This window comes from Gracilibacillus saliphilus, assembly GCF_010994085.1.
In the GTDB taxonomy this organism is placed as follows: Bacteria; Bacillota; Bacilli; order Bacillales; family Amphibacillaceae; genus Gracilibacillus; species Gracilibacillus lacisalsi.
The window spans coordinates 1-89,333 of sequence record NZ_WJEB01000011.1; the positions used below are offsets into that span (position 1 = coordinate 1).

The following is an 89,333-nucleotide window of genomic DNA, read 5'->3' on the forward strand; positions in this document are numbered from 1 at the left end:
CTAGCTAGTTCTCTGGCAACTTTTATGATTTACTGGCAACTCTAGCTAGTTCTCTGGCAACTTTTATGATTTACTGGCAACTTCGGCTAGTTCTCTGGCAACTTTTGCGATTTAATTTATGCAAAAGAAAAATGCCGGTGATTTCCATAAGAAAGCCGGCATTCCATATGTTCAATTAACTACTTTTTGATTCTGCACCGCTAATCGGGCCATTGACGGTTAGCCCAAGTGTCTCTTCTGTTTCCGTATGAATTTCCTGGAACATTTCAGGATTTTCTGCTAGCGACACACCATAAGATGGAACCATTTCTTTTATTTTCGGTTCCCATTCTTTTATATGTTGCGGGAAACATCTTTCCAACACTTCTAGCATAACTTGTACTGCAGTAGAAGCGCCTGGAGATGCACCGAGCAATGCGGCTATCGACCCATCTTGAGCACTAACAACTTCTGTTCCAAATTGTAGTGTTCCTTTACCGCCTGCTTCGGTGTCTTTAATAACTTGTACACGTTGACCAGCTACGACTATGTCCCAGTCCTTGCTTTTTGCATTCGGAATAAATTCACGTAATTCATCCATGCGTTGTTCTTTCGATGACAGCACTTGTTGGATCAGATATTTCGTTAATGCCAGCTCTTTTGCCCCTGCTGATAGCATGGTTAAGACATTACTCGGTTTGACTGAACCAAGCAAGTCGAAATTGGAACCGGTTTTTAGAAATTTTGGTGAGAAACCGGCATATGGTCCGAACAGTAATGATTTTTTGTTATCGATAAATCTGGTATCAAGATGTGGGACAGACATTGGCGGAGCACCAACTTTAGCTTTGCCATATACTTTTCCATGATGCTTCTCTACAATTTCAGGATTGTTACATACCATAAACAGACCACTTACCGGGAATCCTCCAATATTTTTGGACTCGGGAATGCCCGTTTTTTGTAGTAAAGGCAGACTTCCTCCTCCACCACCAATAAAAATGAATTTTGCAGTATGAAATTCTAGTTTATCGTTATCTAGATCATGCACTTTTACTTCCCAGGAACCATCACTGGTTCGTTTAATATCTTTCACACTATGCTTATAATTCACTTCCACGTCCGTTTCCTCTAAGTGATCGAACAATTTACGAGTTAAAGCACCGAAGTTTACGTCCGTTCCTGAGTCGATTTTGGTTGCTGCAATTGGTTGATCTTGGGTACGGTCTTCCATTATAAGTGGAATCCATTCCTTCAGTTTCTCAGGGTTATCAGAGTATTCCATATCTTTAAAGAGCGGAATATTTGATAACGCTTCAAAACGTTTTTGCAAAAATGCTACATTCTCTTCCCCTTGAACTAAACTCATATGTGGGATTGGCATGATAAAATCTTGTGGATTCTTAATCAGATTACTTTTAACTAGATAAGACCAAAACTGTCTCGATACTTGAAACTGTTCATTAACTTTTACGGCTTTAGTAGTATCGATTGATCCATCTGCCTTTTCCGTTGTATAGTTAAGCTCGCACAATGCGGCATGACCTGTACCCGCGTTATTCCATTCGTTAGAGCTTTCTTCACCTGCTTTATCGAGCTTCTCGAATACTGTAATATCCCATTCTGGTGCTAACTCTTTCAGCATTGATCCTAAAGTCGCACTCATAACTCCGGCACCAATTAAGATAACATCTGATTTTTTCTGTGTGTCGCTCATTAAAACCTTCCTTTCTTATCTGCAAAAAAAAGAGTAGGCTCTCCTGCTTTGGTATAACAAAAAGCAAGGCATTATTCAGGAATAAACCTTTTCTTCCCACTTCTAACTATCACCAGTATATTAAAATTATTTAAATATCTACTATCATCTATCAATTATAAACTATTTAAGGTTGGAAAAAAAGTAAGAATAATGTCATAAGTGTCTTGTATATAGCACTAATAATTGGGAATAAGTGATCCATACTAAAAACAGGAGGTGTCCAGATAGGCATAAATCAATTATTTAACTTTTCTCCCTTTAACCTTTAAAATGGAAAATATAGAAAAGTTAGAAAGGGTGAAGTACATGAAAGTATTAGTTGTAGGTGCAAATGGTCAGATAGGAAAACATCTTGTAAAATTCATACAAGAAGAGGACAATTTGGAAGCAAAAGCAGTGATTCGAAAAGAAGAACAAGCCGCTTATTTTCAAGATTTAGGTGCTGAAGTGGCGATTGTAGATCTGGAAGATGATATTGATGTAATCGCTAAGGCTGCCGAAGGAGTAGATGCGATTGTATTTACAGCAGGATCTGGCCCACATACCGGCAAAGACAAAACCCTTATGATCGATCTAGATGGTGCTGTTAAAACAATCGAAGCAGCAAAACAAGCTAATGTGAAACGATATGTTATGATCAGCTCATTTGATACAAGTCGTGAAGCAATCCAATCAGCTCCAGAAGGTTTTGCGCCATACGTAGTGGCAAAACATTATGCGGATGAATGGCTGACTACCACTGATTTAGATTATACAATCATTCACCCTGGTGGACTAACCAATGAGCCGGGCAAAAACCAAGTACAGCTAGCTGAAAAAGTAGAAAGAGGACAAGTTCCGCGAGAAGACATTGCAAGGGTAATTGTAGCTAGCTTGAACAATGATTCAACGATTGGCAAGAGATTTCAAGTGGTAACAGGTGATACTCCCGTTGAAGAAGCGATTAAATCGATTTAAAACCATAAAGCATTGTATAGACAGATCCATTTCCCTGTTTGGTGGAATGGATCTGTTTATTTTCATCCATTGAATTTTTCCTTAAAGTTCTGTCACAAATAAACTACATCCCTCGTCTTGAGTTATGAAATAACAAAAGGAGGCTATCTTATGACTAAAAAATGGGATGTAGTCATTGTAGGTGCGGGATTAGCAGGTTATGTTGCAGCTAATTATCTAGCTAAAAGCAATTTGTCGATATTAATATTAGAAAGAGGTAAGCATGTTGGTGGAAGGGCAAAAACAGATAAGGTAAAACACCAATACTTTAATCTTGGCCCACATGCTCTTTATAAAAAAGGAAAAGCGAAACCTATTCTCGAAGAATTAGGTATTAATCTTAATGGTAAATCACCAAAATTAACTGGCTTTATAATCGAAAATAATACGAAATATGTTGCACCTTTTACTCCTTCAAAGCTTTTTTCAACAAGTTTTCTTAATTGGAAAGAACGTTTGGAATGGATTAGCGCTTTGATGAAAGTAAATAGAGTGAATACCGAACATTTAGCTGACCTCACATTCCAACAATGGGTTAAGCAAATCACATCATCGCCAAAAGTAGTGTCATTACTTTATTTATTAGCAAGACTTACGACTTATTGTCATGCACCTGATGAGGTGAGCGCTAAATTAATCGTATCACATTTGAAAGTTGGCATGCGCGGCGTACTATATCTAGATGGCGGTTGGCAGACGATGATTGATCAACTCCACAATAAAGCGGTTATTTCAGGTATTCAGGTACAGTCAAACTCTGTGGTAAAACATATCGTCCCAGCAGTTGATCAGCATAGATTAATACTGTCTAATAACGAGGAAATACTCGCAAACAAGGTGATTTGTACCACTCACCCTCAAGAACTTAATGACATGCTAGATGATCATCTTCAGCATCGTTTTTTTACCCAAATAACACCTGTAAAGGGAGCAACTTTAGATGTCGCTTTAACACAGCTTCCTAATCCAAAGCTATCGTTCGCTATGGGAATCACTAACCCTCTCTATTATTCTGTACATTCAAATGTTGCCCACCTCTCTGATGACAGAAAAAGTACGATTCTTCATGTGTTTAAATATCACTCTCCTAATGTGCATATAGATGGGAAAGAGGTAAAAAACGAGCTTGAACTATTTTTAGAACAACTACAGCCTGGGTGGCAGCAATATGTGATAACCAAACGCATTCTCCCTAACATTACAGTAAACCAACGCTTACCTCAAGTAGGGGATGAACAAAAGCTTAAACGTTCTGAAACGGATATCCCTGGCTTGTATATTGCAGGAGATTGGGCTTCTGCTAACTCAATTTTGTCAGAAGGAGCAATCAGCAGTGGGAAACAAGCAGCTGATGAAATAATAAAAAAAGAAAATGGGATGATATAATGCAAATTAGTAACGAAGAGTATCAACAATTTAAACCATTATTATTTTCATTAGGGTATCGATTATTAGGTTCCGTATCAGAAACCGAAGATATAGTGCAAGAAACTTTCTTAAAAGCGTTCGAAATAACAGAACAGGAGATAGAAAATAAGAAAGCATATCTCTGCAAAATGATGACGAACCGCTGTCTTGATCTACTGAAATCTGCCCGGTATAAACGAGAGCAATACGTGGGACCATGGAATCCCGAACCTCTATTGCTAGAGCCATCACCTGACTTTGATCCAACTGAGGTAGTGCTACAAAAAGAAGGGTTAAGTATCGCGTATTTACGAATGATGGAACATTTAACACCAGATGAAAGAGCTGTCCTTCTTCTAAAAGAAATATTTGGCTTTCCGTACGCAGAAATTGCAAACGTTATTGCAAAGAAAGAAGAAAACTGCAGGAAAATTTTCAGTCGAGCCAAGCAAAAAATCTCACTCATAAAAGGTGAAAGCCTAAACTATGAGAAAAACAAATCTATTATCACTCGTTTTATCCAAGCATTTCAAACAGAGAATATGGATACTTTATTAGAACTTATCTCTGAAGATGTTACGCTATATTCTGATGGCGGAGGCAAAGTCCATGCTGCTATTCGTCCAGTTGTATCACTATCCAACGTATTGGCATTATTATACGGCATAGCCAAAAAGGCTCCAGAAGACTTTTATCTCGATATTAAGAATGTTAATGGTCAGCCGGCAATTGTGATTTATATAAATGGAGCACTTCAGAGCATCATGAGTTTTTATATTAGTAACAACAAAGTTCATGAAATATATCTAACCGTAAATCCTGATAAGTTGCCCTAAGAATTTCTTTGCATAGCTTGTCTCCTTTAATGCATATATATAGATTATCAACGACTAAGGAGGCTTTTTATGCCAAGAAATATTTCATCCTATCAACTTATTAGATATGTTGTTGGCTATGTATTTATCGCTTCTGCTCTAATGAAGTTAGTAGTTGCTGATTTTACCGGGCCATTTGCTAATTACGGTGTACCCTACCCTCAAGCAGCGGTTTTAATTGTAGGTATTACAGAATTAATATGCGGGGTATTAATCGTTTTTAATTACTATGTAAAAAAGGCTGCTATTCCACTATTAGTCATTATAGTCGCTGCAATTTTCCTTACGAAGGTGCCTGTGTTACAAGCAGGGCTACTTGAATTCGCATTTGAAGCAAGATTAGATATTGTCATGTTTTTTCTCCTTTATATTCTTTGGAAAGACTAAAGTAAAAGACTTTTCATTAGCTCCACTATCTTTATAAACTACGCACTAACCCAGGTCCATCCGCTATTATTCATTGATTGATAATAGCGGATGGCATTTTTATAACTTTTAGAAAAAAGCCGCCTTCTATAATAATGCTCGCCATCTCTTCTGCAAATGCTGATACTTCTTCTGTACTAGCAGAAATTTGCTTTGAAACACCTTTACTGACGTACACTAAATTAAATACAGCAGAAAAAAAAGCATATTATTTATTATCTTCTAACCAATTCAACCATCTCCCCCTTTAGAATTCTTTAGAAGTCCCAGAATCATGAATAGATCGATTCAATGATTCCAGATCACCATAATAGTTGTTATGACTTTTTTACCTTTTATCTTGAATATGATCAACCATAAATAATTTGATAGGAATATATACACCATATATAATTTTAGCTGTATTCTTCTGGAAACGCGTCAATGCCATCGGTGGTATTTCTTCGATGATTGTAGGTGTTGTAATAACATTAGTTTGGGAAATTATACTCAGTAAACCATTTGACTTAAATACGGATATTGTATTAATAGTTGTATCGTTAGCCACACAGAAGGAAACAACGAATAATTCCTGATAGGAGTGTCAAATATGCAAGAACGATTAGCAAAAGTAACGGAATGGATGAACGAGAAGAATATTGAAGTATCTTTCTTGAACTCAACCGAAAATGTCTTTTATTTATCAAATTTTTATACAGACCCACATGAACGTTTGATGGGAATCCTTGTATTTAAACAAGCACAACCAGTATTTGTCCTACCTGAAATGGAAGCAGGTCAATTAAAAGATGCCGGATGGGAATACGACATTATTGGATATTCTGATCACGAAGATCCATGGCAACTTATTCAAACTAGATTAGAAAAAAAGCAGCTAGAAAATGTGGAAGCAGTTGCTTTTGAAAAAGAAGTTCTCACTTACAAACGGAGTGAAGAGTTTCTATCCTTCTTCCCAGGGGCAAAAGTCATATCTATAGAAGAAAAATTAAATGACATGCGTGTTGTGAAGAATGAGGCAGAAATCATGATCATTCGGCGCGCTGCAAACATGGCTGATTATGGAGTTCAAGTAGGCATTGATGCACTCGAAGAAGGTATTAGTGAAATGGAAGTATTAGCAAAAATCGAATATGAATTGAAAAGAAAAGGAATAAGAGAAATGTCCTTTTCGACCATGGTTCTATTTGGTGAAAAAACGGGAGACCCTCATGGAAATCCCGGTGATCGAACATTAAAAGCCGGTGATATGGTTCTCTTTGATTTAGGAGTTATACTGGATGGATATTGCTCAGACATTACACGAACCGTAGCATTTAAATCAGTAACAGACAAACAAAAAGGGATTTACCAGACCGTATTAAAAGCGCAACAAGCTTCCTTAGAGATAAGTCAGCCAGGTAATCGTATTGGAGATTTAGACAAGGCTGCTCGAAATATTATTACCGATGCAGGATACGGTGACTACTTCCCACATCGGATCGGCCATGGCATGGGGATCAACGTCCATGAATTCCCTTCGATAAGTCATCTAAATGATGGCATTCTTACTAAAGGAATGGTTTATACGATTGAACCAGGGATATACATTCCAGGAATCGGTGGTGTTAGAATAGAAGACGATGTGCTAGTCACTACGGGTGGATATGAAACATTGACCAAATTCCCCAAAGAACTTCAAATAATAGAATAATTTAAGGCTAGTGCGCTCTAAGTGCAGTAAAAATACCCATATAAGGAGCTTTTCAGTTGCTTATACGGGTATTCATTTTTTCAGCTGATACCAAGTTCCATTCCTAGTCGCTGATGGATACTTAGACATAATCTGCTATTAATTAATGCACCAAATTGACTTTGACAAGTTAGAGAAAATCGGATGAATGAAAGACGAGCGTTTCGCTGAATCGCTTGAAAACGATGGTTTATTTGTTATGCACACAAACAATTAACATAAGTATGATTTAATCAAAATTTTACATTTAGCAGCACAAAAATAGGTTACAATTGTAAGTAAAATTGGATGATATGAACTATTCTCCATGCTTGAGGTGGTGTTTAATATGTTCGCAGGTCACTTCGGAGTTGCCGCTGCAGTAAAAAGTAAAGCGCCAGAATTACCGGTTTGGTCACTATTAGTTAGTACACAATTACTTGATATCGCATTTATTCCATTTTATTTAGCAGGATTAGAATATATGGAACCTATCGGTGAGGGTGGCTATGCTAATATGATGATTTATGCATTCTACACTCATTCTTTAGTGGGGGCACTGTTACTTTCACTTCTCTTTGGAATACTTGGTGCTAAATTTTGGGGTAAAAAATCTGGAGTGATTATAGGTGCTGTTATATTTAGTCACTGGATTTTAGATTTGCTTGTTCATCGGCCGGATATACCTATTTTCCCAGGAAATGCAGGTAATTTTCCGCTTCTTGGTTTAGGACTATGGCAGTCTGTGCCTGCAAGTATTCTAGTGGAATTCCTCCTTATTGCTATTGGTTCCTTTCTGTATTTCAAATATGCGCTCAAATCTTCAGGACCTGAACACAGAGTGAAAGGAATTGTAGCTGGATGTGTGATGACTGTATTTCTTTTCCTTTCTTTAGGCTTTGATGCGTTTTTATAGGATGAGAAGATCCTCCCGCAATGGATAAGCCAATTGTATGGTAACGATAAAGAATATGATTTCGAACATATGTAAAAAAAAGCTCTACCATTTGATAGAGCTTTTCTCACTTCATCCTATTAATCAACCGTAATAACAATCTTTCCTACAGCGTGATGCGTTTCGCTTAATGCATGAGCATCATAAACGCCTTGCTGTGTTAATGGGAAAGTGCTACCCACAATGCTTTTCATTTTTTTCGCTTGTAGTAGATCAGCTAACTTACTAAGTTGTTTACCTTCGGGTTGCAGCCAAATTCCTTTGGTCTCCACATTTTTCTCTTTTGCTTTTTCCTGATCTGGTGCGCCTACCACGGTTATGAGTCGCCCAGTATTTTCTTTCAGGACATCAAAACTGTTAAGTTGTACCTCGCCACCCATTGTATCTAATACAAGATCAATATCTTGTACGACATCTCTAAAATCAGTAGTGCGATAATCAATGACCTCATCTGCACCAAGTGATCGAAGCAGTTCATGGTTCTTTTCACTTGCTGTCGTATATACATACGCACCTGCTTCTTTAGCTAGTTGGATTGCATACGTTCCAACTCCACCTGCACCAGCATGAACTAACACTTTCTCTCCTTCTTTTAGGTGTCCATGATCAAATAAACCTTGGTAGGCTGTCATTCCTGCAAGTGGTACTGCTGCCGCCTCTTCAAATGATATATTAGCTGGTTTTTTCGCTAATAAATGATCATCAACAACAGTATACTCCGCATAAGTACCGAAACGTGTTGTTTCTGGACGGGCAAATACTTCATCGCCTTCCTGCCAATCAGATACTGCTGATCCAACAGCTTCAATAACGCCAGCGACATCCCAACCTAGAATAATTGGAAACTCCCAATCAAACATTTGTTTTAAATATCCTTCACGAAGTTTCCAATCAATCGGATTAATCGACGTTGCTTTCACACGCACTAATACCTGATGCTCCCCTAGTTCCGGTAGAGTTACTTGGCCTTCTTCTAATACATCTTTGCTACCATATTTATTAATAATCACGGCTCTTGTTTCCATGATAATTCACCCCTTTTTTATTATTCAGAGTCACTCAGTCTGAGATGGATATAGTACCATTTTTAGTATGACCAAGGAAAATATTCTGATTCTATGAATGTGCAGGATAGTGCTCCACACTTGCTTTTGTTTCATGCTTAACTGTATATAATAATGCTAATCCACCAACTAATAACAGTGAACTACTGAAATAAAAGACAGTAGAAATAGTATACAAGCCAGCGATCCAGCCACCAATAACCGGTCCAATAATGTTTCCTAAGAAACGAACACTAGTATTGTAACCTAACACTTCACCTTGAATATTCAATGGTGTTACTTGGCGAATATATGCTGTTCTAATTGGGATCACACCACCAATTGCTATACCTAATAAGAATCGAACGATCACTAATTGCCAGATATTATCAACTAAGGCTCCTGGTATGAAGAATACCGCAGACAACATTAATAAAATGATTAAGACCTTTTCATAACCAATTCGGTCTCCTAATTTACCCCAATTACGTGACATAAAAAGATTTCCAAGTCCTGCTGCGGAAAATGCAAGCCCTGAAAAGAAAGCAATACTATTCGCTCCATGTATTTCATCAACATATAAAGATAAAATTGGCTGAATACTAAAGTTTGCAACTTGAACAAACATCGATACAACCATAACCATCACAAGCACAGGATTACTCATAATGTGTTTAAGGACTTCTAAAACTGAGTAATTTGTGCTTTCTGCCATCGTTGTTTCAAATTTTACCTCTTTCACACCAAATACGACAAAGAAAGCAGCGATAAACAATGTAACAGATGTTAGTTGGAAAGTTGCGGCATAGCCAATCGTATCCGCTAATATCCCACCAAACAATGGGCCTAATAAGCTACCTGTTACATTACCTGTTTGCAATGTTCCTAACACCTTGCCAGCGGTATGCTTTGGTGTTTGAGTAGAAATAAATGCTTGTGACATCGAAATAAAACCAGTAAAAAATCCCATAAACATGCGTAAGATAAATAGCTGTGGGACATTTGTTACAAATCCCATTAGTAACACACAGATCCCTAAACCAAAACCTGCTATCACTAAAAATGTTTTACGACCATGTTTATCACCAAATCTCCCCCATATTGGTGAGACAATAAATGCAATTAAAAATGTAATAGCAAATACCCAACCAGACCATTTTTGCACATAGCCGTCGGTATAATTGCCTAATGTTCCAATATATAAAGACAGAAATGGTATCACCATCGTCATACTTGCTGCAATAAAAAAGTTCGCAAACCACATAATGGACAGATTACGCTTTGCTAGTTGTTCTTGATTTAAAATAATAATCCCTTCTTCTATTTATTTCGTCTCTCTAAATAATATGATACTCCTATTCTTAATAAAGGGAAAACACTATGCACCTAAGCTGTATAATTCACAATATTATGGCAATTCTATACCGGAATGGAAACCATCTTGAGTAGCAGATGTCAATTATTAGCTCATAGCCTAGTTCTATGGATGCAAACTTTCGCATACCAAGCTAAATTTATTGTCAATCTAACAAGTGAGATATTATCATTTATAGCGAGTTTAGTTATTAAGGACTAAAAAAAGGAGTGGATATCCATGAGTAAAGTTGCGATTATAACCGGTGGCGGTAGTGGATTAGGACAATCTACCGCATATCGATTAGCACAAGAAGGTGTAAATATTACAATAGCTGATGTAGATGAACAAGGTGGCAACGAAACCGTTGAAAAATTAAAAGAAATCGGCGTAGATGCGATCTTTGTTAAAGCAGATGTTTCTAAAGCAGAGGATGTAAAGCGATATGTAGATCAAACGGTTGAACATTTCGGTACAATTGATTATTTCTTCAACAATGCTGGCATCTCTGGAAGTGGTGAATACTTCCTAAAAACGGAGGTTTCAGAAATTGAACAGATTGTCGGGATCAATCTATTAGGAGCGCTATATGGTGTACGATATGTAGCTGAGATCATGCTTAAAAATGGTGGCGGTTCGATTGTTAATACTTCTTCAAGCGCAGGTGTGACTGGTCAAGATTCAGTTGTTACTTATTCTGCAACGAAGCACGGTATTGTCGGTCTAACCAAAAGTATGGTTGCCGAATATGCAAAAGATGGATTACGTGTAAACGCAATTGCTCCAGGTCCAACAGAAACACCGATGGTCAAAGAATTTTATGAAGCAAACCCTAAAATGAAAGAAAATGCAACGAGCGGTATTCCTCAAAAGCGTCTGGGTACACCTGAGGAAGTAGCGGAACTAGTTACGTTCTTACTAATGTCCCAAGCACAGTATATTAATGGTGAAGTAATTCGCATTGATGGCGGATTTACCAATACAAAGTAAATTGAGATGATGATCGGGTGTTAGCGTCTGTTAACCCTACTTTATTCGCCATTAAAAATTTGAAGTGGCGGTCTTACAGACGTTAGCACCATGATAATATACTAAAAAGGAGTACTACATGAATCAGATAGAAGCTTTTATAACATCGATACCTTATATTAAATCAATCATGCGAGAAGAAGTCATGATCACCGTTTTTGATCATGAGAAATATTTGTACTACTCGCCTAGCTCAGAATTAGATTTCGGACACAAGCCAGGTGACCCATTACCAGAAAGTTACTTAAATTATGCAATGGTCAACAAAGAAGGTACCACGGTTGTACCTGTCTCTGCAGAAGAATTCGGAATACCTTTTGATAGCATTTCCATTCCGGTCAAAAATAATGATGGTGACATGATAGGTGCAATTAATGCCGCCGTGAGTACCAAAAAGAAAGAGGTTTTACATAGTATTATTGAATCTGTCGAAAAAATTGCCGATTCCTTAACAGAAAGAGTAAATGACATTGCTCAAAACGCAGAAAGTTTAACGGATAAAACAGCAACTATGCAAGAGCAAACGAACAATACAGTAGAATATTCTAGCAACATTAAAGATATTGCTGGCACTATCAACAACATTAGTGAGCAAACAAACTTACTTGGACTAAATGCATCCATTGAGGCAGCTCGGGTCGGCAATGCTGGGGCAGGATTTGGAGTAGTAGCGGAAGAAATTCGAAAACTTTCGAATAATTCTAAGTCTGCTACTGGGCAAATTGAAGAAACACTACAGAATATCACCAATTCCTTAACCGAATTGCAAAGCGATTACGAAGAAATTTCTAATACATCTCAAAAAGAAGCAGAACTTGTCCATGAATTTATTAATCAAGTAAACGAATTAAAAGCAACCTCTGATAAATTGAAAGATTACATGAAAGATAGTTTGATTCACTCGCAATAACCTAATACAGCACTTCAAGTGGATCTTCAGTTCTCGCTGTCCCACAGGAGTCTCCGTATTATGCCTCCGCTAAGGGAATAGTCTATCTTTTGAAAGTTCATTTGATTGGTATAAGCAAGTAATGGCTACGAATGAGAAAGAATTATAAGAGTGGCTCAAGTGCGTTACTTTTTGCGGTAGCGCACTTTTGCTATCATCTCACCTTTTCCTTTGCCATCAAAAGAAAAAGCGAGATGAGTAAAAATGCGCACAATGCGAGAAACGGAATCGTAATAAAGCCAAGCCAGTTTATGTACATCCCATTACACGGTACACTCTCACTGCAATGAGAAAGAGAGCGAAAGAAAGTGGTTTTTTGGTCAAAGTAATGGAAAATACTTAACCCAATACCTAATAAGCTGAATGGTAGCACATAGATTTTTACACGATAGTCATTGTAATAAGCGGCTATGCCAAGAATGATAGAGAGTGGATACATCAAGATTCTAGAAAACCAGCATAATTTACAAGGAGTAAAATGTAGGATTTCACTAAAAAACAAGCTACCTATTGTTGCGATAACCGAGACCATCCAGGCAATATAGATAAAATACTGTTTCATTGGCGATTACATCCTTACCCATGGTTTTAATCCCATTATAGATTTCTATGTAAGATTTGACCTTAAAAACCATTTAAGATTACTAGAATTTATGCTCCACTATGAATATCTGCTCTTTTATATAAACTAAAACAAATCGACAATGGGACTACTAAGCAAACGGCTAAGGTTAAATAAACAGGTGATACATCCACATTCATTAATTCCAAGAAATCATACGTCACTAATACTGGCCCTGACCATGGATAATAAATACCTAAAGGTGTAGTAGCTAACAACCCACACGAAAAGCCTGCAATAATTCCAATCCCAATCGAGACAATATAATTTTTGAAAAGAATGCTAAGCATCACAATAATTGGTGTGATGGCAAAATGAAGAAATACGATTACCAGATTTAAAACTAAAAACTCTCCAAGTAAGGAAAAGCTTAGTGTCTGGTCCACTCTAAACATTCCGAATAATAAAGTAAACAAGAATGATAAAAATATAGTAGCAAAAATCAGAAGAAAAATGACAATAAATTTTGCGATTAATATTTGCTGCCTTGATCGTGGATAGGTAAAAAGCTGGTTAATCGTGTTTTGCTGATATTCTTGTGCGATAATAAATCCAGCAAACAATGCAAATAATGGAGCTCCTATCATGAGGTTGATATAGGTGGAGGATTTGACTAAGACATCTGACCACAATAAATCATTATTATTAGGAGAAGCAATACTAAAAATGGCATTAGCCAAACTGCCCATGATAAACAATAAAGCAATCCAAGATCTTTTCAATTTTAATAGTTCTGTTTGAATAATACTAAGCATAATCTTTACATCTCCCCTTCACTTTATATGTTCATTTTAAACAATGACTCTTAAAAAGATGTAAAAAACAACTTAAATATTTCTTAAAGTTTTACGCTATATATCTTTGTCAATAAGAGGGAAATGTACAGAAAAAGTAGTCCTTTCCATAGGGATACTACTTACCTCAATCGTACCTCCGTGCATTTGTACTAGCTTTTTTGTGATCGTTAAGCCTAGACCACTACCTTTGAACGATTTCTGACTTCTAGATCTCTCACTTGTATAAAGCCTTTCAAACAACTTGGAAAAATCGTTTGCTGGGATTCCTTGGCCTGAATCCCATATTTCAAGTACTACCTGATCATTTTCCTTCACTACATGTAAGCCGACTTTTTTCCCATCTTTACCGTATTTTAACGCATTGGAAATTAAATTATATAAGATCCTGTCTATACTTAATTGATCTCCTTTTATATATACAGGTTCTCCTGGAAGATCTACCTCTACTTCAATTCCTGCATCGACAAAATCCTGATAAAACATTAGGATCGTTTCTTCCGCTTTTTCCTTTAAATTAACTTTTTCCATTTTTAACGAGATATCTTCTGATTCAATCTTTGCTAATTCAAAAAAATCATAGATTTGATGATTCAGTTTTTCTGCTTTCATCCTGATAATTTCGATAAACTCTTCTTTTTCTGCACCTGTCAGATTAGGATCATTTTTGATCGCTTCTAAATAGCCCAGAATAGACGTTAACGGAGTCCTTAGATCATGTGACATATTAGCAATCATTTGCTTGCGCGTTGATTCTAAATAAGACTGCCTTTCCGCCATTTTCTGAATCGCTTGCAACAATTTATTTAGCTTAATAGCGAGTTTAACCATTCTTCTTGGTGTATAGGGCATTACAAAAAATCGCACATTGTAATTACCTTCGATTGCTAAATCTATATTTTTATTCCATCTCTTAACCGACACGTTTATTTTATAGAGATAGTACAAAAGTAGAGACATCGCAATGATGAACAGGATAAAGATTACTAAGAATTCCACTTATATCCGATCCCCCAAATCGTTTGTAAGTATTTTGGTTTTGCAGGGTCATCCTCAATTTTTGTCCTTAATTTACTTATATGAACCATAATCGTATTCTCATCGGTTACATAATTCTCCTGCCATATACTATGGTAGATTTGAGATTTTGGAAAAACCTTTCCGGGATTACGCATCAATAATTTTAACAATTCGAATTCTGTTTTCGTCAGATTGATCGTTTTATTTTCTTTTTTAAGTGTGTACGTAATGAGATCTAATTCGAATATTCCCTTTGTTATTTTTGTAGGCTGCTGATCATGAATATCATTGAGATAGAGGTACCTTCTTAGCTGGGCTTTGACCCTTGCTATCAGCTCACCCATACTAAATGGTTTCATGATGTAATCATCTGCCCCTAATCCTAGTGTAAGGATCTTATCCACATCTTCATTTTTTGCAGACAGAACGATGATCGGTATATTTTTTTCCATTCTAAACCGCCTTAACAACTCAAATCCGTCTATTTGAGGCAGCATTAAGTCTAGTATGACTAAGGAATAGCTGTTTTGCTTAAAAAAACGCTCTGCTTCTTCGCCATTGTACACTTGATCAATCAAATATCCTTCTTTTCTTATATATTTGGAAACAAGATTATTAATCTCCCTATCATCTTCTGCATGAAGAATTTTAATATCCATCTGAACCACCTCCTTTTTATTATTACATTAAATCATGTGAAATTCATTAAAATATGACATAATTTCCAAATTTAAGGTTTAATTAAGACTTTTCTTATAGTTATGTAATATTGTTAAGGTAGAATGAATTAAAGATTATTATCCCATAAATGGGTAAAAATGAAAATAGGAGGTATACCATTGAAAAGAGTTCCATACATTCAACAAATGCAGGAAAGTGAATGTGGACTTGCCTGTATTGCTATGATACTTCATTATCATCAACATCATATCTCTTTGTCCGATATGCGAAATCATTTTAAAGTTTCTAGAGATGGCTTATCATTCAAGGATTTAGTGAACATTGCTTCCTATTATGATTTAAACACGAAATCCTATCAGTGCCCTACTGCCCAACTACACAAAATGAAATTACCGTGTTTAATTCATTTCGATAATAATCATTATGTCGTTTTAAATAAGGTAACCAAGCGTAAAGCCTACATAGTCGACCCTAACAATGGAAAAGCCAAAATCCCTTTAGAGGAATTTCAAAATCGTTACTCTGGTTATTTAATCGAATTCACGCCATCCAAGAATTTTAAGAAGATGAAAGCACAAGGCAATTTCCGCTCTTTTGTTGAAATCATTATTCAGAATAAGAATCTGATTATGTTCATCTGTGTGTCCTCCTTGTTATTACAAATATTCGGGATCATCACCCCGATCACGATTGGATGGATAACAGACAATGTAATCGTACCAGAAGATACAGAAATCCTTCCTACCATCCTGTACATCATCCTTAGTTTATTCTTGTTTTATGAAATATTTTCGATTTTAAGATCCTTTCTGATAGCCAAAATGCAAACATTATTTGATGAAAGTTTAATGAAAAGATTTGTTAGTCATCTGCTGAAACTTCCTTATTCATTTTTCGAGGAAAGAAGTGTTGGAGATTTAGTATTTAATTCTAATTCTCATATTATTATCCGACAGATTCTCTCCAACCGATCCATCACGCTTATGATCGATATCATCCTGTTATTCACCTATGCAACCTTTATGTTAATACAATCAGTCGTTATGGGCATGCTCGTCATCTCCTTAGGCATCATGATATTCCTATCCGTACTCATCAGTAGATCAGTAACGAAACGACTCACAGATAGAGATGTCAATGCCCAAGCAAAAACGCAAAGCTTTCTCGCTGAATTTTTACATGGGATGACAGATGTAAAAACATTATCTGTTGAAGAACAGGTTTACGAGGGCTGGTGGAAGAAATTTAGCCATCAAATACAAATAACACAAAAAAGAACTTTTTGGACCTCTAGCCTCGACTCTTTTGCAAACGGCATCCTAGTTTTAGCTCCGGCTCTACTTATCGCAGTAGGGGCTTACTATGTGATAAATGGACAAATCAGCTTGGGAACCTTATTAGCTTTTAATGCTCTGTCCGCCGCTTTTTTAGCACCTATATCATCCTTAGGTCAAACATATAATGATTGGTTACTGATAAATTCTTACATCCAAAAAATAAATGACGTCATGTTAACCAAAACTGAGGAAGATCAACAAACAAAAGGTATAACAAACATATTAAAGACAGATCCTCCGAGGCTCCAAGGGCAAATTGAGTTACATCATGTAAGTTTTCAATACGATGATTTTAGTGATCCAATCCTTAAAGACATTCATCTTAAGATATCACCGGGAGAGAAAATTGGAATAGTAGGCTCTTCTGGTTCAGGAAAAAGTACGTTAGCCAAATTATTCTTAGGTCTATACACTCCTTCAGAGGGACAAGTTCTATATGACGGTATATCTCTACAAAGATTGAATTTACCTAGCTTAAGAAAACAAATCGGAACGATATTACAGGAAACCACGTTATTCAATAAATCTGTTTTAGAAAATATACGAATGGAAAATAAGAATATTTCTAATGAACAAGTTAAACTAGCTGCAGAACTGGCGTATATCCATGATGAAATTATTAGCTTCCCTATGGGTTACCATACGATTTTGACCGAAGGAGGTGAGAATTTTTCTGGTGGACAGCGCCAAAGATTATTAATTGCAAGAGCTATAGCACAGCAACCATCCATTCTGATTATGGATGAAGCAACCAGTTCATTAGATTATCAATCGGAAGCTATTATCTCTGAGAATTTACAATCACTAAATATTACTCAAATTATCATTGCCCACCGATTAAGCACCATCAAAGAAGTAGACTGTATTTATGTCATGGATAAAGGAAAAATAGTAGAGAAAGGCACACATGAGGAACTATTAAACAAAAATGGTCAGTACTCAGCTCTTTATCGTGGACAGAAGCAGAATATAAAGGAAGAACTAATCGGTAATTAAAAAGGAGGAAATAAATAATGTTCATCACATTAATTAATGAGGATGAAAGAACATTACAAAAATTGAGAAATTTGCTTACGGAATATAATTTTAATTTTGTTTATGTTAACGACACTGTTGAGCTACCAGTAGAATCAAATAATGTAAGCGTACTTAGCTCCAAATCCTTAAAACATATGACGAAAAGCCTCCCTTTTTATTATAGATTCCATGAGAATATCATCCTAGATGTAAGAAAAAGATCTGTCTACAGAAAAAAGGAAAACCTCGAGCTTCCTTTATCTACAATTGAATATGAAATTATCTGTCTGTTATTAGAAAACTTAAATTCAGTTGTAACAACAGATCGACTACTTGACCAGGTTTGGGGAATTGATACACCCGTTGGTACAGATAATCTATATGTCTATATCAATCGATTGAGGAAAAAAATCGAACCATATCCAAAATATCCCTCGATTCTTATCACACATAGAAGATATGGCTATGAGCTTAAGCGCATGGATCATCTTCATTATTTAGAGAAGGAAGAGTAAGGTGTCTTCCTTCTCTTTCTTAATGAACGTCAATCTTTCGATAATAACCAATACTTAGCATTAACGGAATATAAAAAACAAGGATCAAAGAAACAATGGACAGGTTATAGCTGAAGGAAGCAAAGTTATAATAATCGGTTAAGCTAAATGCAATACGAGAAGGGATAGACCATGGGAATAGTGTCGCAATATCATACTCCATAATCAAACCCGCAACAACGGCCAAAATAACAGACACAAACATGGGTAGTAAGATATTTTTTTTCCATACAGTAAGAAGAATCGATAATGGAATTAATGCGAATTGCATCAGGATAACTAACAAATATATAGTCAAATAGTGAAGCAGCATCTCTTCATCTACAGAAGCCTTTAGAAAGCCTATCCCTAAGCCCAAGCTAATAAGAAAGGAAGAAAAAATAACGAAAGTCATCAGGATAAGAATGACCGTCATTTTCCCTAACAAAAAGTGTAACCGTGAATAGGGATAAGTAAATAAATAATTCACGGTTCGCTGCTGATACTCCATAGAAAAAATGTAGCTCGCTATTAAAGCAAACAAAGGGACACCAACGATAAGATTTAGGAAAGCTAAATTCCCTTGCAATAAAGTGAATAAATAATTCGCGTCTTCCCCTTCTTGTAGCTTTGTCATATACAAAGGTAAGAAGCTTAAGATGATCGGGACAATCGTAGCAATCGGCAAAATCCAAAGAATAATCGAACGTTTCAGCTTTAATAATTCGGTATAGATCACATTAAAAAACATCTAGGCCCCCTCCGTAAGCTCTATGAAATAATCTTCCAATGTATCTTTGGAAATATCTATCTTATTTACATCAATATTGTTTTGAATAAATAGCTTGTTTATCTTCGTACTATCATTTAAATTTTCATATACTCGGATAATTCCTGGTTCAACAATTTGAAAATCATGGATGTCAAGTTTTTCTTCTAATAAGAAAGTAGCCATTTGGTCATCATTGACTTGAAACTCTATATAATGTCTGTTCATTTCTCCTATTGTTTCCGAGCTAATCTCTTTAAGCAATTTACCTTTATGAATAATGCCGATCTTTTCGGCTAATTGCTCCACCTCACTTAAAATATGACTAGATATTAATACTGTAATATTTCTTTCCTTTGCTAAATGTTTAATCATCTTTCTTACTTCTTTTATCCCACTAGGATCAAGTCCATTTGTTGGCTCATCTAAAAGTAGTAGCTCAGGCTCGTGTAAAAGAGCACGAGCAATTCCTAACCTTTGCTTCATACCTAGTGAATAGGTTTTAACCCTTCGCTTTTTAGATTCGAATAAATTAACCTGCCTTAATGCATCGTCCACCGCATTTTTATCTGGATAACCCATTAATCGTCTATGAATCTCTAAGTTTTCTTCACCAGTAAGATTTGGATAAAAACCAGGTGTTTCGATCATCGCCCCTATTTTCTCAAATGGACGATTTTGTTTGCTTGCATTAATTCGCTCACCAAATAGCTCCATTTCTCCTCGTGAAGGTTTAATTAAACCTACAATCATTCTCATCGTAGTCGTCTTCCCGGCACCATTTTGCCCAAGAAAGCCATATATTTGCCCTTTTTGAATATTCATATCTACATTGTCTACGGCTATAATATCGTTATATTGCTTCGTCAAACCCATTGTTCTTAATACATAATCCAATTTCCTCACCTACCCTATATATCATTACTTCTACTATAACCGATATTTCTTAATCAACTTTTAAGATCATCTAAAAAAAACCTTAAAATTATATTGCAAAAAACGGCCTAAAGCCATCACTAACCATCAGCTGGGAAATAGACCACCACTGATGGTAGCGTCAAATTACTTATTAACGGCCTTTTGATATTCGACGAAGTTCCTCTTTTGACTATTTTTTGGAGGCTCTAAATATAATGGAGAAGGGACTTCATGAGGTCTTGCTAGCTGGAGAAGTCCATGTCCAATTCCAGAAAGCCCGAGCATAAGGCCAGGCATTTGTACCCCTGGTATGGAGCCACACGCCCAGTCTGACACAGATTCAATCGTCTTTAAGATATGCTGAGCCTTTAGATCCACCATTTTTTGTAGAGATGAATCATTTGATTTTGCTGCAGCAAATTGCAGGAACAAAAGATTTCCTAAATCACCATGACACAAACAATGACTATCATTGATCGTTTCCTTCGTTAATTGAGTCGTAATCCTGATTTCTTCCTTGAATTGTTTATCCTCGAAGCTATCACTCATTAACATTCTGGAAATACCGATTCCAGGAGCTCCATTACACCAGTGTGGACCTACTAGCTGTTGATCCCCAGGAACACGGTAATCTAACCAGTTATTATGCTCAGGAAGAAACAGTGATCTTTCATATTCTAGTGCCTGTTGCGCCATCTGCTTAAAAGAAGAATCTCCCGTATGATCGTATAATAAAGAAAGGGACCAAGCAATTCCAGCACTACCATGGGAAAATCCAACAACAGGTCGGTGAGCAGTGCTATTAACCCAGCCATATCCATGCTCTGTTTTTTGGGCATTGCAGATGAGGTGCTCTCCACAATGAAGCGCATTATCTAGAAAAGCTTTATCTCCCGTTACATTATACAGCTGTAAGTATACAGGAATAGCACCGGCCACTCCTCCTAACACATCATACTCTTTATCGTGATCTATATAATCTTTTAAGTGATGTGCTTCAACGATCGCTTGTTCCAATAGATCGGTATTATTCCAGATCTGTGATAAATGAATCATCGTGTAAACAACAGAGTTATTACCCTGATAGGCGGAAATATTCTTCAAATATTGATCATTTTGTGTGAAATATAAGGCTGCATTTAGTGCAGCAAGAGATAAATCCTTGAATTTTTCTATATTCGTTTCCTTTGCTAGATAGGAGGTGAAATAGGCAATGCCAGATAAACCGTTGTAAAGACCTGCATCTAATAAGGAATATTGCCATTGGGAATAGTTACCCATCCACTGTAATCCTAACCAAGTAACGTCCTTTCGATCATTGCCCCAAATCGCTTTAGAAGCTAAGTGATTCCCAATATCAATGGCCGCATCCAAAAAGTCGCCGCGATTCGTATCATCATAAATGGAGGCACCATGATCGGAGGATATAGCGCTATTCTTTTGTTTTACTTGTTTAAATTCATGGTCTTTGTTGCCAACACCTAGTGATGCTTTGATAATTTCCGTTTGATCCTCGAGATCATCGTAGCTTAAGTCCTCACACCTTTTTAACACTTGTGAAAAGCTGTCTTTTGGAAAATAGTCCTTTATTTGTTGATCATTACTTGTCCAAAGGTCCTTCGAATCAGGCTTGGTATAAAAATAAGGGATGTCACCTATCAGCAAATCATCTATTTCTGCTGAGACGACTTTTTTAAGATGCATTGCCTTATCTAAACCTGACCATAGTCGACCCATTAATCGCTCTCGATCGATGCCATTTTGTAAAAAATCCGGATGGTGACCACCTTCTAACAATAAAGCATATACATAGGTTGGTCGTAGCACTTGCCGTGTCTTGTCTTCTTTAAAAATAGTGATAAACTGACGTAACTCTTCCTTATGCTCCATCAATAGCTTATAAATCGTTTCAAAACCATTAATTAAATCCTCCTTGTAATGCAATAATTCAATTGATTCTCCATTTAATACGGGCAAATTATTTGCATCTCTTGTTGTGCCTTTTCTTCGAACAACCTTCATTTCATCTGTACCAATATTGTCCCAATCCATTCTCGTAAAAGGGGTTTGCTGCCCGCCTTTACCACCTAATCCACTTATTTCTGACATTCCTTGGTCCTGATTATATCCACCTACTAAAAACGGAAGTAATTGTGTTCTTAATACACTACTTTCTAATTTTTCCTTCGCGTGCATCATAGCAGAAGAACGAGGGCCGGGAGCATCTTCCCTATGATGAAAGAGAGATTCTAAATCAATCAAAACAGGATATTCACCAGAGGCAATAATATTTTCATAATGAAAATCAGTTGCCTCTAGCAGATATAGAACGCCTAAATATCCACCTTGTCTAAAATAGAAATTCTTCACTTGCGATTCTTGCTCACAGTCCTTCTTGTCGATAAATTCCTCCCATCCATATTCATCATGATCGATTATCTTTTGTATAGGAAATGGACAGGTAAATCCTTTCTGGTTGATCCAGGATAATAGATCTTGGAAGTGCTTACTAATGGCCAATGACTTCGGCTTGTATAAGACTTTCTTTCCATTGTTAAAATAAAAAACCAACACACTCTTCCCTTTTCGATGGAGATCAGAAATTCCACCTTCTATCTTTTTGATACTGTCTACAGACAGCTGCATTTGGATCTCCATTTGTTCTTTATCCTGGTAAAATCTTTCGATTGCTTCTGTGATAAAATGAACCCAATTCTCTGTATATGTAACAAAAAGTCTAATGAGTACTGGATAATCTGTTAAAGTTTTATTCAGAGCATCTATTTCTAACACTCTATTCCGAATAAAACTATTATATCTTTCCTTAGAATCTTCTCCTTCTAATTTGTTCAGCATCTTATCAATATGCATCTCCAGTGTATAAGAAGGGGCTGCAACTAAGGTTAACCTTCTACACAAATTATAAAGTAGATCCTCATTTAATGATCGAATAGACTGTTTATCTAGTTCATAGGTTTTAGATAAGTTATTCCATAGGTTAGTAAGTTGGTCCTTTGCCCATACGATTAATGGGGATACTCCCCTGGAGAAAGGGAAATCCATTGGTTTCATTAAGGAATCTATTTCCGATTGTGGCTTTCTACGTGTTATCTCTATGATTTCCTCCCATTTATGCATCCAAGCATGCTCTGTCACCCAATCCATATCTCTTCGTTTATCAATATAATGCAAAAACTCCTGATCACTTAATTGGTAGGAGCTTAAATATTCGTCCAGTAGCTCTTTTTTATTGACGCCGATTTCCTTGCACCATTTTTCATATAATGATCTTGCCTTTTCCTCATCTATAAAAGCAGAGAAGTTATCTGTTAAAACTCTTTCTGATAGATAGCTTCCTAGTTTGTATTTTCCTTCCATGATTAAATCCTCCTTTTTAAATAACAAAAAGGATGAAGAGACACGTAAGAACCTCTCCACCCTTTGTTGTGATTAGCAACATCCAGACCAAGAACATACTGTGATTCCGTTATCACAAGTACAGTCACCTGTAAAAGAAGGAATCCAGCCTGGGCCACAGTCACCACCTACAATGTTAGATAATACCTCTGCATCAATTTCAGTTGCAATATTTCCTGATGGGTGATTCATAGCCATTTCCTCTCTTAGCTCCGGATTTTTTAACGCAGCAATTTGCTTTTCCATGAACTTCACCTCCCTTATTGTTTATAGTTTATTTATAAACTATTTCGATTAGATGCGTCCTTAAAACAACCTTTAATTTTCACTTTTTTCAATCGCTTCTTTAATATCTTCAAAATTTGCATTTACACTTTTTCCATTTACGAAGACAGTAGGCACTGAATTAATATTATGCTCTTTTGCAAAGTCTCTGTCTTTCTGTACTTTTTGTTCTGATGCGTCTAAATCAGTAAAATCTGTTGTAGGAGAGAGATTCTTCGCTATATCTAATATTTTTTGTTCGGTAAGTTCAGATTCCCCATATAATTCATGATAAAATTGCCAGTACAACTCCTCGTCCTCAGCCAGAATCGATTCCCCTAAAACACTGGCATAGGTAGATTCTGGCTGTTTGACAAATGGATTATCAATGAAATACATTTTAGCCTTTCCTGTATCAATTAATTCTTCTCTTATCGCAGGGAACTCTTCCTGCGCGAATTCTTTACAATCAGGACACATAAAATCGCCAAATTCAACTATGGTAGCTTCCGCATCCTCATTCCCTATCATAGGTTGGTCTTCTATTGGTAGATTTTCTATAGGGGCCGTTTCAAAATTAGTAAACAATAAAAATATCACCACAGCCAGAACGATGACACCACTTGATAATACGATTTTTTTCATAGAATCCTCCTTTTAATGAATCAATTGTTTGTTAATATTATATTGAATCTTAATATTATTAACCTTAATACAGGTTTAAGGTTCTTTTGACATAAGGTGAGGAAAGTTGCTATTACTTATTTGTTCTAATAAACTTTATCTTATACTTGATTCAAATCTCCCAATATTTATCTGGGATAAACCTCTCATTTTTTGAGTTTTTATTGTGCTTTTTCATCGAGTAATATATAATCCTTTATGTTAGCGTTTTCATTAGTGAATTTATGTAGGGGGTAAACACATGGTGACCTTTTTCGTTTCAATCGTGTTATTGATCGTTGCCTATTTTACGTACGGTAAATTTGTTGAAAAAACTTTCGGAGTAGATCATGCACGGAAAACACCTGCTATCGCAAACCAAGATGGTGTTGATTTTGTTCCGATGAAAAAACAAAAGAATGCGATGATTCAATTACTTAATATTGCTGGAACAGGTCCAATATATGGTCCAATTATGGGTGCTCTTTTTGGCCCAGTAGCATTTATTTGGATTGTACTTGGTTCGATTTTTGCTGGGGCTGTTCATGATTATTTGACCGGCATGATTTCGATTCGCAACAAAGGGGCGCATATACCTGAACTTGCCGGGAAGTTTTTAGGGAAAATTCCCCGGCATTTGGTTAATGCCTTTGCATTACTGCTCCTTCTTCTAGTCGGAACGGTATTTGCTACCACATCTGGATCACTACTTCATATTTTACTAAATGGTCATGTAGCATTATGGATTATTTTAGGTGTTATCTTTCTTTATTTCGTGTTATCAACGATGCTACCAATCGATAAGATTATTGGTAACATTTATCCTGTCCTTGGTGCTATCTTGTTAATCGGGACAGTTGGAGTTGGTATTGCGATGTTCACGTCTGGAAATGGTTCAGCTATTCCGGAATTGTCATTTAAAAACATGCATCCAGAAAACCTAGCCATATTCCCGATGCTATTTTTAACGATTACGTGTGGTGCATTGTCAGGATTTCATGCGACACAGTCTCCACTTATTTCCCGTACAGTGCAAAAAGAAGCACAAGGTCGTTATATTTTCTATGGAATGATGGTTGCTGAAGGGGTTATCGCGATGATTTGGGCAGCGGCTTCCATGAGTTTGTTCCACGGGCAAGAATTAAATGACCTGATTAATGCTGGTACCGCCTCTGCTGTCGTAAATGAAGCATCGACAACTCTGCTTGGCGCAATTGGAGGGACTATTGCCGTGTTAGGTGTTATTGTTCTTCCGATCACGTCTGGTGACACCGCTTTCCGTGCTGCAAGATCCGTTATTGCGGATTATATGAAGTTAAATCAAAAGAAAATAATGAATCGGTTAGTCATTGCATTACCTTTATTTGCCGTGTCTATCATTTTAACGCAAATTGACTTTAACATCTTATGGCGGTATTTCTCCTGGGCAAACCAATCAACTGCTGCACTTGCCCTATGGATTGCTACCATGTACTTACTGTTGAAAGGTAAAAACTATTGGATTTCACTCGTTCCTGCACTGTTCATTACGGATATGGTATTTGTCTATATACTAAATGCACCAATCGGTCTTAATCTATCATTGCAAATGTCACATATCGGGGGTATTATTCTCACCGTGATCTTTGCTGTTTGGTTCTTTAGAAAAGCAAAGCTCAATAAATCAGACAGGATTGAAGCAGACTTGCAAAACGCTGCATGAACATTCAAACCCCCGCAAATTCTTATACACAGAATTTACGGGGGTTATTGATTCAGTCATGTTTGTCTAAATCAGTTGCTACAGTACTTTCGACAAAAACGCTTGAGTTCTTTCGTTTTGCGGATGATTAAATAATTCATCTGGTGTTCCTTGTTCGACGATAAAACCTTCGTCCATAAAGATTACGCGATCGGCAACTTCCTTGGCGAAGCCCATTTCATGTGTCACAATAATCATCGTCATACCCTCTTCGGCCAAATCTTTCATAACCTGAAGGACTTCTCCGACCATTTCAGGGTCTAAAGCCGAAGTAGGCTCGTCAAACAACATAATGTGCGGTTCCATGGCTAAAGCACGAGCAATAGCTACCCGTTGTTTTTGCCCGCCAGATAAGTTATCGGGATATACCTCGGCTTTGTCTACCAATCCAACTTTATCAAGTAACTGTGTTCCTAATTCATTTGCTTCTGACTTTGTTTTGCCTTTTAATTTTTTTGGTCCCAACGTAATGTTTTCCATTACCGTCATGTGCGGGAACAGATTGAATTGTTGGAACACCATTCCCATTCTCTGGCGCAACTCATTAATATTAGTTTTGGGAGCAGTAAGGTTGTCCCCCTCGATCAAAATATCGCCACCTGTTGGTTCCTCTAACAGGTTCATACAACGTAATAGTGTACTTTTCCCTGAACCTGAAGGACCGATAACACACACTACTTCTTGTGATTGAACATCAATATTTATATCTTTCAGAACCTCTAATTTACCAAATGATTTCTTAAGATTTTGTACTTCAATCATTCTCATGCTACATCTAATCTCCTTTCAAGCCAACGAGCGAATAGGCTTAATGAATAAATAATGACAAAATATAGTACTCCAACTGCGAATAATATTTCGAAAGCACGGTAATTAGCTGCATAAATCGATTGGCCAGATAAAGTAAGCTCGGCTAACCCAATGGCAGAAAGGAGTGATGTATCTTTAATACTTACTATAAATTGGTTGACAATTGCGGGGATCATGCGCTTTATTGCTTGAGGTAAGATGATTAAACGCATCGTTTGGGCATAAGAAAAGCCAATTGTTCTTCCGGCTTCCATTTGTCCTTTATCGATAGAGTTTATTCCAGCACGGAAAATTTCTACTAAATAGGCTGCAGCATTGACCGTTATCGCAATCACACCTGCGGAAAATGCTGTTAAATCGATATCGATTACACTTGGCAAACCAAAATAAATAAATAATATTTGAACGAGTAATGGTGTTCCGCGAATGATATCTACAAAAGCCGTGGAAAATCCCCTTAAGATTTTACTCTTTGTTATACTAAAAACACCTAATATCAATCCAATAAACATGGCGAGAATAAGTGATATAACTGTAATTTCTATTGTTACACCCATCCCTCTTAATAGAGTGGGTAATCCTTCAAGAATAACCTCTATAGTTTCCATAATAACTGGTATCCCTCTTTCTTTTAGAAAAGCGCAGAGCACCCATTTAGAAACGTAGTGACTGGAGTGAATCAACTGAGATAAAGGAATCACGGTGAGCTTGCGAGCCGATGATGACTTTCACCTAAAGGTATAAGTGCGACTAAGCCTCTGGTTTCACCAATCGGCAAGTCTTCTTTATCGTAGGGCGATTCGTGAAGTCACCTAGTTTCTGGGCGCTCGGAGCTAGACATCTACGCTAATTTTATACTTTCTTTTAGAAAAGGTGTGACTAGAAGCGCCACACCTTTTTATTGAATCAGAATTTTTACGTTAATGATTATTCAGAAAAATATTCGCTATAAAGCTCGTCAAACTCACCACTATCTTTGAGCTCTTGAAGACCAGTGTTGATTTTTTCCACTAGTTCTTCACTTCCTTTAGAAATGGCTACTCCATAGTCCTCACTTGGGTACTTATCACCAACTAAGCGAAGCTCGGAGTCTTCCCCATCCTGGTTGATTTTATAGGCAACACTAGGATAATCATTAATGACCGCATCGGCATTACCGTTTTCTAATTCCATATACATGGTCGCATCGTCTTGCAGTTTCGTTACCTCACCGTTATATTCTTCAGCCAGTTCGTTGGCTAATTCCAAACTGGATGTCCCTTGTTTTGCTACAATAGTTTTGCCTTCTAAATCTGCTTCTTCTTCAATATCACTATCTTCTAACGTAATTAAAGATAAACCAGATTCAAAATATGGATCGGAGAAATGAACAACTTCTAAACGGTCCTCTCTAATTCCGATAGCTGATACGGCTGCGTCGACTTGATTAGCTTGAAGTGCTGGGATAATACCATCAAATTTCATGATCTCCCAGTTAACAGCTAAGTCTGCCTTCTCAGCAATTGCCTCCACTAGCTCTACGTCAAAACCTGTTAATTCGTCATCTACTTTATATTCAAATGGTGGATAGTCTTGCACCACAGCAACGGTAATCTCTTCTTTTGTTTGATCCGAAGCGTTACTATTATCTTCGTCACCTGTCCCACACCCTGCTAATGCAAATGTAATGATACCGACTAAAGCAATCAAGACCATCTTATTAGCGAATGTGTCCATCTTTTGTTTATTCATCAAGAATAATCCTCCCACAAAATTTATTTGTTATCACACGACTCTATCTATTGTATCGATATATTTAGATAGATCCAAATTACAATAATATTTGTTTATCATGATATGTTCATGTTTAGTCAGTTATGATGATTTATATGGTAGATTTTGCAGATATCCTTAGAGAGAGTTAGATATACTGTCATATCCTCTAATATTGCATTAGGAATAGATATAACGTTTTCCTCCAATTTTTCATATTTTACTTTATAGAGAAATACTATTAAAGAAAGAGGTGATAGTGAATAACACGGTAAGACTCACAAAATGCTCTAAGTTTACTATTACCAACGAAATGGATACAATAATTGCAAAAGGGAGAGTGATATAAATGAAATATATGAATACCTGGAACCTAGAAACAATTTTCTCTGGCGGTACGAAATCCCAGGAACTACAAACGAAATTAACCGATATACATAAACATATAAATGAATACCAATCACTATTAACTAACTGGAATCATCACCCAAAATCAGTAGATACATTTAAAACAATCTTACATAAACAAGAGACTATTGAAAATGGATTATCCCAAGCTGCGACATTTGTACAAATGTGGCATGATGCTTATATGAATGATGAACATGCCAATGTTGTAAAAGGACAAATTATGGAATTGTATAGTGAGGTACAAAAGGCTACCAACACCTTTACGAAACAAATAGTTGAAATTGCAGAGGATGATTGGCAGCAACTATTAGCAGATAAAGATTTAAGTGAAGTTGCTTTTGCTTTAAATGAAATGCGGAATAATGGAAAGCGTCTACTATCTGAAGACGAAGAAGAGCTAATTGCAGAGCTGAATAAAGATGGTTTGGCAGCATGGAGCGATTTATATGATACAGTCGTTTCGATTATGACGATTCCATTTACGGATGATAAAGGGAACACTACCGAACTATCTGTAGGCCAAGCGATGAATAGAATGTATGCTGATCCAGATCCTAAAGTGAGGAAGCAAATTTTTGAAAATTGGGAAGCGGCCTGGTCAAAGAATGGCCCGATTTTTGCTGATATTTTAAATCATTTAGATGGCTATCGGATTACATTACAAAACAAACATCAATATCAACACCACTTAGAAGAGCCTTTAGAATATAATCGGATGACCGAAGATTCTCTAAATGCGATGTGGTCAGCCGTTGCCAATAATAAGCAGCCATTCCTTGATTTTATCAGTCAAAAAGCAAAGCTATTAGGTATGGAGAAACTAGGTTGGCAGGATGTTGATGCTCCAATTGCTTTAGGTGATGTGAAGCCAACCGATTTTACATATGATCAAGCTTGTGACTTTGTCATTGATAACTTTGCCTCCTTTGGTCCAACACTTGCTGATTTCGCCAAGCATGCATTAGAAAATCGTTGGGTCGAGGCCGAGAATAGACCAAATAAGCGACCGGGTGGATATTGTACGAGTCTTCCAGAGTTCAGTGAATCACGTATTTTTATGACATTTACTGGTTCATCCTCTGATACAAGTACTTTAGCACATGAATTAGGTCATGCATTCCATAGTCATGTGATGAAAGATCTGCCAGCATTGAATCGAAACTATGCCATGAATGTCGCAGAAACAGCTAGTACGTTTGCAGAAACAATTATTAATAACGCAACGATAAAAAACGCAAAGTCTGAGAAAGAAAAGATCACCTTATTAAACACGAAACTAGAAAATGCTACAGCCATGTTCATGAACATTCATGCTCGTTTCTTATTTGAAAATGCTTTCTATCAAGAACGTGCCAGAGGGTTTGTGTCGGAAAAACGATTAAATGAATTAATGGTGGAAGCACAAAAGGAAGCATATGGGGATAGCTTAGCTAACTACCATCCACACTTCTGGAGTAGTAAGTTGCACTTCTTTATTGATGATATACCATTCTACAACTTCCCCTATACATTCGGATTCTTGTTCAGCTTAGGCATCTATGCGAAATACTTAGAATCCCCTGAAGGATTCGAAGAAAGATATATTGCCTTATTACGTGATACTGGGTCAATGGAGGTGGAAGATCTTGCAAAGAAACATCTTGGTGTGGATATTACGAAAGAAGGTTTTTGGGCAGCTGGTATTCAATTAATGGCGAAGGATGCTGAAGAATTTATGCGATTAACAGAGAAGATCGAGCATTAATTCATTTATCGTTTTGCATTTAGTGGAGATACAAAATCATTTTCAATTTGTATCTCCACTTTAATAATCTTTATATCTTCGGTCCCGCCTCCACAATGGCTTGTGATACATTAGAAAACCGATTAAAGTTTGATGAGAACTTTTCTGCTAACTCTTGTGCTTTCTTATCATAATCATTTTGGCTTCCCCAAGTTAGACGTGGGGTTAAGATTTCTGTCGGAACGCCGGCAATCATGTCAGGCACATATAGACCAAAATGGGAATCTTGCTTATAATTGGCTTTCTCCAGATCCCCATTTATTGCTGCTCGAACCATCGTGCGAGTGTAAGTTAAATTTATTCTTTCACCAACTTCGTATGATCCACCAGACCATCCTGTATTCACAAGATAGACACGTACATCATGTTCAGCGATTTTTTTACCGAGCAACTCAGCATATACAATTGGGTCAAGTGGAAAGAACGGCTCACCAAAGCAAGTAGAAAAGGTCGCTTCTGGCTCCGTGACACCACGTTCCGTACCAGCAAGCTTCGATGTATACCCAGATAGAAAATGATACATTGCCTGCTCTTTCGTTAGTTGCGATATAGGTGGAAGTACACCAAATGCATCTGCTGTAAGAAAAATAATAACTTTCGGATGGCCTGCAATACTAGGATTAACCGCTCCAGGTATATTTGCAATTGAATAAGCTGCACGTGTATTTTCCGTATGCGTGCTATCATCAAAATGCAACTGACGGGTATCTCGATCAATTGCTACATTCTCTAGAACGGAACCATATTGAATAGCATCCCATATTTGGGGTTCTTTTTCTTGTGAAAGTCCGATACACTTTGCGTAACAACCACCTTCAAAATTAAAAACACCACTCTCTGACCAACCATGTTCATCATCGCCAATCAAATATCTTTCCACATCTGCAGATAATGTTGTTTTTCCTGTTCCGGATAATCCAAAAAACAACGCCACATCCTCTGAATTATCTCCCCTATTAGCAGAGCAATGCATTGGTAAGATACCTTCGAAAGGGAGTAAATAGTTGAGCACACTAAAAATAGATTTCTTCATCTCACCTGCATAAGCAGTACCACCAATTAACACCGTTTTTCGCTCAAATGAGATAGCAATAAAGGTTTCAGAGTTTAATTCATCTTTGCTAGGATCTGCTTTTAAGCCGGGTAGACAAATCACAGTAAAATCAGTTTCCTGTTTTTTAGCGTCCAAATCATTCTGTTCAATAAATAGCTGTTGGGCAAACAAGTTATGCCATGCAAACTCATTGATAATACGGATAGAGAACTTATGCTTTGGATCTGCACCAGCCGCTCCTTCAAATGTAAATAACTCCCGTTCAGACATATAGGCTAACGCTCTTCGATAAAGGGAATCAAATGTTTCTTGAGACATCGGCTGATTAACTTTTCCCCACGTTACGTGTTCCTTTGTAATAGAATCGGCTACAATATATTTATCCTTTGGTGATCTACCAGTAAATTCCCCGGTATAAGCATGTAGTGCCCCTTTTTCCGTAAGCATTGCTTCCTTGTGGGTAATTGCCTTCTCCATTAGTTGGGACACTGATAAATTTCTGTTCAAGTTTTCTAAATGGAAATCGTCTATCGTATTAAGCTCTTTCACTCATCTCATCCCTTCTATTCACTTGGTACTAAAAATTGTGTTTACAGTACTACACAAACAATGGAATTAGTAGTCCTGCAAGTAATAAAATTAATGCCCCGCCTAAGCGTGAAGAAATTTGGGCAAATGGCATTAGATCCATTCTTTTTGCTGCAGAAAGCACGGCCACATCCCCTGTACCTCCCATATTTGCCATACAAAGACCTGCTGTAATTGCTGCTTCTATTGGATAAAAACCAACCAATTTTCCTAATAACGCCGCGCCAATAATTGCACCTAGTATAACCCCAAAAACTGTTAAAATATATTGCAAAGTTAATGCCTCTAATACGGTACCTAAATCGGTATAAGCAACACCAATACCAAAAAGTAAAGCAAAAGTCCAATTTCTGGCTACGAATTGATACCATTGACTAGCACCATCGATAACCTGAGGCGGAATAATATTTGCAATTTTTGCGACTGCTACAAGAATTATCATAATCGCATAGGGATGTAATGGAATGATAGCTCCTAATAGGGAGCCAATTGAAAAAAAGGATAGTGCTGCAAGTAGGCCAGCACCCATCTTCTGAATATCGTATTTTAACGTTGGTTTTTCATATGTGAATCCTTTTACTAATTGTCCATTACCAGTTAGCGAGGGGTATATTTTTCCAATTTTATCTAATAGACTTGCTAATACAATAGCAAATACATTTCCTAATGCTAGTGCTGGCACAAGCATCGAAATATAATAACTCGGATCATTTCCCAGTAATTCGGAATAAACTTGACTCATCGGAACTGCTCCAGCACCCATTCCACCACCCAGAATTGGCATTGCGATGACTAACACTGCATCTTGAAGTGTAAAACCAATAAGAGAACCAATCAATCCAGTAAGTGCCATTGCGCCTAGAACGGCTCCACCAATAGGAAGGAAATAACGCAAGCCTACTTTCATTAATATTTTTGAGTTCATTCCTAAAATACTACCTGTTATTAAGGCGGCAATATAAAAGTTTAAAAAACCGCCAGATTTCATAAATTCCGTTATAGATGTTGTGATTGTTTCTGGAAGTAGCCCACTATATACCATATAAGCGGAACCGAATATGGCGACTATAGCTCCACCGCCAAGATAGCTATTAACAATTGGCAGACGATTTCCTATCTCTCCGAATAACTCACCTAGTACAATCATAACGAGCAAGCTGCCAATCATTCCTACTGGCAAATTGCCGGTATACATACATGTAAGCGTAATTGCTGTAAATATGGAAAACCAAATTATTGGAATATTAAAGATAGTATATGTGTTAGCCACTTCAAGAGGGTGTACATTTGTATCACTTTTTACAACCGTTTTATTTGAGTAATCTTTAGCTAATTCCGTCATGAAACTTCCTCCTCATCTTGCTTTGAAGCCAGGATTTTAAATGTACCTGAACTTCTCCTCTTCTTTTTGGTAGATGTCATTTTCACCGCCTTCTTTGTTATATGTTTTGTCATTCACTCACCAAGCGGATAAATCGCTTTCATTTTCGGTAGCCAATGTTAATTGATATTTATATATCCTATTATTTCTTTTGCTAAATGAAAAGTTTATAAAACTAATGAATTTTTTTTGTAATTAAAAAAAGTATGACTCAAAAACCTCCTGTTTTTGAGTCATTTTAAATAAGTATCTAATATTTCGCTATGTTCTTTATACGAATACTGATAAACGGGTCTACCAATCCCATAGGTTAATGTTTCTTCCAATACATCAATCTTTACTAAAAACATAAGATACTTCCGCACAGAAACTCTCGATATACCTGTTGATTCCGCAATCTCATCTGTTGAGAAAGTTTTTGCTTTTTTGATCGTGTTAATGATGATTAATAGCGTACTTTTCGTCAATCCTTTTGGCAAAGCCTTGTTTTCCATCACTTTTTCTTTATCAGAATTTAATAATTTTTGGTCTAATTCTAGCTGATTCAATTTTTTTCTTTGATGTAATAATTCAAACTTTTCTTTGTAGCGCATTAGTGCTTGTTTAAAACGTTCAAATTCAAACGGCTTGATTAGATAATCAATTGCTCCATGATGCAATGCGGATTGAATATTTTCAGTATCCGTGGCAGCTGTAATTAAAATAACATCAATCGGTATCTCCTTTTGACGAATAGCGGACAACATTTCAAGTCCATTATCCCCTGCCATATAAATATCTAGTAGCACCAAATCAATGCCATGTTGCTTTTCTTCCATTTGTTCCATCGCTTCTTCCACGGAATAAGCAATATCTACTAATCGATAGCCTTCTACCATGCTTAGGAAGCGTTTATTAAATTCCGCTACCATTGGGTCGTCTTCTACTATTAACACTTTAATCGCCATCTTGCATCCCATCTCTCATAGCAGCATAGTCGAGCACTACGTTAAATGTAGTCCCTCTTTTATTAGTGGACATTTTTAATTCCCCATTTAATTTTTCAATACTTTGATTCATTAAATAAAGACCGAAACCTCTATTTGAACCTTTCGTGGAAAATCCTTTCTTGAAAATTTTCTCTGTATTTTCTGCAGAGATTCCTGGTCCTGAATCAGATACTATTATGGATAATTTACCATGATTTTTCTTCAACTGTAATGTAATTTTCTTCTCTTCACTAGTGGTGAGCGCCTCTATTGCATTATCAACTAAGTTTCCAATAATGGTGATCAGCTCTTGACTCGTTTCTAAGCTAAGTGCTTCATCAATTCGTGAATCGTTGGAAATTTTAAACGTTACATTCCGCTCTCTTGCATAGCTCATTTTACCTATCAGAAAACCCGCAAGTACTGGATCCTTGATAGTTTTGGTAATCACTGCAGCTTCCTGATTGTTCATATCAATTATTTTGCGGATAAATGGCAATAATTCATCATAAGCTCCCATTTGAACCATACCAAGTATAACATGAAGCCTGTTCATAAATTCATGTGACTGTGCACGAAGCGCCTCAACATAGGTTCTAACACCTGTTAACTGTTTTGCCAATTGATTCACTTCGGTTTTATCTCTAAATGTAGAGATTGCACCTACAACCTTATTGTTAACAATTAACGGCTCACGGTTGGTTAGAATAGATATTCCATTTAGCGTCTGTTCCTCATTACGTTCTGATTCCCCTGTCTCAATGACACGATCCAGTTTGGTATTTGGCATATAATCTGTTATTTTCATGCCAATGGGCTGATCTGACAAACCAGCTTTTTTAAACAAATGAAGTGCTGATTTATTTACTAATGTAATTCTTAAATCATCATCGACAGCTAAGATGCCTTCATGAACAGATTGTAACATGGTACTCCGTTCTTCCAAAAGCTTTGATATCTGATAAGGCTCCAGACCGAATAACATTCTTTTTATATATTTAGCAAGTAAAAATGCTCCGATGATCCCGACAATAATACCGAGTAAGCTTCCTTTCATAATATTTTGGTGGCCTTGTGACAAAGCAAATTCCACATTGTCTAGTGAGATTCCAACCGCAACAGCACCGATTTGGTTTCCATTATCATCATATATCGGTGTAAAAGATCTTAAAGAATCCCCGAGTGTACCTTCAGATACTGATACATACTCCTCTCCTTGGAGAACAGCCTTTTCATCTCCTCCTTTGAAGTACTCGCCAATCATTTCTGGGTTAGGGTGGGTATATCTAATGCCCTCGATGTCCATAACAACGACAAACATCATTTCCGTTATTGTTTGGACTTCTTGTGTATATGCTTGAATAGCTTCTGTTTTCTCTTTTTGTAATAGGCTTGCTTTTACAATCTCAGATTTGGCAACAGTCCTAGATACAATCTGTGCCTTCTCTTCCTGATTATCCCTAATCCGCTCACTAGTTGTATTGCTGATGAGCAAATCTGTAACTAATAAAGAAAGTAAAACAACGATACAACCAAACAATGTAATAATAACACTCAATTTAAACGGTCGCTTCACCACATCACCCCATTTTCTATTAAGGATTATAGCAGACATATGTCTAGATTTGATATAAAAAAAGTCGACTGATTGCCAAACAGTCGACTGATTTAAATACTTTTATTTAGACATAGCAACTCTTCTAGCTACTCCTGTATCTATTGCTGCATTTGAAACTGCCTGTGCCACTGCTGGTGCTACCCGTTCATCAAAAGGTGCCGGAATCACATAGTCTTTAGACAACTCCTGTTCCGAAATTAATGAGGAAATCGCAAGTACGGCTGCTTTCTTTATTTCCTCATTGATATGTGTTGCATGTACGTCTAATGCCCCTTTAAAAATTCCTGGAAATGCAAGCACATTATTTACCTGATTCGGAAAATCTGAACGCCCAGTTCCAACCACTTTAGCACCAGCAGCCTTAGCATCTTCCGGCATAATTTCTGGTATAGGATTAGCCATCGCAAAAATAATTGGATCTTCATTCATGGTGGACACCATTTCTTTAGTTAAAGCACCCTCTACCGATACGCCGATAAATACGTCTGTACCTATAATAGCTTCCTCTAATGTACCTTCTACACGATTGACATTAGTAATTCTCGCGATCTTTGTTTTAAGTGGGTTCATTCCATCAGGTCGTCCTTCATAAATGGCGCCTTTAGAATCACATAGAACAACATCTGAAACGCCAAAATAATTTAATAATTGAACTATCGCAATGCCAGCAGCACCAGCACCATTAATTACCACTTTAATGTCTGTCATTTTTTTATTCACAAGTTTAAGTGCGTTTACTAACCCTGCTACAGTTACAATTGCCGTCCCATGTTGGTCATCATGAAAAATGGGAATGTCCGTTTCTTTTTTCAAGCGTTCTTCAATTTCAAAACATCTAGGAGCTGAAATATCTTCTAAGTTAACTCCTCCAAAGGTTGGCTCTAATAATTTCACTGTATTAACTATTTCATCCACATCATTTGTATTCAAACAAATCGGAAATGCATCAACACCTGCAAAGTTTTTAAATAAAACAGCTTTTCCTTCCATAACAGGCATTGCTGCTTCTGGCCCAATATTTCCAAGCCCTAATACGGCAGATCCATCTGAAATAACTGCAACAGTATTTCCCTTCATTGTATAATCAAACACTTTGTTGTTGTCTTGATAGATTTCTTTGCACGGTTCCGCTACTCCCGGTGAATAGGCAAGGCTTAAGTCATACATATTGCGAACTGAAACCTTAGCACTTGTTTCTAATTTTCCTTTATTGTCTCGATGCATTTGTAATGATTGTTCCCGTAGTATATCCATCGTTGGTCTCTCCATTTCTAAAAATTTCTAGCGCTACTTCTTTTATACCTTCATTTATAATAAATATTTTCTACCGTTAATAGGTTATATAACTAATTAAGCCTTTTTGTAATTAAAAAAATTATCTGTTGTTTCATTTAGAAACTTTGTCTTTTGATTATTTTATATTCAGAAAGAAAAATGCCCCCTTTTAGTGGAGACATCAGTTAGTTTCCGTTATGTTCATTTATCTGTCACTTTCACCTATTTATTGGCCACTTTTTTGTGTTTATCAGTCACTTTCATACATTTATCAATCACTTAGCGGAGAATTCCTGTCTTATAATAAAGAAGGCAAACTGCTGCTAATTCTGTAACACATCGGCAAGATCTTTTAAAGAATGGTACTGTCTAATTTGATAGTTCCTTCCTTCTTTATTTAAGAATCCTTTATCACAAAACTGTCTCAGCACATGCTGCAGGTGTCTGTAGGATACTCCTAAATAATCACAAACCGTAACATGTCTTTCCTTATAAGTCCCTTGATCAGCAGTTTGCAAAATAAAATCGGCCAACCTGTTTTCCAATGGGAATGCTAAGCTTTGTGTATACTTAGCCGCCATCTCTGTTGCCTTTACACTTAAAAACTTGGTTAGCTCACGTAGAAATTTCGCATCTTCGAGCAATTGTTTGCGATAGTAATAGATCGGAAGCGCAAAACAAATCGTCTTCGTTGAAGCTTGAATTCCTTTTGTATAATAAACATCATGTAATAACTCCATTTCTCCGATGTATTCATTGGCATTGATAAAATTTATTAATGATACCTTTCCATTTTGATGGGTTATGTAAATCTTTGCTTTCCCCTCAATAACGTAGAAAAGAAAATCAGGTCTCTTGTCCTCCTGAATGATCCAATCATTACGTTGATATTCATGTACTTCGATAAAGTCCCCCACTGAAAAGGAAAATAAATGCGCAATAGAGTGCTCTTCTAAATAAACCTGCTTTTTCTTCCCTTTATACTTTTTCATCTATTCACCTCAAAATAAGAGATATCTCCTATTATTTCTTTATACCTCCATGATATCATGCATTTCATGAGGAGGATATATAATGAACACACAACGCTGGATGAGCTTACATTTTTTTAGTTTCTTTTTGACATGGGGGATTTTCTTACCTTATTGGTCTGGCTGGATGATTCAAACAAAAGGGATATCCGTCTCTGAAGCTAGTTTGATCATGAGCTTAGGCTTGGTTGCAAGAGGGCTTTCAACTCTATTTGCCTTTCCTTATTTATCAGCGAAAGTAAGCAGTAAGAGGTTATTAAACATCATGGCAATTGGTACACTAGTTGCTATTGTCTATTATATACCGACGAACTCCTTTGCCAGTTTGTTAATAGCAACCATTATTTTGCATCTATTTTATCCTATTTTGATGCCTGCGTTAGACAGTGTGGCAGGTGTCCTGGTGCAAAGCAAACAATTACAGCATTATGGAAGAAGTCGTCAATGGGGCTCTATTGGTTTTGTTTCCGTTGGGATGGTTTTGACCATTTTTACCGGATGGTTTGGCGATGAAATCATCTTGTGGGCGTTATTACTTGGCATAATCGGATTCATGTCTCTTCAATTTATGCAAACACCAGATATTTTAGCGGAAAAGCCACCAAAAAACCAAACAAAAAAAGTAGGCATCCTACAATTATTCCGTATCAAACACTTCCCTTTGGTACTTATTATCGTTATTTTACTGCAAGCGGCACATGCAACATATTACAACTATGGCTATATATTTTTACAAGAAATCCAAGCACCGACATACCTGATTGGTTTCATTATTAATATTGCTGTCATTGCGGAAATCATCTTCTTTGCCATTGCAGATAGGAAATTCGATAAATTCTCTATCGGGGCTTTACTCACTATTGCGGCAATTGGTTCATCTGCGCGTTGGATATTAGTTTTTGCTTTTCCGAATGTAATTGTTTTCTGTATAGCGCAAACGTTACACGCATTATCGTTTGCGATGGCACATTACGCTTTTATGAAATACTTAATCCAAAACATTCCACATCTACAGATAGCAAAAGCACAAGGTATCTACTCTGCGTTAGCACTTAGCTGGAGTACTGCTATATTCACTATTTTAGGTGGGTATTTATACGAGATAGAGCCGAGATTGTCTTTTATTGGAATGATTTTATGTACGATTCCTGCCATGTTGCTTGCGCTTATGTATCGAAAATTGGAAAATAGAAAGGACATTTCGATTTAGTACTTTATGATATTCAATAGCCAAGCTGCCCCAAATCATGGAGGCAGCTTGATTTATAGAATCTTCCGTTACTTTTTCTTCCCCTTCGTAACCACTTCATAATCATACTCCGCACTTCCACCCTTACCAGGATCAGGTGCATAAGTAACCATCATTAATACTTTAGCGTATTGAGAACTTCGTAGCATATCACGAAGATCTACCTTATCACTTTCACTCATATTGATTAGATCTGGGAATTGAATGACTTTGACATGATTGTCTTTCCCTTTAGCTTTCCCTTTCTTAAATCCAATAAACTGAACCTGATAATCAACATAATCCTCTGTTACTTGTTCTAAACTCATAAAACCATCAGTAGTCTCCCCTGCATCAATTAGCTCGTTATTTATTTGAAGGTTTGATACGTACCAACCTTCTTCATTATAACCCCAGTCTGTCATGTAACGAAATGCCAGATGAATCTTTTGACCAGCATATGGAGAAAGGTCGAAACTCTCAGTGGTCCAACCATTTGAACTTCCTGTGAAGCCTGGTAAATTTTCTTTGATCGATGGATAGCCATCCTCTACTATATCACTACTTGTATTTTCGTTTGCTAAGGAAGTCCATGTCTGTCCATTATCTGTAGATACTTGGACAACACCGAAATCCCAATGTTCTTCTATATCATATTTTGTTTCGAATGATAGAACTGGATTTGTTTCACCTGTTAAATCAAGCTCTTTTATTAAGAAATTATCTGCCTGGTCTCCTTCATTCCCCCAGAGAACCTCACCCTTGTACGGGTCACTTACTGTTGTCCAGTTGGTGCCAAGGAAATCGATACCTTTGAAATATAGATTGTCTATCTTCTTGTCAGGTGTAATAAATTTCATATCAGTTCCCCAAGCTGGTGCAATAGCTTCTAACTCTGAAGCAGCTTCTAGATTAGGGTTTAAGTCTATCGAGTCAAACTGATAGGTGTCACTATCACCTTGATATTTCCCATCTAACAATAACGCTACCATAAAATCTTGATAAACTGCTTCAAAATCTCTATCGCTTCCCATTTCTTCTAGAACCGCATTAATACTATCAATACCTTGTAATTGACTTTTAAACTCTTTCTGGAGAAATTCTTGTCCGTATTGTTCATATAAATACAGTTGGAATAGATAAGAAACTCCATAGTCACCTAAAATTTGAAGGTCAGACTGATCCCCCCACTGTGTTAAAGAGTTTTTAAGGTTATTCATAAAGAAATCAACGTGTGACGTGGAATGACCATATCCCACAAGATATTGCGCAAAGTCAGACAACCCTTCGTTGATGAAATTTTCTTCTGCTGGATCACTGTCATGATGAAGTAAATGTTGAAATTCATGTGCAAATGTCCCTTCATACAAGAAAGGTTTCTCTGCATCAGGTCCTGTACGGTTTGCCCAATCGAAACTATCAATTGTCATTACATTTCGATTGGTAAAATCACTAATAGTAGGTGAAAAATATCCGGCAATATAACTTGGATAATTCGGATCATAATAATTATCATCTTTAATATTATCTATTAAAATTACAACACGCCCGGATTCGTCTTGATGATATTCAGGAAACATTGCCTGTTCTCCCGTTCTTTCATCAGGGACATCGAAAAATTCAACTTCTTGTTCATATATATTCTCATCAAACTCATTTAAAAGATAGGTAACTTGTTCGTCGGTGACAGTAGTGACTCCATCAGCATTCCTTGGATCTCCTTCAGGATAATCAAGGTCGTTCGCTACCCATACTTCTCCATATTCCCCGACACCTTTAAGAGTAAATTCTGTTAATACATATTGTCCTGATGTATTATTAACCGTAACCCATGGTTTACTAATGCCTATATCATCCGGTGTAACGGTTGAAGATATCTCAGCTTGTCCACTTTCTGCCGATTCTTCTTTACTTACATCAGCCTCACTAAAATCTACCTTTCCTTCCCTTAAGACCTCTTCTACCGTTTCCGATCGGAAATCTGGATCTACTTCCTGCACATCAGGATCCGGGTTATACCCTTTAACTTGCGCACTTACTGTTGAAGGAAAAAACAGACTACCTACTAGAATGGGAATAGATAAAATGGATATAACTTTTTTTGGGGTTTTCATTTTCATCCTCCTATTTTCTAAAAATATGAATAGTACATATAGTATCAATAGATTCCCAAATATTTTGTCATAATTAGGCTAGTAGATTCGTTTTTTTATCGTTAAAATCTTGTATTTTTCAGCAACTATTTTATGCTTAAAATAGGAATCTTCATGTTTTGGAAAGATATCTACTAGTTTTGCTAACGCACTATAAAGGAAAAATGCGAAATAGGGGATCATTCGTTGGACATAAGGATTTTGTCAACGAGGACGTTTGCTCATGGGTAGTATCTTTAGTGTTAAATGTGTTTTGTTCCAATTGTGGAGAAACGACAATTGTTGATTATGAGGTCGATTCTGTTAACCATACTATTATCCTAAAGAGTTATTGCAAAAAAATGTAATGGGGAAGTTGCACGAGTGATTGACTAATGGTTCCACTCTCTACTATTGAACAGCATCTCCCCTTTCAAAACTTGCTAAGTAAAGGGGAGATGAATGTATATCTAGAATAAAGGGAAAAGTACCATCCCTGAACAAATTAATTTTCCAATACCGTAATCCTTCCTTCTATTGTCTCATCTATGATCTCTAATTCTTTAGCATACTCTATTAACACTTCTGCATCTGTACGAGCATTTGTTTCATCAACCACTAGCTCACTTTGACTAAACATTGTAAATCCGTCTCCACCATTAAAAATATAATTTGGCATTGCTATTGTATAGTTTTCTTGTAAGTCAAGCGGTTCATTTTTTACCAAAATATAATCTACTCTTGATCCTTTTGGTTTATTTCGATGATAGGAATATTTTATACCTGACACTTGTAAAAAACCACCGCTCAAATTTTCTACATTGGATACGCCATGTTCTAAAGCCACTCTGATAGTATCCCCTGTAACAGTAGCCATGATCACTTTATTGCGAAATGGCAGAATGGAATAGGCATCACGCAATGTGAATTCACCTACTGGTACACTCGCTCGAATACCGCCACCATTCATCAACCCGATATCCGCGTTAAAATAAGAACGATAACTATCCGCAACGAAATTACCTATATTGGTTTCTTGATATCTTGACTCTTGGTTGATTAGTGGTGTTTCTAACTGTGCAATGGATTGTCCTAAATCCTCCTCCAACTTATCTTCGTAGTAATCTGCAAAAGCCTTTAATTCTGGATCTTCAGGTACGGTGTGATCAACTTTTATGATTTCTGGATTTAATCTTATATCCTTTCCTTTTTTATGTATATCCAATCGGATGATGGAGCCGATATTACCTTCTGGAGCAAAGATATAACGATTATCGAATTCATATATGAAAGATTGATTTTCCGCTTTTTCCTCTGTAAAGACAGCATCAATTTCAGGAACAGCTGATAATAATCGCTTGTCCTTTTCTAAGTTTTCCTGTGTTAAAGCAATAATGACGTCCACTTTTTTCGCTTGCTTCATTTTTGCAACAGCGGTTTGGGCTGACTGAATAATATCCTGCTGTTCAACTTGATCATCAACTGTTGTCGTATCCATATCATCAGTTAGTCCGATTACTCCAATTTTAATTCCACGCTTATTAAAAATTTGATAAGTTGCCACATCGCCAAAAGGTTTACCTTCTGGATCTGTTAAGTTAGAAGAAATCCACGGAAATTCTGATTCCTCCATTAACTCTTTTGTTACTTGAGTACCAAAGTCAAAATCGTGCTGACCAAAATTGGCAATATCAATATTAATTCGATTGAAAGCTTCTACAATAGGAAATCCTTGATATACTCCACCGAATAGTGTTCCTCCTCCTAAGTCACCACCAAAGGCTACAACTGTATGCTTATTCTCTTCTCGCACTTTGTCAATAGCAGTTTTTAGCCTCGCCACTCCACCTCGGTCCCCGTAATCGTTTACAACTGGACTCACTTCATGAGCATCATTAAAATAGAGAATTGTTGCTTTTCTAGAGTTATCCTTTGCCTCAACCTTTAACTCATTTGTCATAAAAGAGCTCATCATTACAACCAACAATAACAGAACGAAAACAAGTCTTCTCATAAATCTACCTCTTCCTCTCTATTATTTCTCAATAAAATTCTAGCAAATGAATGTTAAATAATAGTAAGGTTCTTGTGAAATTTCATGGTGCAAAAGAAGCAATTTTGTTCTTATTTTCTGTTACTCGATCATACTTTTCTAGGATTTTACCTATACGTGTGATGTGCCCCTATGAAGTGGAGTTGAAGTTTTGAAAAGAATAGCTTTTCTACAGCGATTTTAATAATTTCTATTTATCTGTCATAGTTTGTTTTATTATATGGTTTATCAAATTGGCTATAAATTCACACAAAAAACGGAATAAAGTGAGTAAGAAGAAATAGTTATCTCGTTTCCCTTAACCCACTATAACTCCGCTAAAAACCATTAACAAGTTGAATAACATATGCCAGATTACGGCAGGGAGTATACTTTTGGAACGAATGGTAATAGCCCCAAAAAAGAATCCGCCTACACTAAATAAAAGGCAACTCATCCAAGAGAATCCTAAAGAGTAATGTTGTAACCCAAAACCAACGCTTGTTATCAAAACCGCCCACCGATTGCCAAAACACTCAGAAAAGCGACTAAGTAATACACCTCTCCATATGGTTTCTTCCAACACCGAGTTAAGGATTAAAAAAATAAGTGCGAAACACCAGATTTCTTGAATATATGTCCAACTAATAAACGGCATAAAAGCAATAAGATTCGTTATCATCGCTATGACAAGAAACGTACTAACTTTTACTTGACGAAAACCTAACCAAATAAAAGGAACTCGAACGTACTTAGCCCATCGTGGTTTCTGCCAATACCGTATAAAAGGAAGTCGATAAATATAAGAGAAACATAATAATGGAAGGATAACAATGATTAAGAGAAACCTATTCAGAATAACCCTTATTTCGGCTGTATACATGTCCGTAATCCAATGTGTATTCCCATAATTATATAGAAAGAATCCGATCCCAAAAGCTAATATTATCCATAAAAAAAATCGCAATGATTTATTAATGAAGAAGATTAGCACAGCAGTTATTGCCCAAACAGTCATTAGTAAGTAGTTATTTAATTGTACAATAATAATAAGGGTCGCAAATAAGAGTAACGGTAGAAAAGTACGTTCAGTGCTTGTAGGAAATATAGGTGTTTTCTTCATAAGTTATAAAACTCCCAATTATTGGTTATCCATATATTATTCTATATAATTCTCTTAATCGTTCCTTTTGTCTAGTTTTATATATTTGTTTTTTATTATTTATTGTCCTATCCGACTTCTGATGATCTGTATCTTCATTGTTCTTTATCTGCCCTACTGGAGCTTTCTGTTCAATTGGTTGCTTTTTCTTTTTCCTTCTTTTGATCTCCGTTTCCACCTTCTCTTTAATAGTATTTATTGTAGCATTAAGCAAATCTTCGACTGGAATTTTCTCTATTATGGAATTGAGTATATCATCTTTTCCAGGTAATAACTCTTTATTTCCTTCTTCTTGGTTTTTTTGTTTCTCTAATTCTCTTTTAATAAATTGGTTCCATTCCTCATCATTTGCCTGATTAGCAACACTCATAACCCCTTCTTCCTCTACTTTATGATTAGAATTTGTGTTCTCTTGTATATCAGCCATATACCGGAAACCTCCTTCTATCTGTTTATTACATTTATTTTCTTCTATATTTTATGAAAATGAAAAGTATTTGTTTAGACTGTAGTGGATTTTGTAGAATAATAGATTACTACCTATAGAATCTAGGATACTTATTCATATACTGAATTAGTCTAAATAAAGCAGGAGTGAAAAAAAGTGGAAACAGATAACGCGAATATTGGGGAGAGAATCTTATTCATTCTAGGCATGAGTTTATGTGGAGTGATGTTTTTTATATTATTTGTTGGTGTGATCATTGCCCTATTTATATCTTGGGACGAGGACGACGAAAAAAAGGCTGAAACTAATAATTCAGTTTCCTTGCAGAGCAGAAAGATAATGAGACGAAAATAAAGAAAAAACTAGGCTACCAAAAGGAAATATCTTAGGGAGGTGAATTAGTTGTCAAAGAAGAAACAAACATTTTCAAGAATTTTACAATACATGCGCCATGAATTTCGATACATTACCGAAAACTATATGACAGCAGTAAAGAAAGGAGCAAAAGTAGCAGAGAAAGATATCAAGAAAACGGTAGAAGGTCGTGATCAACCTGTAGAAGATATTGTAATTCATTTATTCGAAGGTATTAAGAAGGGGGTACTACATGCAGCTAAACAAATGATCGATTTTGGTGATACTATGGTCAAACAGAAGGAAAAATCAAAAAAGAAATAAGCTCCCAATCCATTATCTTTAAGAGGAAATGACTGACTCAATAGGACACGCTATTTCCCAAAGAGCCAGCCTTTGCTCAGTCATTTGTTGGTTTATTACTGTTCTCTTGCTGTAAACGATGGTCAATCAAGTTAGGGTTGTAATATTCAAGCATCTGAATCCCTGGTTTTCGTCCAAAGTACATGAAGTATCTTTTGTATGGGACTCTTTTGATCAGATTAGGAAAGCGGATCCTGAACGGCTGTTGGAAAAGATCTGTAGATTCATCTTCATTTATGAAACCAAAGTCTACTACCTTTCGGAACGACCTTACTCCTAGCGAACTGATGGCATTACCAATTCCTTGCTGTCGATGTGCAATATTCTCAAATAAAGCAGGAGGTATGTGCTTGGAATAGACAAGAGCAATGTTGTGCGATACCATGAATCCACTTTTTTCACCAATCAATACCGATTCTCTAATATAATAGGGGCCTCCAGAGAATTCGCCTAGTAAGTTTGTATCTTCTGCTATCGGATGTTGACGAATCACTTGTACCTTTACTTTCTCATTCAATAGAATTTCCAACAAATCTGTTGTGCGTCCATCCGTCACTAATAGTAAATCGAGTAACAATTCTTGTAACAGATCTGAAGACTTACGTTCATACTGTGACTTTGTCATACTCTCACCTCCGTACCTATCGTGTCAATACCTCTGTAGCGGAGATAGAAAAGACTTAATGGTACAAACCAGAGTCGCAAATTCCATCCCAAAAAGCTTGAAACTCCTCCATGTTAAGTTGCTGTTCCCCATCAGAAAGAGCATGCTGAGGGTCTGGGTGTATCTCCACCATCACCCCATCTGCCCCAGCAGCAAGTGCCGCTTTTGCACAAGGCAGGAGAATATCTTTTCGTCCAGTTGAATGACTAACATCTACTAAAACTGGAAGATGGGTTTCCTGTTTTAGAATCGGAACAGCAGAAATATCAAGTGTATTGCGGGTCGCTGTCTCGAATGTGCGGATTCCACGTTCAATCAACATCACTTGATCATTTCCATGGTGTAAAATATATTCTGCAGCAAGCATAAACTCCTTCAAAGTCGCAGAAAGACCACGTTTCAGTAATACCGGTTTATTCGTTTGACCTATTGCCTTAAGCAGGTCGAAATTATGCATATTGCGAGCACCTATTTGAAAGATATCAATATACTTGGCTGCAATATCTATTTGATCGGCACTCATAATTTCACTAATTGTCACTAAACCTAAATCATCAGCTACAGCTTTCATCATTTTTAATCCGCCTTCACCAAGTCCTTGAAAGCTGTAGGGTGAGGTCCTAGGTTTATACGCTCCCCCACGCAATACTGTTAAGCCTTTATTTTTTAGTGCGGTACCTACCGTTTCAAGCTGCTCTCTCGATTCAACGGAGCAAGGCCCAACTATCAGTGTATGAGCTGAACCGCCAATAACCGTTTTCTTTACTTTAATAATGGTATTTTCGTTCTTATAGTCGCGGCTTACGAGAAGCCGTGACTGTGATTTATCACTCAAAGTTAACCATCCTTTCATCAATATAAGAATCTTTCTCGACTACTGAAACTTAACACCTACACTATTATTTCATTTTTCGAATATATACAGGTTTTACCGATGGTGTGTTATCGATCAAAGCAACACGATCAATCATAGTAGTAATTTCTACCGAAACCGGGACCTGCAGTCGAGAAGATAAAAAAGAGCGGATATTTTCTTCAGACCATTGTTGTGCATCATGTGAATCTAACAAGAAATGCACCCCATCTCCCTGCTCAATCAGTCGCCATGCATCCGGTACAGGAGACAGTGAGTATACCGCTTCTTGAATGTCAAAGGCGTCTAGGGTGATACTTCCGAAATGGATTCGATCCTGATTTCGTCCGTAATGATTCAACTTAGCACCCGCTCTACCGCAATGGCAGATAGCATGTTCTACAGAAATAATATCTTCGTTAAAATACCTTAATAGTGGTGAACCCTGATGAGATAACGTCGTGATCGTTGCAAAGCCCCTCTCCCCTTGATTCACAGAGGCTGAACCGTCCTCATTTAAAACCTCAACCAAAAAATCTTGTTCTACGATATGCATATTGCCATGCTCACACATCGTAGCAATATTACCGGTCTCTGTTGAACCGTACATATTAAATACGGGCACATTCCACAGCTTCTCGATATGCTTTCTACGTGTGTTGCTCATTAATTCACCAGCGACACATATCGCACGTAAATCAGGAAAGTTATCACATGGCTCAGCACCTCCTAAACGAGCCACTTCAGCTAGCAATTCCATCTCACGCGGAAGTCCTGCCATCACTGTAACGGAAAGATCCTTCAAAAGACTTAATACTCTTGGATAGGGGGTAACTACAGTACGGCCACTTGCGGGAATTACGCTTGCCCCTGATTGCCATGCTGCTTGTTGCATGAGAAATGCCGGCAGTGCCATTGCATAGGGGAAGCGGATCAATACAACGTCCTCAGAATTCATACGCACACCACATTCTTTTAATTGTCTTCCGCCAGTTTGCAAATCTCCTTGTGTAAACCATGATGCAGAAGGAACCCCAGTGGTGCCAGTCGATTCGTGGTATTGAGCTATTTCCTTCATGTCAACAGCTAGGTGACCGAAAATACCAGCATCTCGTAATTCCTGCTTTGTCGTTAACGGCAGGGTTTGAATCTGATCCAACCCCATTCCGTCTACAGGATAATTAGCAAGTTTTCGTTTATATAAAGGAGCGTTTTGAATCCGTTTATACGTTTCTTGAAATTTCCTCTCCCTCTCTATATCGACATCACCCAATATGCCACCTCCTCTCACACTTCTTGATCACTAATTGATAATTACTCTAGTTGCTTTCCCAAACGTTCGAGGAATATCGTCTCTAATCACAACTTCGCACTCTATCCCAATTCGATCAGCCATGTGCTTTTGTATTTTTTTCGCTAATTGTTCGTCACTTATATTCGTGCGGAATTTCTCTGCTTCAATCGTTAACATTCCTTCATTTAGCTCGAAGTGATACCATAAACCTACATCTGGAATCTCCATAAGGAAATGCTCAATCATAAATGGCGAATAATCTTCTTTTCCTATACGCAGCATGTGCTCCATTCTTCCTCTTAACTGCAGGACATCCATCTTTGTACCACAATCACATGTAGATGGTTGTAAATTTCCTAAATCTCCAGTTCGATAGCGTACCATTGGCATTCCCTCACGCAGTAATGTCGTTACGACAATTTCACCGGTACGCCCATAAGGAAGCACTTCACCAGTATCTGAATCAATAATTTCCACTTTCACATGCCCTTCCATCACGTGATATCCTTGATGGTTACTGCATTCTACACCAATAACTCCACACTCGGTTGAACCATAGAAAAAGGAAACCTCACATCCCCACCACTTCTCCAAACGTTCGCGGAAAGCAGGAGAACATCCTTCACCAGTCAGCCAAATTTTCTTCAATGGAATATCCTCACCTATCTTGATACCGTACTTCTCGCTCTCTTCTGCGAGTAAGGCTGCGTAAGATGGTGTAGTTGTAAGAACTGTTGCTTGATATTCCTTCATTAAATCCAACGACTTATCAACTGGAGCCATGTAACCACCTTTACCAAGTGATAGCACAGCAGTACCAAAAGCGAATTGAAATAATCGTTGAAAGCCAAGACCTGGAAGCGCAAACTCGTATGGAAGTGCAATTGCTGCAACATCATCATCTGCTTCCTTAAACAATTCCAAATATTTCGGTAGCAAATCATATACGTATTGGTCTGCCAAGGTATAAGCGGTATAAATCGGTTTACCAGACGTACCACTTGTTAAATGAACTTGACCTATTTCTTTCGGATTAACACATAATATCTTCTCTTTATCTCCTCTAAGAAGATTTTTTTCTAACATTGGTACAGATGCTAATTGTTCCAAGCTATCTATTTTAGGTTCCGTGAATCCCGCTTCTGCCAATTTCGAGTGATAGTATTTATTATGATGCCACACATGTCGAAGAGTGGCATTGATAGCTCGTAACTGATAATTTTCTATTTCTTCATGAGGTAGTTTTTCAATCGTTTGCCCGTGGTCATCTAATTCTTTATAAAAATCTTTGAATTGTTCTAAATGAGATGAATGTCTATCAACGGAAACAGTCATCTTATGCGTTTGGGTCTTTTCCATTTCCATCCTCCATTCCTTTATTTAGCTCTCTCCTCCAATTCTCACGCCCTAAATGATTTTGAAAGATCCCTACGACAATTAATAGAAATGTCTAAGGGCTTATTTCCCATACCGGCAAAGAAAGTTATCCTGCCTATTAATATGGTTTAAACTAGTTCTCTATCACAGCTGCAGTCACTTCCTTTCTATATTCTTTATATAATGCAAGTTGTGACAAACTTGACTCGGACAAATATATAAATTGATAAAAATCAGGAATTTCATCCAAACCGTTTCTATTAAGAAACATATTGTAACTAGCACAATTCATTTATTAAAAAGGAGGTTGAACCCTATTGTTATACGGATTGAAGGATGATCCAGATTTTAAACATATCAATAAACGTCTACTAATCACCTGTCCATCCAGTGAAACTGATCAAGGCGGCCTATTTTTAGTAGATTTTTACCATAATACTTTCGAGCAACTATATAGCGGAAGTTGTTCAGGAATGACAATAGTTAATGATCGATTATTTATAGCATCTGATGATAACCAAATTATTACGATGGATCAGGAGTTCCAGGTCATTCAAAAAAAACAATACTCGAAACTCGATTTTCACGATATTACAAAATTCGATGATCATGTTGTTCTAGTCGTAGAAACGGCAACCAATACTATCGGGTGCTATGATACCGGCTCACTTACCCGAATAGGAGAAATCCAGTTTAATGCAGAGGATAAAGACGTTCATCATATTAATGATATTTGGCTTGACGGGCATACATTGTATGTTTCTATGTTTTCACCTTATGGCAAATGGTATATGAGCCCTCAACAAAGAAACGGCGGGATTGTTGCTATTGATTTGACCGATTTCCATCCTACTCAACAACTCAATATCAATCCTGAGAATCATATTGTAGTAAAAGACTTATATATGCCGCATACGGTAATGATGTACCAAAATGAGTTAGCATATTGTGACTCAATGTCATTCCGTGTCATAGCCGAAAATAAGCCGCCGATTCAATTATCAGGTTTCACACGTGGTCTTGCCATAACAGACAATATCATGTTTATCGGTCAAAGCAGGATGAGACATGTGTTACGAATTCCTCACGAATTCTCAAATTGTAGCTTAGATGGCGGAATATATGTTTATGATCCTAAACTTAGAATTTCGCGCTTTGTACCTTTACCGGTGCAACAGGTATACCAAATCCTGATTGTTGACCCAAATTCTATTCAGAAGGGAAGATCTATGTAATGAAACAATTTGAGGAAGGAAAAAAACTTTTTATGAAAGGTGTAAAGGGAGATAAAAAAGCAGTAAAACAGTCATATGATATTTTCTTGAAGCTTCGAGGTGCCGAGCCTAACAACGCTCTTGTTGAGGCCTATTACGGTAGCACGCTCGCGTTATTAGCACGAGATGCCTCTAAACCTTTGGAAAAAGCAGATAAGGCGCAAGAAGGATTAGATGCACTGAACCAAGCAATCTCCCGGAATCCACAACATAAGGAAATCCGTATGTTGCGTTCAAATGTATGTTTACGTCTACCAGAATCCTTCTTCCAGTGCTCAAAAACGGCAGTAGAAGATATTTTATTCTTGCTAGATCGTTACCAAAAAGATGCGAATTATCTTACTAATAGTCAAGTGAAAGAATTAGTAGCGGATCTAAGTACGGCTTATCAAAATATGGGGGAACCAGATGAAGCTAGTAAAGTGAAGCAACGTTTCTCCAAGTTATTATCTAAGAAAAAGAAATAAAGGAGGCTTATCAGGAAGTAACTATTGAAAATAATGAAAGGGAGGACAAACCATTTGATAAATATAAAAAATAGTTTCGATAGTGGTTTACAGCAACAGATTATCTCATTACACAAAAAAAGCGTAGAGGGAAATAAAAAAGCTACTCAAGACCTACATCAACTACTAGAAAAGGAACGACACAATCATTCAGACATTCCGCTTTTAGACGCATTCCACGGTAGCACTATGATATTAATTGCTAGAGACAAGACAAATCCAATAGAGAAATTAAGATGGTCAAAATCAGGCTTAAAGCTTCTAGATGAAGCAGCAAGTGCCGAACCTCATAACATCATGGTTCGATTATTACGTGGTAAAGCAGCATATAAGTTGCCTGAAAAACATTTCCATCGTGCACATACAGCAATTGAAGATTACACTTTTCTCATTGAGCGACAAATAGATGGAGAAGGATTCCTTGAAATCAAAAGATATTGGCAGCTTATTTATGAACTAGGGGAAGTATACTATCGAATTGGTCGAAACAAAGACGCCAGTGTATGTTGGCGAAAGCTTAAGAAAGAAACGCAGAATGCGAAGTTTGAGAATCTTCTCCAACTAAAGCTTGAATCTTTGGAAGGAAAGCCCGATAATGAGCAAGTTCCAAACACAGAGAGGCCACTGTCTAATTTGATACGAAGGGCAGTCAATGCTGCTGAACAAGAACTTAACAACCGACTAAGAAGCAATAGCAATAGTGTAATAAACACCCCCTAAAAGCAGGCGCTAATATAAATGACCAAGAAACGTTTAATTGAAAGGAGGTGATTCAATAGATGGCAAAAGATACATTCAAAAAGCTAATTAAAGAAGCAAGGGAACACTCTGAACCTATTGTTACAGATGCCTTGATCATTGGAGCCACACAACTTAGCGATAAAATGAATCATGTGGTAAGGGATGTAAATCAGCCTCCCCGTGTTCTTTTAGAAAAAATGGCCACTACTCTAAGAAATAGTGCGATTACGGCAGGTAAAGAAATGATGACGAAAGGGGTAGAAAGTATTCAAAAAGATCGCTCTTAGAATTTCGTAATTCGATTAGTTACATTTAACACTGATAACCTGATGAGTTACTCCTCTTCTTTTAATTATATTGGTTTTCCAAGGAACAAGGGGCCGCTTCCGTGGGATATCTCCTTCCCTTCCCTGGATATAGGCTGTTTTCCAGGGAGGAGAGGGCGTTTTCCACGGAACAGCGGGCCGCTTCCGGGGATATTTCCTTCTCTTCCCTGGATATAGGCTGTTTTCCAGGGAAGAGAGGGCTTTTTCCACGGAACAGCGGGCCGCTTCCGGGGATATTTCCTTCTCTTCCCTGGATATAGGCTGTTTTCCAGGGAAGAGAGGGCTTTTTCCACGGAACAGCGGGCCGCTTCCAAGGATATCTCATTCCCTTACTTGAATATAGTCTTTTTTCTAAGGAAGAGTGGACTTTTTCCATGGAACAGGACGAGCTTCTTAGATTAGTGCTCCACTCCTAACAAAAAACACCATAGCTAGGTAGCTGTGGTGATTTCTTATTTTTTATGCTATTTTCCTATTGTTCTTTCATGGTGTCTTGTAATAATTGCAAAACCATTTCATTCTTCGGCTCTAGGGCTAATGCTTTTTTTAATGCTTCTTTTGCTTTAGCCAGTTCAGCAGTTTCTAGATAACATTTAGCTAAGGATACCCATATTTCCAAATCAGTCATTCCACGATCTATACAATAACGGAATTCTGTTACGGCTTTAACTGGATCTCCCCCTAGCATATCCGGAGCATTTAATAACATAGAACCATTCATCCTTCTTGCGAGAGGTAATGCGGAATCTAGTTCAAGAGCTATCTTGACTTCAGTTTCAAGCTTAGAGAAAAGCTCCATTTTATCCGTTAAACTCCATGCTGCATCGATTTGACGACCATAAACGGCTGCGAGCCATGCATGTGCTTCAGCACTATCAGGATCCTGCATAATTGCTTCTTCGAATAATTGATGCGCTTTTTCGTAATCATCTATTTTAAACGAATTGTACCCGCGACGAAGCAAATCTTGTACTTGAGTAGTGTTTTTTTCTTGAGGGGCTTGATTATTGTCTGTACCTCTCTGGTTAGTCGAAACAATTTCTTGATTATAACTGTCATCAGACATGAGGAACTCTCTCCCTTCGGATATCTCCAAACCATGCATAGCGTGGCGTTGATTCGCTTGATGACCAATCGTTCTGAAACAGGTTTATAACCCTGGATAATAAGACAAAAGCATTGTTCTCCATCTATGCATTATTTAATATATAATGATTATATGCTTTTTTTCATGGTATGCTCTCGGCTAATGCTGATGAGTACATATACAAAAAAGAAAATGTTCTTCAGTCATCTTGTTACGGTTTTCTGTTACTTGTGTGAACTAACAGCTGATATTGTCAAGAACCTACCTGAAGTTATTTCGCATTGTCATTATACAATGCTTCCATCGACTTCCCTATTTCCTCGATATAAGCTTCTTCTTCCGGAGTTAAAATGGTTGGAAACTTAAAATCCATTTCATCAGGTTCCATCAATTCTTGAGCTTTTTCAAGCTGCTCCTGCAACTCTTCTTTATTATCGACATGTTTCGTTGCTAATTCAGTCAATTTCACGAGCAGATCAAAGGCTTCAGGGGATTGAGGAGAGACACCTTGTTTCATCAATTCTTTCAAACTAGCTAGCCAGTCTAACATTTCCATATCTATTTGTTGCCGCTGATCTTTAGGAAGAGAATAAAATTGATCAGCGATATCCTCTGAAAAATATTCTTTCATCCACTCTCTTTGATCTTGTTCATGTTCGATTTGGAAAAGGAGAGAGCTTAATACCGTCCATGTGATTGGTGCTCCTTCTCTTATTAAGAATTGTACACGCTCTACTGCTTCGATGGCTCGATTTAATTCGTCTCTTTTTTCTGTCAAAAGCTTATGTTGCCAAGGTAACGACTTCTTTAGTTGAGTAAATGTATTCGTATCGTTTTCGGTTATGTTTTTAATCTCCTGTAAAGAATAGCCTAAAAATTTTAATGACTGAATTTGTTGCAACTTCATCAATTCCGCTAATCCATACAACCTATGACCAGAGCTGTTTTGTTGTTTTGGTATTAGTAATCCTAGTTCCTCATAAAACCGTAATGTTCTTACCGTTATCCTTGCTCGTTTACTAAATTCACCAATTGTAAAAGCAGGTTCATTATTTCCCATATTATACCACCCCTCCATTACTATTATAATGTTAGATTAGCATATGACGTAACGGAGGGCGCAAGAAAAAAAGAGTGGTACCCTTCACCAAATTTGTGATGGTTACCACTCTTTTTTGTTTTTTCTCTTCTACTAAATATATCTATAGGTTAACTATCATGCCTTATAAACGAACTATCCAGTTTATTGACATCATTGACACCCATTAACTGTAACGTTTTGGTTAGATCATTCGTGATATTATCTACTACCTTCTCAACCCCTAACTGTCCAGCAATAGCCAATCCATAAATAAATGGCCGTCCTAAAAGAACAGCATCTGCTCCTAATGCTAAGGCTGTGACAATATCCGGACCTGAGCGAATACCGCTATCCAATAAGATAGTTAATTGATCCTGTACTCTTGCCTTAATCAATGATAAGGCATCAACCGACGCAATACTCCGATCTAGTTGACGGCCGCCATGATTAGAGATGACAATTCCATCAATACCTAACTCTACTGCCATTTCCGCATCATCAGGGTGCAATATTCCCTTTATATAAATCGGAAGTGATGTTGCCTTACGCAGTTCTTGTATATCTTGCCAATTTAATCCTGGCTTAAAAAATACTTTTTGCATTTCTGTTTGTATTTCTGCTTGTGAAAGACCTGCTACATATGATTGAAAAGTAGGATCATTCGTATAATTACTCATGCCTTTTCCTAAACGAAATGGCGAGTATTGATTGGTTAAATCTTTTTCACGATGGCCAAGCGTTGCCATATCAATCGTTACGACAATCGCTTGGTAACCTGCTTCTTCGGCACGTTGAACAAAGCTTTTAACTAATGCTTCATCATTTGGATAGTATAATTGAAACCAACGGTCTGCATTAGGGCATGCTTCGGCTATCTCTTCAAGTGAATAGGATGATACCGTACTTGCGATAAATGGTATTCCATACTTGTGAGCAGCGCATATACTTGCTTTTTCACCATTTGTATCAGCGAGAGCTTGCATTCCAACCGGAGCCAACATAATAGGTGACTGAATTGTCTCACCGTCAATCTTTTTAGCCAATGAAACAGTTGAAACATCTGCTCCAAATCGTGGTACTAATTGCCACTTTCTGAAAGATGTTTCATTTGCTCGCAACGTTTCTTCTCTGCCACCACCACTTTGAATATAATCAAAAATCTTTGGATCAAGTCGATCTTTGGCTTGTTGTTCTAATTCTTGAAAACGGATCGGAAAAGATACTGTCATAAACTCACCTTAATCTTTCTTCAATTTAGCTGATACACGGTTTCCGATCGTTTGTACACCTTGCACCAAAATAATTAAGATAATAACTGTGACATACATGATATCAGTTTGATAACGTAAATGACCATATCGATATGCTAAATCACCAAGACCACCAGCACCAACTAAGCCAGCCATAGCAGTTGCCCCTATAAGGCCGATTGTCGCAATTGTTAAGCCTAATATAATCGATGGGCGTGCTTCTCGAATAAGAACGTGCCAAATGATATGACGTGCCTTGATTCCCATTGCTTCATAAGCTTCAATTACACCTCGGTCAACTTCTAGTAAGCTCGACTCCATTAGACGAGCTATATAAGGTGCAGTAAACACTACTAATGGTACAATTACACCTTGCACACCAATCGTTGTACCAGCTACTAACTCCGTAAAAGGTAAAATAAAAAATAATAGAATAATAAATGGAATCGATCGTAGTATATTAATGATAACATTTAGGGTTTGATATAAAACTAGATTCTCTAATGCTTTACCAGGTCCAGTTAACGTTAACAAGACACCTAATGGTAAACCAATAATAATCGAAAGTGTTAAGGAGACACTCACCATGATCATCGTATCAATAAAGGCTTCCCAAATTTCAACTCCCCAATTATTGATAAAATCTGTAATGCTAGTTAACATGGTATGCCCCTCCTTTTGTGTAAGGCTCTACGATTACGCCATTTTTCTCTAAATAATCGATCGCTTTTTGCGCCTCATTTTCAGTTCCATCTAGGTGGACAATTAAACGTCCGAATGGGCGTTCTTTTAAATCTGTAATATTTCCTCCTAGTATAGACGGAAATACATCATATTTTTTTGTAACTGTAGCCAGAGCTGGATCGCCAGCAGCATCACCTATAAACGAAAGTGAAACTAATTTGCCATTATTTTTCAACTTCTTCAACAAATCACCTGGAATATCATCATTAAATAGAGAATGAATAAACCGTTTAGCTGTGTCTGTTTCTGGTTTCGAAAAGACATCAATTACAGACCCTTGCTCAATTACTTCGCCTTGCTCCATCACAGCTACTTCATGGCAAATTTTCTGCACCACATTCATTTCATGTGTGATTAACAAAATCGTAATGCCTAATTCTTTATTAATCTTGCTTAATAATTCTAAAATGGCTTCGGTCGTATCTGGATCAAGTGCACTTGTAGCTTCATCACATAATAATACTTTCGGTTCATGGGCTAATGCACGTGCAATCGCCACACGTTGCTTCTGTCCCCCAGATAGTTGCGCAGGATAAGCCTTTAACTTATCCTGCAAACCTACTATTTGAATATACTTTTCTACACGTTTATCAATCTCCGATTTTGGTACGCCCGTTAGCTTCAATGGCAATGCAATATTCTCATAAACTGTACCTGTTTTTAAAAGATTAAAGGATTGAAAAATCATCCCCATCTGTTGTCTTACTTCATTTAATTGAGTACCACTTAACTTGGTTAAATCTTGACCTTCAAATAAAACTTGGCCAGAAGTTGGCTTTTCTAACAAATTAGCCATTCTTACCAACGTACTTTTACCAGCTCCACTATATCCAATTACACCGAAAATAGATCCTTCCTTCACTTTTAGTGATACGTTATGAAGGGCCTTTACTTCTCTTTTTTTGTCTTGAAAAACTTTCGTTAGGTTGCTAAATTCAATCATGTTGTATCGGCCCCTTTCTTACCAAGAAGGAATAATTGACCCGGCGAAATTCTCTTCTATATATTGTTTAACATCTTCTGATCGATAAATATCAATCAACTGCTGAATCTGTTCATCTTCTACATTCTCTTCTCTTGTTGCTACAATGTTTACCCATGGTGAGTCTTTTGGTTCCATATGAAGAGAATCTTCTGCCGGAACGCGACCACTTTCTAGTGCATAGTTCGTATTAATCGCCGCAACTTGCACCTCACCTAACTGTCTAGGAATTTGAGATGCTTCAAGTAGTACAAATTCTAAATTTAATGGATTATCTTGCACATCTTTAACTGTTACAGTCATGTCTGCATCTTCTGGTAATGCAATTAAACCAGCATCTTCAAGTAACATTAATGAACGAGGCTCACCTGAAGAATGATTTGGTAACCCTACCTTATCACCTTCTTGTAATTCTTCCAAACTAGCATATTGTTCAGAGTAAATCCCCATTGGGAAATTTACTGTATCTGCTACTTTAACTAAATCTAAATCACCTTCATTACGAGCAGTGTTCATAAATGGTTCCGTTTGAAAAATATTCACATCCAATTCGCCTTCGTCTAAAGCTGTGTTAGGCATCACATAATCGTTAAATACATGCACTTCAATCTCTAATCCTTCATCTGCAGCCAGTTCTTTTACCTGATTTACAATATCTTCATGTGGTCCTGCCGTTACACCGACATCTAATGTGCCACCATCATCAGCATTTTCTCCTCCACAAGCTGCTAAAACAAGAATGATTGCTACACTAATAAATCCTACAAGCTTCTTCATGTTGTTATCCCCCTAATATAAAATTCCATAAAAAAATCCCTATCTTCCTTTGAGATAGAGAATCCTATTTTCATAGTTTTTCTCTTATCTCCCAAACAGTTCAACTGTTTGCTGGATTTAGCACCTTTCTATTGAAATATAGATGGTTGCCGGGTTTCATCGGGCCAGTCCCTCCGCCACTCGTGATAAGAATCATTCAATTTTCATTCTAAGAGTATAGCTAACTAAAGTATAGAAGTCAACCCATTTTCAGAAAATTCTATTTAGATTGACACTTATTCGTTCCAATGGCATACTTCTTACCATATCACAATCATCGAGGTGAAGACATGGACACATTACATATCAAAGGCGCACCTAATTACTATCAATGCCGAAATGGTATATTACATGATCTATTTGATTTGTTACAAGAGCACAAGTTTAACCAGCTACTTGTGATTCATGGTGATCAATCATGGACGAAAGTAAAAACATATTTTGCAGATCCTTCATTACCTTGCCAATTTATTGCTTATAACGGAGAGTGTTCACACCATGAAGTAGAGCGAATTGAAAAGTTAACTAAATCAGAAACAACAGCTGTGATCGGTATCGGTGGCGGAAAAATATTAGATATTGCCAAAGCATGTGGAGGCCGTTTAACCTTACCAACTATTTTAATACCTACGTTAGCATCGAATTGCGCACCATGGACACCACTATCAGTCTTCTATGATCAGAATGGCAACTTTCAAGAATACATTATCTTCAACAGTAGCACTTATATGTTACTAGTAGATCCTAACGTGATTTTGGACTCACCAAGAGCCTATCTCCGTGCTGGAATTGGGGATACAATCGCGAAATGGTATGAAGCAGATGTCTTAACACGCGAGTTACCCGAAAAGCCTGTTTCATTAGACATCGCTTTATATGCAGCTAAGCTTTGTCGTGATGTACTGATCGATGAGGGCGAAGAGGCACTAGCAGCAATTGATCAACAATCGTACAATCATTCCTTTTTACGTTCGATAGAAACGATCATAATGGCAGGTGGAATGGTTGGCGGATTTGGTGACCATTATGGTAGAGTGTCTGGGGCTCATTCGATTCATAACGGTCTAACACACCTTGCTGAAACACATGCTATCTTACATGGCGACAAAGTTGCTTACGGCGTTCTCGTTCAATTAGCAATCGAAAAAAGACTTGATGAAGTCGAAAAATTACTACCTTTCTATCATCGTCTACAACTACCAACCAGTCTACACGATATCGGTGTAGCAGAAATTACAGAGGAAAAAGTAGACTTACTAAGTAAAGGTGCTACGAAGCCGAAAGAATCGATCCATTTTATGAATGTTTCAGATCCTAATGTAGTACGAGAAGCTGTATTTCAATTGGAAGAATTCATTCGAAATAACGAAAGGAACCTAAACGGAGTGTGATGAAATGTTAGAGTTCGAACCATCCCATGCATTAAAAAGATTACCAGAACAATTCTTTGCAAAGTTAGTAAAAACAACACAAGCACTAATAAAAGAAGGGCATGATGTGATTAACCTTGGCCAAGGTAACCCTGATTTACCAACACCTGATTTTATTGTTGAGGCACTACAAGAGGCTAGTACAAATCCTAAGTTTCATAAATACTCCCCATTTCAAGGGTACCCTTTTTTAAAAGAAGCAGTAGCTGACTTTTACCAAAGAGAGTATCAAGTAGATATTGATCCGAATAAAGAGGTTGCGATCATGTTCGGCTCTAAAACCGGACTTGTGGAAATTAGCCAGTGTCTATTAAATCCAAAAGAAAAGGTATTAGTACCTGACCCTGGCTATCCGGATTATATGTCAGGTATTGCCCTAACTGATGCGATTCCGATCCATATGCCGTTAAAAGAAGAGAATCAATTCTTACCTGATTATCAACAGATTTCAGATGAAGACTTAGCAAATGCAAAGTTAATGTTCTTAAATTATCCGAACAATCCAACAGCTGCTACTGCAACGAAGAATTTCTTTGACGATACGATCGAGGTGGCTCAACAAAATCAGATTTGTGTCGTCCATGATTTTGCATATGGAGCAATTGGATTTGAAGGGGACAAACCACAAAGCTTCTTACAATCAGAAGGGGCAAAAGAGGTAGGCATCGAGATGTATACCTTATCGAAAACATTTAATATGGCCGGATGGCGGGTAGCCTTTGCTGTTGGAAATCCGTCAGTTATTGAAGCAATTGAATTGATACAGGACCACTATTATGTCAGTATTTTCGGTGCTATTCAATCCGCTGCGAAAACCGCACTAGACGAAGGCAAAAGTGCCATAGCGGAATTAAACAATACCTATCAGCAAAGAAGAGATGTCTTCTTACAACAAGCAGAGAAAATCGGTTGGCATGGAGGTACAGCAAACGGATCATTCTTTGTATGGATGCCAACTCCAAAAGGATATACATCAGAATCCTTTGCAAATCTTCTATTAGAAAAGGCGCACGTCGTCGTTGCCCCTGGAAATGGCTTTGGAGCTTCAGGTGAAGGATATGTCCGCATTGGGTTATTAGATGAACCTGACCGTTTACGTGAAGCGTGTGATCGGATTGGGAAGTTATCATTATTTTAAATCTATAAGGGCAATTCATCCTGAAAAAGCGAAACTTATCATAGCATTAGTTCACCCGGATCACTGTGCACTTGAGTCGATGACCACTCTTCCTTTGATATATGATTCCCTTTCTTGGATATATGCCTTTATCCAAGGAAGAGAATCACTTATTTGATAAGTGCCTCTTTCCCTTCCAATTTTATTTCTCCACTTTTGGTTTCCCAAACCGTCTCATCAGCATGTTCAACATATATCATATATTCCCTTCCTCAACGGACGCCTCCAAACGCAAGAAGTTTAAGGGCGATGAAATCCCATCAACGATATATGTAACCTACCAGCTAAAAAAACGCATGATATATTGGCGTGCAGAAGGGAAAGAAGGAATGGTAAAGATAAAACAAGGAATACTGAATAAACGTTGCTATAGGTTTATTTAACAGAGCAAAAACATAGTGTTAGAGAGTTCGAAAAGTAAAGGTTATATCAACAAAGGGCATTATTTGACGTAAACAGTTAGTGAAATGGCGTCTTGTGCTAGTTACAAAGTGACATTGGGTTGATAATATAATAACTGTCCTATCAACAAGGAAGACACAATCAAAACTTGTGAATGAATAGATAGCTAAGGGAAAGGGAGGGACTTAAAAAATGGTGGCTTATACTCGTATTAAATTCCCGGCAGGATTTTGGACAGGATTACGTCAATTAGAGATTGCCCCCGAAGAAGTGGTTCGAAAAGCGGGGCTTCCACTCACTATTATTAATGAACCAGTTGTCACCGCCTCACAATACTTCTCCATTTGGCAGGCTTATTCCGATATCATAGGTGACACTGCCAAAGGAATCATCAAGCTAACGACCGGCTTCGAAACAGTTCATTTTCCACCAACCGTTTTAGCAGCTTACCACGCTCGTGACTACCGCGATGCACTAACACGCATGGCTCGATATAAACGAATGTGCCCACCTGAAAGCTTACTTATCATAGAGGAAGGAAATGATTGTACTATCAAACTGGAATGGTTGTATACAGATCAACCGGGCCCTGCGATGTTGACTGGTATCACGCTTGCATTCCTTTTAGAGTTAGGACGCCGGGGAACTGGTCAACCATTGACAGCGAGATCCGTTGAATTTTCACATTCAACGGCTGATGTTCAGTCACTTGAAGCTTACTTCGGATGCCGTGTCCAAACCGATGGAAGTAGTAACAAAATTACGCTCCATAGAAGTGACCTTGACCGCCCCTTTGTCTCGTATAACGCAGAATTGCTTGAGGTCCTGACTCCTGTATTGGACCAATCATTAAATGGTCATCAACTTAGCAACTCCATTACCGAGATGGTCAAGTGGATCATGAAACGTAGCCTTGCAGGAGGGTGTTTCAACATTCAGACTGTTGCAGGCGAATTGGGGATAAGCAATCGTACTTTGCAGCGCCGTCTTCACGACGAAGGCACAAGCTTCAAGCATCTGTTAACACAAGTCCGGCAAGAGCAAGCACGAGAGTACTTAGCAGATCCCTCGCTCGATATTAGTGAAGTGGCCTTCCTAATTGGATATGAGGACCAAAACTCATTCTATCGAGCCTTTAGGCTTTGGGAGGGGGATACTCCTTCAAATTGGCGTGCTGAACATTTAGATACAAACTCGATAAACTGACCATGCTTTCCACTATAAATAAAAAGGAGAAATGTATTATGGATATGGGATTAACCAACAAAACGGCTTTAGTTACTGGTTCAACGAAAGGTATAGGTAGAGCGATTGCTATAGAGCTTGCCAAAGAGGGTGTTAACGTCCTTATTAATGGACGAGATTATGAAGAGGTAGAACAAATTGTAAATGAGCTTAAAACAGATTTCCCGACTACCTCTCCTCAAAATGCTACAGCTGATATTGTGGATATTGAACAACGAGAAGAGTTATTCCAAAAATATCCGATTATTGATATATTAGTTAACAATATGGGTGTTTATGAAATTATGCAATATGAGGACGTTGACGATGAAGTATGGGAGAAATATTTCCGTACAAATGTCCTTGCAGCAAATGGATTATCCAAATTTTATTTACCTAAGATGTTGAACAATGATTTTGGACGAATTATCTTTATTGCGAGTGAGGAAGCAATTATGCCTTCAGGACAAATGCCTCAGTATTGTATGACAAAATCAATGTTATTATCATTGTCAAAAAGCTTATCTAAATTAACAATAGGAAAAGAAGTTACAATCAATACGATCATGCCAGGACCTACACTCTCTGAAAATGTGCATCAAATCATTGAGGATATGTACGCTAATAAAGATATGCCCTTTACAGAAAAGGAGAAGGAATTTATGACTGCAAACTTGCCTCAATCTGAAATACAAAGATTTATCAGACCAACTGAAATAGGTAGGCTAGCTACATTTGTCAGCAGTCCTTATGCATCCGCATTTAAAGGGTCACCAATCCGCATGGATGGCGGGCTGATACCGACTATTTTCTAACGCTCTTTAAGTACAGGTAGAAATGGGAAAGAATATCATGCTAAGAACTATAATATGACAACAGGTGTCATATTAACATTATATACTTGTACTAAAGATATGGAAAGGAGTTATTGCATGAATCAAAAACGAAGTACAGTATTGTTCATTGCCTCGAGTTTGGACGGATATATTGCGACAAAGGAAGAATCTCTTGAGTGGTTATTTAAAGTGGAAGGAGAAGGGGATAACGGTTTTACAGAGTTTTATGAAACAGTAGACACCATTTTAATGGGAAAACGAACCTACGATTGGGTAATGAAACAAGACTTAGATGAGTTTCCTTATAAAGATAAAGAGTGTTACGTGTTTACTAGATCTGTTTATGAGGATACCGAAAATGTACAGTTTATCAATGAGGACATAACTAAGTTTATTCATAAACTTCAAAACAAAAACGGTAATAACATTTGGTTAGTTGGTGGAGGTGAACTGTTAAACTCCTGCATTCAAGCAGGGTTAGTTGATGAATTTATTATAACCTTTGCACCAACTATAATAGGTAATGGCATCCCTTTGTTTAAAGAAGGAAATCACCATTTAGAGCTTTCCTTGAAAGGAACGAAGCAATTTAATCAATTTATTGAATTACATTATCAAGTTAAAAAGTAAAATACATTACTAAGCAGATTAACAACAGCTAATCAATGAGCTGTTGTTCTTTTTTCATCATTTTTAAGGTTGACTTTTTCTGGATTACAGATGTAATATTGTACTACAGTTGTAATCTTTATAATGGAAAGGTGGAATACATACTTACAATTAAAGACTAATAATGGAGAAGATCAATATATGAAATTTATTATAAAGGAAAGAAGGTATCATATGAGAAAAACCAATTACCAATCCAATATGGTCAAGTATTTATGTTACATAGTATTGTTAGCTCTAACTATACTCACCGCATGCACAAATGCTGACAATAAAACAAATACATCAACCGACAATAAAAGCGACACCGAGCAAACCATCAATAAAGATGAAGAGTTTGCCCAGCTCGAAGATGAATTTGAAGCCCAACTCGGCGTCTATGCAATCGATACGGGTGAGAATCAAATCGTTGAATACAATCCCGATGAGCGTTTCGCCTATGCATCCACTTTTAAAGTACTAGCAGCAGCAATTTTGCTTAAGCAAAATGAAATCAAAGATCGTGAAAAAGCTGTTACCTACAGTAAGGATGACTTGGTTACTTATTCTCCGGTTACCGAGAACCATGTGGATACCGGAATGACACTGTTAGAAATTAGTGAGGCAGCTATTAGAAAAAGTGACAACACCGCTGGAAATCTATTACTTGAGGCCTTAGGTGGTCCTGAGGAATTTGGGCAAGCCTTACTACGAGACCTCGGTGATGACGTTACTGAACCCGAACGATACGAAACCGAATTGAATGAATTCATGCCAGGGAACAAAAGTGATACCAGCACACCGAAAGTTTTGGCTACCAATCTGAAGAAAATCGCACTAGAAGATTTTCTCCCTAATGATAAGCGCGAGTTGCTTATCGATTGGATGAAAGGTAATGCAACAGGCGATACACTAATACGTGCTGGCCTACCTGAAGAATGGGTCGTCGGAGATAAAAGTGGGGCTGCAAGTTACGGCACAAGAAATGACATCGGCATTGTCTGGCCACCAAATAGAGAACCAATCATCATTGCAGTGATGTCCCGTCATAATACTAAGGATGCAGAATATGACGATGAGTTAGTTGCAAAGGCTGCTAGAATCATCTTTGATGCTGTAAAATAAAAATTTGAGCACACATGTCTAGCTAAACTGACATGTGTGACTCGACTTTGCTTTACTTCTCTTATGATCAGATTGGTACGTGCACTCTAATCGTTCACACACCAATGGATTATCCGTCTCATCCTTCATTGTTATTGCAAACTCATTAATCCATAAGCTATTGACCTAGTGGTATAATTAAGATACTTAGTTAAACAACTTCGCGGTTAAGGAGATGAAATAAAATGTCGGTCCTCCACTTGGCAGTAAGCATGTTTTTATCTTCTTTCGTGGTCATTGTTATCATGCTGATCCGAAAGATATTTAAGAACCAATTATCATCCAAATGGCAATACAATTTATGGTTCATTTTACTGATTGCATTAACCATACCATTACTTCCAACAGATTTATTGGATGTTGGAACCAAGCTAACTTGGAATGGGAACCAAAACAGCATTCTCTCCTCGTCCAATACCTCAACAGCAAATCTCGTAGCAGACAGCGGAGGAAATTGGATGAAAGATTTATCAATTTCTGTCAACCGGTTTGACCTGACATTATTTAACCAACTCATCACCATTATATGGATGACGGGTATGCTGGTAATAATTGCTTTAACGATTCACGCATGGATAAAACTTCAGCGAATAAAAAAATCCACAAGCAACATAGAAAATCCAGAGATTCAGAGATTATTCGAACAGTGCAAACAAAGCCTCCATATTTCACGGAAGCTTGTGTTAGTGAAATCACCGCTTATCAAGTCGCCAATGACATTCGGTATTTTCAAAACCTACATTATTCTGCCGCATGATGCTAAAGCATGGCTGTCCAAGGATGATGTGAAATACATTTTGCTGCATGAATTAAATCACTATAAAAGCAAAGACATTGTTACGAACTACTTAGTTGTCCTGTTCCAGATTTTGTACTGGTATAACCCATTGATCTGGATTGCATTTAGGGAAATGCGGCTAGACCGTGAAATAGCCTGTGACAGTGCCGTTTTAAAAGTTCTCGGTCAAAATCATTATGCAGCATACGGAAACACAATCATCAAGTTCGCTGATAAATCCTTGTTTCATAGCAAGTTCGCAATGGCTAGCCAGCTTACTAGCTCCAAACAGCAATTAAAAAAAAGGATTGAATGGATTGCAACATTCACAACGGAATCAAAGCTTTTAAAACTGAAAAGCATCGTAATTTTTATTGTGTTGGCGGGCATTGTCGTGTGTCAAGTACCAGTTGTTTCTGCAATACCTTATGGTGAGGATCGGATCAATTTTGATAATAAGCAGACCGTGTATGAGGATTTAAGCACATTTTTCAGCGGATATGATGGTACCTTTGTACTCTATGATTTGCAGAAAGCGCAATACCTTATCTATAATAAAGACAAAAGTGTGTTACGAGTTTCACCGAATTCCACGTATAAAGTATACAGCGCGTTATTCGCTTTGGAATCTGGTGTGATTACACCACAGCACACCTCGATGGAATGGGATGAAAAAACTTACCCACACGAAACCTGGAACCAAAATCAAAATTTATTTACTGCAATGGAGAATTCCGTGACTTGGTACTTTCAAAAGCTAGACAAAAAAATAGGAAAAGAAAGAATCCAAGCAAATTTCGAAAAAATAAAATACGGAAATCAAAATGTGTCTGGTAGAATAGAAGACTATTGGCTAGAATCTTCTTTAAAAATCTCACCGATTGAACAGGTTCAGACACTTAAAGACTTTTATACCAACCAATATGGATTTAATGAAAAGAACGTTGAATTAATAAAAGATGCCATCAAGCTAGAGACGAAAGGCCATGTAACACTCTATGGAAAAACCGGTACAGGGACAGTCAACGATAAAAATGTAAACGGCTGGTTCATAGGATATGTGGAAACGAAAAGCAACACCTATTTCTTTGCCACTAATATTGAAAATGGCCATCATGCTCAGGGCAGTATAGCTGTTGAAATTACCAAATCCATCTTGAAGCAAAAAAACATTTATTAAAAAGCAAAGGCAGGGATTTCAAGTGACGAAAAAAATACCCACTATTTCAGAGTCTGAATGGGAAGTATTGAAAGTGCTTTGGCAAAATGCACCGCAAACTGCAAATGAAATCATTTCGTCCTTGCCGGCAGAAACGAACTGGAAGCCGAAAACCGTACGCACTCTATTAGATCGACTCTCTAAGAAAGAAGTCATTGGCGTTAACAAGGATCAGCGCGTATATACATTCTATCCGCTATTTTCTCAAAACGAATGCCAGCGTGCCAAAACAGAATCTTTTGCGAAACGCTTCTATGATGGCACTTTAAAATCAATGCTCGTTCAATTTATGCAAGATGAGGATTTATCTGAAGATGATATTAAAGAGCTGCGAGCTATTTTAGATAATAAGCAAAAGAAAGAATAGTTAGACGCAACCTTTTTGATGTTTACTACCTATAAAAATGAGCGCATATCCTATTTTGGATTTGCGCCTGTATTTTATAGCTGTACTTTAATTCTGTAAAAACTCAGCAGTACCGGTAAGAAACGCCTAAACACCACTACTTTCCTTATAACCTCTTCACACAGAAGTAAATCTTCCATTTCATTAACTTTACAGTCACCGTAAAATAGGAATATCACTCAGAAAAAACCATTTTTAAGTCAATCGTTAATCCTTTGAAGATGGAAATGGTTACTTGATCTTCATCTGTAAATAATTCAGGTCTACCAAACCTATGATTATCTTGGAGCATAAATACGCTGACTATTTTCTCTTGTGGTTCAACTAACCAAAATTCTTTCACACCTGCTTGTTCGTATTTATTAAATTTTTCAATTTTATCTTTTCTAGCTGTTGAAGATAAAATAATTTCCATTACCAAATCTGGGCTTCCTTTACAGCCACGGTCATCCAATTTTGTTGGATCACAAACAATCATAATATCAGGCTCAAACACGTTTTGACTATCCTCTTCCTTCTGATTCTCTTGTTCTAGATTTAGTACCACATGAAAAGGGGCTGGATATACTTTGCATGTTTTCCCAACTAAATAATTCGCAATTTGGCGATGTAATTCCGATAAGATTTCCTGATGTAATCTAGATGGTGTAGCTTGCAAATAAGGGACTCCGTCATAATCTCCATTCTTTCTTCTTCAGACCATAACAAGTAATCAGCATAGGTATAGGTTCGGTCTTTTCCTGGTAATGTCACATGCACCATCCTCACTTCAAGGATTTTTATCAATTATACCATGTTAAGTCGACCTCTCCAATTTCCTACTCACACCTCTGCCTACATTTTTCATTTAAAAGAACCCCCTGACTACAGAGCCAAGGGGTTCACATCATTCATTAATTAGCAGTATTTTTTCTTCCTCTTACCGTTAAAAACACACCTAAACCTACAGCAATTAATAACAAACCTAATGCCAACCAATTATATTGATCGGTCGCAGTCTCTGGTAGCGTTTCTCCGCCATCTTCTGTTTGTTCATCATTGTCTGCTGTATTATCTTCTCCTGTTTCATTACCATTACCTGTGGAACCTTCACCTTCTGATCCACCTTCATTGCCTGATGGATCATCATTACCTGTTCCACCTTCGTCTCCAGAGGAACCATCGCCGCTTGTTCCATCATCCGCTACTTCAAAAACTCCATAGATACTGAAATGAGATACTTCTGCAATCACTTCTGCAGTAGAACTGTCAACACTTTCTGGAATGATTTCCTCTTGTGGTTCACCATTCTCATCAATATAGACAACTCTTAAGTTATCCCAATTTGTAACTTTTTCTGCGTCGACGTTAAATATTAATGTTACTGGTGAATTAAAGCTAATATCTTCACCATTAGATGTTAACGAGAAATCATACAAGTCACTTACCGCATTTGGATTTTTCGACTTAATCGTTTCTGATACTTCTTGCCATTCAAATTCTATATCCTCTTTACCCTTCAGAATCGATACCGGGATTTTCACTTGGACGTTATCCATTTGTAATACAATATAGGCTGTTTTATCTAGCTGGTCCACCACTTCTTTTTTGATAATCGTTTTCTTCGTGTCTACATTCGTTTGATAGACGTTATTGTCTTTCTCTAAATCGTCTACTTGACTAATAACATTGTCTTCCGTTTCCTCGTCCGATGAACCATCTTCTCCATTCTCATCTTCATTGTCAGATGATTCATCACCTTCAGGTTTTTCATAAAGATCCTGCACTTCTTCTACCGAGAGTGCGACTCCATCATAAACACGAACTTCATCCATTAACCCTTTAAACGGTGTATCCCAAAAGTTCACACCTAAACTAAATTGTGCATCTACAGTAGTAAAGACATCAGGGAAATTGGCATCAGAGAACTTCTCTTCCCCATTAATGTATACTTTTGCTTCTCCTTCATTTACAGTAAAAGCAAAGTGTGTCCACTCACCTGCAGGGATAATCGAATCGGATACTGCATCATACCAATCATCGCCATTATGGGACCATACTTTGGTAACGCCATCTCCATTTGGTACAAGGCTGATCCAATTATTTTCTGTTCTAGCACCAAAAAACGTTGTTGTAAATTCTGTTATTTCCTCTGGCTTCATCCATAGAGAAATAGAATATTGATCACTAGCAATTAAACCATCGGCCAACTTCAATCCTGATTCACCATCGAATTGTGCCGCCTGACCAACGATACCGTCCGTAAAGGTAATCTCTCCACCTGTATTATGGATACGATCACCAGTAACCGTAGCATCTTCTTGATTACCTGAGCTATCTGATAAGCCATCATTGAAATCATAAACAGCTGATAAGCCGCCTTCACCTTTTGCCGGAACAGTTACCGTTACAGTTAGCGTTTCTGTAACCTCTCCTAAAGTGATCGTCGCGGTCAAATCTACCTCGGCATCACCAGAACCAAATACTGGTCTATTAACCACTCCTTCCGTTGATATAACATCAGGATTAGAAGATTCCCATGTGATTTCTGTTCCTTGTGTTGCCAATGTTGGTAAAGTAATATCTGATACTGCGCGTTCTGGGAGGCTATCACTTAATTCTTGCTTTACGCCATCTACAACTTCTTGATCGTCTTTACTGTCTACATGGCTTCCCCATATCACAACACCTTCACCTGACATCGCACTAAACGTCATAACCCATTCCTCAGATGTTGGATCATATTGACGAATGAACACGCCATCGTATGTTTCGTCATCAACTGTCAATTCCACTCTGTAGTCATCATAGGGCTCCCATGTACCTGTAACAGCACCAGTAACAGTATGGTCTTCATTTAACTTGACCCAGGTTGATTCTGTTAACTCACCCGTAATTTCCTTACCATGGTTCAAATATTTATAGTCACCAACTACATCTGATTCTGAAACCGCTTCGATTTCTTCACCAGCATAATGATATGGTGTTGGTACTGGCCAGTCATTACTATTTTTAAATGTTTGGTGTACACGAACTTGGTGCATTTCTCCTTCTTGAGGAAAACGTGTATGTGTCACAATAAATTCTTTTCCAAGTTCATCATCAATTAAATAAGAATTGTGACCCGGCGCCATATATCCTGTACCGATTCCCGAACCTTCTTCACCAAAATCTCTTTTAAATAGGAAATTCCCCATCATTTTATTACCAATTTCTTTATGGTCATCATTACCAGGGAAATTACCTACCCCGATATCAAAGCTTTCAGGAAAAACGGCTTCATTTCCGGCCGCATCTACATATGGACCATCAATACTTTCTGATCTGAACTGTCGCATTTGATAGCCACCATCCGAAGCTAGTCCACCATAAGTAATATAGAGGTAATAATAGCCCGTTTCCTCATCATAAACGGCATACGTTCCCTCACCTGATCTTCCATAACCACCAGCAATCTTCGTTCCATAATACCTGTCTATCATTCTACCATCTTCAGTTACTCCATCTTCACCAGGATAAATTGGTGTACCTGTTTCTTTATCCAATTCTAAAATAAATGTTCCACCAGACCATGAACCATACGTCATATACAAGTCGCCATTCTCATCATAGAGAATATTCGCATCGATCGCATTGGTATAAAGCGCATTGTTGAAGTCACCATCTTCAGTAAAATAGTCTGGATTGACTTCATCAATAATTCCCTCGTCAATAAGCTCAGAGAGATTAGTATTTTCCCAATGTTTATTCACATCACTATTATTGTCATAGCTTTCGTAATTCGTAAAACCAGAATAAATGATAGTGTCCGTATATTCATATGGACCTTCAATATCCTTTGAAACCGCTATACCGATAGCTGAGCGAATATAAGTGGAGGAAGCACTATAATAGAGCATATAAGCACCGGTTGAACCATCCTCCCAAACATAATCTTTGTTCCAGAAAATGTCTGGTGCCCATACAGCATAGCCTCCTGAGCTATCGGCATCATCTTCCCCAGCCCATTCAAATGACTCTGCTAGATTAGAAGATAAGTCACCATAAATAGGGTTATTCTCAGGGGTTTGATATTCTCGATCGACTATAGAATTCCAGTTACTTAAATCATTTGATTTAGCAACCGCAATATGTGAACCAAACACATAATAAGTACCATCATCCGCTTTAATAATCGATGGATCATGTACAGAAGCACGGTCAAAATCTATTGAATCGGAATCATCTTGCTCATCACCAAGAACGGTTGACGGTATGATGATCATCAATAAGAGACCAATCATTGATATTTTTTTCACAAAACTTATCATTATTGTTTTTTCCCCTTTCGTTAACTCGTTTGAAAGCGTAGTCATTCTTTTGCGAATTTAATTAAAGTTTGGGCACTTTTGGCGAACTACTAACATTCAGTTAAAATGCATGAAGATAATTTATGATTTCTGTTAGTAGCTATTCTTCACCTTTGGGTTAACCTATGCTAAATCAGCCATCCCTCCTTTATTTGTCACACATTTATAAATCGCTTACAAAATCATTCACCAATAAGATTACTATAAATATATAACTTCCTCAATAAATATCTATTAAAAAAATAAATTTATTAATGAATTAGGATAATATTATCAGATTAATTACCCTATGCGTTTATCAAAAGGGGTTTATAATCTTTTTACCTAATCCGAATATACTTGAGGGTACTATGAGATAATCTCCACTTATCGTTTTTTCACCAAAAAGAACATGACATAATACCTCGGCTCCCGATAACCTAAGAAGATAACTTGACTAGTTTGGTAGATAAATTAATAGATGGGTTGTTATAATATCAGTACATGAAACTTTTTAGGATAGTGCCATTCATTTCAAAAGCTAGGAGGATTTTAATGAAAACCGGAAGAAATGATCCTTGTCCTTGTGGAAGTGGAAAAAAGTATAAAAAGTGCTGTATTGACCAGGAAATAGTTGATTTCAAACCCAAAAAAACCAAAGAAAGTTGGACACCAGAAAAAGTCGATAAGATGACTACTGACTCGATTTTTGCAAAATTAAGAGAACTAGGGGTTGATCGTGATGAGCAATCCTTTGCAAAGGAAATTAAAGCCCAAAAATCAGGGGATGAATTATCTAGCAAATGGGAAGCAAGCAGTAATGTAGATGAATCAAATTCCGATATAGATTTTATTTATCCTGCAATTGCAGTATTAGCCAAACGAATTGCTCCTGAGCACATTTTGGTTAGCGATCTAAATGAAATGATGCAAGACGGCTATGATTTAATCGAATCACAACAAGATGAACAAGCATGTGACCTCTGGTGGAAACTTTGGAAAAGTATATTTAAATGGCTTGTACCCAGACAAGTTGAATCAATTGAACAACTCGACAGACTCACAAGTACCGGTATGATGCAAAGCTTTTTTAATTGGGTACAAGACTTTGAAATGTTGTTGGAAAACACAAGCCAGTATAATAGTCGTTATATAGAAATGCGATATCAATTGGCTACCGAATTTCGCAAACACTTCTCACAATCTAGCTCCCTTACCATGATGAATATGGGAACTGCAGCTGCGGAGTCCTTATTTTTAATAGATAAAATGGAAGAAGCTAATCAGCTTTTTGAACAGTTAGTGCTTGAAGATTATGAAATATTTGATAAAGTCTGGATCTATATTAGGTGGGGAGACCTCTACACGAAGTGGTTTGGGAATAATTATTTTGACCATGAACGAGCACGAGCTTTATATGAAAAAGCGCTAGAACTTGCAGATGACAATTCAAAACGCGATGTAGAAATGCGTATTAAAGACTTAGAAGAGGGGCAATAACTTTGCCTCTTCTTTTTATCTTGTTTAGACTACAGTACTTAAATATAAAATAAGTCATCTGATTCTAAATATTTCTCCATTTTCACTTTTAGTTGATTCACTTCTATTAATTGCTCTGAAAAGAGCCTGAAATTCGCTTCATCCTTATTATCAAGTGCTTGATCGATTTGAAAGTTTAAGTAATTTAAACTCAATTCTATATCTTCCATTAAAAGAATCTGTCCTTTAGCATTATAGTATTCTAAATCCTCAAGAGCTATATAAAAACAATAATAATCAACGACAACAGCCTTAAAATACCAACCATTACCTATTATATATTTTCGTTCATTGGTAACTTTAATGATATCGGCTTGCTCAATTCTTAATACTTCAGTGTGTATAGACCCTGGACAAAAACATTCGATTTGATGTGAGAAAGATTGTCCCACGATAAAATCTCGGTTCATTTCATCACTCTCCTATAGCAGTTTTCAAAGTAAACTTCTTATCCTTCATGATAGTTGTAACTTTTTGCTTTCCTTCCATCTCAGTATCAAACACGCCATAACAAGGACATTCATGGCTATCATTGATATATTCGTCATTAACAATTTCTTGTTCATATACAAAACCACACAACGTACAAAAATGGAAGTCCATCATGGATACCTTCTTTCTTCACACTAAGATAGTTAGTTTAAAGTATCGCAAGCAAAAAAATGAGAACGATTATCAATTACTTTGTTTGATTATAGTTGATAATCATTCTCATTGTCAAACTGTTTTCACCTAATGTATTACTGACGAATATATTATCCTTTTTTAATAATGTTTTAATTGACATTGATAATCATTATCAATTAAAATAGTGGTTGAAACATTAAGGAGGTATCATACATGCCAAAAGTGATCTTATTGTTTTGCAGTATGTCTGGTAATACGGAGGAAATAGCTGAGATCATTGAGTCAAGTATTATCAACCATGGATTAGAAGTGCATAAATTTCAAATGGATATGGACGATATTCCGGTTACAGATTTACTTGAATACGAAGCCATACTATTCGGGACATATACATGGGGAGATGGAGATATTCCCTATGAATTAGAAGATTTCTATGATGACATAGATGACATTGACTTAACTGGAAAAGTTGTAGCACTGTTTGGTTCATGCGATTCGATGTATCCGAATTATGGGGGAGCGATTGAAACATTTGCGAAGCGATTCAAAGAACGTGGGGCAGCGAATGTCTTGTATCATCTAAAAGTAGATTTGACTCCAGATCAAGATGATGTGAAACGATGCCAACAATTCGCTGAGGACTTTGTCGAGCAACTTAACGTTATCGCTGAATAATCGAGAAAATCAATAAGTCGCATAATTTGAGAATAGATTTAACCTGCATAACTATATGAGCTTTGATTATTTCATTTTATTCAAGAAAGCAAAAGCTTTTTCCAAGGAGCAGTGTGAGCTCTTGCTTTAATAAGTGCTTCGCTTCCGGGGATTCTTGTTTCTATTCCTTGGATATAACCATTTTACCCAGAGAAATCACATAATTATGTCTCAACTCCATTAATGAATAGCGAACAAAAACTGAAACTTCTTACAGATACGCACGCAATCGAGGTATCAAATAGGAATTTGAACAGAGTTTTATGATTTAGTACCAATTTAGTATTCAGGAAGAGTCATTTTGGTACTAAAACCTGTTTTAAGTACCATTTTAATTAAATGATTTCTGATTTTGGTACTTAATTGATTATTTAGTACCATTTTGACTTCGTGCGTGTAATTTTTGGTACTTAAATTAAAGCTATATACATCCGAAAAGTTTCAGAAAACGAAATGGTTAGTCATAGCCGTTGACTTGCAGTAGCTATCTTTCAAAATGGGAACTTCATCTGATTAGCTATCTCTGCTTTTTTTATCAATCTCTTTCTACTTACTTATTTATAAGAGTTGTAATACCAAGGGTTATATACATTCTATCCTTAAGAAAAAGGCACCCTTATTCTTCAAGGGTGCCTCTCGCTCTTTATAATTTTGCCCCATTACTCTCAATCACGTCTTGATACCAATAGAACGATTTTTTACGACTTCTATCTAATGTTCCATTACCTTCATCATCTTTATCGACATAGATAAATCCATAACGCTTAGACATTTCACCGGTTGAGGCACTTACTAAATCAATACAACCCCAAGCAGTGTAACCCATTAGATCGACACCGTCTTCGATAGCTTCACCCATTGCAACGATATGGTCACGCAAGTATTCAATGCGATAATCATCTTGAATAGAACCATCTTCTTCTACTTTGTCATAGGCGCCTAAACCATTTTCCACAATAAACAGTGGTATGCGATAACGATCATATAACTGATTTAAGGAAATCCGTAAACCGATCGGATCGATTTCCCAGCCCCAGTCACTCGCTTTCAAGAAAGGATTACGAACACCTGACATAATATTACCGTCCGCACCCGCTTGATCCGATTTATCTAATTTTTCGGTGCGAGACATGTAATAACTAAAGCCAATATAATCGACGGTATGTTCTTTGATTAATGCTAAATCGCCTTCTCTAATATCTAATTCAATATTATTTTCTTTAAAGTAACGCTTCATAAATGCCGGGTATTCACCGCGAACTTGCACGTCTGCACAATAATAATTAAACAGGCGTTCTTCTTCTAAGGCGTACATGACATTTTCAGGACTGGAGTCAAAAGAATATACAGGCGCATAAATAATCATACAGCCAATTTTTGCATCTGGAATAATTTCATGACAAGCTTTCACCGCTAAACTACTTGCGACAAATTGATGGTGAAAGGCTTGGAATGTTGGCGTATATTTATCTTCTTCCTTTTCAATAGAAAAACCTAAGCCCATAATTGGCATCACTAACCCACTATTGATCTCATTAAAGGTCATCCAATATTTCACTTTATCTTTATAACGATTAAAGATAGCTAGTACATATCGCTCGAAGAATGTTACCACTTCACGACTTCTCCAACCACCATAATTTTTCACTAAATTTACTGGCATCTCATAGTGCGAAATGGTTACAACTGGTTCAATGCCATGCTTGTGTAATTCATCAAATACACGATCATAGAAAGCAAGACCTTCTTCATTTGGCTCTTTTTCATCGCCTTGTGGAAAAATACGAGTCCAAGCAATCGACATACGGAATACTTTAAAACCCATTTCAGCAAATAACGCAATATCTTCTTTGTAGCGATGATAAAAGTCGATTGCTTCATGGTTAGGATACGTATATTTTTCCTTATCGATTTCAAAATTAAAGCCTGGTTCTTTCAAAATATTTAGACGTCCTTTACCACCTGGTAGGACATCCGCAATATTTAATCCTTTATTACCTTCATGAAAGCCACCTTCGATTTGATTAGCGGCAGTTGCTCCACCCCACAGGAAATTTTCAGGGAATTGATAGGTTTTATTAGTCATTATGTTGCCTCCTTAATCTAGATTTTCTCCATTCGATTCAATCACTTGCTTATACCAATCAAAACTTTGCTTCTTACTTCTGTTCAACGTTCCTTTTCCTTCATTATCACGGTCTACATAAATATAGCCATAACGTTTTTTCATTTCACCTGTTGAGGCACTTACGATATCAATTGGTCCCCAACTTGTATAGCCAATGATTTCGACACCATCTTTCAGTGCTTCCCCCATTTGTTTGATATGTTCACGTAAATAAACAATCCGATAATCATCTCTTATTTCGTTATCTTCATCCAATTGATCAATCGCACCTAAACCATTTTCCACAACAAATAACGGCTTTTGATAACGATCATATAGTTGATTAGCGGTAATACGGAAACCTTTCGGATCTATCGTCCAGCCCCATTCAGAAGCCTCTAAGTATGGATTGGTAATTGAATCAAATACGTTTCCACCTGTTGTATCTTTTAAAACTTCTGGATCTGTACTCGTAGCACGAGAACTGTAATAACTAAAGCCTATATAATCGACGGTATACTTGCTTAATAATTCCTCATCATCCGCTTCCATCTCAAGCTCAATATTATTTTCTGCAAAGAAGCGCTTCGCATAACCTGGATACTTACCTCGAGACTGCACATCAATAAAGAAGAAGGATTCACGATCTTGATCCATCGCTTTTTGGATATCATCCGGGTTACAAGAATATGGATACGTCATACCAGCTGCCAACATACAACCGACTTGCGCTTCAGGAATGATCTCATGACCTGCTTTTACAGCTAAAGCACTTGCAACTAATTGATGATGAGCTGCTTGATACATGACTTGCTGTTTGTCTTCCCCTTCTTTAAAGATAAGACCTGCCCCAACATATGGTAAGTGCAACAACATATTAATCTCATTAAAGGTTAACCAATACTTCACTTTATCTTTGTACCTAGTAAAAACGGTTTTGGCATATTTCTCAAAAAAGTCTACTACTTTTCTATTTTTCCAACTGCCATATTCTTTTACCAAGTGAACAGGCACATCAAAATGGGCCAATGTCACCACTGGTTCTATTCCATATTTGTTTAATTCATCAAACACATCATCGTAAAATTGTAATCCAGCTTCATTAGGTTCTGCGTCATCACCATTTGGAAAAATGCGTGCCCATGAAATAGATAGACGAAATGATTTAAAGCCCATTTCTGCAAAAAGGGCAATATCTTCTTTATAGCGATGATAGAAATCAATCGCCTGATGAGATGGATAGAATTCATCTTCTTTTGGTGTATAGTTTTCCACTTTTCCTAACATAATCGGAAAACGATTTTCTCCTGTTGGTAAAAGATCAACCGTTGTTAATCCTTTCCCACCTTCTAAATAAGCACCTTCTATTTGGTTCGCTGCTACAGCACCACCCCAAAGAAAATTTTTTGGAAAATTGTTTGTCATTATAAAGTCCCCCTATTACTATGTGAAAAAGGAGCCTTTGACAGCCCCTTTTTCTTTATTTAGTTGTTAATTCAAGCACAGTACTTTCTGAAGTTACATTTGCTTGTTCAATTATTTTTAGTTGATATTGGTCATGGTTCGTTATAACTACTGGTGTTGTAATCTGAAAACCAGCCTTTTGAATTTTATCTATATCAAAAGTTAGCAGTTCTTGACCTTTTTCTACTCGTTCTCCTTGTTGTAAGGATGTTTCGAAATATTTTCCTTCTAGTTGAACCGTATCTAAACCAACATGGATTAAGATCTCTGCACCATTATCAGAAGTAATACCGATCGCATGCTTTGTTGGGAATAAAGCAGAAATCGTACCTGAAACAGGTGATACTAATTTACCTTCTGTCGGTTCAATGGCAACACCTTTTCCAAGAGCTCCAGATGCGAATGCAGTATCATCAATTTCTTCTAACTTTCTCATTTCTCCTATTAAAGGACTGGTAATTACCTCACTTTTCACTTCTGTTTCGTTATCAGTAGAATCTGTTGGTTCTTCTGCTACTTCAGGTTCTGTTTCTTGTTTTCCGATACCTCCAAAGAAGTACGTTAGAACAAAAGCCAATATCGCTGCGACAACCATCGCAATAATAGAAGCTACAAAGGATAGATTCAATCCTTCTTCAGGATGAATGAAACTTGGCATCTGGAAGACACCTAGGCCAGCCATATTGTAACCTAGTGTTCCAAACGCACCTAGTATGGCACCCCCAACAGCTGAAGCTACTACAGTATAAACAAATGGCCATTTAAGTGGTAATGCAACACCATACATACCTGGCTCTGTTACACCAAATATTGCTGAAACAATCGCTGGTGGCGTTAGTGCTTTTGTTTTTTGATTTTTCGTTCTAATGATTACAGCAATTAAGGCACCTGCTAATGCAAATGAGTGTGCAAATATTAAAGCTAGAATTGGATCTTGTCCAAGTGTTGCAAAGTTATTAAGAGCGACTGGTACAAGGCCCCAATGTAGGCCAAACATAACAAACACTAACCAAAAACCACCAATAAATATACCGGCAATAATTGGGCTTAATTCATAGATGCCAACACTTGCTGCCCCTAATAATTGACTTGCCCAAGTCGCAATTGGACCAATAATAATAAAAGTTAATGGTATAATGATGAGCATCGTTAACAATGGTACTAGGAACATCTTGAGGACATTTGGAACTACTTTCGCAAAAGTTGTTTCTAATTTAGCTGCAAAGAATGCTGCAATAATAATCGGAATAACCGACATCGAATATGTCATTAAAATCACCGGAATACCTAAAAATTCAATATATACTGGTGATTCAAACATCGTTCCTGCAAATAACGTATACAACGGCTCACCTGACTCTGGTATCACTTCCAAATCCGGATAGACTAATGCCATCGCAATAACCATACCTAAGAACGGGGTTCCACCAAATTTTTTCATTGCGGTATAACCTAAAATGATTGGTAAGAAGTAGAATAGTCCATCGCCAATTGCATTTAAAATTTGATAGGTTCCACCCTGTTCATCTAATAAGCCAACTGCTACAAACAGTGCATTAAAACCTTTTAACACACCAGATGCTACTAATACCGCAAGAATAGGTGTGAAAATACCAGAGATCATATCGATAAAACGATTCAACAAATTACCTTTTTCTTCGTCTTGATCTACTTCACCTTTTGCTTCAAATCCACCTTCAGCAACGACCGCTTTATAAACATCTGCTACATGATTTCCAATAACGACTTGATATTGACCGCCACTTTTACGAACGGTCACCACACCATCCATTTTATTTAATGCTTCCGTATTCGCTTTACTTTCATCTTTTAATTTAAAACGGAGTCGTGTAATACAATGAACGACACTGTTGACGTTTTCTTTCCCACCAACATGTTGAATAATATCTTTTGCTAACTGTTGATATTTCATAGCTCTTTCACCTCTCTGTTTGATGTTTTTATGAAAGCTTTCATTTTTTACATGTAAGGGTTTTACTTAAGGCAAATAAAAAACCTGAACGAATTGGATCCTACACGCATAGTGATAGCTGTGCGCTTCCAACTCATTCAGGTTATGCCCTATTAAGGTAACATTCCTTACTTTTCCTATAGGTTTTGTTACATTTAATTTATCATCTTCTCATCCAGATGTCAATAAAAATCCTAAAGCGTTTTCTCTTTCTTTAATTAGTTCTCTTTTTGTCGATAGGTAACGCGGTGAATATGAACCGTTAAATAGACCATTTCATCCTTGGTTAGGAACCAATTATAATTCTTTTCTAAAAAAGTGGCTATTTTTTCCGTGCATTTGTATGCATGGTGATATTTATTTTGTACTTGCTCATAAAAGAAATCATCAATTGTTTCTTCCATATTCTCTTTCCTTAAAAATCGCACTGTAAAGAAACGTAAATGAGTTAAAAATCGTTCATAATTAATCGAGTTTTCATCTAATTCTGTTTTATAATGATATTTCACGATATTTAAAACCTTGTTGACAACATCTGTTACTTGAACAGCCATTTCCATGTTTTCCCCAGATAACTGACTATTTACTAAATGAAGAGCAATAGAAGCTGCTTCATCCTCATTCATTCTAATACCAGTATAATCTTCAATAATATCCAATGAGTGTAAACCAATTTCAAATTCTTTTTTATAATATTTGCGAATCTCAAATAACAATGTGTTTTTTAGCTGAATGCCTTCTTTCATTCTCGTAATCGCAAAACTGATATGATCTGTTAATGCGATATATAAATAGTCATTCAACTTATACGGCAAAATAGACCGCGCATATACATAAATCTCAGAAGCAATATCCAAATATTTATCGGAGGTATTTTGTAATAACTGATTTAGTTTTTCACTTGTACCGGTATCCTGTAAGACAAAATGCTTCTCGATTTTTTCCTCATCAATGTTTTGTCCCACTTTTTTCTGAAATGCTAAACCTTTCCCCATAACAACCATTTCTTGACCATGTTGGTTAGTAGTGACGACGACATTATTATTTAGCACTTTATTTATCTTCATATCAGTCATCCTTTTATTCAATATTTTTGGACGTTAAACATATTTTACCGCACTATGACAAAAGGAAAAATGCTTTTAATCATTTGTAATTAAGAAAAGCGCAGAGCGCCCGCTTAGAAACGTAGCGACTGGAACGAATTAACTGAGATAAAGGAATCACGGTGAGTTTACGAACCGATGATGACTTATCGTAGGGCAATTCGTGAAGTCGCCTAGTTTCTGGGCGCTCGGAGCTAGACATCTGCTCAAAATTTATACTTTCTTATCTTACAAAAAAACCCAAGCTATTGAATAAAACATACTACCCACGTCTAATTACGGGCGATGTACTATTCAATAACTTAGGTTTTGCCTGCTTGATCAGTAACAATCCTAAAAACAGATAATATTTTTGTAAGCGTTTATATAATTAATTATAACTACATTTGAACAGATGTCAAGGGGGAAGGCGGGACTTTTCAATTAGTAGGTTTTGGATCTCCATTTAATTACTCTTTTTCTGGGTATTTTCAAAAGCTCTATTTATTGTTTTAGAGTAACAGCCCAATCGAGGTTATAGTGGAAAACATATTTTACTCATTCTTAGGTCTTAAGTAATTATATCTACCAGATGAATAGGCAATTTCTTTCGTAATAAGTACTAAACAAAGCTTCCTTCATACCTGAACATGAGTTGGACAATTTTCAACTTGCATTCATCTGCTTCTCGTCATCTGTATATTTCGTGATGTCATACAATAAATATTCAAAATTAGGAATGAATACTTTCACATCTTCTGGTTGATGAAATCCATTAATCCAAGCACTAAGTGATCTGGGAAGATGCCACTTACATTACAAAATGATGATGTGAGTGTTTCCAACTTTGTATACTATGCTACAAAGATGGATTATTCGACACTTACAACAACTAAGAAATAGTCTATTACTTCCCAGTATTCCATTCGAAGTTCACTGATGGTATGTATTTTATAAACTTACCAAGGTTGATATCAAAATATCTTTCGATGGTTTCTTTTAAGTCCTCTTCTAATTTAATAAATTCTTCAGATAAATATGTAAGATCAAAAATATAGTATCTTTTATGTTCTGCCCATATAGACATTAAGCGAGCTCTTTTGCCAAACGGAATTAGAGATAAGATAGCTCCTTCATCATAATCATCAAATTCCAACGAATAATAATGAAACTCTTGAATAACATTATATTTATTAGTTGCTATTTTCCAATTGTAGAGGTATTTATAAAATTCTAAGATAGGGAACTCTTCTTGGTCAAAATAACACTCGCTGTTAATAAATAGCTTGAACCTTGCAGAGACATTTAAGATAGCAGAAACATCTTTTCTCTGTTTATTTGAAATATCGCTTTTAGCACTTGTAAACTGGTAGTAAAACTCTATTTGACTGGATAAGCTGTCCATATGATCTCCCTCTATACTTTAGTGATTATATTCAAAATATAACTATGGAGTAACTGTTGAATAGGTTATATAGAGTCAACACATTGCCTTATCAATAACTTATTTTGCTTAATTGTTCATTTACCATATCCTTATCAAATGGTTGATACCCTACCGATTCTGCCCAATTTAACATCCATTCTCTATCCCGATCATCCTTTGACTGAATAACCTCAAGAAAATTGCAATAACCCGTAATCCCACCAACATTTTCTGGAGGTGTTGTTCCGTCACCATCTAGACAAACTGGATATCTGGGATCATAATCGTCAATCCATTCCTCTACTTCGATAAAATGTTGCCAATCATCTCCTAAGTCATACGTATAAACAATACTCTTATATTTATCTAATACATCTCTTAACGCTATTTGATGAGCATATTTCATTTTTTGCCCATCTTCTCGATAAGCAAAAGCTTCTGGGTGAGAAACAAGTGTGTAATTTGCATCTGGTAAGTAATAATCTGTAAATGATGGTTGTTGTTGATAAAAAGTAAATTCATACAAATGGCTATTGGTCCAATTAAAAGCTATTTGTAAGATATCATGCAGACTAGCAAATGTTTGATTAATCGATACCACTAATCTTCGCCATACTTGTTGTCCCTCTAATTTTAATGTCACTTTTAATTGGACAGCTGGTTGTTGAAATGCTTTTTTACCTACTTTCCTCTCCAAGACATGTTGTAATTCTTCGATTGGTTTTATATATTCTCCGCTGCTTGATTTGTGTAAAGAACTATTTACCTTTCTAGACACGCTTGGTTGTATCATTGATTCAGAATTAGCCTCATACATAAAAAATTCCATCTCTTGTATTATCTGATTTAGCGAGGCTACCATTTTTCGACCTTTTGTTGATGTATACGATAAGTCTTCCGCTACTAACTCTTTTTGGATAATCTGTTCATTAAATCCATCTGCTATAAGAGTATCCGTTATTGCCTGCTTTACTAATTGTTCAAAATTTTTGACGTCTTTCGCTTTCACACCATATAAAATGACTGTGTAAAGACTTATATCATGCACTAGGATGATTGTATTTTTCCGATCGATCTTTTTAAAATGTGCATGCCACCCTACTAATGGAGCAGCGAGTTCCTGTTTTGGCTCGGGGTCTACTTTTAAGTATTTTTGCAAAGCTTTTGTGGATTGGATTAACATCTTAGCTACGCTCCTTATGATTGATTTCTTTCTGACTTCATTATCCTCTGTTAATACTATTAACTAGTTATTAAATTCGTCATACCTTTTGGTTCTTCTTTGTACTAAACCGACTAAATAAGCATTTTACGAAATCGACTATCTGATATTCATTTAAACTGCTATATTTGCCAATGGCTATATCCTAAAACCATTCTCCATTAATTGTAACATTAAACATATATATTAACTGTGATAACAGTATTTCAGTTAAGAAAAAATTATAACACCATATCTTTTTAATTATCTAATATCTGTAGTTTTAATGAATAGTGATATCTTTCTATAACAAGCGACGACTATGCTATTATTAAAATAAACAATTGATTTAGAGCCAAGAAATTTTATAAAAAGAAATTCAATGATTAAAAACAATGTTATGAAGGAAATTGATCTTGTCATTAAAAATATATGGAAAGAGGATTTAAGTATTGATTATGATCAAAATTATCGTCTTAAAGAAGATTCTATGAAAAATGCTTTCTATTTTCATTTGCGAACTAGGCTAGGTAATGATTTTGTTCCAATTGGGTAAGATGAATATTAGCGTAAGGCAGGTAAGGAGGAACGAATCATGCATGACTTAGATTTACACCATATCTTTCAACTCGGCCTTATTTTAGTTATGCTTGCGGCTGGTATTACCGCGATTGCCAAGAAGTTCAAACAACCTTATCCCATTGCATTAGTCATTGTCGGGACCATTATTGGTCTAGTAAATATTCCTTTCTTAGAACCATTAAAAGAATTTATTACAGAAGGCGAAGTTTTTAATTTTGTCATTATTACATTGTTCTTACCTGCATTATTAGGGGAAGCAGCATTAAAACTACCCTTCTCACATTTAAATGATAACAAAAAGCCAATTCTTGCTTTAGCATTTGGTGGAACCTTCGTATCTTTTATTATTATCGGTTTTTCTTCTATGTGGCTTTTACACTTTTCTATTCCTGCAGCATTTGTATTTGCAGCATTAATGAGTGCCACTGACCCTGTTAGTGTTTTGTCCATTTTCAAAAGTGTAGGCGTTAAAAAAAGGCTTGCTACTGTTATTGAAGGAGAAAGTTTATTTAATGATGGGTTAGCGGTTGTCTTATTTAATATATCAGCTTTTTCTTTAATCTCTTATCTTGACTTAGGATTATTAGGTGCAGGTTATGGATTATGGGAATTTATAAAAGTAGTATCATTAGGTTTGATAACTGGGGCATTACTAGGTTATGTATTCTCACGTCTAACCAGATACTTCGATGATTACCCATTGGAGATCATCTTTAGTATTATTCTCTTTTACAGCGCGTTCCTAATAGCTGAAAGTATTCATGCTTCTGGGGTAATAGCAGTTGTTGTTGCTGCTCTTACATTTGGAAACTATGGTTCAAGTATTGGCATGAGCCCTGCAACTAAACTAAATATAAGTAACTTTTGGGATGTCGTAACATTACTTGCCAATTCTCTCGTCTTTTTAATGGTCGGACTAGAAATTACAAGAATCAATGTAGCAGAAAACTGGGGATACATTTTTATCGCCATTCTCATCGTTCTAATTGCCAGAAGTATTGCGGTATATAGTAGCCTTTTCTTCATCAAAAACATCCCACTCACATGGAAACACATTCTAAATTGGGGTGGTCTAAAGGGATCATTATCGATCGCGCTTGTGCTTAGTCTTCCAAGGGATTTTGAAGGCCGGGAGGAAATTTTACTCATGGCTTTTAGTGTCGTATTGTTTTCCCTTGTTGCCCAAGGCCTTTCGATCAAACCGCTTATTTCATGGCTAGGTGTGAACAAAAAGGAAAAAAGCTATCAAGAGTATGAAGCACTTATTACACGCTCCCATCGATTGGAAACAGGTATTCAGGAAATCATCAAGGTTAGAAAGAATTTATTTGTATCAGAATTAGTATCAGAAGAGATTATTGATGAATTTGAGAAAGAGCGTACGGCATTGCATAACGAAATTGAAGAGCTCTTCCGTAACTACCCTGAACTGAAGGAAAAACAGAAAATGGCCCTATTGAAACTTTCACTCTATGCACAACACGAGGCAATTAACCATTTATTAAGGGAAGAGATTATTTCCAATGAGGTTGCGGAAAAAGAACAAGATCTAGTTACCAATAAGATCGTCGAATTGGAAGATGGACATTGATACGATATTTTCGGAAGAGATGAACGAGAGCAAAACGCTCTAGTAACTGACCATTTCTCTCCACAATCAGAAGGGAGTATACGTTATTCCAAAAGAAGCGAGGGGTGCCTTGCTCTTAGTCCCCTTCTCCATTACCTTGACCTGCTCTACATTACTTATTAAAACTCTCTTCGTTAAGTTAATAAATAATCCATTTTCAACGACGCCTACTAAAGACTGTAAATCCCTATTTAATTTCTTGGGATCTAATATTTTTTCAAATTTACAATCTAAAATATAATCCCCATTGACTGTTCGACGTTCTAGTTCACACATTTGTGTTTTATTGTATGGATATTGTTATCGTTCATTTCTGCATGCCTTGTTATAAATTGGAGATAATGATGTATAGATTACATATCATAGGAGGTAAATAACGATGCAAATGAAAGGCGCAGTTATCCATGAAAAAGGACAGGAATTTAAAATTGAAGATTTAGAGCTTTCTGAACCAAAGGAAAATGAAGTACTCGTGAAAGTAGTTGCGGCGGGGGTTTGTCACACTGATGCAGTTGCACGCGACCAGATGATTCCAGTGCCACTCCCTGCTGTACTCGGCCATGAAGGGGCAGGTATTATAGAAAAGGTCGGCTCCGGTGTTGAAACAGTGGAACCAGGTGATCATGTTGTTTTATCTTTTTCATCTTGTGGACACTGTGAGAATTGTCTAACGGGGCATCCAGCTTCTTGTATCTATTTAAATGATTTCAATTTCGGAGGCAGAATGCAGGATGGTACACACCGTATTCACCAAGGAGATCAAGAGATGTCAACCTTCTTTGGTCAGTCGTCATTTGGCACATACGCTGTTTCGAACGAAAGAAACGTAGTGAAAGTAGATAAAGACGTCGATCTTCATTTACTTGGTCCTTTAGGATGCGGGATCCAAACTGGAGCTGGAACCGTCATTAATAAATTGCAACCTGCATTTGGATCAACACTTGCAATATTTGGGTGTGGTGCTGTAGGGCTAAGCGCAATTATGGCCGCTAAAATAATAGGATGTGCTAAAATCATTGCAATCGATTTACACGACAGTAGATTAGAATTAGCAAAAGAATTAGGTGCAACACATGTTATCAATGGATCTGCAGTGGACACGGTAGAAGAGATCAGAAAAATAACCGACGGAGGAATAAATTACGCAGTTGAAACTACAGGTGTTTCATCGGTAGTTGTTCAATCCATACAATCACTACGAAGTTTAGGTACTGTTGCAGTAGTTGGAGCAACTGGAGAAGTGACACTAAACGTTCAAGAAGACCTATTGAATGAAGGAAGATCCATCATAGCAGTAGTTGAAGGAGATTCTATTCCTCAATTATTCATTCCACAGCTTATCGAGTATTATAAAAAAGGGCTGTTTCCTTTTGATAAATTAGTGAAATTCTACGACTTAGAAGAAATTAATCAAGCATTTGCTGATTCTGGAGATGGAATTACGATAAAACCTATTTTAAAAATGTAATAAGACTTCTCTCTTAAACTGGTGTGAAGGCGGCATTGAACCCCGGACTCACACCAGTCACTTATAATTGATAGAAAATGGAAATAATGATAATCAGCTCCCAAAGAGTTGTTCCCTTCGATCTCTACTTGCTACCAAGTAATCTTTTAGTTAGTTACTGCCTCTACTTTAATTCTTCCTGCTAAAATGGTAACAATTATGCTACAAATACTAATGATAGTACCTAAAACAGCGACTAACATCACCGAAACACTAGGATTGAACTACCCCCACTTAACCTCCTTTC

General features: G+C 37.0%; 80 protein-coding genes, 1 pseudogene and 1 riboswitch. Of the genes and pseudogenes, 33 read left to right on the forward strand and 48 right to left on the reverse strand.

Annotated elements, in window-relative coordinates; genetic code table 11:
- Nucleotides 1-175 precede the first annotated feature (175 nt).
- The gene (locus tag GHT08_RS10455) at nucleotides 176-1,696 is read right to left on the reverse strand and encodes a malate:quinone oxidoreductase (RefSeq protein ID WP_163581356.1); all 1,521 of its coding nucleotides are present in this window, start codon (nucleotides 1,694-1,696) and stop codon (nucleotides 176-178) included.
- A 348-nt stretch (nucleotides 1,697-2,044) separates the two neighbouring features.
- Here GHT08_RS10455 and GHT08_RS10460 point away from each other — a divergent pair, with 348 nt between their 5' ends.
- From GHT08_RS10460 to GHT08_RS10475, 4 genes are all read left to right on the forward strand, one after another.
- Nucleotides 2,045-2,695, forward strand: coding sequence for an SDR family oxidoreductase (locus GHT08_RS10460; RefSeq protein WP_163581357.1), 651 nt, complete (start codon nucleotides 2,045-2,047; stop codon nucleotides 2,693-2,695).
- 150 nt (nucleotides 2,696-2,845) lie between these two features.
- Complete coding sequence (locus GHT08_RS10465) at nucleotides 2,846-4,120, forward strand: phytoene desaturase family protein (protein ID WP_163581358.1); 1,275 nt, start codon at nucleotides 2,846-2,848, stop codon at nucleotides 4,118-4,120.
- On the forward strand, nucleotides 4,120-4,977 hold the full coding sequence (locus GHT08_RS10470) for an RNA polymerase sigma-70 factor (protein WP_163581359.1): 858 nt from the start codon (nucleotides 4,120-4,122) through the stop codon (nucleotides 4,975-4,977). The genes GHT08_RS10465 and GHT08_RS10470 overlap by 1 nt, the downstream gene beginning before the upstream one ends.
- Before the next feature lie 69 nt (nucleotides 4,978-5,046).
- Nucleotides 5,047-5,403: a DoxX family protein gene (locus tag GHT08_RS10475; protein ID WP_163581360.1), complete on the forward strand. Its 357-nt coding sequence runs from the start codon at nucleotides 5,047-5,049 to the stop codon at nucleotides 5,401-5,403.
- Nucleotides 5,404-5,473: 70 nt separating this feature from the next.
- Here the strand turns inward: GHT08_RS10475 and GHT08_RS10480 are convergent, their stop codons facing one another.
- Nucleotides 5,474-5,620 (reverse strand): hypothetical protein, encoded by a 147-nt coding sequence (locus tag GHT08_RS10480; RefSeq protein ID WP_163581361.1) that lies wholly within the window; start codon nucleotides 5,618-5,620, stop codon nucleotides 5,474-5,476.
- Between the two features lie 268 nt (nucleotides 5,621-5,888).
- Between GHT08_RS10480 and GHT08_RS22395 the strand changes: the two genes are divergently transcribed.
- The 3 genes from GHT08_RS22395 (at nucleotide 5,889) to GHT08_RS10495 (ending at nucleotide 8,066) form a co-directional block, all read left to right on the forward strand.
- Complete coding sequence (locus GHT08_RS22395) at nucleotides 5,889-6,017, forward strand: hypothetical protein (protein ID WP_272953893.1); 129 nt, start codon at nucleotides 5,889-5,891, stop codon at nucleotides 6,015-6,017.
- A gap of 14 nt (nucleotides 6,018-6,031) precedes the next feature.
- Nucleotides 6,032-7,132: a M24 family metallopeptidase gene (locus GHT08_RS10490; RefSeq protein ID WP_163581362.1), complete on the forward strand. Its 1,101-nt coding sequence runs from the start codon at nucleotides 6,032-6,034 to the stop codon at nucleotides 7,130-7,132.
- 367 nt (nucleotides 7,133-7,499) lie between these two features.
- Nucleotides 7,500-8,066 carry a permease gene (locus tag GHT08_RS10495; RefSeq protein WP_163581363.1) on the forward strand — a complete coding sequence of 189 codons (567 nt, stop codon included), beginning with the start codon at nucleotides 7,500-7,502 and terminating at the stop codon, nucleotides 8,064-8,066.
- Between the two features lie 119 nt (nucleotides 8,067-8,185).
- On the opposite strand, the gene GHT08_RS10500 is transcribed toward GHT08_RS10495, so the two are convergent.
- Nucleotides 8,186-9,130 carry an NADP-dependent oxidoreductase gene (locus tag GHT08_RS10500; protein WP_163581364.1) on the reverse strand — a complete coding sequence of 315 codons (945 nt, stop codon included), beginning with the start codon at nucleotides 9,128-9,130 and terminating at the stop codon, nucleotides 8,186-8,188.
- Nucleotides 9,131-9,221: 91 nt separating this feature from the next.
- A complete protein-coding gene (locus GHT08_RS10505) occupies nucleotides 9,222-10,412 on the reverse strand; it encodes an MFS transporter (protein ID WP_163581365.1) in 1,191 nt (396 codons plus the stop codon).
- Nucleotides 10,413-10,742: 330 nt separating this feature from the next.
- Between GHT08_RS10505 and GHT08_RS10510 the strand changes: the two genes are divergently transcribed.
- Nucleotides 10,743-11,492, forward strand: a complete 750-nt coding sequence (locus tag GHT08_RS10510; protein WP_163581366.1) for an SDR family NAD(P)-dependent oxidoreductase — start codon at nucleotides 10,743-10,745, stop codon at nucleotides 11,490-11,492.
- 118 nt (nucleotides 11,493-11,610) lie between these two features.
- Nucleotides 11,611-12,441 (forward strand): methyl-accepting chemotaxis protein, encoded by an 831-nt coding sequence (locus GHT08_RS10515; RefSeq protein ID WP_163581367.1) that lies wholly within the window; start codon nucleotides 11,611-11,613, stop codon nucleotides 12,439-12,441.
- 193 nt (nucleotides 12,442-12,634) lie between these two features.
- Here the strand turns inward: GHT08_RS10515 and GHT08_RS10520 are convergent, their stop codons facing one another.
- The 4 genes from GHT08_RS10520 to GHT08_RS10535 all read right to left on the reverse strand — a co-directional run bounded on the left by GHT08_RS10520 (nucleotide 12,635) and on the right by GHT08_RS10535 (nucleotide 15,575).
- The gene (locus tag GHT08_RS10520) at nucleotides 12,635-13,042 is read right to left on the reverse strand and encodes a disulfide oxidoreductase (protein ID WP_163581368.1); all 408 of its coding nucleotides are present in this window, start codon (nucleotides 13,040-13,042) and stop codon (nucleotides 12,635-12,637) included.
- 89 nt (nucleotides 13,043-13,131) lie between these two features.
- Nucleotides 13,132-13,857, reverse strand: a complete 726-nt coding sequence (locus GHT08_RS10525) for an ABC transporter permease (RefSeq protein ID WP_163581369.1) — start codon at nucleotides 13,855-13,857, stop codon at nucleotides 13,132-13,134.
- A gap of 96 nt (nucleotides 13,858-13,953) precedes the next feature.
- Nucleotides 13,954-14,895 carry a sensor histidine kinase gene (locus GHT08_RS10530; protein WP_163581370.1) on the reverse strand — a complete coding sequence of 314 codons (942 nt, stop codon included), beginning with the start codon at nucleotides 14,893-14,895 and terminating at the stop codon, nucleotides 13,954-13,956.
- Complete coding sequence (locus GHT08_RS10535) at nucleotides 14,883-15,575, reverse strand: response regulator transcription factor (RefSeq protein ID WP_163581371.1); 693 nt, start codon at nucleotides 15,573-15,575, stop codon at nucleotides 14,883-14,885. Before GHT08_RS10535 ends, GHT08_RS10530 begins: the two co-directional genes overlap by 13 nt.
- Before the next feature lie 180 nt (nucleotides 15,576-15,755).
- Between GHT08_RS10535 and GHT08_RS10540 the strand changes: the two genes are divergently transcribed.
- Together GHT08_RS10540 and GHT08_RS10545 are read left to right on the forward strand one after the other, a co-directional pair.
- On the forward strand, nucleotides 15,756-17,930 hold the full coding sequence (locus tag GHT08_RS10540; RefSeq protein WP_163581372.1) for a peptidase domain-containing ABC transporter: 2,175 nt from the start codon (nucleotides 15,756-15,758) through the stop codon (nucleotides 17,928-17,930).
- Nucleotides 17,931-17,947: 17 nt separating this feature from the next.
- Nucleotides 17,948-18,466: a winged helix-turn-helix domain-containing protein gene (locus GHT08_RS10545; RefSeq protein ID WP_163581373.1), complete on the forward strand. Its 519-nt coding sequence runs from the start codon at nucleotides 17,948-17,950 to the stop codon at nucleotides 18,464-18,466.
- Nucleotides 18,467-18,485: 19 nt separating this feature from the next.
- Here GHT08_RS10545 and GHT08_RS10550 read toward each other — a convergent pair whose 3' ends face one another.
- From GHT08_RS10550 to GHT08_RS10570, 5 genes are all read right to left on the reverse strand, one after another.
- Entirely contained in the window at nucleotides 18,486-19,235 is a 750-nt protein-coding gene (locus tag GHT08_RS10550; protein ID WP_163581374.1) for an ABC transporter permease, read from the reverse strand.
- On the reverse strand, nucleotides 19,236-20,150 hold the full coding sequence (locus tag GHT08_RS10555) for an ATP-binding cassette domain-containing protein (protein ID WP_163581375.1): 915 nt from the start codon (nucleotides 20,148-20,150) through the stop codon (nucleotides 19,236-19,238).
- 165 nt (nucleotides 20,151-20,315) lie between these two features.
- Complete coding sequence (locus tag GHT08_RS10560; RefSeq protein ID WP_163581376.1) at nucleotides 20,316-23,549, reverse strand: type 2 lanthipeptide synthetase LanM family protein; 3,234 nt, start codon at nucleotides 23,547-23,549, stop codon at nucleotides 20,316-20,318.
- Between the two features lie 72 nt (nucleotides 23,550-23,621).
- Nucleotides 23,622-23,834, reverse strand: coding sequence for a plantaricin C family lantibiotic (locus tag GHT08_RS10565; protein WP_163581377.1), 213 nt, complete (start codon nucleotides 23,832-23,834; stop codon nucleotides 23,622-23,624).
- 72 nt (nucleotides 23,835-23,906) lie between these two features.
- Complete coding sequence (locus tag GHT08_RS10570) at nucleotides 23,907-24,497, reverse strand: thioredoxin domain-containing protein (RefSeq protein WP_163581378.1); 591 nt, start codon at nucleotides 24,495-24,497, stop codon at nucleotides 23,907-23,909.
- A 280-nt stretch (nucleotides 24,498-24,777) separates the two neighbouring features.
- Between GHT08_RS10570 and GHT08_RS10575 the strand changes: the two genes are divergently transcribed.
- Nucleotides 24,778-26,217, forward strand: coding sequence for a carbon starvation CstA family protein (locus GHT08_RS10575; protein WP_163581379.1), 1,440 nt, complete (start codon nucleotides 24,778-24,780; stop codon nucleotides 26,215-26,217).
- Nucleotides 26,218-26,295: 78 nt separating this feature from the next.
- Here GHT08_RS10575 and GHT08_RS10580 read toward each other — a convergent pair whose 3' ends face one another.
- From GHT08_RS10580 to GHT08_RS10590, 3 genes are all read right to left on the reverse strand, one after another.
- A complete protein-coding gene (locus GHT08_RS10580; protein WP_153833878.1) occupies nucleotides 26,296-27,018 on the reverse strand; it encodes an amino acid ABC transporter ATP-binding protein in 723 nt (240 codons plus the stop codon).
- A 2-nt stretch (nucleotides 27,019-27,020) separates the two neighbouring features.
- Nucleotides 27,021-27,674, reverse strand: a complete 654-nt coding sequence (locus GHT08_RS10585; RefSeq protein ID WP_163581380.1) for an amino acid ABC transporter permease — start codon at nucleotides 27,672-27,674, stop codon at nucleotides 27,021-27,023.
- Nucleotides 27,675-27,993: 319 nt separating this feature from the next.
- Nucleotides 27,994-28,797, reverse strand: coding sequence for a transporter substrate-binding domain-containing protein (locus tag GHT08_RS10590; protein ID WP_238343547.1), 804 nt, complete (start codon nucleotides 28,795-28,797; stop codon nucleotides 27,994-27,996).
- Nucleotides 28,798-29,167: 370 nt separating this feature from the next.
- On the opposite strand from GHT08_RS10590, the gene GHT08_RS10595 reads away from it, so the two are divergent.
- A complete protein-coding gene (locus GHT08_RS10595) occupies nucleotides 29,168-30,973 on the forward strand; it encodes a M3 family oligoendopeptidase (RefSeq protein WP_163581382.1) in 1,806 nt (601 codons plus the stop codon).
- A gap of 70 nt (nucleotides 30,974-31,043) precedes the next feature.
- Here GHT08_RS10595 and pckA read toward each other — a convergent pair whose 3' ends face one another.
- The 6 genes from pckA to yeiL all read right to left on the reverse strand — a co-directional run bounded on the left by pckA (nucleotide 31,044) and on the right by yeiL (nucleotide 38,888).
- Entirely contained in the window at nucleotides 31,044-32,615 is a 1,572-nt protein-coding gene (pckA, locus tag GHT08_RS10600; protein ID WP_163581383.1) for a phosphoenolpyruvate carboxykinase (ATP), read from the reverse strand.
- 49 nt (nucleotides 32,616-32,664) lie between these two features.
- Entirely contained in the window at nucleotides 32,665-33,996 is a 1,332-nt protein-coding gene (locus GHT08_RS10605; RefSeq protein ID WP_163581384.1) for a 2-hydroxycarboxylate transporter family protein, read from the reverse strand.
- Between the two features lie 272 nt (nucleotides 33,997-34,268).
- Nucleotides 34,269-34,982: a response regulator gene (locus GHT08_RS10610; RefSeq protein WP_163581385.1), complete on the reverse strand. Its 714-nt coding sequence runs from the start codon at nucleotides 34,980-34,982 to the stop codon at nucleotides 34,269-34,271.
- Nucleotides 34,972-36,618 carry a DcuS/MalK family sensor histidine kinase gene (gene dcuS, locus GHT08_RS10615; protein WP_163581386.1) on the reverse strand — a complete coding sequence of 549 codons (1,647 nt, stop codon included), beginning with the start codon at nucleotides 36,616-36,618 and terminating at the stop codon, nucleotides 34,972-34,974. The genes GHT08_RS10610 and dcuS overlap by 11 nt, the downstream gene beginning before the upstream one ends.
- A gap of 63 nt (nucleotides 36,619-36,681) precedes the next feature.
- Complete coding sequence (ystJ, locus tag GHT08_RS10620; RefSeq protein WP_163581387.1) at nucleotides 36,682-37,875, reverse strand: NADP-dependent malic enzyme; 1,194 nt, start codon at nucleotides 37,873-37,875, stop codon at nucleotides 36,682-36,684.
- A 344-nt stretch (nucleotides 37,876-38,219) separates the two neighbouring features.
- Nucleotides 38,220-38,888, reverse strand: a complete 669-nt coding sequence (yeiL, locus tag GHT08_RS10625) for a transcriptional regulator YeiL (protein ID WP_163581388.1) — start codon at nucleotides 38,886-38,888, stop codon at nucleotides 38,220-38,222.
- Nucleotides 38,889-38,970: 82 nt separating this feature from the next.
- On the opposite strand from yeiL, the gene GHT08_RS10630 reads away from it, so the two are divergent.
- Nucleotides 38,971-40,137 carry an MFS transporter gene (locus GHT08_RS10630; protein WP_163581389.1) on the forward strand — a complete coding sequence of 389 codons (1,167 nt, stop codon included), beginning with the start codon at nucleotides 38,971-38,973 and terminating at the stop codon, nucleotides 40,135-40,137.
- 68 nt (nucleotides 40,138-40,205) lie between these two features.
- Here GHT08_RS10630 and GHT08_RS10635 read toward each other — a convergent pair whose 3' ends face one another.
- From GHT08_RS10635 to GHT08_RS10650, 4 genes are all read right to left on the reverse strand, one after another.
- On the reverse strand, nucleotides 40,206-42,269 hold the full coding sequence (locus GHT08_RS10635; protein WP_163581390.1) for a choice-of-anchor J domain-containing protein: 2,064 nt from the start codon (nucleotides 42,267-42,269) through the stop codon (nucleotides 40,206-40,208).
- A gap of 523 nt (nucleotides 42,270-42,792) precedes the next feature.
- Complete coding sequence (locus GHT08_RS10640) at nucleotides 42,793-44,301, reverse strand: bifunctional metallophosphatase/5'-nucleotidase (protein ID WP_163581391.1); 1,509 nt, start codon at nucleotides 44,299-44,301, stop codon at nucleotides 42,793-42,795.
- Between the two features lie 337 nt (nucleotides 44,302-44,638).
- Nucleotides 44,639-45,442 carry a CPBP family glutamic-type intramembrane protease gene (locus GHT08_RS22480; protein WP_163581392.1) on the reverse strand — a complete coding sequence of 268 codons (804 nt, stop codon included), beginning with the start codon at nucleotides 45,440-45,442 and terminating at the stop codon, nucleotides 44,639-44,641.
- Between the two features lie 25 nt (nucleotides 45,443-45,467).
- Entirely contained in the window at nucleotides 45,468-45,908 is a 441-nt protein-coding gene (locus GHT08_RS10650; RefSeq protein WP_163581393.1) for a hypothetical protein, read from the reverse strand.
- Nucleotides 45,909-46,085: 177 nt separating this feature from the next.
- On the opposite strand from GHT08_RS10650, the gene GHT08_RS10655 reads away from it, so the two are divergent.
- Both GHT08_RS10655 and GHT08_RS10660 read left to right on the forward strand, forming a co-directional pair.
- A complete protein-coding gene (locus GHT08_RS10655) occupies nucleotides 46,086-46,283 on the forward strand; it encodes a hypothetical protein (RefSeq protein WP_163581394.1) in 198 nt (65 codons plus the stop codon).
- A 48-nt stretch (nucleotides 46,284-46,331) separates the two neighbouring features.
- Nucleotides 46,332-46,607, forward strand: a complete 276-nt coding sequence (locus GHT08_RS10660) for a hypothetical protein (RefSeq protein WP_163581395.1) — start codon at nucleotides 46,332-46,334, stop codon at nucleotides 46,605-46,607.
- A gap of 76 nt (nucleotides 46,608-46,683) precedes the next feature.
- Here the strand turns inward: GHT08_RS10660 and GHT08_RS10665 are convergent, their stop codons facing one another.
- From GHT08_RS10665 to GHT08_RS10680, 4 genes and pseudogenes are all read right to left on the reverse strand, one after another.
- Nucleotides 46,684-47,271, reverse strand: coding sequence for a chorismate pyruvate-lyase family protein (locus GHT08_RS10665; protein WP_163581396.1), 588 nt, complete (start codon nucleotides 47,269-47,271; stop codon nucleotides 46,684-46,686).
- A 55-nt stretch (nucleotides 47,272-47,326) separates the two neighbouring features.
- Nucleotides 47,327-48,139 (reverse strand): annotated as a pseudogene (locus tag GHT08_RS10670) (bifunctional 3-deoxy-7-phosphoheptulonate synthase/chorismate mutase); the annotation flags it as partial.
- Nucleotides 48,140-48,209: 70 nt separating this feature from the next.
- On the reverse strand, nucleotides 48,210-49,436 hold the full coding sequence (locus GHT08_RS10675) for a phenylacetate--CoA ligase family protein (protein WP_163581398.1): 1,227 nt from the start codon (nucleotides 49,434-49,436) through the stop codon (nucleotides 48,210-48,212).
- 30 nt (nucleotides 49,437-49,466) lie between these two features.
- Nucleotides 49,467-50,816: a phenylacetate--CoA ligase family protein gene (locus GHT08_RS10680; RefSeq protein ID WP_163581399.1), complete on the reverse strand. Its 1,350-nt coding sequence runs from the start codon at nucleotides 50,814-50,816 to the stop codon at nucleotides 49,467-49,469.
- A 335-nt stretch (nucleotides 50,817-51,151) separates the two neighbouring features.
- Between GHT08_RS10680 and GHT08_RS10685 the strand changes: the two genes are divergently transcribed.
- The 4 genes from GHT08_RS10685 to GHT08_RS10700 are packed head-to-tail and all read left to right on the forward strand — an operon-like array spanning nucleotide 51,152 to nucleotide 53,642.
- Complete coding sequence (locus GHT08_RS10685) at nucleotides 51,152-52,069, forward strand: DUF4915 domain-containing protein (protein WP_163581400.1); 918 nt, start codon at nucleotides 51,152-51,154, stop codon at nucleotides 52,067-52,069.
- Nucleotides 52,069-52,575 carry a hypothetical protein gene (locus GHT08_RS10690; protein WP_238343549.1) on the forward strand — a complete coding sequence of 169 codons (507 nt, stop codon included), beginning with the start codon at nucleotides 52,069-52,071 and terminating at the stop codon, nucleotides 52,573-52,575. Before GHT08_RS10685 ends, GHT08_RS10690 begins: the two co-directional genes overlap by 1 nt.
- 54 nt (nucleotides 52,576-52,629) lie before the next feature.
- Nucleotides 52,630-53,334: a hypothetical protein gene (locus GHT08_RS10695; RefSeq protein ID WP_163581401.1), complete on the forward strand. Its 705-nt coding sequence runs from the start codon at nucleotides 52,630-52,632 to the stop codon at nucleotides 53,332-53,334.
- Nucleotides 53,335-53,393: 59 nt separating this feature from the next.
- On the forward strand, nucleotides 53,394-53,642 hold the full coding sequence (locus GHT08_RS10700; protein ID WP_163581402.1) for a hypothetical protein: 249 nt from the start codon (nucleotides 53,394-53,396) through the stop codon (nucleotides 53,640-53,642).
- A 61-nt stretch (nucleotides 53,643-53,703) separates the two neighbouring features.
- Here GHT08_RS10700 and GHT08_RS10705 read toward each other — a convergent pair whose 3' ends face one another.
- From GHT08_RS10705 to GHT08_RS10735, 7 genes are all read right to left on the reverse strand, one after another.
- Entirely contained in the window at nucleotides 53,704-54,057 is a 354-nt protein-coding gene (locus GHT08_RS10705) for a hypothetical protein (RefSeq protein ID WP_163581403.1), read from the reverse strand.
- Nucleotides 54,058-54,153: 96 nt separating this feature from the next.
- Nucleotides 54,154-54,747 (reverse strand): tetratricopeptide repeat protein, encoded by a 594-nt coding sequence (locus tag GHT08_RS10710; protein WP_163581404.1) that lies wholly within the window; start codon nucleotides 54,745-54,747, stop codon nucleotides 54,154-54,156.
- Between the two features lie 292 nt (nucleotides 54,748-55,039).
- Entirely contained in the window at nucleotides 55,040-55,828 is a 789-nt protein-coding gene (locus tag GHT08_RS10715; RefSeq protein WP_163581405.1) for a MerR family transcriptional regulator, read from the reverse strand.
- Between the two features lie 149 nt (nucleotides 55,829-55,977).
- Nucleotides 55,978-57,078 (reverse strand): alpha-hydroxy acid oxidase, encoded by a 1,101-nt coding sequence (locus GHT08_RS10720; protein ID WP_163581406.1) that lies wholly within the window; start codon nucleotides 57,076-57,078, stop codon nucleotides 55,978-55,980.
- Nucleotides 57,079-57,087: 9 nt separating this feature from the next.
- Complete coding sequence (locus GHT08_RS10725) at nucleotides 57,088-57,762, reverse strand: methionine ABC transporter permease (RefSeq protein ID WP_163581407.1); 675 nt, start codon at nucleotides 57,760-57,762, stop codon at nucleotides 57,088-57,090.
- Complete coding sequence (locus GHT08_RS10730) at nucleotides 57,752-58,786, reverse strand: methionine ABC transporter ATP-binding protein (protein ID WP_163581408.1); 1,035 nt, start codon at nucleotides 58,784-58,786, stop codon at nucleotides 57,752-57,754. Before GHT08_RS10730 ends, GHT08_RS10725 begins: the two co-directional genes overlap by 11 nt.
- Before the next feature lie 18 nt (nucleotides 58,787-58,804).
- Complete coding sequence (locus GHT08_RS10735; RefSeq protein ID WP_163581409.1) at nucleotides 58,805-59,602, reverse strand: MetQ/NlpA family ABC transporter substrate-binding protein; 798 nt, start codon at nucleotides 59,600-59,602, stop codon at nucleotides 58,805-58,807.
- Nucleotides 59,603-59,683: 81 nt separating this feature from the next.
- Nucleotides 59,684-59,794, reverse strand: a riboswitch (SAM riboswitch).
- A 137-nt stretch (nucleotides 59,795-59,931) separates the two neighbouring features.
- Between GHT08_RS10735 and GHT08_RS10740 the strand changes: the two genes are divergently transcribed.
- From GHT08_RS10740 to blaI, 8 genes are all read left to right on the forward strand, one after another.
- A complete protein-coding gene (locus GHT08_RS10740; protein WP_163581410.1) occupies nucleotides 59,932-61,032 on the forward strand; it encodes an iron-containing alcohol dehydrogenase family protein in 1,101 nt (366 codons plus the stop codon).
- Nucleotides 61,033-61,036: 4 nt separating this feature from the next.
- The gene (locus GHT08_RS10745; RefSeq protein WP_163581411.1) at nucleotides 61,037-62,209 is read left to right on the forward strand and encodes a pyridoxal phosphate-dependent aminotransferase; all 1,173 of its coding nucleotides are present in this window, start codon (nucleotides 61,037-61,039) and stop codon (nucleotides 62,207-62,209) included.
- A gap of 633 nt (nucleotides 62,210-62,842) precedes the next feature.
- Nucleotides 62,843-63,856 carry an AraC family transcriptional regulator gene (locus tag GHT08_RS10750; protein ID WP_163581412.1) on the forward strand — a complete coding sequence of 338 codons (1,014 nt, stop codon included), beginning with the start codon at nucleotides 62,843-62,845 and terminating at the stop codon, nucleotides 63,854-63,856.
- A 38-nt stretch (nucleotides 63,857-63,894) separates the two neighbouring features.
- Nucleotides 63,895-64,689, forward strand: a complete 795-nt coding sequence (locus GHT08_RS10755; RefSeq protein ID WP_163581413.1) for an SDR family NAD(P)-dependent oxidoreductase — start codon at nucleotides 63,895-63,897, stop codon at nucleotides 64,687-64,689.
- 117 nt (nucleotides 64,690-64,806) lie between these two features.
- A complete protein-coding gene (locus GHT08_RS10760; protein WP_163581414.1) occupies nucleotides 64,807-65,340 on the forward strand; it encodes a dihydrofolate reductase family protein in 534 nt (177 codons plus the stop codon).
- Between the two features lie 240 nt (nucleotides 65,341-65,580).
- Complete coding sequence (gene bla, locus GHT08_RS10765; protein WP_420370965.1) at nucleotides 65,581-66,483, forward strand: class A beta-lactamase; 903 nt, start codon at nucleotides 65,581-65,583, stop codon at nucleotides 66,481-66,483.
- A gap of 224 nt (nucleotides 66,484-66,707) precedes the next feature.
- Nucleotides 66,708-68,480 carry a BlaR1 family beta-lactam sensor/signal transducer gene (locus GHT08_RS10770; protein ID WP_163581416.1) on the forward strand — a complete coding sequence of 591 codons (1,773 nt, stop codon included), beginning with the start codon at nucleotides 66,708-66,710 and terminating at the stop codon, nucleotides 68,478-68,480.
- A 22-nt stretch (nucleotides 68,481-68,502) separates the two neighbouring features.
- The gene (blaI, locus tag GHT08_RS10775) at nucleotides 68,503-68,886 is read left to right on the forward strand and encodes a penicillinase repressor BlaI (protein WP_163581417.1); all 384 of its coding nucleotides are present in this window, start codon (nucleotides 68,503-68,505) and stop codon (nucleotides 68,884-68,886) included.
- Nucleotides 68,887-69,100: 214 nt separating this feature from the next.
- Here the strand turns inward: blaI and GHT08_RS10780 are convergent, their stop codons facing one another.
- Nucleotides 69,101-69,583: a Uma2 family endonuclease gene (locus GHT08_RS10780; RefSeq protein WP_202882529.1), complete on the reverse strand. Its 483-nt coding sequence runs from the start codon at nucleotides 69,581-69,583 to the stop codon at nucleotides 69,101-69,103.
- A 235-nt stretch (nucleotides 69,584-69,818) separates the two neighbouring features.
- Nucleotides 69,819-73,214 (reverse strand): LamG-like jellyroll fold domain-containing protein, encoded by a 3,396-nt coding sequence (locus GHT08_RS10785; RefSeq protein ID WP_163581418.1) that lies wholly within the window; start codon nucleotides 73,212-73,214, stop codon nucleotides 69,819-69,821.
- A 573-nt stretch (nucleotides 73,215-73,787) separates the two neighbouring features.
- Here GHT08_RS10785 and GHT08_RS22045 point away from each other — a divergent pair.
- On the forward strand, nucleotides 73,788-74,732 hold the full coding sequence (locus GHT08_RS22045; protein ID WP_238343550.1) for a YecA family protein: 945 nt from the start codon (nucleotides 73,788-73,790) through the stop codon (nucleotides 74,730-74,732).
- Between the two features lie 38 nt (nucleotides 74,733-74,770).
- On the opposite strand, the gene GHT08_RS10795 is transcribed toward GHT08_RS22045, so the two are convergent.
- Nucleotides 74,771-75,181, reverse strand: a complete 411-nt coding sequence (locus GHT08_RS10795) for an IDEAL domain-containing protein (RefSeq protein WP_163581419.1) — start codon at nucleotides 75,179-75,181, stop codon at nucleotides 74,771-74,773.
- A gap of 4 nt (nucleotides 75,182-75,185) precedes the next feature.
- Nucleotides 75,186-75,374 (reverse strand): hypothetical protein, encoded by a 189-nt coding sequence (locus GHT08_RS10800; RefSeq protein ID WP_163581420.1) that lies wholly within the window; start codon nucleotides 75,372-75,374, stop codon nucleotides 75,186-75,188.
- Nucleotides 75,375-75,611: 237 nt separating this feature from the next.
- Here GHT08_RS10800 and GHT08_RS10805 point away from each other — a divergent pair, with 237 nt between their 5' ends.
- Nucleotides 75,612-76,073, forward strand: a complete 462-nt coding sequence (locus tag GHT08_RS10805; protein ID WP_163581421.1) for a flavodoxin — start codon at nucleotides 75,612-75,614, stop codon at nucleotides 76,071-76,073.
- 682 nt (nucleotides 76,074-76,755) lie between these two features.
- On the opposite strand, the gene GHT08_RS10810 is transcribed toward GHT08_RS10805, so the two are convergent.
- The 6 genes from GHT08_RS10810 to GHT08_RS10835 form a co-directional block, all read right to left on the reverse strand.
- Nucleotides 76,756-78,198, reverse strand: coding sequence for a glycoside hydrolase family 1 protein (locus GHT08_RS10810; RefSeq protein ID WP_163581422.1), 1,443 nt, complete (start codon nucleotides 78,196-78,198; stop codon nucleotides 76,756-76,758).
- Between the two features lie 12 nt (nucleotides 78,199-78,210).
- Nucleotides 78,211-79,644, reverse strand: coding sequence for a 6-phospho-beta-glucosidase (locus GHT08_RS10815; RefSeq protein WP_163581423.1), 1,434 nt, complete (start codon nucleotides 79,642-79,644; stop codon nucleotides 78,211-78,213).
- Between the two features lie 55 nt (nucleotides 79,645-79,699).
- Nucleotides 79,700-81,616, reverse strand: coding sequence for a beta-glucoside-specific PTS transporter subunit IIABC (locus GHT08_RS10820; RefSeq protein ID WP_163581424.1), 1,917 nt, complete (start codon nucleotides 81,614-81,616; stop codon nucleotides 79,700-79,702).
- A gap of 257 nt (nucleotides 81,617-81,873) precedes the next feature.
- Complete coding sequence (gene licT, locus GHT08_RS10825; protein WP_163581425.1) at nucleotides 81,874-82,722, reverse strand: BglG family transcription antiterminator LicT; 849 nt, start codon at nucleotides 82,720-82,722, stop codon at nucleotides 81,874-81,876.
- Nucleotides 82,723-83,647: 925 nt separating this feature from the next.
- On the reverse strand, nucleotides 83,648-84,145 hold the full coding sequence (locus GHT08_RS10830) for a DUF7878 domain-containing protein (protein WP_163581426.1): 498 nt from the start codon (nucleotides 84,143-84,145) through the stop codon (nucleotides 83,648-83,650).
- Nucleotides 84,146-84,236: 91 nt separating this feature from the next.
- The gene (locus tag GHT08_RS10835) at nucleotides 84,237-85,349 is read right to left on the reverse strand and encodes a plasmid pRiA4b ORF-3 family protein (protein ID WP_163581427.1); all 1,113 of its coding nucleotides are present in this window, start codon (nucleotides 85,347-85,349) and stop codon (nucleotides 84,237-84,239) included.
- A 400-nt stretch (nucleotides 85,350-85,749) separates the two neighbouring features.
- On the opposite strand from GHT08_RS10835, the gene GHT08_RS10840 reads away from it, so the two are divergent.
- Nucleotides 85,750-85,923 carry a hypothetical protein gene (locus GHT08_RS10840; protein WP_163581428.1) on the forward strand — a complete coding sequence of 58 codons (174 nt, stop codon included), beginning with the start codon at nucleotides 85,750-85,752 and terminating at the stop codon, nucleotides 85,921-85,923.
- 39 nt (nucleotides 85,924-85,962) lie between these two features.
- Entirely contained in the window at nucleotides 85,963-87,540 is a 1,578-nt protein-coding gene (locus GHT08_RS10845; RefSeq protein WP_163581429.1) for a Na+/H+ antiporter, read from the forward strand.
- 66 nt (nucleotides 87,541-87,606) lie between these two features.
- Here GHT08_RS10845 and GHT08_RS10850 read toward each other — a convergent pair whose 3' ends face one another.
- Nucleotides 87,607-87,855 (reverse strand): ribose-5-phosphate isomerase A, encoded by a 249-nt coding sequence (locus GHT08_RS10850; protein ID WP_163581430.1) that lies wholly within the window; start codon nucleotides 87,853-87,855, stop codon nucleotides 87,607-87,609.
- 103 nt (nucleotides 87,856-87,958) lie between these two features.
- On the opposite strand from GHT08_RS10850, the gene GHT08_RS10855 reads away from it, so the two are divergent.
- The gene (locus GHT08_RS10855) at nucleotides 87,959-89,047 is read left to right on the forward strand and encodes an NAD(P)-dependent alcohol dehydrogenase (RefSeq protein ID WP_163581431.1); all 1,089 of its coding nucleotides are present in this window, start codon (nucleotides 87,959-87,961) and stop codon (nucleotides 89,045-89,047) included.
- Nucleotides 89,048-89,333: the final 286 nt, after the last annotated feature.

Excerpts from the sequence above, each read along its gene's own strand:
- GHT08_RS10455 (WP_163581356.1), bottom strand. The coding sequence starts at position 1,696 with ATGAGCGACACACAGAAAAAATCAGATGTTATCTTAATTGGTGCCGGA.
- GHT08_RS10460 (WP_163581357.1), top strand. The coding sequence starts at position 2,045 with ATGAAAGTATTAGTTGTAGGTGCAAATGGTCAGATAGGAAAACATCTT.
- GHT08_RS10465 (WP_163581358.1), top strand. The coding sequence starts at position 2,846 with ATGACTAAAAAATGGGATGTAGTCATTGTAGGTGCGGGATTAGCAGGT.
- GHT08_RS10470 (WP_163581359.1), top strand. The coding sequence starts at position 4,120 with ATGCAAATTAGTAACGAAGAGTATCAACAATTTAAACCATTATTATTT.
- GHT08_RS10475 (WP_163581360.1), top strand. The coding sequence starts at position 5,047 with ATGCCAAGAAATATTTCATCCTATCAACTTATTAGATATGTTGTTGGC.
- GHT08_RS22395 (WP_272953893.1), top strand. The coding sequence starts at position 5,889 with ATGATTGTAGGTGTTGTAATAACATTAGTTTGGGAAATTATACTCAGT.
- GHT08_RS10490 (WP_163581362.1), top strand. The coding sequence starts at position 6,032 with ATGCAAGAACGATTAGCAAAAGTAACGGAATGGATGAACGAGAAGAAT.
- GHT08_RS10495 (WP_163581363.1), top strand. The coding sequence starts at position 7,500 with ATGTTCGCAGGTCACTTCGGAGTTGCCGCTGCAGTAAAAAGTAAAGCG.
- GHT08_RS10500 (WP_163581364.1), bottom strand. The coding sequence starts at position 9,130 with ATGGAAACAAGAGCCGTGATTATTAATAAATATGGTAGCAAAGATGTA.
- GHT08_RS10505 (WP_163581365.1), bottom strand. The coding sequence starts at position 10,412 with ATGTGGTTTGCGAACTTTTTTATTGCAGCAAGTATGACGATGGTGATA.
- GHT08_RS10510 (WP_163581366.1), top strand. The coding sequence starts at position 10,743 with ATGAGTAAAGTTGCGATTATAACCGGTGGCGGTAGTGGATTAGGACAA.
- GHT08_RS10515 (WP_163581367.1), top strand. The coding sequence starts at position 11,611 with ATGAATCAGATAGAAGCTTTTATAACATCGATACCTTATATTAAATCA.
- GHT08_RS10520 (WP_163581368.1), bottom strand. The coding sequence starts at position 13,042 with ATGAAACAGTATTTTATCTATATTGCCTGGATGGTCTCGGTTATCGCA.
- GHT08_RS10525 (WP_163581369.1), bottom strand. The coding sequence starts at position 13,857 with ATGCTTAGTATTATTCAAACAGAACTATTAAAATTGAAAAGATCTTGG.
- GHT08_RS10535 (WP_163581371.1), bottom strand. The coding sequence starts at position 15,575 with ATGGATATTAAAATTCTTCATGCAGAAGATGATAGGGAGATTAATAAT.
- GHT08_RS10545 (WP_163581373.1), top strand. The coding sequence starts at position 17,948 with ATGTTCATCACATTAATTAATGAGGATGAAAGAACATTACAAAAATTG.
- GHT08_RS10550 (WP_163581374.1), bottom strand. The coding sequence starts at position 19,235 with ATGTTTTTTAATGTGATCTATACCGAATTATTAAAGCTGAAACGTTCG.
- GHT08_RS10560 (WP_163581376.1), bottom strand. The coding sequence starts at position 23,549 with ATGGAAGGAAAATACAAACTAGGAAGCTATCTATCAGAAAGAGTTTTA.
- GHT08_RS10565 (WP_163581377.1), bottom strand. The coding sequence starts at position 23,834 with ATGGAAAAGCAAATTGCTGCGTTAAAAAATCCGGAGCTAAGAGAGGAA.
- GHT08_RS10570 (WP_163581378.1), bottom strand. The coding sequence starts at position 24,497 with ATGAAAAAAATCGTATTATCAAGTGGTGTCATCGTTCTGGCTGTGGTG.
- GHT08_RS10575 (WP_163581379.1), top strand. The coding sequence starts at position 24,778 with ATGGTGACCTTTTTCGTTTCAATCGTGTTATTGATCGTTGCCTATTTT.
- GHT08_RS10580 (WP_153833878.1), bottom strand. The coding sequence starts at position 27,018 with ATGATTGAAGTACAAAATCTTAAGAAATCATTTGGTAAATTAGAGGTT.
- GHT08_RS10585 (WP_163581380.1), bottom strand. The coding sequence starts at position 27,674 with ATGGAAACTATAGAGGTTATTCTTGAAGGATTACCCACTCTATTAAGA.
- GHT08_RS10590 (WP_238343547.1), bottom strand. The coding sequence starts at position 28,797 with ATGAATAAACAAAAGATGGACACATTCGCTAATAAGATGGTCTTGATT.
- GHT08_RS10595 (WP_163581382.1), top strand. The coding sequence starts at position 29,168 with ATGAAATATATGAATACCTGGAACCTAGAAACAATTTTCTCTGGCGGT.
- GHT08_RS10605 (WP_163581384.1), bottom strand. The coding sequence starts at position 33,996 with ATGACGGAATTAGCTAAAGATTACTCAAATAAAACGGTTGTAAAAAGT.
- GHT08_RS10610 (WP_163581385.1), bottom strand. The coding sequence starts at position 34,982 with ATGGCGATTAAAGTGTTAATAGTAGAAGACGACCCAATGGTAGCGGAA.
- dcuS (WP_163581386.1), bottom strand. The coding sequence starts at position 36,618 with ATGTCTGCTATAATCCTTAATAGAAAATGGGGTGATGTGGTGAAGCGA.
- ystJ (WP_163581387.1), bottom strand. The coding sequence starts at position 37,875 with ATGGATATACTACGGGAACAATCATTACAAATGCATCGAGACAATAAA.
- yeiL (WP_163581388.1), bottom strand. The coding sequence starts at position 38,888 with ATGAAAAAGTATAAAGGGAAGAAAAAGCAGGTTTATTTAGAAGAGCAC.
- GHT08_RS10630 (WP_163581389.1), top strand. The coding sequence starts at position 38,971 with ATGAACACACAACGCTGGATGAGCTTACATTTTTTTAGTTTCTTTTTG.
- GHT08_RS10635 (WP_163581390.1), bottom strand. The coding sequence starts at position 42,269 with ATGAAAACCCCAAAAAAAGTTATATCCATTTTATCTATTCCCATTCTA.
- GHT08_RS10640 (WP_163581391.1), bottom strand. The coding sequence starts at position 44,301 with ATGAGAAGACTTGTTTTCGTTCTGTTATTGTTGGTTGTAATGATGAGC.
- GHT08_RS22480 (WP_163581392.1), bottom strand. The coding sequence starts at position 45,442 with ATGAAGAAAACACCTATATTTCCTACAAGCACTGAACGTACTTTTCTA.
- GHT08_RS10650 (WP_163581393.1), bottom strand. The coding sequence starts at position 45,908 with ATGGCTGATATACAAGAGAACACAAATTCTAATCATAAAGTAGAGGAA.
- GHT08_RS10665 (WP_163581396.1), bottom strand. The coding sequence starts at position 47,271 with ATGACAAAGTCACAGTATGAACGTAAGTCTTCAGATCTGTTACAAGAA.
- GHT08_RS10680 (WP_163581399.1), bottom strand. The coding sequence starts at position 50,816 with ATGGAAAAGACCCAAACGCATAAGATGACTGTTTCCGTTGATAGACAT.
- GHT08_RS10690 (WP_238343549.1), top strand. The coding sequence starts at position 52,069 with ATGAAACAATTTGAGGAAGGAAAAAAACTTTTTATGAAAGGTGTAAAG.
- GHT08_RS10700 (WP_163581402.1), top strand. The coding sequence starts at position 53,394 with ATGGCAAAAGATACATTCAAAAAGCTAATTAAAGAAGCAAGGGAACAC.
- GHT08_RS10705 (WP_163581403.1), bottom strand. The coding sequence starts at position 54,057 with ATGGAAAAAGTCCACTCTTCCTTAGAAAAAAGACTATATTCAAGTAAG.
- GHT08_RS10710 (WP_163581404.1), bottom strand. The coding sequence starts at position 54,747 with ATGTCTGATGACAGTTATAATCAAGAAATTGTTTCGACTAACCAGAGA.
- GHT08_RS10715 (WP_163581405.1), bottom strand. The coding sequence starts at position 55,828 with ATGGGAAATAATGAACCTGCTTTTACAATTGGTGAATTTAGTAAACGA.
- GHT08_RS10720 (WP_163581406.1), bottom strand. The coding sequence starts at position 57,078 with ATGACAGTATCTTTTCCGATCCGTTTTCAAGAATTAGAACAACAAGCC.
- GHT08_RS10725 (WP_163581407.1), bottom strand. The coding sequence starts at position 57,762 with ATGTTAACTAGCATTACAGATTTTATCAATAATTGGGGAGTTGAAATT.
- GHT08_RS10730 (WP_163581408.1), bottom strand. The coding sequence starts at position 58,786 with ATGATTGAATTTAGCAACCTAACGAAAGTTTTTCAAGACAAAAAAAGA.
- GHT08_RS10735 (WP_163581409.1), bottom strand. The coding sequence starts at position 59,602 with ATGAAGAAGCTTGTAGGATTTATTAGTGTAGCAATCATTCTTGTTTTA.
- GHT08_RS10740 (WP_163581410.1), top strand. The coding sequence starts at position 59,932 with ATGGACACATTACATATCAAAGGCGCACCTAATTACTATCAATGCCGA.
- GHT08_RS10745 (WP_163581411.1), top strand. The coding sequence starts at position 61,037 with ATGTTAGAGTTCGAACCATCCCATGCATTAAAAAGATTACCAGAACAA.
- GHT08_RS10750 (WP_163581412.1), top strand. The coding sequence starts at position 62,843 with ATGGTGGCTTATACTCGTATTAAATTCCCGGCAGGATTTTGGACAGGA.
- GHT08_RS10755 (WP_163581413.1), top strand. The coding sequence starts at position 63,895 with ATGGATATGGGATTAACCAACAAAACGGCTTTAGTTACTGGTTCAACG.
- GHT08_RS10760 (WP_163581414.1), top strand. The coding sequence starts at position 64,807 with ATGAATCAAAAACGAAGTACAGTATTGTTCATTGCCTCGAGTTTGGAC.
- bla (WP_420370965.1), top strand. The coding sequence starts at position 65,581 with ATGGTCAAGTATTTATGTTACATAGTATTGTTAGCTCTAACTATACTC.
- GHT08_RS10770 (WP_163581416.1), top strand. The coding sequence starts at position 66,708 with ATGTCGGTCCTCCACTTGGCAGTAAGCATGTTTTTATCTTCTTTCGTG.
- GHT08_RS10785 (WP_163581418.1), bottom strand. The coding sequence starts at position 73,214 with ATGATAAGTTTTGTGAAAAAAATATCAATGATTGGTCTCTTATTGATG.
- GHT08_RS22045 (WP_238343550.1), top strand. The coding sequence starts at position 73,788 with ATGAAAACCGGAAGAAATGATCCTTGTCCTTGTGGAAGTGGAAAAAAG.
- GHT08_RS10795 (WP_163581419.1), bottom strand. The coding sequence starts at position 75,181 with ATGAACCGAGATTTTATCGTGGGACAATCTTTCTCACATCAAATCGAA.
- GHT08_RS10800 (WP_163581420.1), bottom strand. The coding sequence starts at position 75,374 with ATGGACTTCCATTTTTGTACGTTGTGTGGTTTTGTATATGAACAAGAA.
- GHT08_RS10805 (WP_163581421.1), top strand. The coding sequence starts at position 75,612 with ATGCCAAAAGTGATCTTATTGTTTTGCAGTATGTCTGGTAATACGGAG.
- GHT08_RS10810 (WP_163581422.1), bottom strand. The coding sequence starts at position 78,198 with ATGACTAATAAAACCTATCAATTCCCTGAAAATTTCCTGTGGGGTGGA.
- GHT08_RS10815 (WP_163581423.1), bottom strand. The coding sequence starts at position 79,644 with ATGACAAACAATTTTCCAAAAAATTTTCTTTGGGGTGGTGCTGTAGCA.
- GHT08_RS10820 (WP_163581424.1), bottom strand. The coding sequence starts at position 81,616 with ATGAAATATCAACAGTTAGCAAAAGATATTATTCAACATGTTGGTGGG.
- licT (WP_163581425.1), bottom strand. The coding sequence starts at position 82,722 with ATGAAGATAAATAAAGTGCTAAATAATAATGTCGTCGTCACTACTAAC.
- GHT08_RS10830 (WP_163581426.1), bottom strand. The coding sequence starts at position 84,145 with ATGGACAGCTTATCCAGTCAAATAGAGTTTTACTACCAGTTTACAAGT.
- GHT08_RS10835 (WP_163581427.1), bottom strand. The coding sequence starts at position 85,349 with ATGTTAATCCAATCCACAAAAGCTTTGCAAAAATACTTAAAAGTAGAC.
- GHT08_RS10840 (WP_163581428.1), top strand. The coding sequence starts at position 85,750 with ATGATTAAAAACAATGTTATGAAGGAAATTGATCTTGTCATTAAAAAT.
- GHT08_RS10845 (WP_163581429.1), top strand. The coding sequence starts at position 85,963 with ATGCATGACTTAGATTTACACCATATCTTTCAACTCGGCCTTATTTTA.
- GHT08_RS10850 (WP_163581430.1), bottom strand. The coding sequence starts at position 87,855 with ATGTGTGAACTAGAACGTCGAACAGTCAATGGGGATTATATTTTAGAT.
- GHT08_RS10855 (WP_163581431.1), top strand. The coding sequence starts at position 87,959 with ATGCAAATGAAAGGCGCAGTTATCCATGAAAAAGGACAGGAATTTAAA.